The sequence below is a fragment of the Enterococcus sp. 12C11_DIV0727 genome (assembly GCF_002148425.2).
Taxonomy (GTDB): domain Bacteria; phylum Bacillota; class Bacilli; order Lactobacillales; family Enterococcaceae; genus Enterococcus_L; species Enterococcus_L lemimoniae.
The window spans coordinates 528,185-643,527 of sequence record NZ_CP147248.1; the positions used below are offsets into that span (position 1 = coordinate 528,185).

At 36.7% G+C, this 115,343-nt stretch carries 109 protein-coding genes, 2 pseudogenes and 1 other annotated feature (2 of these 112 running past the window's edge); of the genes and pseudogenes, 32 read left to right on the forward strand and 79 right to left on the reverse strand.

Annotated elements, in window-relative coordinates; translation table 11 throughout:
- The 15 genes and pseudogenes from cysK to A5866_RS02720 form a co-directional block, all read left to right on the forward strand.
- Nucleotides 1-713, forward strand: partial view of a cysteine synthase A gene (cysK, locus tag A5866_RS02650; RefSeq protein WP_086279462.1) — the 3' portion only. 217 nt of this gene lie to the left of the window's left edge; 713 of the gene's 930 nt are visible here — the last part of the coding sequence; the start codon falls outside the window, past its left edge; its stop codon occupies nt 711-713.
- A 198-nt stretch (nt 714-911) separates the two neighbouring features.
- A complete protein-coding gene (perR, locus tag A5866_RS02655; RefSeq protein WP_069644701.1) occupies nt 912-1,349 on the forward strand; it encodes a peroxide-responsive transcriptional repressor PerR in 438 nt (145 codons plus the stop codon).
- 13 nt (nt 1,350-1,362) lie between these two features.
- Nucleotides 1,363-1,743 (forward strand): RidA family protein, encoded by a 381-nt coding sequence (locus A5866_RS02660; protein ID WP_086279460.1) that lies wholly within the window; start codon nt 1,363-1,365, stop codon nt 1,741-1,743.
- A 254-nt stretch (nt 1,744-1,997) separates the two neighbouring features.
- Nucleotides 1,998-3,347, forward strand: a complete 1,350-nt coding sequence (locus A5866_RS02665) for an NADH oxidase (protein ID WP_086279459.1) — start codon at nt 1,998-2,000, stop codon at nt 3,345-3,347.
- A gap of 122 nt (nt 3,348-3,469) precedes the next feature.
- Nucleotides 3,470-4,108, forward strand: a complete 639-nt coding sequence (locus tag A5866_RS02670; RefSeq protein WP_086444458.1) for a YczE/YyaS/YitT family protein — start codon at nt 3,470-3,472, stop codon at nt 4,106-4,108.
- 451 nt (nt 4,109-4,559) lie between these two features.
- On the forward strand, nt 4,560-4,790 hold the full coding sequence (locus tag A5866_RS02675) for a hypothetical protein (protein ID WP_254907556.1): 231 nt from the start codon (nt 4,560-4,562) through the stop codon (nt 4,788-4,790).
- 51 nt (nt 4,791-4,841) lie between these two features.
- Nucleotides 4,842-5,939, forward strand: a pseudogene (locus A5866_RS02680) (adhesive domain-containing protein).
- A gap of 130 nt (nt 5,940-6,069) precedes the next feature.
- On the forward strand, nt 6,070-6,516 hold the full coding sequence (locus tag A5866_RS02685; RefSeq protein ID WP_254907555.1) for an Ig-like domain-containing protein: 447 nt from the start codon (nt 6,070-6,072) through the stop codon (nt 6,514-6,516).
- Between the two features lie 190 nt (nt 6,517-6,706).
- Complete coding sequence (gene metA / locus A5866_RS02690; protein WP_086444457.1) at nt 6,707-7,639, forward strand: homoserine O-acetyltransferase MetA; 933 nt, start codon at nt 6,707-6,709, stop codon at nt 7,637-7,639.
- Nucleotides 7,640-8,040: 401 nt separating this feature from the next.
- Nucleotides 8,041-9,396 (forward strand): annotated as a pseudogene (locus tag A5866_RS02695) (citrate transporter).
- Nucleotides 9,397-9,419: 23 nt separating this feature from the next.
- Nucleotides 9,420-10,643, forward strand: coding sequence for an amidohydrolase family protein (locus A5866_RS02700; RefSeq protein ID WP_176332561.1), 1,224 nt, complete (start codon nt 9,420-9,422; stop codon nt 10,641-10,643).
- Between the two features lie 258 nt (nt 10,644-10,901).
- Nucleotides 10,902-12,245, forward strand: coding sequence for an FAD-dependent oxidoreductase (locus A5866_RS02705; RefSeq protein WP_086444455.1), 1,344 nt, complete (start codon nt 10,902-10,904; stop codon nt 12,243-12,245).
- 109 nt (nt 12,246-12,354) lie between these two features.
- Nucleotides 12,355-12,831, forward strand: coding sequence for a GNAT family N-acetyltransferase (locus tag A5866_RS02710; protein ID WP_086444454.1), 477 nt, complete (start codon nt 12,355-12,357; stop codon nt 12,829-12,831).
- Nucleotides 12,832-12,858: 27 nt separating this feature from the next.
- Entirely contained in the window at nt 12,859-13,062 is a 204-nt protein-coding gene (locus A5866_RS02715) for a hypothetical protein (RefSeq protein WP_254907554.1), read from the forward strand.
- 231 nt (nt 13,063-13,293) lie between these two features.
- Nucleotides 13,294-13,590 (forward strand): alpha/beta fold hydrolase, encoded by a 297-nt coding sequence (locus A5866_RS02720; RefSeq protein ID WP_140335127.1) that lies wholly within the window; start codon nt 13,294-13,296, stop codon nt 13,588-13,590.
- A gap of 538 nt (nt 13,591-14,128) precedes the next feature.
- On the opposite strand, the gene cls is transcribed toward A5866_RS02720, so the two are convergent.
- Nucleotides 14,129-15,589, reverse strand: coding sequence for a cardiolipin synthase (gene cls, locus A5866_RS02725; RefSeq protein WP_086444452.1), 1,461 nt, complete (start codon nt 15,587-15,589; stop codon nt 14,129-14,131).
- 190 nt (nt 15,590-15,779) lie between these two features.
- Between cls and A5866_RS02730 the strand changes: the two genes are divergently transcribed.
- Nucleotides 15,780-16,313 (forward strand): DUF2179 domain-containing protein, encoded by a 534-nt coding sequence (locus tag A5866_RS02730; RefSeq protein WP_086279451.1) that lies wholly within the window; start codon nt 15,780-15,782, stop codon nt 16,311-16,313.
- Between the two features lie 87 nt (nt 16,314-16,400).
- Here A5866_RS02730 and A5866_RS02735 read toward each other — a convergent pair whose 3' ends face one another.
- The 7 genes from A5866_RS02735 to A5866_RS02765 form a co-directional block, all read right to left on the reverse strand.
- Entirely contained in the window at nt 16,401-17,333 is a 933-nt protein-coding gene (locus A5866_RS02735) for a DUF1803 domain-containing protein (RefSeq protein ID WP_086444451.1), read from the reverse strand.
- Between the two features lie 107 nt (nt 17,334-17,440).
- A complete protein-coding gene (locus tag A5866_RS02740) occupies nt 17,441-18,367 on the reverse strand; it encodes a manganese-dependent inorganic pyrophosphatase (protein WP_086444450.1) in 927 nt (308 codons plus the stop codon).
- 97 nt (nt 18,368-18,464) lie between these two features.
- Nucleotides 18,465-19,229, reverse strand: a complete 765-nt coding sequence (gene pflA / locus A5866_RS02745) for a pyruvate formate-lyase-activating protein (protein ID WP_086279448.1) — start codon at nt 19,227-19,229, stop codon at nt 18,465-18,467.
- A 65-nt stretch (nt 19,230-19,294) separates the two neighbouring features.
- Nucleotides 19,295-21,541 (reverse strand): formate C-acetyltransferase, encoded by a 2,247-nt coding sequence (gene pflB / locus A5866_RS02750; protein ID WP_086279447.1) that lies wholly within the window; start codon nt 21,539-21,541, stop codon nt 19,295-19,297.
- Between the two features lie 316 nt (nt 21,542-21,857).
- Entirely contained in the window at nt 21,858-24,314 is a 2,457-nt protein-coding gene (gene parC / locus A5866_RS02755; RefSeq protein ID WP_086445572.1) for a DNA topoisomerase IV subunit A, read from the reverse strand.
- Nucleotides 24,315-24,326: 12 nt separating this feature from the next.
- Nucleotides 24,327-26,396: a DNA topoisomerase IV subunit B gene (gene parE / locus A5866_RS02760; protein WP_086445573.1), complete on the reverse strand. Its 2,070-nt coding sequence runs from the start codon at nt 26,394-26,396 to the stop codon at nt 24,327-24,329.
- 122 nt (nt 26,397-26,518) lie between these two features.
- A complete protein-coding gene (locus tag A5866_RS02765) occupies nt 26,519-26,944 on the reverse strand; it encodes a CoA-binding protein (RefSeq protein WP_086445574.1) in 426 nt (141 codons plus the stop codon).
- A gap of 116 nt (nt 26,945-27,060) precedes the next feature.
- Between A5866_RS02765 and plsY the strand changes: the two genes are divergently transcribed.
- Nucleotides 27,061-27,687 (forward strand): glycerol-3-phosphate 1-O-acyltransferase PlsY, encoded by a 627-nt coding sequence (plsY, locus tag A5866_RS02770; protein WP_086444449.1) that lies wholly within the window; start codon nt 27,061-27,063, stop codon nt 27,685-27,687.
- A gap of 59 nt (nt 27,688-27,746) precedes the next feature.
- Here plsY and A5866_RS02775 read toward each other — a convergent pair whose 3' ends face one another.
- From A5866_RS02775 to A5866_RS02855, 17 genes are all read right to left on the reverse strand, one after another.
- Complete coding sequence (locus tag A5866_RS02775; protein WP_086444448.1) at nt 27,747-28,622, reverse strand: aldose 1-epimerase family protein; 876 nt, start codon at nt 28,620-28,622, stop codon at nt 27,747-27,749.
- A 12-nt stretch (nt 28,623-28,634) separates the two neighbouring features.
- Nucleotides 28,635-29,426, reverse strand: a complete 792-nt coding sequence (codY, locus tag A5866_RS02780; RefSeq protein WP_086279441.1) for a GTP-sensing pleiotropic transcriptional regulator CodY — start codon at nt 29,424-29,426, stop codon at nt 28,635-28,637.
- A 207-nt stretch (nt 29,427-29,633) separates the two neighbouring features.
- On the reverse strand, nt 29,634-31,037 hold the full coding sequence (hslU, locus tag A5866_RS02785) for an ATP-dependent protease ATPase subunit HslU (protein WP_086279722.1): 1,404 nt from the start codon (nt 31,035-31,037) through the stop codon (nt 29,634-29,636).
- Nucleotides 31,038-31,052: 15 nt separating this feature from the next.
- Nucleotides 31,053-31,601 (reverse strand): ATP-dependent protease subunit HslV, encoded by a 549-nt coding sequence (gene hslV / locus A5866_RS02790; RefSeq protein ID WP_086279440.1) that lies wholly within the window; start codon nt 31,599-31,601, stop codon nt 31,053-31,055.
- Between the two features lie 245 nt (nt 31,602-31,846).
- Nucleotides 31,847-32,746, reverse strand: a complete 900-nt coding sequence (gene xerC, locus A5866_RS02795; protein WP_086279439.1) for a tyrosine recombinase XerC — start codon at nt 32,744-32,746, stop codon at nt 31,847-31,849.
- A 216-nt stretch (nt 32,747-32,962) separates the two neighbouring features.
- Entirely contained in the window at nt 32,963-34,288 is a 1,326-nt protein-coding gene (trmFO, locus tag A5866_RS02800) for an FADH(2)-oxidizing methylenetetrahydrofolate--tRNA-(uracil(54)-C(5))-methyltransferase TrmFO (RefSeq protein ID WP_086279438.1), read from the reverse strand.
- Between the two features lie 56 nt (nt 34,289-34,344).
- Nucleotides 34,345-36,423 carry a type I DNA topoisomerase gene (topA, locus tag A5866_RS02805; protein ID WP_086444447.1) on the reverse strand — a complete coding sequence of 693 codons (2,079 nt, stop codon included), beginning with the start codon at nt 36,421-36,423 and terminating at the stop codon, nt 34,345-34,347.
- Between the two features lie 120 nt (nt 36,424-36,543).
- Complete coding sequence (gene dprA, locus A5866_RS02810) at nt 36,544-37,425, reverse strand: DNA-processing protein DprA (protein WP_086444446.1); 882 nt, start codon at nt 37,423-37,425, stop codon at nt 36,544-36,546.
- Between the two features lie 69 nt (nt 37,426-37,494).
- Nucleotides 37,495-38,262, reverse strand: coding sequence for a ribonuclease HII (locus A5866_RS02815; protein WP_086279435.1), 768 nt, complete (start codon nt 38,260-38,262; stop codon nt 37,495-37,497).
- Nucleotides 38,252-39,115 carry a ribosome biogenesis GTPase YlqF gene (gene ylqF, locus A5866_RS02820; RefSeq protein WP_086444445.1) on the reverse strand — a complete coding sequence of 288 codons (864 nt, stop codon included), beginning with the start codon at nt 39,113-39,115 and terminating at the stop codon, nt 38,252-38,254. The genes A5866_RS02815 and ylqF overlap by 11 nt, the downstream gene beginning before the upstream one ends.
- Before the next feature lie 8 nt (nt 39,116-39,123).
- Entirely contained in the window at nt 39,124-39,678 is a 555-nt protein-coding gene (gene lepB, locus A5866_RS02825; RefSeq protein WP_086444444.1) for a signal peptidase I, read from the reverse strand.
- Between the two features lie 162 nt (nt 39,679-39,840).
- Nucleotides 39,841-41,274: a S41 family peptidase gene (locus A5866_RS02830; protein ID WP_086444443.1), complete on the reverse strand. Its 1,434-nt coding sequence runs from the start codon at nt 41,272-41,274 to the stop codon at nt 39,841-39,843.
- A gap of 97 nt (nt 41,275-41,371) precedes the next feature.
- Nucleotides 41,372-41,590 carry a YozE family protein gene (locus A5866_RS02835; RefSeq protein ID WP_086279431.1) on the reverse strand — a complete coding sequence of 73 codons (219 nt, stop codon included), beginning with the start codon at nt 41,588-41,590 and terminating at the stop codon, nt 41,372-41,374.
- A 4-nt stretch (nt 41,591-41,594) separates the two neighbouring features.
- Nucleotides 41,595-42,104: a peptide-methionine (S)-S-oxide reductase MsrA gene (gene msrA, locus A5866_RS02840; protein WP_086279430.1), complete on the reverse strand. Its 510-nt coding sequence runs from the start codon at nt 42,102-42,104 to the stop codon at nt 41,595-41,597.
- A 21-nt stretch (nt 42,105-42,125) separates the two neighbouring features.
- Nucleotides 42,126-42,797 carry a YpmS family protein gene (locus tag A5866_RS02845; RefSeq protein WP_086445523.1) on the reverse strand — a complete coding sequence of 224 codons (672 nt, stop codon included), beginning with the start codon at nt 42,795-42,797 and terminating at the stop codon, nt 42,126-42,128.
- 5 nt (nt 42,798-42,802) lie between these two features.
- The gene (locus tag A5866_RS02850; RefSeq protein WP_086279429.1) at nt 42,803-43,690 is read right to left on the reverse strand and encodes an SGNH/GDSL hydrolase family protein; all 888 of its coding nucleotides are present in this window, start codon (nt 43,688-43,690) and stop codon (nt 42,803-42,805) included.
- Between the two features lie 173 nt (nt 43,691-43,863).
- Nucleotides 43,864-44,706, reverse strand: coding sequence for a DegV family protein (locus A5866_RS02855; RefSeq protein ID WP_086444442.1), 843 nt, complete (start codon nt 44,704-44,706; stop codon nt 43,864-43,866).
- 130 nt (nt 44,707-44,836) lie between these two features.
- Here A5866_RS02855 and trhA point away from each other — a divergent pair, with 130 nt between their 5' ends.
- Both trhA and A5866_RS02865 read left to right on the forward strand, forming a co-directional pair.
- Nucleotides 44,837-45,490: a PAQR family membrane homeostasis protein TrhA gene (gene trhA, locus A5866_RS02860; RefSeq protein ID WP_176271436.1), complete on the forward strand. Its 654-nt coding sequence runs from the start codon at nt 44,837-44,839 to the stop codon at nt 45,488-45,490.
- A 161-nt stretch (nt 45,491-45,651) separates the two neighbouring features.
- Nucleotides 45,652-45,852 (forward strand): hypothetical protein, encoded by a 201-nt coding sequence (locus A5866_RS02865; RefSeq protein ID WP_086279426.1) that lies wholly within the window; start codon nt 45,652-45,654, stop codon nt 45,850-45,852.
- 186 nt (nt 45,853-46,038) lie between these two features.
- On the opposite strand, the gene A5866_RS02870 is transcribed toward A5866_RS02865, so the two are convergent.
- From A5866_RS02870 to A5866_RS02930, 13 genes are all read right to left on the reverse strand, one after another.
- Nucleotides 46,039-46,551 carry an adenine phosphoribosyltransferase gene (locus A5866_RS02870; RefSeq protein ID WP_086279425.1) on the reverse strand — a complete coding sequence of 171 codons (513 nt, stop codon included), beginning with the start codon at nt 46,549-46,551 and terminating at the stop codon, nt 46,039-46,041.
- 3 nt (nt 46,552-46,554) lie between these two features.
- A complete protein-coding gene (recJ, locus tag A5866_RS02875) occupies nt 46,555-48,864 on the reverse strand; it encodes a single-stranded-DNA-specific exonuclease RecJ (RefSeq protein WP_086444441.1) in 2,310 nt (769 codons plus the stop codon).
- Between the two features lie 124 nt (nt 48,865-48,988).
- Nucleotides 48,989-49,429 carry a LapA family protein gene (locus A5866_RS02880; protein WP_086444440.1) on the reverse strand — a complete coding sequence of 147 codons (441 nt, stop codon included), beginning with the start codon at nt 49,427-49,429 and terminating at the stop codon, nt 48,989-48,991.
- A gap of 25 nt (nt 49,430-49,454) precedes the next feature.
- A complete protein-coding gene (locus A5866_RS02885) occupies nt 49,455-50,255 on the reverse strand; it encodes an SDR family NAD(P)-dependent oxidoreductase (protein ID WP_086279422.1) in 801 nt (266 codons plus the stop codon).
- 12 nt (nt 50,256-50,267) lie between these two features.
- Entirely contained in the window at nt 50,268-51,200 is a 933-nt protein-coding gene (rnz, locus tag A5866_RS02890) for a ribonuclease Z (protein ID WP_086444439.1), read from the reverse strand.
- 68 nt (nt 51,201-51,268) lie between these two features.
- Nucleotides 51,269-52,564: a sensor histidine kinase gene (locus A5866_RS02895; RefSeq protein ID WP_086279420.1), complete on the reverse strand. Its 1,296-nt coding sequence runs from the start codon at nt 52,562-52,564 to the stop codon at nt 51,269-51,271.
- A complete protein-coding gene (locus A5866_RS02900) occupies nt 52,557-53,249 on the reverse strand; it encodes a response regulator transcription factor (protein ID WP_086279419.1) in 693 nt (230 codons plus the stop codon). Before A5866_RS02900 ends, A5866_RS02895 begins: the two co-directional genes overlap by 8 nt.
- Before the next feature lie 97 nt (nt 53,250-53,346).
- Nucleotides 53,347-53,919 (reverse strand): DUF1269 domain-containing protein, encoded by a 573-nt coding sequence (locus A5866_RS02905; RefSeq protein WP_086279418.1) that lies wholly within the window; start codon nt 53,917-53,919, stop codon nt 53,347-53,349.
- A gap of 69 nt (nt 53,920-53,988) precedes the next feature.
- On the reverse strand, nt 53,989-55,866 hold the full coding sequence (locus A5866_RS02910) for a carbohydrate-binding domain-containing protein (protein ID WP_086444438.1): 1,878 nt from the start codon (nt 55,864-55,866) through the stop codon (nt 53,989-53,991).
- A gap of 9 nt (nt 55,867-55,875) precedes the next feature.
- Entirely contained in the window at nt 55,876-56,553 is a 678-nt protein-coding gene (locus tag A5866_RS02915) for a DUF4956 domain-containing protein (RefSeq protein WP_086279416.1), read from the reverse strand.
- Nucleotides 56,543-57,295: a polyphosphate polymerase domain-containing protein gene (locus A5866_RS02920; protein ID WP_086279415.1), complete on the reverse strand. Its 753-nt coding sequence runs from the start codon at nt 57,293-57,295 to the stop codon at nt 56,543-56,545. Before A5866_RS02920 ends, A5866_RS02915 begins: the two co-directional genes overlap by 11 nt.
- Nucleotides 57,296-57,449: 154 nt before the next feature.
- A complete protein-coding gene (gene kynU, locus A5866_RS02925; protein WP_086444437.1) occupies nt 57,450-58,721 on the reverse strand; it encodes a kynureninase in 1,272 nt (423 codons plus the stop codon).
- A 67-nt stretch (nt 58,722-58,788) separates the two neighbouring features.
- Nucleotides 58,789-59,976, reverse strand: a complete 1,188-nt coding sequence (locus A5866_RS02930) for an MFS transporter (RefSeq protein WP_086444436.1) — start codon at nt 59,974-59,976, stop codon at nt 58,789-58,791.
- Nucleotides 59,977-60,294: 318 nt separating this feature from the next.
- On the opposite strand from A5866_RS02930, the gene A5866_RS02935 reads away from it, so the two are divergent.
- Entirely contained in the window at nt 60,295-60,738 is a 444-nt protein-coding gene (locus A5866_RS02935; protein ID WP_086279412.1) for an Lrp/AsnC family transcriptional regulator, read from the forward strand.
- An 87-nt stretch (nt 60,739-60,825) separates the two neighbouring features.
- Here A5866_RS02935 and obgE read toward each other — a convergent pair whose 3' ends face one another.
- Nucleotides 60,826-62,139 carry a GTPase ObgE gene (gene obgE / locus A5866_RS02940; RefSeq protein ID WP_086444435.1) on the reverse strand — a complete coding sequence of 438 codons (1,314 nt, stop codon included), beginning with the start codon at nt 62,137-62,139 and terminating at the stop codon, nt 60,826-60,828.
- 178 nt (nt 62,140-62,317) lie between these two features.
- On the opposite strand from obgE, the gene A5866_RS02945 reads away from it, so the two are divergent.
- On the forward strand, nt 62,318-62,560 hold the full coding sequence (locus A5866_RS02945) for a hypothetical protein (protein WP_176332560.1): 243 nt from the start codon (nt 62,318-62,320) through the stop codon (nt 62,558-62,560).
- 378 nt (nt 62,561-62,938) lie between these two features.
- Complete coding sequence (gene gap, locus A5866_RS02950; RefSeq protein ID WP_086444434.1) at nt 62,939-63,949, forward strand: type I glyceraldehyde-3-phosphate dehydrogenase; 1,011 nt, start codon at nt 62,939-62,941, stop codon at nt 63,947-63,949.
- Between the two features lie 60 nt (nt 63,950-64,009).
- Here the strand turns inward: gap and A5866_RS02955 are convergent, their stop codons facing one another.
- The 12 genes from A5866_RS02955 to A5866_RS03010 all read right to left on the reverse strand — a co-directional run bounded on the left by A5866_RS02955 (nt 64,010) and on the right by A5866_RS03010 (nt 78,036).
- Nucleotides 64,010-65,038: a 3-deoxy-7-phosphoheptulonate synthase gene (locus A5866_RS02955; RefSeq protein WP_086444433.1), complete on the reverse strand. Its 1,029-nt coding sequence runs from the start codon at nt 65,036-65,038 to the stop codon at nt 64,010-64,012.
- Between the two features lie 85 nt (nt 65,039-65,123).
- Nucleotides 65,124-65,367: a binding site (T-box leader), on the reverse strand.
- Nucleotides 65,368-65,485: 118 nt separating this feature from the next.
- Nucleotides 65,486-65,971, reverse strand: coding sequence for a Fur family transcriptional regulator (locus A5866_RS02960; RefSeq protein WP_086279408.1), 486 nt, complete (start codon nt 65,969-65,971; stop codon nt 65,486-65,488).
- A gap of 123 nt (nt 65,972-66,094) precedes the next feature.
- Nucleotides 66,095-66,964: a CvfB family protein gene (locus A5866_RS02965; protein WP_086444432.1), complete on the reverse strand. Its 870-nt coding sequence runs from the start codon at nt 66,962-66,964 to the stop codon at nt 66,095-66,097.
- Between the two features lie 19 nt (nt 66,965-66,983).
- Nucleotides 66,984-67,310 carry an AzlD domain-containing protein gene (locus A5866_RS02970; protein ID WP_086444431.1) on the reverse strand — a complete coding sequence of 109 codons (327 nt, stop codon included), beginning with the start codon at nt 67,308-67,310 and terminating at the stop codon, nt 66,984-66,986.
- Entirely contained in the window at nt 67,303-68,007 is a 705-nt protein-coding gene (locus A5866_RS02975; protein ID WP_086444430.1) for an AzlC family ABC transporter permease, read from the reverse strand. Before A5866_RS02975 ends, A5866_RS02970 begins: the two co-directional genes overlap by 8 nt.
- A 198-nt stretch (nt 68,008-68,205) precedes the next feature.
- The gene (locus tag A5866_RS02980; protein ID WP_086444429.1) at nt 68,206-70,191 is read right to left on the reverse strand and encodes a cell division site-positioning protein MapZ family protein; all 1,986 of its coding nucleotides are present in this window, start codon (nt 70,189-70,191) and stop codon (nt 68,206-68,208) included.
- Nucleotides 70,192-70,349: 158 nt separating this feature from the next.
- A complete protein-coding gene (gene rpoD, locus A5866_RS02985) occupies nt 70,350-71,456 on the reverse strand; it encodes an RNA polymerase sigma factor RpoD (RefSeq protein ID WP_010764887.1) in 1,107 nt (368 codons plus the stop codon).
- 76 nt (nt 71,457-71,532) lie between these two features.
- Entirely contained in the window at nt 71,533-73,440 is a 1,908-nt protein-coding gene (dnaG, locus tag A5866_RS02990; protein WP_086279403.1) for a DNA primase, read from the reverse strand.
- Nucleotides 73,441-73,697: 257 nt separating this feature from the next.
- Nucleotides 73,698-74,612 (reverse strand): SPFH domain-containing protein, encoded by a 915-nt coding sequence (locus tag A5866_RS02995; RefSeq protein WP_422389669.1) that lies wholly within the window; start codon nt 74,610-74,612, stop codon nt 73,698-73,700.
- Between the two features lie 52 nt (nt 74,613-74,664).
- A complete protein-coding gene (locus A5866_RS03000; protein WP_086279401.1) occupies nt 74,665-74,898 on the reverse strand; it encodes a hypothetical protein in 234 nt (77 codons plus the stop codon).
- A gap of 39 nt (nt 74,899-74,937) precedes the next feature.
- Nucleotides 74,938-77,274, reverse strand: coding sequence for a cation-translocating P-type ATPase (locus A5866_RS03005; RefSeq protein ID WP_086444427.1), 2,337 nt, complete (start codon nt 77,272-77,274; stop codon nt 74,938-74,940).
- A gap of 144 nt (nt 77,275-77,418) precedes the next feature.
- Nucleotides 77,419-78,036: a lysozyme family protein gene (locus A5866_RS03010; RefSeq protein ID WP_086444426.1), complete on the reverse strand. Its 618-nt coding sequence runs from the start codon at nt 78,034-78,036 to the stop codon at nt 77,419-77,421.
- Nucleotides 78,037-78,212: 176 nt separating this feature from the next.
- Here A5866_RS03010 and A5866_RS03015 point away from each other — a divergent pair, with 176 nt between their 5' ends.
- A complete protein-coding gene (locus A5866_RS03015) occupies nt 78,213-78,932 on the forward strand; it encodes an alpha/beta fold hydrolase (protein WP_086279398.1) in 720 nt (239 codons plus the stop codon).
- 9 nt (nt 78,933-78,941) lie between these two features.
- On the forward strand, nt 78,942-81,530 hold the full coding sequence (gene mprF, locus A5866_RS03020) for a bifunctional lysylphosphatidylglycerol flippase/synthetase MprF (protein WP_086444425.1): 2,589 nt from the start codon (nt 78,942-78,944) through the stop codon (nt 81,528-81,530).
- 42 nt (nt 81,531-81,572) lie between these two features.
- Here mprF and A5866_RS03025 read toward each other — a convergent pair whose 3' ends face one another.
- The 11 genes from A5866_RS03025 to A5866_RS03075 all read right to left on the reverse strand — a co-directional run bounded on the left by A5866_RS03025 (nt 81,573) and on the right by A5866_RS03075 (nt 92,536).
- Nucleotides 81,573-82,448, reverse strand: a complete 876-nt coding sequence (locus A5866_RS03025; RefSeq protein ID WP_086444424.1) for a PhzF family phenazine biosynthesis protein — start codon at nt 82,446-82,448, stop codon at nt 81,573-81,575.
- 82 nt (nt 82,449-82,530) lie between these two features.
- On the reverse strand, nt 82,531-83,718 hold the full coding sequence (tuf, locus tag A5866_RS03030; protein WP_086444423.1) for an elongation factor Tu: 1,188 nt from the start codon (nt 83,716-83,718) through the stop codon (nt 82,531-82,533).
- Nucleotides 83,719-84,032: 314 nt separating this feature from the next.
- Entirely contained in the window at nt 84,033-84,233 is a 201-nt protein-coding gene (locus tag A5866_RS03035; RefSeq protein ID WP_140335126.1) for a hypothetical protein, read from the reverse strand.
- Between the two features lie 13 nt (nt 84,234-84,246).
- Nucleotides 84,247-84,564, reverse strand: a complete 318-nt coding sequence (locus A5866_RS03040; protein ID WP_086444422.1) for a hypothetical protein — start codon at nt 84,562-84,564, stop codon at nt 84,247-84,249.
- A gap of 387 nt (nt 84,565-84,951) precedes the next feature.
- On the reverse strand, nt 84,952-86,946 hold the full coding sequence (nagE, locus tag A5866_RS03045; RefSeq protein WP_086444421.1) for an N-acetylglucosamine-specific PTS transporter subunit IIBC: 1,995 nt from the start codon (nt 86,944-86,946) through the stop codon (nt 84,952-84,954).
- A 21-nt stretch (nt 86,947-86,967) separates the two neighbouring features.
- Nucleotides 86,968-87,801 (reverse strand): PRD domain-containing protein, encoded by an 834-nt coding sequence (locus tag A5866_RS03050; protein ID WP_086279392.1) that lies wholly within the window; start codon nt 87,799-87,801, stop codon nt 86,968-86,970.
- Nucleotides 87,802-88,102: 301 nt separating this feature from the next.
- Nucleotides 88,103-88,735: a DNA-directed RNA polymerase subunit delta gene (gene rpoE / locus A5866_RS03055; protein WP_176271434.1), complete on the reverse strand. Its 633-nt coding sequence runs from the start codon at nt 88,733-88,735 to the stop codon at nt 88,103-88,105.
- 75 nt (nt 88,736-88,810) lie between these two features.
- Nucleotides 88,811-89,245, reverse strand: a complete 435-nt coding sequence (locus tag A5866_RS03060) for a DUF1934 domain-containing protein (protein WP_086444420.1) — start codon at nt 89,243-89,245, stop codon at nt 88,811-88,813.
- A 362-nt stretch (nt 89,246-89,607) separates the two neighbouring features.
- Nucleotides 89,608-90,549, reverse strand: coding sequence for a sugar-binding transcriptional regulator (locus tag A5866_RS03065; RefSeq protein WP_086279389.1), 942 nt, complete (start codon nt 90,547-90,549; stop codon nt 89,608-89,610).
- 2 nt (nt 90,550-90,551) lie between these two features.
- Complete coding sequence (locus tag A5866_RS03070; protein ID WP_086444419.1) at nt 90,552-91,541, reverse strand: alpha-ketoacid dehydrogenase subunit beta; 990 nt, start codon at nt 91,539-91,541, stop codon at nt 90,552-90,554.
- Nucleotides 91,538-92,536, reverse strand: a complete 999-nt coding sequence (locus tag A5866_RS03075) for a thiamine pyrophosphate-dependent dehydrogenase E1 component subunit alpha (RefSeq protein WP_086444418.1) — start codon at nt 92,534-92,536, stop codon at nt 91,538-91,540. Before A5866_RS03075 ends, A5866_RS03070 begins: the two co-directional genes overlap by 4 nt.
- Before the next feature lie 195 nt (nt 92,537-92,731).
- On the opposite strand from A5866_RS03075, the gene A5866_RS03080 reads away from it, so the two are divergent.
- Genes A5866_RS03080 through yidA form a run of 4 tightly spaced genes read left to right on the forward strand, consistent with a single transcriptional unit; the run spans nt 92,732 to nt 96,153 of the window.
- Nucleotides 92,732-93,091 carry a hypothetical protein gene (locus tag A5866_RS03080; protein WP_086279386.1) on the forward strand — a complete coding sequence of 120 codons (360 nt, stop codon included), beginning with the start codon at nt 92,732-92,734 and terminating at the stop codon, nt 93,089-93,091.
- Nucleotides 93,084-93,932 carry a lipoate--protein ligase family protein gene (locus A5866_RS03085; RefSeq protein ID WP_086444417.1) on the forward strand — a complete coding sequence of 283 codons (849 nt, stop codon included), beginning with the start codon at nt 93,084-93,086 and terminating at the stop codon, nt 93,930-93,932. Before A5866_RS03080 ends, A5866_RS03085 begins: the two co-directional genes overlap by 8 nt.
- 21 nt (nt 93,933-93,953) lie before the next feature.
- A complete protein-coding gene (locus A5866_RS03090) occupies nt 93,954-95,324 on the forward strand; it encodes an HD domain-containing protein (protein ID WP_086444416.1) in 1,371 nt (456 codons plus the stop codon).
- A 22-nt stretch (nt 95,325-95,346) separates the two neighbouring features.
- The gene (gene yidA, locus A5866_RS03095) at nt 95,347-96,153 is read left to right on the forward strand and encodes a sugar-phosphatase (protein WP_086444415.1); all 807 of its coding nucleotides are present in this window, start codon (nt 95,347-95,349) and stop codon (nt 96,151-96,153) included.
- A 153-nt stretch (nt 96,154-96,306) separates the two neighbouring features.
- Here the strand turns inward: yidA and A5866_RS03100 are convergent, their stop codons facing one another.
- From A5866_RS03100 to A5866_RS03135, 8 genes are all read right to left on the reverse strand, one after another.
- Nucleotides 96,307-98,388 (reverse strand): BglG family transcription antiterminator, encoded by a 2,082-nt coding sequence (locus A5866_RS03100; RefSeq protein ID WP_086444414.1) that lies wholly within the window; start codon nt 98,386-98,388, stop codon nt 96,307-96,309.
- A 41-nt stretch (nt 98,389-98,429) separates the two neighbouring features.
- Nucleotides 98,430-99,068: a ketohydroxyglutarate aldolase gene (locus A5866_RS03105; protein ID WP_086279381.1), complete on the reverse strand. Its 639-nt coding sequence runs from the start codon at nt 99,066-99,068 to the stop codon at nt 98,430-98,432.
- A 13-nt stretch (nt 99,069-99,081) separates the two neighbouring features.
- A complete protein-coding gene (gene dapA / locus A5866_RS03110; RefSeq protein ID WP_086444413.1) occupies nt 99,082-99,975 on the reverse strand; it encodes a 4-hydroxy-tetrahydrodipicolinate synthase in 894 nt (297 codons plus the stop codon).
- Between the two features lie 20 nt (nt 99,976-99,995).
- Nucleotides 99,996-100,604 carry an SIS domain-containing protein gene (locus tag A5866_RS03115; RefSeq protein ID WP_086444412.1) on the reverse strand — a complete coding sequence of 203 codons (609 nt, stop codon included), beginning with the start codon at nt 100,602-100,604 and terminating at the stop codon, nt 99,996-99,998.
- A gap of 26 nt (nt 100,605-100,630) precedes the next feature.
- Entirely contained in the window at nt 100,631-101,890 is a 1,260-nt protein-coding gene (locus A5866_RS03120) for a PTS ascorbate transporter subunit IIC (RefSeq protein ID WP_086444411.1), read from the reverse strand.
- Between the two features lie 31 nt (nt 101,891-101,921).
- Nucleotides 101,922-102,200 carry a PTS sugar transporter subunit IIB gene (locus A5866_RS03125; protein WP_086279377.1) on the reverse strand — a complete coding sequence of 93 codons (279 nt, stop codon included), beginning with the start codon at nt 102,198-102,200 and terminating at the stop codon, nt 101,922-101,924.
- 12 nt (nt 102,201-102,212) lie between these two features.
- Nucleotides 102,213-102,659 carry a PTS sugar transporter subunit IIA gene (locus tag A5866_RS03130; protein WP_086444410.1) on the reverse strand — a complete coding sequence of 149 codons (447 nt, stop codon included), beginning with the start codon at nt 102,657-102,659 and terminating at the stop codon, nt 102,213-102,215.
- 384 nt (nt 102,660-103,043) lie between these two features.
- Nucleotides 103,044-103,493 carry an NUDIX hydrolase gene (locus A5866_RS03135; RefSeq protein ID WP_086279375.1) on the reverse strand — a complete coding sequence of 150 codons (450 nt, stop codon included), beginning with the start codon at nt 103,491-103,493 and terminating at the stop codon, nt 103,044-103,046.
- Between the two features lie 174 nt (nt 103,494-103,667).
- Between A5866_RS03135 and A5866_RS03140 the strand changes: the two genes are divergently transcribed.
- On the forward strand, nt 103,668-104,042 hold the full coding sequence (locus A5866_RS03140) for a VOC family protein (RefSeq protein ID WP_069644781.1): 375 nt from the start codon (nt 103,668-103,670) through the stop codon (nt 104,040-104,042).
- A gap of 171 nt (nt 104,043-104,213) precedes the next feature.
- The gene (locus A5866_RS03145; RefSeq protein WP_086444409.1) at nt 104,214-104,933 is read left to right on the forward strand and encodes a gamma-glutamyl-gamma-aminobutyrate hydrolase family protein; all 720 of its coding nucleotides are present in this window, start codon (nt 104,214-104,216) and stop codon (nt 104,931-104,933) included.
- A 69-nt stretch (nt 104,934-105,002) separates the two neighbouring features.
- Here A5866_RS03145 and A5866_RS03150 read toward each other — a convergent pair whose 3' ends face one another.
- The 4 genes from A5866_RS03150 to A5866_RS03165 form a co-directional block, all read right to left on the reverse strand.
- Entirely contained in the window at nt 105,003-105,827 is an 825-nt protein-coding gene (locus tag A5866_RS03150) for an aldo/keto reductase (protein ID WP_086444408.1), read from the reverse strand.
- A 136-nt stretch (nt 105,828-105,963) separates the two neighbouring features.
- The gene (locus A5866_RS03155; RefSeq protein WP_254907552.1) at nt 105,964-106,809 is read right to left on the reverse strand and encodes a glucosaminidase domain-containing protein; all 846 of its coding nucleotides are present in this window, start codon (nt 106,807-106,809) and stop codon (nt 105,964-105,966) included.
- Nucleotides 106,810-106,966: 157 nt separating this feature from the next.
- Nucleotides 106,967-107,659 (reverse strand): DUF6612 family protein, encoded by a 693-nt coding sequence (locus tag A5866_RS03160; protein ID WP_086444406.1) that lies wholly within the window; start codon nt 107,657-107,659, stop codon nt 106,967-106,969.
- A 151-nt stretch (nt 107,660-107,810) separates the two neighbouring features.
- A complete protein-coding gene (locus tag A5866_RS03165) occupies nt 107,811-108,827 on the reverse strand; it encodes a branched-chain amino acid aminotransferase (RefSeq protein ID WP_086444405.1) in 1,017 nt (338 codons plus the stop codon).
- Between the two features lie 140 nt (nt 108,828-108,967).
- Here A5866_RS03165 and A5866_RS03170 point away from each other — a divergent pair, with 140 nt between their 5' ends.
- Nucleotides 108,968-109,900, forward strand: coding sequence for a mechanosensitive ion channel family protein (locus tag A5866_RS03170; RefSeq protein WP_086444404.1), 933 nt, complete (start codon nt 108,968-108,970; stop codon nt 109,898-109,900).
- 38 nt (nt 109,901-109,938) lie between these two features.
- Here A5866_RS03170 and A5866_RS03175 read toward each other — a convergent pair whose 3' ends face one another.
- Nucleotides 109,939-111,066, reverse strand: coding sequence for an N-acetyldiaminopimelate deacetylase (locus A5866_RS03175; protein WP_086444403.1), 1,128 nt, complete (start codon nt 111,064-111,066; stop codon nt 109,939-109,941).
- Between the two features lie 266 nt (nt 111,067-111,332).
- On the opposite strand from A5866_RS03175, the gene A5866_RS03180 reads away from it, so the two are divergent.
- On the forward strand, nt 111,333-111,497 hold the full coding sequence (locus A5866_RS03180) for a hypothetical protein (RefSeq protein WP_176332559.1): 165 nt from the start codon (nt 111,333-111,335) through the stop codon (nt 111,495-111,497).
- Between the two features lie 59 nt (nt 111,498-111,556).
- On the opposite strand, the gene A5866_RS03185 is transcribed toward A5866_RS03180, so the two are convergent.
- The 4 genes from A5866_RS03185 to dapD form a co-directional block, all read right to left on the reverse strand.
- A complete protein-coding gene (locus tag A5866_RS03185; protein WP_086279367.1) occupies nt 111,557-112,762 on the reverse strand; it encodes an ABC transporter permease in 1,206 nt (401 codons plus the stop codon).
- The gene (locus A5866_RS03190) at nt 112,759-113,439 is read right to left on the reverse strand and encodes an ABC transporter ATP-binding protein (protein ID WP_086279366.1); all 681 of its coding nucleotides are present in this window, start codon (nt 113,437-113,439) and stop codon (nt 112,759-112,761) included. The genes A5866_RS03185 and A5866_RS03190 overlap by 4 nt, the downstream gene beginning before the upstream one ends.
- The gene (locus A5866_RS03195) at nt 113,432-114,583 is read right to left on the reverse strand and encodes an efflux RND transporter periplasmic adaptor subunit (RefSeq protein WP_086444402.1); all 1,152 of its coding nucleotides are present in this window, start codon (nt 114,581-114,583) and stop codon (nt 113,432-113,434) included. The genes A5866_RS03190 and A5866_RS03195 overlap by 8 nt, the downstream gene beginning before the upstream one ends.
- Nucleotides 114,584-114,764: 181 nt before the next feature.
- Nucleotides 114,765-115,343, reverse strand: the 3' portion of a protein-coding gene (gene dapD / locus A5866_RS03200; protein ID WP_086279364.1) for a 2,3,4,5-tetrahydropyridine-2,6-dicarboxylate N-acetyltransferase. The gene runs 123 nt beyond the window's last position; the window shows 579 of its 702 coding nt (coding positions 124-702); its start codon lies beyond the right edge, outside the window; the stop codon is at nt 114,765-114,767.

Here is a 115,343-nt window from a genome sequence, read left to right on the forward strand (position 1 = left end):
GTGGGAATACTGGAATTGGTTTGGCAATGGTCGGCGCTGCAAAAGGCTATAAAGTCGTTATCGTAATGCCTGATACAATGAGTATTGAGCGTAGAAAATTAATGCAGGCGTACGGTGCTGAGTTATTGTTGACTCCAGGAGCTGAAGGAATGAAAGGTGCAATTGCCAAAGCGACAACGTTATCTGAAAAAGATGGCTTTTTCATGCCGATGCAGTTTGATAATCCAGCTAATCCGTCAACTCATGAAAAAAGGACTGGCAAAGAAATTCAGGATGTTTTTGGACCGGCCGGTTTGGATGCGTTTGTGGCTGGAGTAGGTACTGGTGGCACGATTACAGGTGTTGGGAAAGAGTTAAAACGTGTTTATCCAAAAATTTCGATTGTTGCTGTAGAACCAACCGAATCACCTGTTTTAGAAGGCGGTTCTCCAGGACCGCATAAAATTCAGGGGATCGGCGCTGGTTTTATTCCAAAAGTGTTAAATACAGAAATTTATAGTGAAATAATTGCAGTACCAAGTGAAGAGGCTATGGAAACCGCCCGTCAATTAGCAACTAAAGAAGGTTTACTTGTTGGAATCTCAGCAGGGGCAGCCGTAAACGCTGCAATCCAAGTTGCCAAAGAGTTAGGTGCTGGGAAAAAAGTACTGACTGTTATTCCTGATAACGGGGAACGATATCTGTCAACGGCTTTATATAATTTTCCTGAATAACTAGCGATTGAAAGAGAAGACGTAAATTTGCGTCTTCTCTTTTTTACTTGATCAACCACTCAAATAGTATGTAATAGTTTAAAAAAATACAAAAAATTGAGATAAACCTGCCATTTCCCCTACTATTTGCACGATTATTCTTGTCAAGTCAGATTAGAAATAGTATCATTTAGGAAAGAAGACTGGGAGGGGAACCAAATGGATAACATATTGGTAAAGAATGCACTTGAAGAATTAAAAGAAGCCAATATTCGTATTACTCCTCAAAGATATGCAATCTTGGAATATCTAATTGAGAATCATAGCCATCCAACAGCTGATGAAATTTATCGTTCACTAGAAGATCGTTTTCCAAATATGAGTGTTGCGACTGTTTATAATAATTTACGTTTGTTTACTGATATTGGTTTTGTTCAGGAAATGAATTATGGTGATGCATCTAGCCGATTTGACTTTAGTTCAAAAAAACACTACCATGCAATCTGCCAAAATTGTGGCAAAATTGTTGATTTCCATTATCCGGGCTTGGAAGATGTAGAGATGGCAGCAAGTAAATTGACTGGCTTTGAAATCAACGAACACCGACTAGAATTATATGGATTATGTCCTGATTGTCAAAAAGCCAAAAAAGAATGAAATGAGTGATAGAATGAGATCAATCCACACGGATAAGGCACCAAAAGCAATCGGCCCTTATGTACAGGGAAATATTGTGAATGGGCTATTATTTGCTTCAGGTCAAGTCCCGTTAAATCCTGAGACTGGAGATGTTACTGGTACTACCATAGAAGAGCAAACACAACAAGTTTTGAAAAATATCGCAGCCATTCTCGCAGAAGTAGGGAGTGACTTTGATCATATTGTTAAAACAACTTGCTTTTTAAAAGACATGAACGACTTTGTTGCGTTCAACGAAGTTTATGCTACAGCATTTACAAATCATTTACCAGCTAGGTCAGCTGTAGAAGTAGCCCGCTTACCTAAAGATGTTCTGATTGAGATAGAAATTATTGCGATGGTTAATGAATAATTCTTTGATTTCACAAGCTAAGAAACGAATGTTTCTTAGCTTTTTTTGTTGTAAAAACGGCATTCCTTTCAAAGAGAATGATTATTCAAATGAAAAAACAGTAAAAAATAGAGAAGTTTGTGAAAAAATAAGTTAATGATTCACAAGCAAAGAACTCGAATACGCATCCTCACTTTGTTATATTTTTAGTATACCAATAGATTTTTATTAAAATCGTTGGTGAAAAATTTAACTTGAAAGAAGGGATTTACAAAATGAAAGTCGTAGTCGTAGGATGTACGCATGCAGGAACAGCTGCAGTCAAAAGTATTTTAACAAATCACCCAAATGCGGAGGTAACCGTTTATGAACGAAATGATAATGTATCATTTTTATCATGTGGTATCGCGCTATATGTTGGAGGAGTAGTGAAGGAGGCTGACAGTTTATTCTATTCAAGTCCTGAAGAACTAGCGTCACTAGGTGCTACAGTTAAAATGGAACATGAAGTCGAAACCATCGATGTTGATCATAAAACAATCACTGCAAAAGATTTGAACACAGGCAAAGTTGAAACAAAAGAATATGATAAATTAGTCATGACCACAGGTTCGTGGCCAATCGTTCCTCCAATCAAGGGAATCGATGCTGAAAACATTTTATTATGTAAAAACTTTAACCAAGCAAACGTAATTATCGAACGTGCAAAAGATGCGAAGAAAGTTGTCGTTGTTGGTGGAGGTTACATTGGTATCGAATTGGTAGAAGCTTTTGTAGAATCAGGTAAAGATGTTACTTTGATCGATGGTTTAGACCGTATTTTAAATAAATATCTGGACAAACCATTTACAGACGTTTTGGAAAAAGAACTTGTTGATCGTGGTGTTACTTTAGCTTTAGGTGAAAATGTTCAAGAATTCCAAGCGGATGCAAGCGGACATGTGAATAAAGTCATTACTCCTAGTCAAGAGTTTGATGCTGACATGGTGATTATGTGTGTTGGTTTCAGTCCAAACACAACATTGCTTAAAGATAAGGTAGATATGTTACCTAATGGTGCGATCGTAGTCGATAAATTTATGAGATCAAGCAATCCAGATATTCTTGCTGCTGGTGATAGTGCAGTTGTACACTATAATCCAAGCAATACAACAAATTATATTCCATTAGCAACAAATGCTGTTAGACAAGGAATGTTAGTTGGGTATAATTTAACAGAAGAAAAACTTTCTTATCGTGGGACACAAGGAACTTCTGGTTTATATTTATTTGGCTGGAAAATCGGCTCAACTGGTGTTACTCTAGAAAGTGCGAAAATGAACAATTTGGAGGTAGAAGCAACACAATTTGAAGATAACTATCGTCCAGAGTTCATGCCAACAACGGAAAATGTCATGATGGAATTAGTTTATGAAAAGGGCTCAAATCGTATTGTTGGAGGACAATTAATGTCTAAATACGATATTACTCAATCCGCTAATACGTTATCATTGGCAGTCCAAAATAAAATGACTGTAGAAGATCTAGCTTTATCTGATTTCTTCTTCCAGCCCCATTTTGACCGCCCATGGAACTACTTGAACTTATTAGCACAAGCGGCATTAAAAGATATAGCTGAAAAATAATGATAAAAAAACCTAGAGCTGAATTCAGACCTAGGTTTTTTTATGTGAATAAGTAGAATATTTTGCATTTTAAAGACTTTTTTGAGATGCTTAATGAGTAAACTTAAATGAGGTGTTGGAAAATGGAAATAAGAGAACGAGTAATGCGCTCTCTATATGCTTTGATTGGAGTGGCAATTCTAGCCTTTGGTGCAGCCACGTTACGGATTGGTCAAGTCGGCTTAGATCCGTATACTGCAGCGAATATTGGTATCGGGAATGTTCTGGGACTTTCTTTAGGTGTTTATCAATTGATGATTAACTTTATTATTTTAGGAATTGTTTTTATTCTTGGAAGAAGCTACATCGGTATCGGAACAGTTATTAATATGGTTCTTACTGGTTTTTTTATTGATTTTTACACGTGGATTTATACGGATTTTATCACTATTAAAATCAATTTTTTCACTCAAAGTTTGGCACTTGTAATTGGTGTGTTGATTTTTACATTCGGCGCGTCGTTTTATATGTCAGCAAAGCTCGGGAACGCTCCATATGATGCTATCGCCCCAATTATAGTTGAACGCACTAAATTTCACTATCGATCCGTTCGAGTGAGCCAAGATATCTTTTTCGTTGTGCTAGCTTTTATTTTTGGAGGTCCAGTTGGAATCGGTACAGTAATTAATGCTTTTTTTACTGGACCATTAATTGATTTTTGGAATAAAAAAGTGAGTCAGCCAATAATCGAAAAAAGTATAAAAAGTAAAGTGGGATCCTAACAAACAAAATCTATACATAAAAAAACAAAGCAACTGAGTTGCTTTGTTTTTTTTTTTGCGTCGGCTATCTTTTGGATGAAAGCTTTAAATGATAGCGCTTTCTTTGGTTTCTTTAAGTTCCTTAGTATTAACTGTATAATATTAAAGGTATATTTTATAACAGTTTGGTTACAAAAACATTAGCATATATAAGTTTACAATTGCTTTTAAATCAACATTTCAGGTCTTTTTATAACAGTTTTTTTGAATTATTATTATAAAATTAAAAAAATAAGCATTTACGATTCATATCATTTCTCAAAATATTATAAAGATTATAAAATCCATGGGTGGAAGCTTAATTTAATTTTTACGTTGCTCGTGTTTTATGAAAGGAGAGTGTCTATTTGATTTAGCAAGCTTCTAGTTGTTCGTTATGTGGTATTAATTTGAATGTAAGAAGAGGATAATCATGAAAAATAATCAGCAAAAAAAGAAAAGCACTAATAAATCGAAAAAACAAAACAAATACCGTGCGTTATCATTAGTGTTGACAAGTAGTTTGGTTATTGCACCATTAACGGTTCCGCTGTCATTTTATTTACCAGGGGGAATTACTGCTTCTGCAGCAATTTTAGATGCAGAAATTTTATCCAACATTAGTAGTTCGAACAACAGTGGAACAACTACTGGAGCTTGTTGAGCTGCGGCCGGTGCTTCGAAAAATGTTAATTTTACAATTTCCGGAAGTGAATTGATAGGCGGTTCAGTTATCGCAAGCGGAACAAAACAAGCAGTTTTGACTATTCCAACTGCACTAAATGACAAAGTTTCTCCAAATGGAGCAGCGCAAATTGATACAAATATCACATTGACCGTTGCTGATTTGACCTTCTTGACTGGAACACTAAATGCAGTTAATAATCTATCAAACTTATTAACTGATATCGTTGATGGATCATTAGGTAGTTTGACAGGTGTTACGTTGGATTTAACGACAGTTAATCATTTAAATAATCTGGAAAATTCGGGGAGCGCTCAGTTTAGCGCTAATGCAGTACTTTCTCCAGATGGTACTGATATTCATGCCGACATGGATGACGGACTAGGCTTAGTTTTGGCACAGAATGTCTCCTCTCTTTTACAAGATTTAAAAGCAGCAGTTGATGCTTTACATGCGACAGGTAGTGGGATTTGCAGCAATTTAGTTGCAGCTGCAATCAACACTGCATTACTTCCAGTTAAAGGTACAGTAGATACGGCCATTAATTTGGCTCTTCCATTGGTGGGAATTGTCGGTTCTGGAGTCAATCAATTGGCTGATGCATAAGTGTTAGGTGGTACGACCAGCAATATTCCAACAACGGTTATTAGCCCAACAAGTTTAGCACAAAATCTAGATGCACGTTTTGTTGGAACGGTTGTAAAAGCGGATGCTATTGATGTCAGTTTGATCAGCACAGCTAATGGAGTATCAGATATTAATTATGCTGGAAATGCAGTAGTAGTCGCACCACCGGTAGTAACAAATACAACCCGTACTTCAGCAGCAGGTTATACAGTCACAGGTACGGCAACTGCAGGCGATACGGTTATGATTAAAAATGCAGGTGGTACAACGATCGAATTAGGACCAGCAACAGGCAGAAACTTCTCAATCAACATTCCGCAAGGTTCAGCAGGTGCAAGTGAAGAATTGACAGCAACTGCTTCAAATGACGGTGTCGATAGTACACCAACAACTTTCACAACACCAGCTGATCCGGTTGTAATCACAGCTCCAGTTGTGAAAGGGGTCACAGGTGATTCAGCAACTGGTTATACCGTAACGGATACAGCGACTCCTGGTTGATATCATTTCAGTTAAAAATGCGGGTGAAACTGTAATTGGAACGGGTATAACTGACCTACTGGGAAATTATACCGCAATCATTCCAATTGGTTTAGCAACGCCAATCATTGATAGTGTTACTGGAAATTCAATGACAGGTTATACGATTAAAGGAATTGCAACACCAGGAAATGATGTAGTCATTGAAAATGGTAACGGAGAAGTTTTAGGTAGTGGAGAAGCCAATGATTCAGGTGCATTTGTCATCGAAATCCCTATAGGTTTTGCACAACCGAAAGAGTTAGTTTCTGCGATTGCGAAAGATAAAGAGGGAAATCGAAGTGAACCAGCTAAATTCAAATTACCAGCTGACTCAGGTGATGGTAACGGAAATGGCAATGGAACAGGCAACGGTTCTGGTAATGGTAGTAACTTAGGCAATAATGGCAGCTCAGGCTTGAAAAACCTAAGTAGTTCACAAAAAAATCTTCCTAATAACGGTGAAATCTTTAGTAATTGGGGAGTGTTAGGTGCTTTATTATTAGGTGCATTTGCTTTCTTCACCTTCAAACGTACAAACAAAAAAGAATATGAATAAATCGGAAACATAATGCATTAACTTTCTATAAGGGTTAAAACATGAGGTGGGACATGCGTCCTACCTCATGTTTTTTTAGTAAAAATGGACTGTTTTACCAGAATAGCTGCATTTTGGGAGAAAGAAACTTCCTTTCTGATTCTTTTTATCGTAAAATGAAATTAGACAAAATGAAAGGGAGGATATACACATGCCGATTCGCGTTCCAAAAGAGCTACCAGCTATTAAAGTATTAGAAAAAGAGAAAATATTTGTAATGGACGAAGATCGCGCCATGCACCAAGATATTCGTCCTTTAGAAATTTTGATTCTAAATTTAATGCCTAAAAAAGATGAAACGGAAGTTCAGCTTCTGAGACTATTAAGTAATACGCCTTTACAAATAAATGTTGATTTTTTGCATATGAGTAGTCACGACGCAAAAAATACATCTATTGATCACTTGAAACGTTTTTATCATCAATTTAAGGAAGTAAAAGATAAATTTTATGATGGTTTGATTATTACTGGCGCGCCGATTGAGCAATTGCGTTTTGAAGAAGTTGATTATTGGGAAGAATTGCAAGAAATTTTTAAATGGAGTAAAACTCATGTGTTTTCAACATTCCATATTTGCTGGGGAGCACAAGCTGGGTTATATTATCATCATAAAATCAATAAATATCCGCTAGACCAAAAACTATCAGGAATATTTGCACATGATGTTTTAACACCGACCTGGAGTATCTTAAAGGGATTTGACGATGTCTTTTTTGCGCCACATTCTAGATATACTGGGGTTAAAAAGAGCGATATAGATAAGACTGAGGCGTTAGAAGTTTTAGTTGAATCGGAAGAAGCAGGGCTTTTTTTAGTTGGAAATAAAAATAATCGTGCTTTTTATGCGATGGGGCATTTAGAATATGATCGTGAAACATTACAACAAGAATTTGAGCGTGATCAACATAAAGGGATAGAGCCTAAGCTACCCGAGAATTATTTCCCGAACAATAACACAAGTAAGGTGCCACAACTCCGTTGGCATATGGCTGCATCATTGTTATTTTCTAATTGGCTAAATTATGCAGTTTATCAAAATACACCATATGATTTAACTGATTTACTTGAAGTAGGGAAATATTAAATAGATAAAAATAAAACAAAGTAGAAATATTACTTTTGTTTTATTTTTTTATCTAAATACGTTTATTTAAAAAATGCACGCGTTACCTTTTCGAAATAGTTCAATAATTTTTTGAAGCATTCTTATTACTTTTTTTTTAAAGTAAACGTATTATAAGGAGAAGGAAGGAGGCCGTAGGTTGATGGAATGCTACGGAATAGGTAGCTTGAATCATAACCATCACAAATACCATAGTTATTTATTTAGTTTGTCTTAGCAGAATAAATAACGTATTAATAGTATCAAAGGTTTCAAAAAAATGAATCATGAGTTACATACCCCTAAATCAACATTATTTTGGGAGACGTTCCAAGATTTCAAAAAATGAATAGGCTTTAATTAACTATGTTGGAGGAATAATGATGAAAATACCTAAAAAATTTTTGAGCGGGTTGTTACTTTCCATACTATTTCTGTTTTCGTTCGTACCTGTTTTTGCACAAGAAATTGATGCAATCACAGCACCTACAGGAATCAAGGCTATAATCGTGATCATTCCCTTGATCGTAGTTTTAGTTTTATTGTTTATGAAGGTCGATATGATTATTGCAGGTTTTGTTGGTGGAGTTTTGGCAATGATCATTGGTGGAATTGGTTTAGAACAAGCCAATAAACAATTATTAGAAACAATTCCTATGATGTTGGGTATTACTGTTCCAATCATCAACTCAGCGGTTGCAATGGCCGTATTTAAATGAGGCGGTTACTCAGCAGCACTGACACTTGCTAAACGAGGAACAAAGGGAAAAGTCGAATATGTTTCAGCATTTATTGTTGTTTTGTTAGCAGCAGCAACCTATATGTCTGGTATTGGCGGTGGTAGTGCTATGGTTATTGCACCACTGGCTTTTGTAGCAGTTGGGGTCGTTCCTGAACTGATTGCGGCAATGTCACTTGCTGCGGCGGTTTCATTTACTACGTCACCTGCATCATTAGAATCAAGTATCGTTTCTAAGTTGGGTGACTTTAGTGTAGCTAAGTATGTTTCCGACATGCGCCCGATTTGGTTAGTGTTTTGTGCGTTAGCCATTATTTTAGCTTTCTGGGGAACCAAACGCCGAAATTTGGGCTTTAAAGAAAATAGTGAGGATGAATATGCCTCAATGAACAATAAAGCATTATTTAAATTGACTTTACCAGCAATCTTTTTATTGTTTGCGGTAATTTTTGGTCCTGTAGTCAATGATCTTGTTGGATTTGCTTTATTAACTCCTTTAGTTTATATGGTAGTAACTTTAGCTTTGATTTATATCTGTTCAGATTTTACTTTAAATCAGTCCGTTGAAGCGATGGTGGATGGGTCAACGTATATTTTGACTCGATTATTCCAAGTAGGGATTTTTCTAGCATTTATTAATATTATTGCTCAAACAGGAACATTTGCGGTTATTGCCGGGATTGCTAGTGCCGCGCCGACCATGATCATGGTTCCAGTTGCAATTTTAACCGGAATTTTAATTGGTGTGCCAGCGGGTGCTTATGTAGGCTCCGTACTAACACTTGTATTACCAGTAGCTGTGTCCTTAGGTTTTTCTTCTATTGAACTTGGATTAGTTGCTGTAGGCGTTGGGTTAGGCAGTCAAATGAGTTTTGTTAATATTACGATGCAAGCCTTATCATCAGGATTCCAAATTCCAATTTCAGACGTTGTAAAAGGGAATGTAAAATGGATCAGTATGGCATCAGTGGTATTAATTTTGATTGGTTTCTTTATTTAGTTTAAATAGAAAGGGTGGAATACATGGATATTTTAATTAAACAAGCGAGATTAAGTGATGGAGAAGCATTGCAAGATGTGGGGATCAAAGACGGTAAGATCGTTGCGATTTCAGAAAATTTAACGGATAATGCCGTAACGGTCATTGATGCAAAAGGTCGTGTTTTGATTCCAGGCTTGGTAGAAAGCCATATTCATTTGGATAAAGCCTTGATTGCTGATAGAAAGCCAAATAAATCAGGAACTTTACAAGAAGCAATCAGTGTTACCGCGGAATTAAAGCCAACATTTACCGAAGAAGATATTTATCAACGAGCAAAACGAGCGTTGGAAATGATTATCTCTCACGGTGTAACTGCTGTTAGAACACATGCGGAATTTGATCCAGCTCAAGGTTTTTCTGGCTTTAAAACTATTATGAAATTAAAAGAAGAATATCGTGATCTAATCGATATGCAAATTGTGGCATTCCCCCAAGAAGGGATTTTTAAGGCGCCTGGTACGGAAAAGATGATGAATGAAGCAATGGAAATGGGGGCAGATGTTGTCGGCGGTATTCCGTATAATGATGCTCCAGCGGACAGGCATATAGATTTAGTTTTTGAAATTGCTAAAAAATATGATAAAGACATTGATCTTCATCAAGATTTTAGTGATGAAGCAACAGATATTTCAATAGAATATCTATGTAAAAAAACGATAGCTGAAAACTATCATGGTAGAGTGTCAGTCGGACATTTAACTGCTCTACATGCGTTAGAACCAGAACGTTTAAATGAAATTTTATCATTAATGTCTGAAGCTCAAATCAGCGTGATGGCCTTGCCAGCAACTGATTTGCATTTAGGAGCTAGAAACGATGTGTACAATGTTCGCAGAGCTGTGACACCGATCAGAAAGCTTCGTGACGCAGGCGTCAATGTCTGTTTAGCGACTAATAATATTCGTAATGCGTTTACGCCTTATGGGAATGGTGATTTAATGCAAATTGCCATGTTAGCTATTCCAGTCGGGCATTTAGGTGGAGCGGATGACTTACCGACTGTTTTACCAATGATCACAGAAAATCCAGCTAAAGCCTTAGGTCTTGAGCATTATGGCGTTCAAGTAGGCAATAAGGCTGACTTAGTCTTACTTGATACGAAGGTCAAAGCAGATGCTATTATTGATATTCCAGAGAGAAATTATGTTATCAAAAATGGAAAAATCACTGTCGAAGTAAAAAAAGAAGTCACCATCTTTAAATAAGTCATTCCGAACAACCAGCTATGTGATCGATAGCTGGTTGTTTAATTACCTATAATTATGTTATGTAAACTATATATGTTGAGAAAATAATAAAATATAGTAATACCAAATACATCATGTAAGGCTTATAAAGCTAATTAGTCATATGTATTCTCAATTAAATTACGCAATTGAGAATAAAAATAGAAATCGCTTGTATTTGTAGCTGGTTATATGATACTCTTTATTATATAATAAATAATATTGGAGGTACAGGAAATGAAAGTTATTGTTTTAGGTTCATCGCACGGAGGCTACGAAGCAGTTGAGGAATTACTAAGTCTACATCCAGATGCACAAATCCAATGGTACGAAAAAGGCGATTTTATTTCTTTTTTATCCTGTGGTATGCAACTTTATTTAGAAGGTAAAGTAAAAGATGTTAATTCAGTTCGCTATATGACTGGTGAAGAGATGGAGAGTAGAGGGGTCAACGTTTTTTCAAATACAGAAATAACTGCGATTAAACCTGAAAACCATCAAGTAGTGGTGAAAGATTTATTATCTGGAAAAGAACGCACTGAAGGGTATGATAAACTAATCATCAGTCCAGGAGCAGTTCCTTTTGAATTAAATGTCCCAGGTAAAGAATTAGAAAATATTTATTTAATGCGTGGTAGAAAATGGGCAATCAAATTAAAAGCAAAAACCGTTGATCCAGAGGTAAATAATGTGGTTGTCATCGGTAGTGGCTATATTGGTATCGAAGCTGCCGAATCCTTCGCAAAAGCTGGTAAAAATGTCACCGTTATCGATATTTTAGATCGACCATTAGGTGTCTATCTAGATAAAGAATTTACTGACGTATTGACTGAAGAAATGGAAGCTAATAATATCAAGGTTGTAACAAACGAAACAGTTCAAAGCTATAAAGGTGAAGGACAGGTTAAAACAGTTGTAACTGATAAAGCTGAATATGCTGCTGATCTGGTTGTTGTTGCAGTTGGTGTTCGTCCTAATACAGGCTGGTTAAAAGATACGTTAGACTTACATCCTAATGGTCTGATTAAAACCGATGAGTACATGCAAACAAGCGCTGCTGATGTTTTTGCAGTTGGAGATGCAACATTGATCAAATACAATCCTGGTGAGACAGAAGTCAACATTGCTTTAGCGACAAATGCAAGAAAACAAGGTCGTTTTGCTGTGAAAAACCTAATGAAACCAGTAAAACCATTCCCTGGTATTCAAGGATCTTCCGGTTTAGCTGTTTTTGATTACAAATTTGCTTCTACAGGAATCAATGAAGAAATGGCAAAAAAATTGGATAAGAAAACGAAATCTACCTTAGTTGTTGAAGATTATTTGATGGATTTCAATCCTGACAAACAAAAAGCTTGGTTTAAATTAGTATACGATCCTGAAACAACTCAAATTTTAGGTGCTCAGTTGATGTCAAAAGCTGATTTAACGGCTAATATCAATGCTATTTCCTTGGCAATCAAGGCTAAAATGACCATTGAAGATTTGGCCTATGCTGACTTTTTCTTCCAACCTTCATTTGATAAGCCTTGGAATATCATCAATACAGCTGCTTTAGTGGCGTTAAAAAATGAACAATAGTTTATAAGACTAAAAAAAGACCACAGAAAGAAATCTTCTGTGGTCTTTTGCTCGTAGCAGAAAGATGGTATGATTTGATTAAATAACTTGAATTGGCGGGAAAAATAATATGACCATTATTTTAGAGGAAATGACACGTATAGATTTTGATAACTATCTCTCTTTTGCAATCAAAGACTATGCTAAAGATAAGATTACTGCAGGGACTTGGAATAAAGAAAAAGCAATTCAACTAGCAACAAAAAGTTTTAACGAGCTTTTACCTGATGGAAAGAATACAAAAAACGAATATCTATATTCAATTAAAGACGAATCATTTGATAAAAATGTTGGTTTCTTATGGGTCCATTTAAATAAAACACCTTATGATTCAAGATTTTTCATTTATGACTTTATCATTTTTGAAGAGCATAGAAATATGGGCTATGGTAAACAAACGATTGCACGTCTTAGCGAAAAAGCCAAAGATATAAATGTCTCTCGGATCGACTTGCATGTATTTGCTCATAATAAAGGAGCGATTCATTTATATGAAAAAACTGGATTCGTAGCAACTGATATCAGCATGTCAAAGAAGATCTATTAAAAGTCTTAAACAAAAAAGGAAAACAGCATGTGTCAGCATCCAAGCGCAAAAATCATGACAGAGTTGATTCAAAAACAATGGACAAAACATTCGATCTATGCTGCAGTTATCAATGAAAAAGCAGAGATCATTTCAATAGGTAGAACTACTGTTACAGAAGAAAATGATCCATTGGTCGTTTATAAAGTGTCGAACTATGCTAGAACAAGGATCAGCCATTCATCAAGTTGAGTTAATCGAAAATTTTATGCTAGATGAGATTAAAGACTACTTCACAAGACGCCTAAGATGAAAAAAACTTTTCGCTTAAGGGTTAAATGTAAATCATTAATTAAGGGGCGAATAGAATAATGTACTATTTTGATAATAATGTAAAAGTCTTTTATGATAGTATCGGAGAGGGGAGACCGCTACTTATTATTCATGGTTTTGCCATTGACCATAGAGCAGTAAAAAGGACTGTTGAAGAATCTATCAAGTATAAGAACTATAGACGAATCTATATTGATTTCTGGGATGGGCAACTCACCAGCTCCTGATAAAATGATTGATGCTGATGAGTTACTAAGTATTTTACTTAAATTAATCGAGAAGATTATCGGAACAGAACCATTCTCCGTTTTAGGTTATTCTTATGGAGGATACTTGGCTTTAGGACTTGTTAAATTTATTCCTGAACAAGTCGAAAATTTAATTTTGTTAGCTCCAGTTGTAAAAGCAAATGCTAAGCAACGAAATTTGCCAGAAAAAATAAAATAAGCTCAGAGTTTTTTGAGGTTGAGAATAGAACTCTCTTGGCTCAGTACAAAGCTTCAGCAGCTAATATAACAGAACAAGGCTACAAGAACTTTCTTAAAGAGATTTATCCAGGACTTATCATTGGAGATCACATTTTCCAAAAGACTTTTCAGGAACTTGGAAGCATATGAAAAGTCTTTTCGCTAAACTGATTATTTTCGATAGTTTGATTATTTTAGCTGAACAGGATGATGTCGTTGGATTCTAGGATACCTTGGACCATGAAAAAGACTTTTATGATGGTAGCTTTATATTGATCAAAAATGCTGGGCATAATATGCAACTAGATCAACGAGAGTCTGTTACAACTTAAATCTGTAATTTTTTAAATTAACGACTAAATAGTCTTTGATTTTTCAAATAAAACTACTTTGTATAATGTATATTATGTTAACTAAAAAACGAAATAAACTTTGAGTGTCCATTAATATATATAACTTTATAGAAAAAGACAGTCCCCTCATTTTATCTAAGGTTCACTGTCTTTTCTAAAGTAATTTTACAAGATCGGTGATAATAATCGTGAAAAGTTTTGTTTAAACCGCAACCAATGTGATTGATTTTGAATTATTTCGTCTGTTAATAATAGACTTACGTTCATATCTGATTCAAATATTTGCGTCAATTTCCAAGCAACTTCTGTATCATAGATAAACGTACTAACTTCAAAATTCAAGGCATAACTTCTGATATCTTGGTTCGTTGTACCGATCATACAGATTTCATTGTCGATGATCATTGTTTTAGCATGTAAAAAGCCATTCTGATACATATAGATTTTAATTCCACGTTTATGCAAATAGTTCGCATAATACTGTGTAGCACGATAAATAAAAGGATGATCAGGCATACACGGAATCATGATACGTACATCGATACCAGATCGAACAGCAATCAACAGTGCATTGATCATACTATCATCAGGTATTAGATATGGCGTTTGAATCCAGACTGATTTTTCAGCAGATAAAATCATTTTAATGAACCCACTTTTTAAGATTTCTTCCTCTGAATCCGGTCCATCGGAAACAACTTGTAATGCTAAATCACCAAGCTGGCTGTCCTCGGCAATTTGGAAATAGTGATCAAGATAGTCCATCTTATCTGCCTCGTGTTGCACAGAGGCATTCCAATCCATAATAAAAATTTCCTGAAGCGAAAAAACTGAAGAGCCAACTAAACGAATATGTGTATCTCGCCAATAGCCGAATTTTTTGCTCTCTCCGAGATATTGATCGCCGACATTAAATCCGCCGGTCCACCCTATTTTGCCATCGATTATAACCATTTTGCGGTGTAAATGGTAGTTTAACCGGGTTTTGCTGATCATATTTTTAGAGGTAATAAAAGGCGCAACTTTCCCGCCTAAAGCAACAAAGTCTGCAAAAAACTTTTTATTCGCTCCTGGAGAGCCCCATGGGTCATAAACTAAATGGACTGAAACCCCTTCTTTGACTTTTTCACCAAGTAAATTTAAAAACTGATTCCCGATTCGATCATTAAAAAATGAATAATACTCAACATGAACCGTCTCTTTAGCTTGGCGGATATCTTCAAATAAAGCTTCGAATTTTTCTTTGCCATCAGTGTAAATCTTTAAGCTATTTCGTTTACTTAATGGTGAAGAATCCATGTTTCTGAAGTACTTATTCAATACGCGAGCATCTGTTAGTAAATTAATATCCAACTTACCATCTGATTTCAAATTATCAGCATCAACCATCTTCTTGATCTCAGTGATTTTTTCTTGATCATACGCAGTCAAATTAAACACTTTTTGACCATTGATTCCTCTGCCGCAAAAGAGATAAATGATAAACCCAATGCCTGGTAAAAATAATAAGGTCATAATCCACGCTAAAACACTTGAAATGCTGCGAGGTTTTCTAAAAACGGTAATTAGTGCTGCTGTCGTATTTAATAACAATAAACCAACAAGTATGGTAATAAAAATCTGCATCTATTTTCATTTCTCCCTTAAAATACGTAATATAGTGATTATAGCAAAAATTAGTGATTCATCCAACAAATAACATTAGCTTAACCAGAATTCAACAATTCAAATAAAGATTGCCCTACCCTATTTAAATTGTTGTAATGTTGTACTATAATATGCTGAACTATTTAATTGAAAAGAGGACTAATTGTAAATGGATATCAAAATGCTTGTTACTATTTTTGTAGTGAATTTTTCTTATATCACATTGAATACCATTCGTTTTATGTTAACAATGAAAGGCTACCGCTTGATTGCTCCTTTAGTCAGTATGGCAGAAATAACGATTTACGTGTTAGGTCTTAGTATGGTCTTGAACCGCTTGGATAATCCGATAAATCTGGTTGTTTATGCTCTCGGTTATGCAGTTGGGATTAGTGTAGGAATCAAAATTGAAGATTATCTAGCTTTGGGTTACATCATGGTAACGGCTATCCTACCTTCTTCCACAGAACAACTCAATTTGGCAGAGATTCTGCGAGACCACGGGTATGGCGTTACACAAAGCTTTGGAGCTGGCCGTGAAGGAGAGCGCATGATTTTAGAAATTCTTTCCCCACGTAAAAATGAACGTAGCTTATATAAGTTGATCAATGAAAAAGAACCTAGGGCATTTATTATTTCTTATGAGCCCAAGTTTATCTCTGGTGGTTTTTGGACGAAAAAAGTACGTAAGCGTAATAATTAAGAGAAAAACACTCAAAGAAAGTCTGGAACAAATCTTTGAGTGTTTTTCTCTTTTGTAATCAAGATTACATAATATTATTATGCTAAACTAATGTTTGAAATAATGAATATGATTTTGCTTAGACAAACCATTTTCAACTAACACACTATAAATTTGGTGTTTTAAAAAGACACGCTGATTTTCATCTGTGGTATTTGCCCATACAGAGCTTAATTCGGTTTTCATTTGATCTAGACGGACTTTTAGTTCATCTGAAAGAACTTGATTTTCTAATAATGGAACGGCAAAATATAATTGGTTTTCTTCATCTCGCACCAAATCACCCGTTACAAGTAGAGCTTCTTGAAAAATATTTACCTTACATTCTCTTGTTTTATTTCTATTTGCAGTACGTATTACCTTTTGAATTTGTTGGATAAAATAATTGAGATCTATATCCCCGATTAAATTTTGCAAAGGCTCAAAAATTTGAGGCAACACTTGACTTTTGGATAGTAGATTGAAATAGTTTGCTAAATCAAATGGAACCTGCTGGGCTGTAAAAATCGAGACAAACCGTAATGTATCGTTGCCCTCCTCCCTTCTCTGAAACAAAGGTAGGCCATTCGAAGAATCTTTAACGCCAAAGAAGTAATCTCCTTGCTCTCCACTAAAGAATAAAGACCACAGCCATTCACCAAAAAGAAAATAATTCGTTCGTTCACTTTCCAGTTTCATTCTTTCTAATAACCCTATTATTGATTCTGGAAGAATTTGGGTTTTTTCGTTGGAATAAATCGGAAATGAAAGTGAATATCTTCTGTTTTTTCGTTTAATCAGATTGTATTTGATTAGTTTATCTAGGTATAGTTCTAAGTTGCCATTTGTTGGAAGATCAGCTTTGATTTGACGTAGAATAATCTCTTGATCTTGACGTTCTGTGAAGTATGCTACGATCTCTTTAAAGAGTGGATCAGAGACGATTTTATCCAAAGGTTCACTCTGGTTAGTTTGAGCATAGTAATAGGTTATATTTTCCATAGTTGAACCACGCTTTCTACTTATCTACTCTTCTTCATAAGAAAAACTACAGCTGGAGTAATCAACGCCACCTGTAGTTTATTAAGTTGCTAAATCAGATGTATACTTTAGCTAAATGCTTCAGTTAACTGAGGGACAACTTGTTTTTTACGAGAAACAACACCGTTTAAAAATGCACGGTTATTATTTAATGTTACATTAAAAGCTGCTTCTACTTTATCTAATGAATCACCGATCACTAATAATTCAGAATCGCTATCTAAAATATTTGTCACGATCAAAACAAATAAATCATATCCATTTGTTGCATTTTCATTTTTCATTGTAGCTTCTAGTTCTGTCTGACGAGCTAATACTTCATTCAGGTCAACTGTATTGACTTGAGCGATACGGACATTCTTAGCACCCATCGGAAAGCTTTTAGCATCCAAATCTAATAATGTTTCAGCAGATTTGTCGCTTAAATTAGTACCAGCTTTTAACATGTCTAAGCCATAGCCATTCAAATTGATTTCAGCGATACTTGCTAGTTCATTCGCAGCATCGATATCTTCTTGTGTACATGTTGGTGATTTGAATAATAATGTATCTGAAACAATCGCTGATACCATCATCCCTGCAATTTGTTTAGGAATAGTTACATTGTTTTCTTTAAACATTTTCAAGATGATCGTACAAGTACAACCGACTGGTTCAGCACGGTAATACAATGGATCAGCTGTTTCAAAATTAGCAATTCGGTGGTGATCGACAACTGCAAGAATCGTTAAATCTGCAATATCGGAAATACTTTGTTGGAATTCATTGTGGTCAACAAGGATCACTTGTGTTGTCTCGCCATTCGCACTTTCTACAATTCTAGGTGCATCCACATTAAAGTAATCCAAAGCGTATTGTGTTTCTTCGCTAGGTGCGCCTAAAGCGACTGCTTCTGTTTCCTTGCCTAGTTCTTTTTGTAAGTAAGCAAAGCTGATTGCAGCTCCAATCGCATCTGTATCAGGATTTTGGTGTCCAAAAACAAGAATTTTTGACATAAAAATGGTTCACTCCTTCTTTATTCTTCATTACTAATAATAACAAAAAATAGAAAAGAAACAACAATTATTGTTGTTTCTTTTCTATTTTTATCGACTATCTTGTCGCATAGCCTTGATAGTCGTTGACGTGAAGCAATTTTTTCGCATTTGCTACACGATCTTCTTTCGGTGGTTCGATTCCATCTAATGGATACGTTAAGCCTAATTCATCCCATTTGTATTTACCCATTGTATGATACGGCAACACTTCTACTTTGTCGACATTTTTCAATGTTTTGATAAACGTATCCAACCGAATCAAATACTCATCGTAATCACTACGTTCGGGAACCAAAACGTGACGAATCCAAACTGGTTTTCCAATCTCAGAAAGATATTGGGCCATTTCCAAAATATTTTCGTTTCCTAACGAAGTAAGTAATTTGTGTTGTTCGTTATCAATATGTTTGATATCAAATAACAGTAAATCAGTATAGTTCATTAGTTCTTCGAATTGGCTGAAAAAGGGTTCTTCTCTTGTGAATGGTTTGCCACAAGTATCGATTGTTGTATGTATTCCTTTTTCTTTCGCTTTTTTAAACAAGTCAGTTAAAAATTCTAATTGAAGTAAAGGTTCGCCCCCACTGACAGTGATTCCGCCTTTTTCGCCCCAATAAGAACGATATTTGATTGCTTCTTCTAAAACTTCATCGGTTGTTACTTCGCGTCCGCCAGAACCAATCTTCCAAGTATCAGGATTATGACAAAATTGGCAGCGCATGCGGCAACCTTGTGTAAATACGATGAAACGAACGCCGGGGCCGTCAACGGTTCCAAAATTTTCTGTAGAGTGAATTCTACCGATAACAGGAGTTGTCATTGCTTGTTCCTCATTTCTTTTAAAAAAAGGGCTGACACGAGGTCAACCCTTCAGTTGTTTGTTTATTATAGTCTGTCATGTGAAGTTCTAGAGATAACATCTGCTTGTTGCTCAGGAGTTAAATCACGGAATTTCACGGCATATCCAGATACACGAATTGTTAAGTTAGGGTATTTTTCTGGATGTGCTTGTGCATCTAATAATAATTCGTTTGTGAACACGTTAACGTTCAAGTGGTAACCACCTTTATCGAAGTAGCCATCCATTACGTTACGTAAGTTATCGATTCTTGTATCATCATCTTTACCTAAACCGTTAGGGTTGATTGTTTGTGTATTAGAGATTCCATCTAATGCACTTGTATATTCTAATCTAGCAGTTGAGTTAAGTGATGCTAAAAGACCATTTTTCTCACCTAAGAATTTACCATCTTGGTAGCTTGGGTTAGCACCTGGTGCTAATGGTTTGCCGGCACGACGACCATCTGGTGTATTACCAGTTGCTTTACCGTAAACAACATTAGAAGTGATTGTCAATAATGAAGTTGTTGGTTTAGCGTTACGATACGTATGTTGACGTCTGATTTGAGTCATGAAGTACTCAAGTATCCAGTTAGCCATTGCATCTGCTTCTTCATTATCGTTACCATAAGTTGGGAACTCGTTTTGAGGAACATAGTCAATTGCTAAACCATCTTCATCACGGATTACTTGTACATTACCATGTTTGATCGCCATTACTGAGTCAGCAGCATGTGAAATCCCTGCAATACCAGTTGCGAATGTGCGTTGTAAGTTACTTTCCATGAAGGCTAATTGTGCTGCTTCATAAGAATATTTATCATGCATGTAGTGGATAACATTTAATGTATTTACATATAATTCAGCTAGCCAGTCCATAATATCTTTGTAACGATCGATAAATTCATTGTAGTCTAAAGTATCGCCAGTCATTGGACGGAACTTAGGAGCTACTTGCATTTTTGTTTTTTCGTCTACCCCACCATTGATAGCATAAAGAACAGCTTTTGCCAAGTTAGCACGAGCACCGAAGAATTGCATGTCTTTACCCATAACTGTTGCAGATACACAGCATGCGATCGCACAGTCATCTGATCCCCAGTTAGCACGCAATAAATCATCATTTTCAAATTGGATAGATGAACTTTGTTTTGCAATTTTAGAAGCAAATGTTCTGAATCCAACTGGTAAATGTGAAGAATATAACACAGTTAAGTTAGGTTCTGGAGATGGTCCCATGTTTGTTAGTGTGTGTAAAATACGGAAATCACTCTTAGTCACTAATGAACGTCCATCTAAGCCCATACCAGCGATTGATAAGGTTGCCCAGATTGGGTATCCAGAGAATAGTTGGTTATATTCTGGTGTACGAGCAAATTTAACCATACGTAATTTCATGATCAAATGGTCGATCATTTCTTGTGCTTCAAATTCAGTGATAAGGCCTGCTTCTAAGTCACGTTGGATATAGATATCTAGGAATGCAGAGATACGTCCGATAGACATAGCTGCACCATTTTGTGATTTGATAGCGCCTAAGTAACCAAAGTATAACCATTGTATTGCTTCTTTTGCATTTGCAGCTGGTTTAGAGATATCAAAGCCATAAGTTGAAGCCATTTCTTTAAGATCAGCCATTGCTCTGATTTGTTCAGAAATTTCTTCTCTTAAACGAATAACATCATCTGTCATTACTTTGTTACCAGTGTTACTTAAATCTTTTTTCTTTTCGGCAATCAAGAAATCCATACCATATAATGCGATACGACGATAATCACCGATGATACGGCCACGGCCATAAGCATCAGGAAGACCTGTGATGATTTTGTTTTTACGTGCAGATCTCATTTCAGGTGTGTAAGCATCAAAAACACCTTGATTATGTGTTTTTCTCCACTCAGTAAAGATTTTAGACATTTCTGCATCTACTTCATAACCATTAGAAGTCAAAGAGTTATTGGCCATGTTGATTCCGCCAAACGGCATGAATGCTTGTTTTAACGGTACATCTGTTTGCAAACCAACGATTGTTTCTTCTTCTTTGATCAAGTAACCTGGTTCATGAGACGTTACAGTTGCAGGAATATTTGTGTCCATATCATATACACCATTTTTTTCATGTTGTACTTCAAATAATTCCTGTAATTTTGTCCATAATTTGTCTGTGCTTGGTGCGATTGGCTCTAGGAAAGAATCATCACCTATATATTCAGTGTAGTTTCTTTGGATAAAGTCTCGTGTATCTACTGATGTTTGCCATTTTTCGCCTTTAAAGCCTTTCCATTGCTCCATTTTGGGGCCTCCTTAGTATGCTGAAATCTATTGTAACAGCTTTATGTGATTAGTATAACACATCATCGTTTTTATGCAAGCCTTTCCTTACTACATTTCGAACTAATTTATGTTTTTTTTCATTAAATACTCGTATAAAGCTTATATAATAAGCTTTTATATTTGTGATTTAATTAACTAATTTGATCTCACTGTTTCTATAAAGTAAGAAATCTGTTATACAAAAACAGCCCTCTGTACTAGTACAGAGGGCTGTTTTTTCTAATTCTATAGAACAGTTCGTTCTTTTAATTAGATGTTTCTTCTATTTTGGGTTCTAATTCTTGGGTTCTAATTCTGCGGTATGCATTTCATGGACTTCTAAAATTTCACCGTCTTGCTTTTCATCCAGCATAAATGATCCATTAGATGTTCGATCATTAATTGGATATTTTTCAGAATCAAGATTATACTGTTTACCGTTTTGCGTTGTTACAAGTAATTCTAAGGGACTGCTCTCGGACATAAATGTTACGCGATGAGGATTTTTCTTCAATTCTCTAAGAACCATCAAACCACGTTTGGCACGTCCTAATTGCGGCAGTTCTTGTGCTAACATTCGTTTGATGCTACCTCGTTGAGTCAAGATCACGATCGGTGTATCGCCGTCTTCATGAACAAGTAATCCATTGACCACATAATCTTGTTCTTTTAAGTTCATTGCTTTCACACCGGCTGCTTTGGCCCCAACGACTGGTACTTCATCCAAAGGATAACGTAGCCCGAAACCGCGATGACTAACCAAGAACACATCCAAAGTTTTTTGTTCGTTTGTTAAAAAGACATTGACGATCTCATCTGATTCGGATTTTAATTTCATACAGTTTGTTGGACGACTCTTGTACGTTCTCCAAGGTTCAAAATCAGTCATTTTAGTTTGTTTGATCATACCTTCTTTAGTCATGAACACGAAGGTTTTCGTTGGTGAAAGTTCTTTATAGGTATAAACTGCAATAATCGATTCATCAACGGATAGATTTAAAATAGCCTGAGATATGTGTTCCCCAATTTCTTTCCATCTTAGATCAGGTAACTCATGAATTGGGCGATAAATCACATTTGCTTTATTCGTGATCAATAAAATATGATCTAACGTATTCACTTCGCCAGTGTAAAGAAGGAAGTCCCCTTCTTTCATTCCGACTTCTTCCGGTTTGGAGGCGCTATACGAGCGTAAGCTACTACGTTTGATATAGCCTTCATGGGTAACTGTTACAATGACGTCTTCTTGAGCCACTAACACTTTAGTATCGATTTTGATCTCTTGGATCTCATCTTCGATTTGTGTTAGACGTGGATTACCGTATTGTTTTTTAACCTCACGTAATTCTTTTTTCATGACATTGAATAACTCTTTTTCGTCACTTAGAATTTTGGTCAACTCTGTCACTAACTGATTTAATTCTTCCGCTTCTTTTTCAAGCTGCGTGATATCCGTGTTCGTTAAACGATATAATTGCAATGTAACAATTGCTTCTGCTTGCTCTTCAGTAAAGGCATAAGCTTTTACTAAATTCATCTTCGCATCTTTTTTGTCTTTACTACCACGGATCGTTTCAATTACTTTATCTAGGATCGATAAAGCTTTGATCAATCCAGCTACTATATGTTGGCGTTTTTTCGCTTTGTTCAATTCGTATTGACTACGATTCGTTATGACTCGTTTCCGGTGTGCGATATAGCTATCTAAAATACGTTTTAAGCCGACTTGTTGCGGAGTCATATTATCAATCGCAACCATGTTGAAATTATAATTTATTTGTAGCTCTGTATTTTTGAAAAGATAATTCAAAATACCTTCAGCATTTGTATCTTTTTTCAATTCAATGGCGATTTGTAGCCCAGTACGGTCACTTTCGTCACGAACTTCGGCAATCCCATCGATTTTTTTGTTTAAGCGAACTTCGTCCATTTTTTTCACTAATGTTGCTTTATTGACTTCATAAGGAATTTCAGTCACAACGATTTGCTGTTTACCACCTTTTAAAGGTTCAATTCTTGTTTTTGAACGAAGAATCACTTTTCCTCGACCTGTTTCATAAGCTTTTTTGATTTCTTCTTTTCCTTGCAAGATACCGCCTGTTGGAAAATCAGGTCCTGGAATGAATTCCATTAGTTTGTCTAACGTTGCATTTGGATGATCGATCAAATAAATTGTTCCATCAATAATTTCAGCTAAGTTATGCGTAGGAATTTCAGTCGCATAACCTGCGGAGATCCCTGTTGAACCATTCACAAGTAAATTAGGATATTTTGCTGGCAAAACGGTTGGTTCTTTTTCAGTATCATCAAAGTTCCAGACAAAATCGACGGTTTCTTTTTCGATATCTTTTAAAAGTTCTCCGCTTAACTCAGACAAACGCGCTTCGGTATAACGCATCGCAGCTGGCGGATCACCATCCATACTCCCATTATTTCCGTGCATCTCAATTAAAACTTCACGAAGCTTCCAATCTTGACTCAATCGAACCATCGCTTCATAAATACTACTGTCACCATGAGGATGGTAATTCCCCATGATATTTCCGACAGATTTTGCAGATTTTCTAAAGCTTTTTTCAAAGGTATTACCATCTTTATTCATGGAAAATAAAATTCTACGTTGGACAGGTTTTAACCCATCACGAATATCTGGTAGGGCCCGTTCTTGAATGATATATTTGGAATATCTTCCAAAACGATCGCCCATTACTTCTTCAAGCGTTAATTCTTGAATATCTTGGCGTTTTTCCAAATTCGTCACTCCCTACTCTAAATCAAACAAACTGATTTCTTCTGCATCTGCATTTTTACGTTCAGCTTCTTCTTTTTTTTCTTCATCTAGTACTTCGTTAGAAATGGATGGAGAGATTTCTGTTTCCCCATCTTTTCTATCTAAAATGCTGCCATCTTCTTCCAACGTAAATTGGACATGACGTTCAATCCATTTTCTTCTTGGTTCTACTTTATCCCCCATCAGAGTGGTTACACGACGTTCTGCTTGAGCTGCATCATCTATTCTAACTCGAATCAACGTGCGTGTCTCAGGGTCCATTGTGGTCTCCCACAGCTGATCTGCATTCATTTCCCCTAATCCTTTGTAGCGTTGAAGCATATAGCCTTTACCGACTTGCTCCGTAACATTGGCTAGTTCTTCATCGGTCCAAGCATATTCAGTCACAGCTTTTTTGCCGATCCCTTTTGAAACTTTATAAAGCGGTGGTAGTGCAATATAGATTTTACCGGCTTCAATCAGCGGCTTCATATAACGGTAAAAGAAAGTTAGGAGTAAGACTTGGATATGGGCGCCATCGGTATCCGCATCGGTCATGATGATGACTTTATCATAGTTACAGTCTTCAACTGAAAACTCAGGTCCCACGCCTGCACCGATCGTATAGATCATTGTATTGATTTCTTCGTTTTTCAGAATATCCTGCATCTTCGCTTTTTCAGTATTCAGAACTTTTCCTCGTAAAGGTAAAATCGCTTGAAATTTTCTGTCGCGACCTTGTTTAGCTGAGCCGCCGGCAGAATCTCCTTCGACTAGGTATAATTCATTTCGTTTAGGATTGCGTGATTGAGCAGGGGTTAATTTACCTGATAAAAGAGATTCCCCTTTTTTGCGTTTTTTCCCGTTACGACTTTCTTCACGCGCTTTCCGTGCTGCTTCACGTGCTTCACGCGCTTTGATCGCTTTACGAATCAACTGTTGACTCATTTCGCTATTTTCTTGGAGATAAAATCCCATTTGCTCACCAACAACATTATCTACTGCATTACGTGCCATTGGTGTCCCAAGTTTTTCTTTTGTTTGACCTTCAAATTGTAATAGGTTTTCTGGAACTCGAATCGATAGCACCGCAGCTAAACCTTCACGGAAGTCACTACCTTCAAGATTTTTATCTTTTTCTTTTAGTAACCCGACTTTTCTAGCATACTCATTGTACGCTTTTGTCATTGAAGATTTCATACCAACTTCATGAGTACCGCCATCTTTTGTTCGGACATTATTTACAAATGAAAGAACATTTTCTGAATAACCATCATTGTATTGATATGAAAGTTCTACTTCAATACCGTCTTTTTCACCAGAAAAATAGACAACAGGTGTTAATGTATCTTTTTCTTCATTAAGATACGCTACAAACTCCTTGATCCCTTCGTCATAGTGAAAGGTCTCTTCCTTGGGTTCTTCTCCTCTAAAATCTGCTAAGGAGATTTTTACTCCTTTTAATAGGAATGCGGACTCTCTTAAACGTTCGGCTAGTGTGTCATATGAAAAATGAATGGTCGAAAAAATCGTATCATCTGGTAAGAAAATCACAGAAGTACCATTCTTTTTAGTTGTCTTACCAACTTTTTTCAAGGTCCCAACAGGTTTACCACCGTTTTCGAAGCGTTCCATATATTCAACGCCATCGCGGACAATACGGACTTCTAACCAACTTGATAGTGCATTAACCACACTGGCACCTACACCATGAAGTCCTCCAGAAGTTTTGTATCCACCTTGACCAAATTTACCGCCGGCATGGAGAACGGTGAAAATCACTTCTACAGTTGGGATACCGGATGCATGCATCCCCACGGGCATTCCACGACCTGAATCAGTTATTTTGATGCTATTATCTTTTTGGATCGTCACGCTGATTTCATTTCCATAACCGGATAATGCTTCATCGACAGCGTTATCGACGATTTCATAGACTAAATGATGTAATCCACGGCTGTCTGTGGAGCCGATATACATTCCTGGTCTTTTTCTTACAGCTTCCAATCCTTCTAAAACTTGAATGGAGGCGTCATTGTATTCATTGTTTACTTTTTTCGCCAAAGAAAAAACTCCTTATACTTGAATTATAGGGCGCTAGGCCACATCATTACAATAATACTCTAAAAGCTCTCAAAAAAAAAGAGCTTTCCTATTCGGTAACTCTTTCTTAAAATTATGTGCATCTATTTTGGCATTGCTGCTAATTCAATTTTAATGCAACGATTCATTATAATAGCATTTCTTCCAGCATTTTTCAACATTTCAGCCGCTTCTTGATTTTCTAATCCTAACTGTGCCCAAAAGATTTTGGCATCTGTTTCTAAAAAGTCTTTTGCAACTTCTGGTAAAAATTCACTGCGACGAAAAATATCGACAATATCGATTGAGCCAGGTACGTCTTGTAATTTCTCATAAACTTTCTCTCCGAGAATTTCTTGACCAGCTAATAATGGGTTTACGGGAATGATTTCATAACCGTACTCTTGTAGTAATTTCGCTATTTTATAGCTGGTGCGGTCTTCTTTTGCACTCAAGCCAACAACAGCAATTCGTTTGGCTTGCTTTAGGTACTCAAAGATTTGTTCTTGTGATGGGTTTTCTATAGGCATTTTAGTCATCCTTTCCGATTTCTCTCTATTTCATTATACAACGAATATTTAATTATTGTTAGCTGTTTCTATTCATGATAAAATAAATGCTAGTTTGAACAGAAAGAGGTTACTCTATGAAATTCTTTGTGCTATTGATTATCGCGTATTTATTAGGTTCTATTCCTTCAGGTGTTTGGGTGGGAAAACTGTTCTTTAAAAAAGACCTACGCCAGTTTGGCAGCGGTAATACAGGAACAACCAATACGTTTAGGGTTTTGGGAAAAAAAGCTGGTATTGCTGTTTTGTTGATGGACATTTTAAAAGGAACTTTAGCAACTTGTTTGCCACTATTGTTTTCTTTACATGTTAATCCACTAGTTTTTGGTGTTGCAGCCGTTTTAGGTCACACATTTCCAGTTTTTGCCAATTTTAAAGGGGGGAAAGCTGTTGCAACAAGCGCAGGCATGCTTTTAGCATACAATCCAGCATTTTTTGTTTATTCTGCCTTGATTTTTATTATTATGTTATACATTACTAGTATGGTAAGTTTGACAAGCATGATTAGCGCTGTGTTGATTACTCTTTCAACCGTTATTCTACCATTTGCTATTCCAGCAATTTTGCCTCGATTTGATTGGTTGTTGACATTGATTGCATTAGCTCTAACGATTTTCATTTTCATTCGACATAAAGAGAATATTCAGCGAATCAAAGATGGAACAGAAAGTCGTGTCCCGTTTGGATTAGGCTCAAAGAAATAAACGATTAAAACTCAGACAAGAAGCTCTTCATAACTTCTTGTCTGAGTTTTTTATTGGTCTTATTTCGCTGTAAGTGTATATTGTGTTTTAAAGATATCTGAGGCAGCTAATGTATTGATGCCTTTTTTATCGACTAAATTTCCTGTCGCATTCACTTCATCCGCTATACCACACCAGGGTTCAATACAAACGAATGGCGCTTCTTGTGGATAAGGAGACCAAATCCCCACGTAAGGCATGTCAGTATAGCTTAAACTAATGCTGTGAGCTCCCTCGTCTGTTTCAATCGTAAAAGCGTTTGCTCCTTTTGTTTCAAAAATAATGGCATCCTCTTTAAATAATTCGCGACGAATATCAAGACTTGTATTTGTTTGTCCTAATGTTTTATGTTCAAAATCTGCAAATGGTCCAGCTAAAGGGATTTGAGTGCGAGATTTTTTGGGCGAAAAGCTTAGATAATAATCATCAAAGGTTAGTCCTGATTCCAATGGAACGTTAAATGCTGGATGGCCACCAATTGAAAAGTACATGTCGCTTGCTCCGGTATTTTCAACTTGATAACGTACCACTAAATTATCCTCTTCTAAAAGATATGACAGAATCAATTCAAAATCGAATGGATAAACTTTTTTGGTTTCTTTATTGCTTTTCAGTGATAATGAAACTAGCTCAGTACCATGCTCGATCACATTAAAAAGGCTATCTCGAGCAAAGCCATGCTGACTCATCAAATATGTTTGGTTTTGGTAGGTGTATTGATCGTCTTTTAGGCGACCAACGACAGGAAAGAGCACTGGTGCATGACGTCCCCAAAAGGCTGGGTCTCCTTGCCAAATATATTCAATGTTGTTTTTCTTTGATTTCAAGCTGATTAATTCAGCTCCATCTTCTGCGATTGTCGCAATTAGAAATTCATTTTCAATTTGTACAGTCATATCCGCTGCCTCCTACTTGTTATCTTTTTCCAATTCTTTGATAAACTGTTTGTTTAAAACTTTTAAATAGGTCCCTTTCATTCCTAATGATCTTGATTCGATAATACCAGCTGATTCTAATTTTCTTAAGGCATTTACGATCACAGAACGAGTAATTCCAATCTCATCAGCAATACTAGAAGCTGTTAACCGACCCTCTTCTCCATCTAAAGCTTTGAAAATCGCTTGGACTGCTTTTAGTTCACTATAAGACAAAGTGTTGATTGCCATTTGTACAGCGGTTGCGCTACGGACGTTGGCTTCAATGTTTCTTGATTGTTGATAGAGAATCTGCATTCCTACAACTGTGGCACTATATTCTGCTAAGACTAAATCTTCATCATCAAAGGACTGTTCAACTCTTGCTAAGATAATCGTTCCTAAACGCTCACCAGCACCAAACATTGGTACGATGGTCGTCAGACCAAAAGGGTATTTTTTACGTAACTCGACTGGAAAAGCAGTTAAATCACTAGTAATTGAAATATTAGCCTCGGTTTTCATTAAATTATCAGCAGCATCTGTGTAGCTTTGTGGAAAACGCTTTTCCTCAAACATATGCTTTACACGCGCATTATTAACATCTAGTTTTTCGTTGTACCCCAACAATACCCCTTCGTTACTAATAATATAGGCATTACTGTCCAAAACATCGCCCAAAATTACTGCCATTTTATCGTAAGGTAAATCGGCTTTTTGATCAAACGTATTTTTCTGTTGTAAAAGCTTGTTGATTTGACGCGTTTTTTCTAATAAAGTAGTCATTTTTACTCCTCCTAATTTAAAAGCGTAGCAGGCTCGTCCAGCTATGACAGAAAAATAGGAAAATATGAGGGTGGCGTTCTTTGTCACAATCATATTTTATCTTTTTTCCGAAGAGCTAGCCTGCGAAGCTAGATAATACATAGTATGACAGACTCATTTCAGCACTAGCTAAACATAGGAAAAATTGATGTTTGTAGCTAAACTATATCAAAGTATATAACGGCTTAAATCTTCATTTTGAACAATACTGTTTAGTTTTTCATTCACATAAGCTTCAGTGATCGTTATTTCGCCCATTTGCATATCTGGTGCTTCAAACAATAAATCTTCTAATAAGCGTTCTAAAATCGTATGCAAGCGGCGCGCGCCAATGTTATCTGTATCACGATTTACATCAAATGCGATATTAGCAATCCGTTCAATTGCTTCCTTTGTAAAAATAATGTTGACATTTTCTGTTCCAATCAAGGCAATATATTGTTTGATCAACGCATTGTTCGGTTCTGTTAAAATGCGTACGAAGTCTTCAGCGGTCAAATCATCTAATTCTACTCGAATCGGGAAACGCCCTTGCAACTCAGGAATCAAGTCACTTGGTTTTGACAAGTGAAAAGCGCCTGATGCAATAAATAAAATATGGTCTGTTTGGATGGCACCGTATTTTGTATTGACTTGAGAGCCTTCAACAATCGGTAAAATATCTCTTTGTACCCCTTCTCGGGAAACTTCACCAGAATTTTGTTGACTTTTTGAGGTGATTTTATCAAATTCATCGATAAAAATAATCCCACTGCTCTCAGCCAACCGAATTGCTTCACTGTGGATATCAGCTTCTTTGACAATTTTAGCAGATTCTTCTTTCACTAATAGTTCTTGGGCTTCCTTGACTGTTACCACACGTTCAACTTTTTTCTTAGGTGATAGGGCACCTAGTGTTTCATTTAAGTCGATCCCCATTTGTTCCATACCGGTGTTCATTGCAGGCATTGTTTTTTTAGGTTCATCTATTTCTATCGTCACTTCGCGATTGTTTAATAGCCCTTTTTCTAATTGTTCAAGAATTGTTTTACGATTGACCTTGATTTCCTCAGTTACTTCCTCTTGCGTGTCTTGAGGTTGTTGTGCGCTATTGAACATTTGCATCATTTGTTCAAATTGGTTGTTCGATGCTTGCTTTTGTTCCTTTTTAATTCCTGGAACTAAAACTTTTACTAAGCGATTATTTGCTTTCTTCAATGCTTGAGAATAGACACGGCTGTATTGTTGTTTTTCAACGATTTGAATGGCGTTTTCAACTAAATCACGAACCATCGATTCGACATCTCGACCGACATAACCGACCTCAGTAAATTTAGTCGCTTCAACTTTGATAAAAGGCGCATTGACGATTTTAGCCAAACGTCTAGCGATTTCTGTTTTCCCTACACCAGTTGGTCCGATCATTAGCATATTTTTAGGCGTTACATCTTGCTGCATTTTTTCATCAAGTTGTAAACGGCGATATCTGTTTCTTAAAGCAACAGCGACTGACTTTTTCGCAGTTTCTTGCCCAATTATATATTCATCTAATTCTTTCACGATTTCTCTTGGTGTTTTGTTTAACTCGTTCATGGTCATGTCCCCCATTTATATTTCTTCTACAATAATATTGTGATTTGTAAAGACGCAGATATCTGCCGCAATATTCAATGCATTTTTGGCGATATCTTGTGCAGACATTTCTTTATCTCCATAATGTTTCATAGCTCGAGCTGCAGATAAAGCAAAATTACCACCTGAACCTATAGCTAAAATACCATCGTCTGGAGTAATCACTTCACCTGTTCCAGAAACTAATAGCATTTCTTTGGCATTCATCACGATCAACATGGCCTCTAATTTTTGCATAGATTGTTGCGTGCGCCATTCCTGTGCTAATTCAACTGCAGCTCTGGTTAAATTACCATTGTATTCATTTAATTTACCTTCAAATTTTTCTTCAAGTGTAAATGCATCTGCTACACTTCCTGCAAATCCCACAACGACTTCGTCATTATAGATTCTACGAACTTTTTTCGCAGTACCTTTCATAACGACTGACTCACCCATTGTAACTTGACCGTCACCAGCCATTGCAAATTTACCGTCCTTTTCAACGGCACAAATTGTTGTTGAATGAAATTGTGATTCAACCATTCTAATTCCTCCTAATTTAAAAGCGAAGCAGGATCGTCTAGTCTCGACAGAAAAATAGGAAAATATGAGGGTGGTGCTCTTTGCCACAATCATATTTTATCTTTTTTCCGAAGAGCTACCCTACGTAGCTAGATATGGTAACATTGTTTCTTTCAGTCACCTTGTACCAATCAACATCAACTCAGTTCCTCGTTGTGTTTCTTGGCATATTTCTTGGCATGATTCAAAGCAAAACCTCTCATCCTTTAAGCACGCGGATGAAATGTTCGATAATTTTTTTGTAAACTTTCTTTGGTTACATGAGCATAAATTTGTGTAGTAGATAAATCAGAGTGTCCTAGCAATTCTTGAACAGTCCGCATATCCGCACCATTATTTAATAGATGTGTTGCAAATGTATGCCGCAACATATGTGGGTGGATATCGCTATTCAAGGTACTTTTTTTGATAAGCTGATTTAAAACGTATTCAATTCCTGTGGATGTGATTTGTTCACCATGATGATTGATAAAAACAAAAGCATGCTCTTGATGATATTTGGTCATCAAAACAGCTCGCCCATTTTCCAAATACTCCTTAAGCGCATCTTGGGCAAAGGAACCAAACGGCACATAGCGATCTTTATTCCCTTTACCATGAATCAATAATACGTTTGCTGAAAAATCAATTGACTGTAAAGTTAAATTTGCACATTCACTTACACGAATCCCAGTGCCATATAAAATTTCTAGCAACGCCTGATTTCTCAAATCCAACGGTTTTGATCCTTTAGCACTATCAAAAAGTGCATCCATTTCTTTTTCGTAAAAAAAACGTGGAAGACGTAGTTGCTTTTTCTTCATATGTACATATGAAAATGGGTTTTCCTTGATAACTTCGTTTTTAAGCAAAAATTGATAGAAAGAACGTAAACTGGCAATTTTTCTGCTGATCGAGTTCCGACTATAGTTTTTATCATACAAAAAACTTAAATAAGTACGGATATCTAAATGATCCACACTTAAATAGTCAGCTTCTCCTGAATTCTTTAAAAAATCAAAAAAGTTGAGAATATCTTCTTGGTAAGCAATTTTGGTTTTGTCCGAATAGCCACGTTCAACGATCAAATAGTTTAAAAACAGTTCTGACCAGTTTTTTTCTTGCATATAGGCTTCCTCCATTAAATTACAAAGTAACTTTAGCATAACCATTTTGAAAAGACAAACGAATTGTCAGAATTTAATCAATATTTTCAAATTTGGTAACAATTTATTCATATTTGCCTTTAAATACTCATAAATTATAAGTGTAATTTAATGTTTCGTTCGCTTATCAAAGAAAAAAGCCCTGAACAAACGTTGAAATTTGTTTAGGGCCTTCATTTATTTTGTTTGTTCTAGAAAATTTAATTCTTTTGTTACTTCAGCTAATTTTGTTAACGCTCTGTCTGCAATTGCTTCATAGCGCTTTTTCTTATCGCGGATTCTTTCAGGTAATTCTGGGAAAAGACCAAAATTAGCGTTCATAGGTTGGAAATGTTTCCCTTCAGCATGGGTAATATAATAGGCCATACTGCCTAGGGTTGTTTCTCTTGGAAAGACTACAAGTTCTTCGTCTTTTGCTAATCTTGCTGCATTGATTCCAGCTAATAGGCCGCTAGCTGCGCTTTCTACATACCCTTCAACACCAGTCATTTGTCCTGCGAAAAATAGATTTTCTCGTTTTTGAGACTGATAGGTAGGTTTCAATAGTTCAGGAGAGTTCATAAAACTATTGCGATGCATAACACCATAGCGAACAAATTCAGCATTTTCTAAACCTGGGATCATTTGGAAGACACGTTTTTGTTCACCCCATTTTAGATGAGTTTGGAAACCAACAAGGTTGTACAAGGAAGCTGCTGCATTATCTTGACGTAACTGAATAACAGCGTAGGGACGTTTACCTGTTTTAGGATCTTCCAAGCCAACAGGTTTTAACGGACCAAATAACATTGTTTTGATACCACGACTCGCCATGACTTCAATTGGCATACAGCCTTCAAAGAATTTTTCCTTTTCAAACGTTTTCAATGGTACAACTTCAGCTGAAATCAAGGCTTCATAAAATGCTTTGAATTCTTCTTCGGTCATCGGGCAATTTAAATAGGCTGCTTCCCCTTTATTGTAGCGAGATTTCAGATATACCTTATCCATATCGATCGTCGCTTTATCAACGATTGGAGCTGCTGCGTCATAAAAGTAAAAACCATCTGAACCGTTAAAGTCTTTGATTTGTTCAGCCAGAGACTCTGAAGTTAATGGACCCGTTGCAATAATGACGATACCATCTGGGATTGCAGTGATTTCTTCATTTTTTACGGTAATTAACGGATGATTTTTGATTTTATCTGTGATCGCTTGTGAAAAAGTATCGCGATCCACTGCTAAGGCACCGCCAGCAGGAACAGCTGTTTTGTCTGCACTATTAATGATGATGGAGTCTAAACGGCGCATTTCTTCTTTTAGTACACCGACCGCATTTGTCAAATTATTCCCTCTTAACGAGTTTGAACAAACAAGTTCGGCGAAGTTTTCTGTTTGATGAGCTGGTGTATTTTTTACAGGACGCATTTCATACAGGGTTACAGGGACACCTGCTTGGGCAACTTGCCAGGCAGCTTCACTACCCGCAAGTCCTGCACCAATAACTGTGACAGAAGTAGACATATATTTCCTCTTTTCTTCAAAAAACCAACGGGATTTTCCGCTGGTTTTCAAATTTTTTATTTTTGAACATTTTCTTCATAGTCGCCATTGATACAAACGACTTGTTTTCCACCCTTAACTTTTTTCTCAACAAGATATTGCCCACATTTCGGACATGGACGTCCGATTGGCTTGTCCCAAGAAGTGAAATCACAGTCTGGATAGCGACTACAACCGTAGAATAAACGATTCTTTTTAGATTTACGTTCAATCACTTGTCCTTCATTACAAACGGGACAAGTAACACCGATTTCTTTAACAATCGCTTTAGTGTTTCGACATTCCGGAAAATTACTACATGCATAAAACTTGCCGTAACGTCCTAGTTTGATCACCATTGGATGACCACAAAGATCACAATCAAATCCTGCAGGTTCGTCTTTGATTTGGATTTTTTCGATTTTTTCTTCTGCATTCGTCAGCTCTTTTTCAAATGGGCGGTAGAAACGATCTACGACTTCTACCCATTTTTCTGTTCCCACTCCGATTTTATCCAAGTCACCCTCCATTGATGCGGTAAAATGAACATCGACGATCTGCGGGAAAAACTCAACGATCAGTGAATTGACGATTTCGCCCAGCTCAGTTGGTTCAAAACGTTTATTTGTTAGTTTAACATAGTATCGTCTTTGAATTGTTTCTAGAGTTGGCGCATATGTTGATGGACGTCCTACACCATTTTCTTCTAGCGCTCGAATTAGAGTTGCCTCACTAAATCTTGCTGGTGGTTGTGTAAAATGTTGTTTTGGCTCGATATCTAAGGCATTGACTTTATCACCTTCGACTAAGTCAGGTAAAATATTTTCTTTATCTTCTTTCCCATCGTCACGGCCTTCAACGTAAACCTGCATAAATCCTTTGAATTTTACCTTGGCACCATTGGCAATGAAAATCACGCCATTTTGCTCTAGGGTTACTTTCATTGTGTCTAACACAGCCGGTGTCATTTGACTAGCAACTAAACGTGACCAAATCAAAGTATAAAGTTTTACTTGATCTTTATCCAAGTATTGTTTGATCTCATTTGGCGCACGCATTACGCTGGAAGGTCGGATTGCTTCATGGGCATCTTGAGCACCTTGGGCATTTTTAACTTTTCGTCCGCCATGAGCTGAGAACTCACTGCCATAGGTCTTTTCAATGTATTCAGCCACTTCAGCTTTAGCTGAATCAGCTATTCTAGTAGAATCTGTACGCATATAGGTGATCAACCCTACTGTACCCTGTTTTCCTAGAGCAATACCTTCATAAAGCTGTTGGGCCACCATCATCGTTTTTCTTGTTCTAAAGTTTAGCTTTCTAGCGGCCTCTTGTTGTAAGCTACTCGTTGTAAATGGCAATGCTGGATTACGTTTGCGTTCTTTTTTCTCAACTTTTGTGACGTCATATTCTTTTCCTTTGATACGAGTAGTCACTTCTTTTACGGCTTCTGCATTGGGTAGCTTTTTCTTTTTACCATCAAGTCCCCAAAAATTAGCTTTGAATTTTTTCTTAGCTTTTTGGAAATTACCATCGATACTCCAGTATTCTTCAGGTATAAATTTCCGAATATCATTTTCACGATCAATGATAATTTTAAGTGCGACAGATTGAACTCGACCTGCACTTAATCCTTTTTTAACTTTTCGCCATAATATCGGACTCAGTGAATAACCAACCAAGCGGTCTAAAATACGACGTGCTTGCTGTGCATCAACTAAATCTAAGTTGATCGTACGCGGTTCTTTAAAGGCAGCTTTAACTGCTTCTTTAGTGATTTCATTAAAAACAACTCGATTTTTATCTTTTAAATCCAGGCCAAGAAGGAAAGACAAATGCCAGGCAATAGCCTCCCCTTCTCGGTCCGGATCGGCTGCGAGGTAAACTTTTTCGGCTTTTTTTGCAGCGGCTTTCAAACTTTTGATTACATCGCCCTTACCACGGATAGATATGTAGTGAGGTTCGTAATTATTTTCAGTATCAACACCCATTTTACTTTTAGGTAAATCTCGTATATGCCCAACACTGGCAACAACCTTATAGTTTTTTCCTAAATATTTTTCAATCGTTTTGGCTTTAGCTGGTGATTCTACAATAACTAGATATTTATACGCCATTCAACGTGTGGCTCCTTTCGGTTTTTGTGTTTCTTCTATTATATATATCAAAATGTAGAGAACTCACAAATCGTACTTCATCATATCTATTCATCACAGGTTTGTCAAGGATTGATGTAGTTAAATCGAAAAAAGTTGAATTTCTTCTAAAATATCTTGCGGACAAATTGTACATTTTGCACCATCTTGAATCAAGCCATGACAACCGTCAGAATGGGCATCAAAAAGATTACCAGGGACTGCAAAAACTTCACGGCCATATTCTAAAGCAGCTTGAGCAGTGATCAAGGTTCCGCTTTTTTTTCGCGCTTCAATCACACAGGTTCCTAAACTCATTCCTGCAATAATTCGATTTCTCATTGGAAAATGATATTTTCTTGGTCTTGTACCATTTGGATATTCACTGACAACTAATTGTTCGTCCATCATTTTTCGCTGTATATGAGCCGTTTCTTTAGGGTAACAAATATCTAGACCCGTTCCAATAACGCCAATCGTATGTCCACCCTGTTGCATGGTCACTTGATGACTAACACTATCGATTCCTTTGGCTAACCCGCTAACAATCGTCAAATCATGACGGATCATTTCAGGGATCAACTGACGAACGACATTTATTCCGTAAACAGAAGCTGCTCTAGCACCGATAAAGGAGATACATTTTTTTTGCAATAATTCTATGTTGCCTTTGTAAAATAATAGTACGGGACAGTTATAAATTTGTTTTAAATACTCAGGATAGGTTGGATCCAAAATCGTGATAAATGAATGTGCATTATAGTACTCCTGTGTTTTTTCTGGATTATTTGACCAATGATCCCAGGATTCAGAAAACAATTTTTGGTAGGTTGTGATTCCTGCAATCTGAATAATTTCTTCTTTTGAGAAGTCTGTACAATTATTATAGTTCATTGAAAAATCTAAGACTTTTAGCATACCCAAGTTGCCAATTCCATTACAAACTGTTAATTTAAATAAAAGTTCTCGTTGTTTTGCTTCCATAAAAAAAACCTTCTTTCACAAATACTTGTTATAGTAAGTATCCGCAAAAAAAGGAAAATTTTATTTTTTTTAACACATGTCTTTGATTGGAGCAAATGTTTTTCTGTGGATTGTACAAATTCCTTGTGTTTCCAGTCCGATTAGATGTTCCTTGGTTCCATAGCCTGCGTTGTTTTCAAACCCATATCCAGGGTACATTTTAGCGTAATCTTCCATTAAACGATCTCGAATCACTTTAGCTACAATACTAGCTGCTGCAATTGATACGGAGCGAGCGTCTCCTTTAATGAGGCTTTTTTGTGGAATGTTAACGTCTAGCTTCATTGCATCAATCAATAAATAATCTGGGATGAAGCAAAGATCTTCGAGCGCGATCCCCATAGCTAATTTGGATGCTTGATAAATATTGATTTCATCGATTTTATTATGATCAACCATTCCAATCCCTATTGATATGGCTTGATTTTGGATTTCGTCATAAAGTTCATCTCTTTTTTTGGCAGACAATTTTTTAGAATCATTGACACCTAAAAGCTGGAACTTTTCAGGGAGGATAACGGCTGCGGCAACAACTGGACCAGCTAGCGGTCCTCTTCCTACCTCGTCGATCCCTACGATCAAACGATGACCTTGAGTCCGTGCCTGATTTTCAAATTGCTGCATTTCTTCAAGTAAGGCTACGGCTTTTTCATGACGCTGGATCTTCCTATCCCACTGCGCTAAAGCTTGTTGAACGCCATTACGTTCATCTGCTTGCCATAACTTGATTCGTTCATCATCTCTTGTATCAATAGTTGTTAATGCTGCTTTAATTTGCTGGATTGACTCAGTTTTCATCTTTTGTAACTCCTAATTCTTCCCAACGATCTAAAGTATAAGGTCCTAATTTGCTACTGCGGATTTCTTGAATGATCATTTCACTTGCTCGATCATAATCGTCCTTAAATCCACGTTTTTGACTGATCAACATCAAAAGTTCAGCACCTGGTAAACCTGTTTCCTCTTCTGTTAATTTATAGCGTTCAACCAAACGCTCTGGGTAAAATCGTGAAAAAAATGTTAGCCCATAAATAGCCAGATCATCTAAATGAAGCAATTGATCTTTAATTGCTCCAGTCAATGCTAATTTTTTACCAATTTCTTGATCTTCAAACTTAGGCCACAAAATCCCTGGCGTATCAAGTAACTCTAAGTCTGTGCCTGAACGAAGCCATTGTTGCCCTTTAGTTACTCCGGGTTTGTTCCCGGTTTGTGCAATTTTCTTTCCAACTAACCGATTCATTAAAGTCGATTTCCCTACATTAGGAATACCGATACACATCGCACGGATTGCACGAGGTTTCACCCCTTTTGCCCGTTCACGATCGATTTTTTCTTTTAGGGCTTTCTTTGCTTCAGGAACGATTTTGTTAACACCTTTATTTTGCTGAGCATTGATTACTAGCGTATGGTAGCCTTTTTCTTGAAAATAATGTTGCCATTTTTGATTTTGTTCTTTATCAGCTAAATCACCTTTGTTTAGTAAAATCAACCGCGGCTTTTGTTGAACGATTTGATCCATCATTGGATTTCTTGATGAAAGAGGTAAGCGTGCATCGATCAATTCAAAAACAATATCAACATACTTTATTTTTTCGGATACTTCTCTTCTGGCTTTTGCCATATGTCCTGGAAACCATTGTATTGTCATTTTATCACCTATCTTGCTATGAATTTCATATGTGTTATCGGGTAATACACGAATTGGGCTTTTCCTAAAATATATTTACTTTGAACGGCTCCGAAAGAACGACTATCCTTTGACATCCGGCGATTATCACCTAACACAAAATAACTATCTTTTGGTAACGTATTCTCCGTGGTTAAATCACTTAAATTAAAATTTGTTGTATATGGTGCTGTTTCGTGATCTTTTTTTATATTTTTTTCTAGAAAAGGCTCTTCTATCCGTTTTTCATTTATATAAAGCTGGTCGTTTTCATATCGTACAGCATCTCCTGGCAATCCAATAACTCGTTTGATATAAATCGCTCCAGTTGGTAATTTAAACACTACAACGTCAAATCGCTTGATCGAAGAAAATTTTTCCATGACGATCATGTCACCTTGACTAAGTGTCTTTTCCATTGAATTTCCATCAACCGGCACAGGAATCAAAAGAAAGCCTCGCAATATAAATAACAACACTAACGAAGGAACGAGTAGTTTCATGAAAAAAATAAAATAACCGATATAAGATTTCTGTTTTTCCACGTAGTTTCTCTCCCTTGCTCTCACTGTTTCTATTATAAAGGAAAAACACTAGAAAAAGCGACAATTTTAAAGGAAATATTTCACCCTATTTGAGTAAAGTGTGAAATTGATGTGAAAAAGCAATAGTATTACGCACTTATCGTTTTTTCACATGAGTTCCAGCTATTTTTTTTGAAGTTCTTTTAGACCCGCTTCATATGCCTGGTCGTTTTCTTTGATTTTTTTGCCTATCTCTAACTCAATTTGGGCAGCTGTTTCGTTATCAACTTCTCCAGTAACAGGAAGTCCTGTGCTGGTCTGCAATTTGCTCACAGCTGTTTGAGTTTGCTCTGAAAATTCGCTACTGTTAGCATCAACTTCATAGTCCAGTGCTTGTAATAAAGCATTGACGTTTTTAACAACTGGTGAGGAATCACCTTGTTTTAATGTTTTATCTCTAGAAATTGGAGATAGATAGGCATAATCAGGATAATCGGCTTTAATAGTAGGTTCTAGGCCTTTTTCATGGATCCATTCTCCATTTGGCGTTAACCATTTTAGAACAGTTAATTTGATTTCACTCTTATCATTTAAGTTTTTAACTGTTTGAACGGTTCCTTTACCAAACGTTTTTGTTCCAATAATTTTTTTATTCCCTGATTCTTTTAAGGCTGCTGCGAAAATTTCAGAAGCGCTCGCACTTCCTTCATCTACTAAAACAACAGTAGGCTCCGTAACTTTAAAACCTCCATCTAGTTTGCTAGATGCGACTTCTTCACTGGTATTACCATTTTTATCTTCAAATTTGATGATTGGTTTGCCATCTTCCAGAAACATACTGGCCATTTGTTCTACTTGATTAAGAAGTCCACCTGGATTTTGGCGTAGGTCGATGACAAAAGATTTTGCGCCATCTTTTCTTAACGTTTTAATCGTATTTTTAAGTTCCTGGTAAGTATTTTCACCAAAAGAAGTGATTTTAATTGAACCTATCGATCGATCTGTTTTGTCTAGTTCTCCTTTGACTGTCTCAATTGGGATTGTATCTCGTGTCAGTTTTAATTCAAATGTTTCTTCACCACGAGCAATCGTTAAACGAACTTCGGTTCCTTTTTTTCCACGAATTTTGCTGACTACTTGAGAAAGTGTTTTACCTTGGGTTTCTTCATCATCGACTTTTAGCACTGTATCATTCGCTCTCATTCCAGCCTTAGCTGCTGGTGAGCCTTCGATAGGTGCTTGAGCTACTGTAGGCAGATCATCTGTCATAGTCATAGTGGCACCGATTCCCTCAAAGCTGCCTGCAAGGCTTTGATCTAACTCGTCAGCTTCAGGTTCATTTAGATAACTAGAGTAAGGATCCTCTAAAGCTTCTGTCATCCCTTTCAATGCACCATCAACTAATTTTTTTTCATCAACTTTTCCTACATAATTATTGATGATTTCACTGTATAAGTTATCAATTTTTTCTAAGTCAGCACTTCGAGCCGGATTGTCTGCAAGTTCCTTTTTATATTGATAGTCAAAATAAATATAGCTACCTCCTCCAACAAGAAAAGCGACACAAACAATCGAAATAATATATTGATGGAAGGGTACTTGTTGTTTATTTTTCATATAGTCATCTCTTTTCGTAAAATTATCATTGCATGTTTTCCAGTTTAACATGAAAAAAAAAGAAGGAAAAGCTTTCTTTGCCCTTTCCTTCTTTTTTTTATTTATTGTTTTCTAAGTATTTTTCCCACATCTCATCAAAAATATGCATATTGGTCAAATAATCAGCATTCATTTCTAAATAAGTAGATATCTCATGATAATCTTCTGATTGTTTTGGAAACTGAATATCTCTTGACGCGTCATTTGCAAATTGGCTTTCCGCCGTTTTTTTAGGCGCTCTTAAGGTCATTAGGTAGTGATAAAAACTTCTTCTCATAGGGTCACCAATTTTCTTTTATAAAATTTTCTCGATTAAGATGGGCGTCTTTGTAACGTTCAGGATCTTTTTGATAGAAGTCTTGATGATAGTCTTCAGCTGGATAAAAAATAGCTGCAGGCTCAATCGTTGTTACAATGGGTTCATTAAAGCGGCCACTTTCTTGTAAGTTTTGCCGACTATCTTCTGCAATCTTTTTCTGTTGCTCATTGGTATAAAAAATAACTGGCCGATAATTATCCCCACGATCCTCAAACTGACCTAAAGCATCTGTCGGATCTGTTTGCTGCCAGTAGATCTCTACTAGCTTTTCATAGGGCATAATCTCAGGATCAAAGTCAATTTCAACTGCTTCTGTATGCCCAGTTGTATGACTTAACACTTGTTCATAAGTTGGATTAACAACATGACCACCTGTATAGCCTGAGGTTACTGAATTGATGCCGGGCTGTGTATCAAATGGTTGGATCATACACCAAAAGCACCCGCCAGCAAAAATGGCTTTTTCATTCATTCGAATTCCTCCCTTACTGGATTATTTATCTTTAGGCAAATAAATGTTCATTCGGATATCATCATCGACTAAGTTTATTTTCTCAGCCCGGATAAATAGACCATTTTGCATTCTAAATTGGTCTAAACGGAGTAGAACTGTACTGTCATCTGGATTTACTTCTACCCAGTTTGGCAATTTGTAATCTCTTTGAACAAACTTCAAAATTTCTTTCATTGGTAAACCTAGCGTGCCAATTGACAAGCTTTTTGCTTTTAATTGGACATTCCCATTGTCCATTACATACGGATCAAAATAGAGGTAAAATTGAATTGGATGACCTAAAACTTCAAAGGTTCCATTCAACATTGCTTCATTTTCTAGATAGAATTTATACGTAATATCAGAGCCTTTTTGGAAATCACCAAGATAAAAATCAATTAACGCATTTATCTGCTTCTTCTTTGATTGGATGGCAATAACGGGGGTTCCATCTTTTTCGACTAACTCAGGGACAGGTGTATAGTTCGGTTCTCTAACTTGAGTAACTCTTATAAAGACGAAAGCCGCACTTCCGATTATCAGTCCAATTAAAACGATAAAAGCCACTTTCCAGTGATTGATTGTTTTTTTGACTTCAGGTATTTTTTTTCTTCTTGGGCTTGTCTTTTTTTCTGCTGTTGATTCCTTTTTTTCATCTGGTTCATTTTTCATTCTTTTCACTCACTTCCCTTTTTGAGCCATTTATCTTGGGTTTTGACCATTTCTTCACGAACAGCGCTAGCCATAATTTGATACCCTAAATTATTAGGATGGAAATGGTCTTCTTCGTAAAGCGCATTATTTTTTATATCATGCTCTGAACTTGAGGTTGTCGTTTCTTCACTACTAACAATCCCTACTTGGTCCCCTGCTCCTTTATACAGTAAGTCATTGATTGGAATAAAATAGGCATTTTTTTCTGCAGTAACGACTTCCTTTGTCCCATCATTCCAAGTATCCACTATTTCCTGCATTTCAGTAATATCAGGGAAATAAAGATAGAATGGATTGTAGATCCCTAAAACATAGATTGGGGCTTCTTCATTATATTTACGTATCTCTGTAAGGAGCTTTTCCACTTCTTTCTGATAGCTTTTAAGTGGTTTTTTAAATGAGTCTTTGGTTAAGCGGAAGACATCTCCTTTGATTACTTTCATTAGATCGTTTCCACCAACGGTTAAGGTAATGAGATCTGCTGCTGCCAAACCTTTTTGAATATCTTCATTTTTTTTGATTCGTTTTAGAATTTGATCACTGCGATCACCGTTTTTCCCAAAGTTATCCGTTTGAACACCGTTTAAATGATACTGTTCTTGTAAATCATTGGCAACTAGCGGGACAAATCCACCTGAATTTGTTAAATCGCCAATTCCTTCTGTCAGTGAGTCCCCAATTGCGGTGTATCGAATCACCTCTTTCGTTTCACTTTTTACGGTTTGTTTTGCTCCCGTTCCTAAGATTGGTTTTGCTTTAGGAACCGCCACGATCAATAATAAAAATACACCAATTATGGTGAGTATGAGCAGTGCCACGCTTGCTCCATTTTTTTTGAAAAATAATTTCATTGTATCCCTTCCTTTGCCGGAAATCACAAAAAAATAGTGCAATATACAGTCACCGGCTTTTTAGTCCTATTAAACTAAATTATCTCTATTTTATTGTCATTTGTACAGTAAAAGTTATAAAAATTTTTATTAAAAAAAGCAGATCAGTTTGATCTGCTCAAAACTCAGTCTGTTTAGTCTGTATAGTACATGATAGCAAAAGCACCTTTACCTGTATGAGTCGCAATTACAGGATTTGTATGCAATACAGGAATATCCATATCAGGAAATAGTGCTTGCAGCCCTTCTTTAAAACTGTTTGCCAGCTCTAGTCCATCTGCATGAGAAATCCCAATTTGACGTACATTTGATAAGCTACTCAATTCACTTTTCAACTCATCAAACCATTTATTAAAGGTTTTCATCCCTCTACCTTTGGCTACTGGAATCAGTTCTGTTTGATCAAAATCCATTACAACTTTCATATTAAAAATACTGGATAAAAGACCGGTTGCACGACTGATTCGGCCACCTTTAACTAGATTATCCAATGTAGATATACCGATGAAAAGCTTGGTGTTTTCTTTGACATGATTGATTTCTGCTAAAATTTCTGGAACACCAGCCCCGTTTTTAGCAAGTTTAGCCGCTTGAATCACTTGGAATGATAATCCTTGATCCGTGAAGTCACTGTCAATCACTGTAACGTTAGCAGAGCTAAGATTCCCAGCTTGTCTAGCAGCTTCTACAGTGCCGCTCAAGCCTTTTGTCATATGAATCGAGACAACTTCACTGCCATCAGCGCCTAAACGGTCATACAGCTCTACAAACTCACCAATTGGTGGTTGACTCGTTTTTGGCAAAGCTTTAGCCGTACTCATTAATTCCATAAAATGTTCGCCTTCTAAATGATCGTCATCTGCGTAAACTACGCCATCGATCATTACAGATAAAGGCATCATCTGAATATCTAAATCATCGCGTATACTTTTCAGCATTGTGCAAGAAGAATCAGTCACAATTTTAACATTTGTCATAATTTTATCACTCTTTCTTTAAAAACAACCTCAATTCGTGGTAGAATACTTTTGAGGCTTGAATGTCTGTTTATATTATAACAGACAAAGAATTATTTTTCATCAAATTAAAATGAAGGAAGTTGATTTCTTGGAAAAAGCAAAATTCTCGAGAAAATATATGATTTTAAATGAAGTACTTAATGCAGTTACTCACGGGATTGGGGCTAGTTTAAGTATTGCAGGATTAGTGATTTTGTTAGTCAAGGGTGCAAGGCTTGGTTCAGCTGTTCATGTTGTTTCCTATGCTATTTATGGTTCAACATTGATTCTGTTATTCCTATCCTCAACTTTATTTCACAGTTTGATTTTTACTAGAGCTAAGAAAGTCTTCCAGGTCTTCGACCATAGTTCGATTTTCTTATTGATTGCTGGTAGCTATACACCATTTTGCTTATTGAGCATCAAGGGTTGGTTAGGCTGGCTATTGTTTGTTCTTATTTGGGTCATGGCAATCAGTGGAGTTGTCTACAAATCTTTAACACTTCATAAACAAGAGACAGTAAAAAATGTTTCAACGGTCATTTACATTATTATGGGCTGGCTTTGTATTACAGCAGCAAAACCTTTATATGATTCTTTAGGGCCTACTGGAATAGCTTTATTAGTGGCTGGAGGCGTTTCTTATACATTAGGTGCTGCCTTTTATAGTTTAAAGAGCGTTCGCTTCATGCATGTAGTTTGGCATTTGTTCGTAATGTTAGGAGCAGGATTCATGTTCTTTTCAATTTTACTTTATACTTAAACAACTATCAAATCCTTATGAACAAAGGATTCTTGGTACTTCTTTTTGAGAAATCAAAAAAGAAGTACCTTTTTTTGTATTTATCTCTTTACAAACCGAACAAACATTCGTATAATAACTATACAAACGTTTGTTCGATAAAAATTATGAGGTGATTAAGAATGAAAGCAGTTCGTCGTGGCGGGTTATTATTTGTTGTATTGATTATTGGTATTTTCTTAGGAACATTAGGGTTACAGTCCGCATTACTTATTGTTAGCCCTCTATTTATTATATGGTTTATGCTATGGGATGAAAAACGATATTCTCATACTAGAAAAAAAAATGACCATCAACAATATGTTTATCGCAAATATCCATAGAACCAAACTGAGCTATTTAGTTAGTTAAAATAAAAAAAGATCCTGGAACATAAACTTAAAAAGTTATGTTTCAGGATCTTTTTATCCAAATAAACGCTTGGAGCAAACGGCCCTCGATGCTTCGACGATCGGAGTGAAACGAGAACCGTAGATGCAGAAGAACGCCCTTCTATCCTATCCTCTTTTTTAATATTCCATCAATGTCACAATTTCATAATCCTTGATTTTATCGCGTCCATGTAAGTCCATCAATTCAATTAGAAAAGCACAACCGACTACGATACCACCTAATGATTCGATTAACTCAACCGTTGCCTTGATGGTACCACCTGTTGCCAATAAGTCATCACAAATCAATACTCGTTGACCAGGAGTGATGGCATCTTTATGAAGAGTTAATGTATCAGTCCCATATTCCAAATCATAAGTTACTTCAATCGTTTCGCGTGGTAACTTTCCTTTTTTACGGACTGGAGCAAAGCCGACACCTAATTCATATGCGACTGGACACCCGACAATAAAACCGCGCGCTTCAGGGCCTACGACCATATCAATTCTTTTTTCTTTCGCATAATCAACGATTTGTTTTGTTGCTTCACGATAGGCCTCGCCATTGGCCATCAATGGTGAGATATCTCTAAAGATAACTCCTTTTTCTGGATAATCTGGAATACTAGCAATATAATCTTTTAAATTCATCTTTTATACTTCCTCCTCGTTCCACAGCCACTGTTGTAATGTCTCACGATCGCTGTATAGCAAAAACTCTTCTGTTTTGATTTTTTTTAAGCGAGTTTGATAGACCTTACTTTCCGTCAATGGATGATTTTCAGGACTTTCAACTTTTCTTAAAACACCGTTTTCTATTGTAACAAATCCTAAGTCAAAAAACACCTGAATCATAAAAATTAATAGCTTTTCTTGAATTTTTAAGTGTTGTGCTACAACATTCAGCTTGTAACGAACATCTACTTGTTCTTGTTGTCTGACAAATTTATAAAGTTGAGCATATTGTTCTCTAGTGCCTGTCCCATTTAGATAGGCTTCTTCATGAGAAACACCTAACATGTAAACACGCTCGATTTTCCCTGTTTGGGTGATTTGTTTTAACAACCCAACATCGTCGGGACAATCGACAAAAACTAATTGTTGACTATTAGTTTTTTCAATCATCATGACAGCTTCATCAACAGTGCTAAACAACCAATGATCCGTTTGCTCGTCAACTAGTTTTTTACTCTCGGAATTAAAATAAATATAGAGTGTATTAGCAATAGGTATTTCTTTTTGCCGACTATTTTTCCCTCTAAAGTCAAAAAGCTGCATACCATCTACTGAAAAATCACTGACCATTAATTGCGGTTTTTTATTCCCATTCCACTCATTGATCGATAATTGTCCTGCAACATTCGTTGTGCCTTGACCAAATTCATCTGCCTTATTGCCCATTTGAAACGCAATTGCATCTAATTTAGCTCCACCTTGACTTAGCTGGAACTTAAGATGGCTTTTATCAGCCCCGATTTGACGACTTTGTTCGATTGAAACATCTTCAAACAAGAAATTTGGAACTGGATTGTCTGTCCCAAATGGCGCGAGAATTTTTAATTGTTGGATGAAAGGAATTGTCACTTCATCGACTTTTAAAGACTCATCGATCAATAGTTCTTGTCCTTGTGAAAGATCGATCTGATTTCTTTCAAGATAATGAATTAAATGTTCTTTTACTTTGTTGATATTCTGAACAGGTAATGTCATTCCAGCAGCCATATGATGACCACCAAAATGAGTGAAGTCTTCACGAATTTCGCTTAAAGCATCAAATAAGTTCAGTGCTGAGACGCTACGCCCTGATCCTTTAGCAATTTCATCTGATTCGTCAATCGTTAACACGATCGTCGGTTTTCCAGTATCTTGCATAATTCTGCCAGCAACAATACCTAAAACACCTTCATGCCAACCTTTTTTTGCAACAATCTGAATGGGATCTGTTGGTTCAATCAGCTCAAAAGCTTCTTTTGTGATTGTAGCGACAATTTCTTTACGCTCATCATTTTGATTATTGATATAGGTTGCGATCCGCTCTGCTTCTTCTTCGTCGAAAGTTGTCATTAATTCAACTCCGGAAGAGGCATCGCCTAATCTGCCTAAAGCATTCAAACGCGGTGCAATTGTAAAACCAATATTTTCTTCACTGATTGCCTCTTTTTTTAATTCTGCTAGATGAATTAAGATATCCAAACCGATTCTTTCACCGTTTTGAATCATTTCTAGTCCCATTTTAACCAGAACTCTATTTTCATCTGTTAGAGAGACTAAATCGGCAATTGTTCCGATCGCAACTAAATCAAGAAATTCAGCTGGCAATTCTCCTAACAGAGCTGTTGCTACTTTAAATGCTACCCCTACCCCAGCTAAGTCTCCAAAAGGATACTGACCTTGTGGATGTTTTGGATGAATAATTGAAAACGCATTGGGTAATTCTGGTGGCAATTCGTGGTGATCGGTCACAATGACATCGACGCTCTGTTCTGTTGCATAATTAATTGCTTCATGACCTGCCACGCCATTATCGACTGTAATAATTAATTGAACACCATTTTCAATCTGTTCTTTAAACACAGTCAAATTAGGTCCATAGCCATGAATAAATCGATTTGGCAAGAAATACTCTACTTCCCCACCTATCAATTCAATAGCTTCTTTCATAACCGTTGTGCTTGTGATACCATCAGCATCATAATCTCCATATACCAAGATTCTTTCGCCTTGGGCCACAGCATCTTGGATTCTGGTTATTGTTTTCTCCATATCATGCATCAAAAAAGGGTCATAAAGATTTTCTACTGTGGGACGTAAAAAGGTTTCCAGGACTTCTTGAGACTGAATACCACGATGCCACAAAATTTGACCTAATAAAGGATTGATCTGCTCTTTTGTTAGTATAGCTGAAAATTCTTCTGGCAACGCTGTTTTTTCCCGTAATTGCCATGTATATTTTGCTTTTTTCACGACGTCACTCCTAACCAAGTAATTATATCAAATAGAATCGGAAAACTAAAGAAAGTATCCTAAAAAAACACAAATTAAAAAGCCAAGACAAAATATTACTACTTTGTATCTTGGCTTTTCCACCTTATAAATCTTCGTCGCTCGTTCTTGTTTTAGTAAAGTGATCAACCCGACTACCAACAGGTTCTACGTCAACATTTGGTGATATTGGCGCTTGAGATGCTGCAGCATCGTATTTAGCTTGCAACTCTGCTAGCTGATTCTCATAGGTCCGTTTAACCTTCTCTACTTCTTCTTGAGCTAGTTTATCTGCATCATTTTTATATGTTTCAATGTCCTTCTTTAATTCTTTTACTTGTTTCTTCTGTTTCCACATTGTCGTTGTCGAAGTCAATAGACCAATCAACGCACCAACAATTGCGGAACCTAGAATAATCAAAATCAATGGACCTGAGATTTTTGCAAAGCCAAAGCTGACTGGAACAGTTTGACTATTCAACACAGCAAAAACAACAACAATCAGAACTAACACCAGACCGATAACTACACGCCACTGGTTTTTCATGAACAGTTTCCCCCTTGTAGTTATATTATTTTTTGTTTAGTACTCCGCCAGCTAATAAATCACCTAAATATGGAAATAAAGTATACAGCCGGGAAGCGGCTTCCATGATGCGCGGGCGATTGATTTCACGTTTCGAGGTGCCCATTGCATTCACAATTTCTTTAGCTAATTTAGTAGGTTCTAAAACGAATAGATCCACAGAAGCTAGATAATTGCCAGTAGGATCCGCTTTATCAAAAAATTCAGTTTCGATTGGGCCCGGATTAACGGTCGTAACTGAGATTCCTAATGGTCTTAGTTCTAAACGTAAAGCATTTGAAAAACCTAGGACAGCAAATTTAGTAGCAGAGTAAATAGTTGATTTTGCTGTGGCCATTTTTCCAGCCATCGAGGCTACATTCATTATATGGCCAGTCCCTCTTTCAGCCATTTGAATCGCAGCTTTTTGAGTGAAGACCATCATGCCTAGAACATTTACTTCAAACATGTTTCTAGCAATCGCTAAATCTGTATCGATGAAATTTTCAAATAGTCCAAAGCCAGCATTGTTGACTAGTACATCAATGGGGCCAACTTCCGTCTGAATTTTCTCAAAAACAGTCTCAACATTGTCAGGATCGGCAATGTCTAATTGGAATGAATGAGCCAATTTCCCACTCAGTTCTTCACACGTTTCTTTCACTTTTCCAATCAAATTGATTCTTCTAGCACAAACAACTACGATGGCTCCTTGTTTTGCTGCTTCGTAACAAATTTGTTCGCCTAACCCTGCTGAACCACCCGTTACAACAACAACTTTGTCAGCTAACGCTTGTCCTTTAATCATACTTTTTCCTCCTTACTCATTTCTAAAAGGGATCTCGATAATCTCCATGTCTTTAACAATCTTAGTGTTTCGAAAAATTTCTTTGGCTTCATTTTCTAATTGGATAATGTCCCCTGTTAAGTATCGAGCACTGATATGTGTCAATATTAATTTTTTCGCGTCGGCTTCCAGAGCAACTTGGGCGGCCTGATGACTCGTCGAATGATAATAAGCTTTTGCCATTTTTTCTTCTTCTTTATTAAAGGTGCTTTCATGAACGAGCACATCGGCGTCCTCTGCAAGAGATACACTATTTTTGGTTTTTCTTGTATCACCTAAAATAGTGACGATTCTACCAAGTTTTTTCTCACCAACGAAGTCTTTTCCGTTAATCACCGTTCCATCAGGTAAGGTTACAGATTCTCCTCGTTTGATTTTTCCGTATATCGGTCCTGAAGGGACGTTTAAAGCTGCTAATTTTTCTACTTGTAATTCCCCTTCATGATCCGCTTCAACAATCCGGTAACCGAAGCTAGCAATCCCATGGTCTAATGGTAGACAAGACACTATAAATTGTTTGTCAGAAAAGACTGTGTCTGCTTTTGTGATTTCAACAAACTTCAATTCATATGAAAGTCGCGTTTGGGAAACTTTTAGTGCCGTTCTCACATAGTCGGCAATTCCAACTGGTCCGTAAATCTCTAGTTTTTCATTGCCGCCTTGGAACGAGCGACTACTTAATAAGCCTGGTAGACCAAAAATATGGTCGCCGTGTAAATGAGTGATAAAAATTTTCTCGATTTTTCTTGGACGAATGTTACTTTTTAAAATTTGTAATTGTGTTCCTTCGCCACAGTCAAACAACCAAACTGCATTCCTTTCGTCTAATAATTTCAGAGCAATGCTACTCACATTACGATGTTTTGCTGGAACCCCAGCGCCTGTACCTAAAAATTGTAATTCCATTGGCTACCTATCTTTCTTTAAACTTCTCCTTTATTTTAGAAGAAAGTTGCCGCTTTAGCAAATAATATTTATTTTACAGGAAAACGTAGCATAACTGTTGTACCTTTTGGGTCTGTATCTAGTAAGTCGATTTTTCCTTGGTGTTCATCTACGATCCATTTAGCAATAGCTAACCCGATTCCGTATCCACCTGTTTTACGGTTCCTAGACTCTTCTCCTCGATAAAACCGTTCAAAAACAGCGCTCTTTTTTTCTGCAGCAATTCCAATGCCAGTGTCGCTAATCTTAAGTAGCCACTCGTTATTTTTGACAGTCGAAAAGACAGTTATTTTTTCACCAGGAGCGGTATACTTTAGAGCATTATCCAACAAGATAATCAGTAACTGATGAATTCTTTTCTTATCGAAAAGCAATTGTTGTTCTTCTCCTAAATCAATAATGAACTCTTTTGCTTCTGCAGTAGCCAATTCTTGATATGGTATGAGTACAGTTTTTAAAAAACTGTTGATTTTTACAGGTTCTTTTTCCAATGTCAACGAGTTGGAATCTGATCGTGCCAATAAAAGTAAGTCACTAGTCAGCTGGCTCAGGCGTTGTACTTCATCTAGTGATAAAGCAATCGTTTCTGACTCTTCTAAAATAGTATGGTTTGGTTTAGTAAATAATTTCTCTAATTTTGCTTGGATGATCGTTAATGGTGTTCGCAACTCATGAGAAGCATTTTCAACAAATTCTTGCTGTTTTTTCCAAGAAATCAAAATGGGTTTCATAAACCATTTTGAAAGAAAGTAACTTAAAGCGATCGACAATAACCCGAAAATAATCATACAGATAATTAAGATTTGTTTGAATTGCTCAACCGTTCCTTTAATCGGATCAATATTTACTAGAAGTTGAACATAAGCGACCTGTTCTGAATTCGTAACCGCTAAAGTGATTGAGCGAAACTGTAATGAACGATTGTTACTATCTTTTGTTTGAACGCTAGTGATTTTATTTAAGTCATCCGTTGATAACGTTAACTTCTGAAAGTCATAAAAACGCGAACCTAATTCAGCTTCATTGAGTATGTCTCCCTCTTTAGACCAAAGAATCACCTGTTGTTGAAAATTATTAGGTGGTGGTGTATCAAATTTGGCTAGCTGAGAGGGATCGCCTTGCGTGCGCTCTACTTGGAGTAATTGATGCGATAAAAATTTTTGATCTTGGGAAAGTCGCTTTAGATCATGATCAACTGTTTGATAAATTGATGTTTGGACTAATTGAAAAACAATCAAGCCTAGGATTAAAAAGATACTTGCAAATGAAATCAAATTGATCAGAAAATAATGGATTCTCTGCTTTTTACTCAGTTGTTTATTCATGTTTCACATCCTCTGGTACTTCAAAAAGGTAACCAACATTACGTAAGGTCTTAATCCAACGATCGATGCCCCATGGCTTCAAGTTCTTTCTTAAATTACTCATATAGACTTCAACAACAGTGAGTGTTGTATCTGATTGAAAGCCCCAAATGCGGTCAAATAATTGATCTTTCGTAATGATTCGTCCCTGATTTTGCATCAAGTAGTGTAATAAATCAAATTCTTTTCCTTGCAGCGTGATTTCATTGCCATTAAAACTGGCTTGTCGATTATCTAACTCTAAACATAGCGGTCCGATCACTAGCTCATTTTTACTGTTCATTCCTAATGATCGACGAGCCAGTGCCTGAACACGCAGTAATAGTTCTTCGCGATGAAATGGTTTGGTTAAATAGTCATCGCCACCATTTTTAAACCCATTCACTTTATCTTCTAAGCCATCTTTAGCGGTTAAAATCAGAACCGGTGTATAGATGCTTTTTTTTCTCAATGCCGTCAAAACCTGTTCACCAGATATGGTCGGCAACATTAAATCTAGAACGATTAAATCATAGATCCCACGTTCACCCTCGTACAGTGCTTCTGCTCCATCATAAATTTGCGTGATTTCACCGATTTCAGATAAAATCTCTAAAATGCTATCCGACAAAATTTCGTCATCTTCAACTAATAATATTTTTAACAGTGCTCTTCACATCCTTTAAGCTCAAAAAAGACGTGCCAAAAGAGTTTTCTTTGTCACGTCTTCTGAGTTCTTTAATTGCTTTTATTTTGCCTATCGCTTACTTTTCGTCTTTTTCACTTGTATCTTGCTTTTTATCTTGCCAAGATTTTTCAGCAGAGTCTTTTGTTTCTTTTTCAACTGCTTTGGCATCTGTGATCTCTTTTTCGACATCTTCAAAATCTAAGCGGGTAATTTCTCCGCCTAATTCATTCATAATCAACTGATTTAAAGGGCGATTGTCATCTTCTTCAGCAATCAGAATGAGTCCTGTTTCGCCTACACCGATTTGTTTTGTCACATGTTCAAAAACTGTTTGTGCACCTTGAATCTCTTTAGCATCTTGAGAAGCACCAAAGAGACTTCCTGCAAACCAACCTAGTAAAATTCCTAGCGGACCGCCTAAAATGCCGATCAACATACCGATCATACTATTTTTTGATGTATGATTATTACCAGTAAAGTCTAAGAAATCATCAATTTTAAATTGATGAACCCCATCGTTTATATGGGTTACAACAGCCATTTGCTCTCCTTTGATTTTTTTCTCAACATACAATTTTTTTATCTCTGAAAATGCTTGGTAAGCTTGGCTCTCTACTTCAAAATGCATAATAATAACACGTTTCGACATTTGACCACCTCGTTCTACTTGATATCCTTATTTTATCAATAAACTAGTCACTAGTGCAATGAAAATCAATTATCTGGGTCCTTGGCCGCCAGGTCCGCCCCCCATTTGACTGCCGGTGACTACCGCACCAGATTGATCAATTGAAGTTAATATGCTATCAAGGGTAATTTTGGCTAGCTCTGTTCCATTTGTATAGTTGCTATTGCTGTATAAACCATTTTTAGCTGTGCCTGATTCTTTACCACCAGTAAATAACGTTATAGTTTCTCCGACTTTTAGGTTTGGCGAACTAATGGTAATATGAGAAAAGTCTTTGTCTGGAGCAAGGGAAATAATCGAATCACCTGCAGCATTTTCCAAGTGAACCACTGTTCCAGCTTTTTGTGTTTCGTCAAAATATAAACTTAAGGATGCTTGGGTAGAAACGTCGCTTGCACTCATCGCCATACCTGCGCTACCGCTTGCTGCCAATAGACCACCAGTCATAGTGAAGGTTCCATCATAATCAAGGGCTGCATTACCGTTATCAGTAGGTCCATTTACAATCAGCGTTCCATCTGTCATCCGAACATCCCCATTGCTGTCAATACCATCGCCATCAGCATTTACGTAGGTGGTTCCACCATTTATTTCGATAAATTTAGTACTATCTCCACCACCACCTGGTTGGCCGCCAGGTTCTCCAAATGAGTCTGGTCCAAATTGACCACCAGCTTCTGCTTCGCCAGAACTGCCTCCTGCAGCATTGATTCCATCGTCTGATGCGTTGACAGAAATGTCCCCGTTATTAATGGTCACGGTTGCACCTTCTAACCCTTCATACGAATGGCTAACATTGATCGTTCCGTTATTGATCAACAAATCAGTATCCGCATGAATCCCGTCATCACCACTTGCTAACGAAAACATTCCGTTATTGATCGTAACAGTCGCATTTGAATGGATTGCATCATCAGCTGTGTTTAAATCAAATTCTCCATCCTCTATAATAATATTACCAGAAGCTTTTAAGCCTTTGTAACTAGCCGTAGTATCAATTGATTGATCGTCATAACCTTTTGCTGTCTGAATTTGGATCTCAGCTTTCCCGATCGATAAGTTAGTTTCTGCTTGAATCCCATCATTTCCTGATTGAATCGCAAATGTCCCACCATCGATAGCGATCCACCCTTTATCTATATCAGTACTATTATTGGCTTGAATTCCATCTCCTTCAGTAGTTGTTAGCGTAAATGTTCCATCTGCAATTGATACGGAATCTTTGCCTTTGATTGCATTATTTTTAGCAGTGACTTTGATTGTTCCATTAGTAATCACTAAATCGTCTTTGCTGCGAATCCCGTTGCTATAGTTGCCACTAACTTCTAGATTCCCAGTCCCATTAATCGTTAAATCATCTTTACTATAAAATGTAGCATCGGGTTCGGTTTGATCAGTAGTAGTAAATGTATAGTCAGAACCATCTGAAAGAGTATTGTTTGTTCCTTGAGCTAAAGTTGTAATCACTTTTTTAGCTTGCTCAACGTAAATGGCTGAAGAAGAGTCATTTGTTATTTCAACATTATTTAAAACTAAATGAACTGTTTCCTCGTTAGCGTTGATTTTCAGTTGGCCATGGTAATTACCCGTTATAATATATGTTCCACCAGCAGTAATTGAGACGATCTTATCTTTTTCAGAGACGCCTGAACCGGTAATGACGCTACCAGAGTCCTTTAACTCGATTGTTGTTGCGGTATTTTTATCATATTCTTCATCAAAATCTTCATCTTCATACACACCATATTTGTTGTCAGCTGTTTTTGTTGCTTCTTGAACCGAGACGACCTGCTCTGAATTTTTTGTTGTCGATGTTGTTGTTTTGACGGTCTCTTCTTTTGCACAACCAGCCAATAGAGTAATAAGCAACAGGCTTAAGATCGTTAAGTTGAATTTCGTTTTTTTCATTATAAGCACCTACAATTCTTCTCTATTTGTCGAAACTTTCCCAAAAACAATCGTTAAATTACCATTTCTAACACGCATTGCGTCCATCAATTCCTTTTCTTTTTGGTTATCCTTTAAGGTAACACGATACCGTAATTCATATAAACTACCCATGTTTGTCGTTTTTACTGAGTCCAAATTTGCCGCATAGGTATATTGTTGAAACAGGTCATCAAATAAACCAGGATAATCTAAATCTTCAGGAATCGTGATTTTTATTTCTCTTTCTGCAACTTTTTGTTTCTCCCCAAAGTGAATGGTGTTCAACAGGATTAAAAACAATGCGATAACAATGGAAAATAAAACAATATAATGAACATAACCCATCCCAGTTGCCAAACCAATGCCCATTGACCAGAAAATACTGGTGATCTCTCTAGCCCCTCCAGCTACAGAGCGAAACCTGATCAAACTGAATGCACCTAAAACCGCAACACCAGTTCCTAAATTACCATTAACTAACATGATCACTAATTGCACCAATAGTGGTAAAACAGCTAACGTAATCACAAAGTTTTTACTATAGACATTTCGATACATATGGACACAAGCTACTAAAAGACCTAATAAAACGGATGTAACAATACAGACTAAAAGCTGCTTTAATGATAACTCAACTGAACTTTCTACTAATAAACTAGATAACATGACTAAATTCCTCTCTTTGTTTACTACTTAATGGGTTTAATGTATAGAGATAACGTTGATATGTTTGCGCATACTTTGAAAAGGAAGTTGGATACAATTCTAGTTCAGTCAAAATTTCTGAAAACCATAAAGGATAGGCACCCAAAGCTTTAACTTCCATCAACACATCGATTTCCGGTGCTACTCGTTCTCCTTTGTCATCTAATTTATGAGATAAATTTTCTTTTCGATAGCGAATATCAAAATCAAATGTCACTCTAAATTCTTCGTTTTCACAAGCGAATAAAGCTCGTCTGTCATATGCAATCATCACTTTAGGTTCTAATCTCTTTCTAGCTAAAAGCCAGTCGATTTCCTGTTTGATTTGCTGGTCTTTTCTTTTCGCTAATTCAAATGCATGTGGGTGCTGAATATATCCTTTAGCTGCATTATAGGTTAACGCCACTCTTCTTTTATAGACCACACCGCTGACTTTCTTTTTTATTTCTAAGAAGACATCAGATTCTGCTTTAGGAACACCATAACTACGGATTCTAAATTTTTCTTTATAAACAGGTTTGGTAACTGAATGGCGGATTAGTTCATAATCTTCCGTATCAAAATAAACTGAAATAATTGTATGTAGACCATAAGCGTCTTCTTGCATAAAACCGTCTAACTTCTCTCTTAATTTTTGATACTGTTGTTCTGTCAGTGCATACTTTTTTTCTTTTCTTTGAAAGCTATTTTTTAGTTTGACCATTATTTTCTCCTCCTTTGACTAAACCCATTATAAAAAAGCAACCATAAACGAAGCTTAAAAAACGTGGTACAAAACTAATTTTTAGTTTTGTACCACGTTTTTTTATTACTATTCGTTAAACTGTTCATCAACCGTTGTAAAATACTTATTTCGTTTATACGACTAAGCTTCGTTCATTACTATACTGCTCATATTTTTTGTTTAGAGCAATATCTTCTAAGGTTTCAACTAGGATGTAGACTTCTTCGTAGGTATTATATAGCGCGATAGGCGCTAAACGAATGACATTTGGTTCTCTGAAATCAGGAATAATATTTGCTGCTTTCAAGGCCTTACAAATCCTGTAGGCTTCTTCATGCTCTAAACAGACATGGCCACCTCGTTTGCTATCTTCACGAGGATTTCCTACACAAAAACCATATTTTACAAGCTTTTCATCAATCAAATACATCAAGTATGCTGTAATCGACAAGGATTTTTCACGAATCTTGTCCATTCCTACTTCATTAAAAATCGCTAACGTTCCTTCCAAAGGTGCCATTGCTAAAAAGCTTGGGGATCCAATTTGCCATCCGCTTGCATCTTGTTGATGTTCAAATTCATGTTTCAATTCAAACTGTGTTTCATCCTTATTCCCCCACCAACCAGCTAAACCAGGTGTCTCTTTAAAATGTTTTTGATTCATATAAAGGCCCGCAATTGATCCAGGACCAGCTGATAAATATTTGTACGTACACCAAATTGCAAAATCTGGATCGACTTCTTTAAAATCCATTGGTATTGCCCCAATTGCATGGCATAAATCCCAACCAATCAGAATCCCTCTTTGATGGGCAGCTTTTGTTATTCGTTTCATATCTAAAACTTGTGAACTACGATATAAAACAGTTGGCAATAAGATGATGGCAACATCATCCGTCATGGCATCAATAACAGATGATTCATCAATCAATCGTCCATCTACGCTTTTTACCACTTTTACGGCATCATTTGGATCATATCCTCTTAACTGTACCTGACTATCGATGGCATAACGATCTGTAGGGAAATTTAAATCATCAACTAGAATTTTATAACGATCTTTTGTCGGTTTATATAACGTGCTGATACATTGATGGATGTTGATTGTTGTACTCCCTGTAATGACGATTTCTTCTGGAAAAGCATTGATCAACGGTGCTGTCATCTCGCCTAATTTTCCAGGATAATGAAACAATCCATCCCATAATTTGATTCCTTCTTTTTTCCAGATATCCAGCATATTTAGTAAGACTTTTTCAGCGTCTTTCGATGCCAAGCCCAAAGAATTACCATCCATATAAATTTCGCCAGGTTGAACATAAAAGCGATCTCTAATGCTTCTAAGTGGATCTTTTTCATCTAATTCTTTTGCAAATGCAAGAGTGGTTTGAAATTCTCTTTCCATTATTTGTCACCTTCCAAGTTTTTTATTTAAAGAAGTAATCAAAAATACTTCTTGTCAGCAAACAGAATTACAAGACTGCGTTCTGTTTAGTTAATTTAACAAATCCAAAAACAGCTATTAAAGCAATAACGCCCACGCCGCTAAGTAAATAAATAGCAATTATCCATGATTGGCTTGAGTCACTAATTTTTATCACAATCGGCGTTCCAATAAAAATGCCGATATAATAAAATAAATTGATAAATGAAATACTGGTACCGATCAATTGTTCTTCTTTCACTATTTTTGGTACTAAAATCATTACACATGAGGAAGCTAAACTGGCTCCAGCTGAAAGTGCAAAGAGCTGGGCGAAAAATGTAAAACTGTTAGATAAAAAGCCCATCCAAAAAGTAGCCGCTAACATCAATAAAAATGAACAGAAAATAATAACTTGCCCCTTTTTAGTCTTATCGATCAAATAACCCGCCAATGCGCCAAATGGAATCCCGAATAGCCCAAAATATCCAGTGTAACTATTAGCTAAGGTCTCTGACAATCCGTATAGTTGTGTGTAAATTTGCGGATAAAGATTGATAAAGGCAAACAATATAAACGCCATGCAACCTTGTGCAAGTGCTAATAGCCAAATCCCCTTATTTTCTATTGCTTTTTTGAATGAGCCTTTATCTGCTTGTGACCCAGTTTTGGATCGACTACGTGGTTCATCTAATAAAAAAAGATATAGACATAAAAAGATCATAGATAAAACAGCAATGATCAGCCAAAGTGAACGTAAACCGTATGTTTTTGCTAATGGTTTAAATAAATTCATTGCTAGCATTGATCCTAATGCCGAAAAAGTTCCCCAAATCCCAGTTGCGATCCCACTACTGCTATCTTTAAACCAAAAGTTGATCAAAACAATTCCGACCATAATAATCATTGAAAAAGAAATTCCTTCAATGGCTCTTGAAATCAATAATGACCAAAAACTTTTTGAAAAGGCTCCCCAGATATTTCCAATTGCCAAGCAACCCATTAAACCTACTAATAATTTTTTAGGACCAAAGCGAGTAACGAACGCTCCGCCCGGGATTGCTAAAAAAATACCTGACACTGTGAAGATCGACATTAACCACGAGACCATTGAAAGACTTATAGCTAAGTCTGCCCCCAGTTCATTTTGAATGGGAACTAGTTTCAATTGACTTAAAGAAACAATCACTCCACCCAAATATAACAAAAGAAATTTTACCCATCTGTTTCTCAACATAAAAAAACTCCTTTTTAGTCTGTCTTTTAGCATGTAGAAACAATCTATTTATGAAAATGCCATCAAGTCATCTTACAGATAAACTAATCATAGCGAATTTGCTTGTCTCTTGTATATGAAGATATGAAGATATTGATAACGTTTTCTTTCAGATGTGACAAAAGTATGCCAATTATTTTTACAATCTGAAATTAAATTGGGATCCTCCGTTTCTTTTTGATGTAGAAAATCACCTATAAGTCAAAAATCATATGGAAAAGCTAGTATTTATCCTCTATAATAAACTTACTAAATGAATCAGCTTAAGGAGGTAGACCATTGGATAAAACGGATCGTAAACTTCTACAAATTCTTCATGAAAATTCAAGAATCTCAATCGTTGAGTTATCTCAAAAAATTAATTTAAGTCGTCCGAGTGTGAAGGAACGAATCAACAAGCTAGTTGAACAAGGTATCATCAAAAATTTTACGATACAACTTTCAATGGAGCATATTAAACAAACCATTACGTTTTTCACTGAATTAAGCAATGTTACTTTGCCTGTCAGAAAAGTTTTAGCACTCTTAAAAGGGAGTCCTTATGTCAACGAAGTACATATTGTCAGTGGTGAAGTGAATTATTTGGTGAAAGCAACAGTGGCCAATACCACTGAAATGAAAGATTTGCTTGCAAAGTGGATGGAGTTTGCCAACGTTAAAAGCTCTGTCGTTTTGGAAACGCCAGTCACTAATCAGCTGCATTTTTTCAATAATGATTGTTAAAATCATTTTTCTAGCAAAATCACTAAACGATAGAAAAAAAAGAGAACCAATGAAATTCATCAGCTCTCTTTTCTTCTATCGTTCTTTTTAATCTACAAATTCAAATTCATACTCGCCGATTCGAACAATATCGCCATCTTTAGCTCCACGTGCGCGTAAAGCTTCATCCACGCCCATGCCACGTAATTGACGAGCAAAACGCATAACACTTTCATCATGTTCAAAGTTGGTCATCTCGAATAGTCTTGCTAATGATTCACCAGACAGAATCCATGTTGCATCTGAATCACGATCGATTGTGAACTCTGGTCCTGCTGGTTGGAAACCATAACGAACAGTATCCTCTACGATTTCTTCTTCATATAATGGGAATTCTGGCGTAACATCAATCAAATCAGCTGTTGCATTAAGCAACGGTTCAATCCCTTTACGTGAAACCCCAGAAATTGGGAATATTGGCAGATGATCTGCATATTCATCGGTACGTTCTTTTTCAATTTTTTCTTTGAATTTCTTTAAATTTTCTTCTGCTTCTGGCATATCCATTTTATTTGCTACAATAATTTGCGGACGTTCCATTAAGCGCATATTGTGAGAAGCTAGCTCTTTATTAATAGCTAGATAATCCTCGTAAGGATCGCGGCCTTCCATCCCGCTCATATCGATCACATGTAAAATAACTCTAGTTCGTTCAATATGACGTAAAAACTGAGTTCCAAGCCCAACACCTTGTGAGGCCCCCTCGATCAAACCAGGTAAATCTGCAGCGGCAAAACTTCGTCCATCACTCGTTGAAACCATTCCTAGATTAGGAACTAATGTTGTAAAATGATAGGCACCAATTTTAGGTCTAGCCGATGAAATCACAGATAGTAAAGTAGATTTTCCCACAGATGGGAAACCAACTAAACCAACATCAGCTAATACTTTTAATTCTAGTTCGATTTTTCTTTCTTGCCCGGGTTCACCGTTTTCAGCAATTTCAGGCGCTGGATTTTTTGCTGAGGCGAAACGGATATTTCCGCGTCCGCCGCGTCCACCTTTTGCGACCGTCAATGTTTGACCATTTTCAATCAAATCTCCGATCAAGGTGCCAGTTTCAGCATCACGAACGGTTGTACCAGGGGGAACTTTAACAAAAGTGTTTTCCGAACCACGTCCGTGCATACCTTTGCTCATCCCGTTTTCTCCAGGTTGTGCTTTAAAATGACGATTAAAACGGAAATCCATCAATGTCCGTAATCCTTCTTCAACAACAAGGATCACATCTCCTCCTTGACCGCCATCTCCTCCAGCTGGTCCGCCATCTGGAACATATTTTTCTCTACGAAAGGCAACCATTCCGTCGCCGCCCTTACCGGCTTTGACATCGATTGTTACCTGATCTAAAAACATGGACATATTGTGTCCTCCTATCTTAAAGAAATTAGGATAAAATAGTTCACTTTTACCGTGAAATACTCTAACTCACCATTTCTTTGGGTTTACTTTTTTACAAATTTAGTTATTCGTTTACCTTCGCTTTTCGATAACATATTCTGTTTGAAAGCCTTTCTTATTGTAAAGGTTAAACCTAGATTTGTCTAGCCAAATTCGTTTTTATGAACTAGAATTAGCTGCTGTAGCAGATACAGCGATTGCCGCTGCTGCTGCACTAGCTTCTTGCGCCTTCATCATAGTGAGCGTTAATGCTGTTATATTTAAATTAGTATCATTAGATAAATCAGTCATTTCTGCTTGGATCAAGAGCCCTAAAGCCAAAGAATGGCAGAAGTCTTTATACCAACGTAAATTGGTCTTTTCTTCAAGTAGTTCTGAATAATCGCCTAACGCTTGGAAGTCAACCTTTTCATAGTGGCTAAAAAAAACAACGTGACAATACTATTATACAGCTCTGGTTTAGATTTGATCCCCATCTGTCTCAACTCTTTATCGCTTCCATTGAAGTAACACAACAATTTGAGCGTTATTCATTCTCCCAACTCCTTTTTCCTATTAAAAGACAAGATTTTTGACAAAAATCTGAAAAGCGTTCATGCTACTAGTATAGCTGATATAATTACTTTTTTAAATGTGTGATTATTAAAAGCTAGTCATTTTAAATTTGTCGAGCATGGGAACTTGTTTTACGGTCATTTGTTTCTACTTAATAAGACAAGTTTGTTCATTTGCTCTAAATTATCAAAGGAGGAAATTTAGTATGACAGTAAAAGTAGGCATTAATGGATTTGGACGAATTGGTCGCCTTGCATTCCGCCGCATCAAAGAAGTTTCCGATGATATTGAAGTTGTAGCAATCAATGATTTGACAAGTCCAACGATGTTAGCCCAATTACTACAATTTGACTCGACACATGGTACTTATCCTGGAAAAGTGACAGCAACAGAAGATGCAATCGTAGTTGACGGTGAGGAAACAAAGGTTTATGCGGAAGCTGATGCTAGCAAACTTAAATGGGTAGCTGAAAATGGTGTTGACATTGTTTTGGAATGTACTGGTTTTTACGCCTCACAAGCGAAATCACAAGCACATATTGACGCTGGTGCGAAACGGGTTGTGATCTCAGCTCCAGCTGGTGACATGAAAACAATCGTTTATAACGTTAATGATGATACCTTAACGCCAGAGGATAAAATTATTTCAGCTGGTTCATGTACAACAAATTGTTTAGCGCCAATGGCTTATTTCTTAAATAATGAATTTGGGATTGAAGTTGGTACCATGACAACTGTTCATGCTTATACCTCTACCCAAATGTTGTTAGATGGACCTGTAAAAGGCGGTAATTTACGTGCTGCTCGTTCAGCAGCTGATAATACGATTCCTCATTCAACAGGTGCTGCTAAAGCAATTGGTTTAGTTATTCCAGAATTAAATGGGAAGTTACAAGGACATGCGCAACGTGTCCCAGTAGTCGACGGATCATTGACTGAACTTGTCTCTATTTTAAAAACAAAAGTCACTGCTGATCAAATTAATGAAACAATCAAAAAACATACAATTGATAATCCTTCATTTGGTTATGATGATCGTGAAGTCGTCTCAGGTGATGTGATTGGGACAACCGAAGGATCCATTTTTGATCCCACGCAAACCGAAGTAACCACATCAGGTGATTTCCAACTAGTTAAAACAGTTGCTTGGTATGATAATGAATATGGTTTTACCTGCCAAATGATCCGCTTGTTAGCAAAATTTGCTAACTTATAAAGTAGCTTAACCAAAAAACAGTCGCTCATGTTCGTTCATGAGCGACTGTTTTTGGTTAAGCTAAGCATTTTCAGCAATATAATACACTAGTTCTTCTGTTTCAGCCCAACCTAAACAGGGATCAGTAATTGATTGACCAAACACTTTGCCATCCGCTTCTTGGCGACCACTTTCAAGAAAACTTTCTATCATAAATCCGCGTACCCATTTTTTCATATCCTGATTCCAAGAACGATTGATCAAGGTTTCTTTCACGATCCGGACTTGCTCTTTATACTGTTTCCCTGAATTATCATGATTTGTATCGATTACGATGAATGGATTTTTATAATTACCAGCTTTATATAAAGCTACTACTTTTAATAAGTCTTCATAATGATAGTTAGGAATATTTTCACTATACTCATTTAATCCACCTCTTAAGACGACGTGTGCTAATGGATTAGAACTTGTTTCTACTTCAAGTCCATTGAAAATAAATTCTTGTTTTTGTTGCGCCGCATATAAGGAATTGAATAACACGTTCAAATTGCCGCTGGTCGGGTTTTTCATTCCTGTCGGTTGATCGATCCCGCTAGCAACAAAACGATGTTGTTGATCTTCCACAGAACGAGCGCCCACAGCGATATAACTAACTAAATCCTGAACAAATTCTAAGTTTTCAGGATAAAGCATTTCATCTGCAGTGGTTAAGCCCGTTTCACTAATAACACGATTATGCAAACTACGAACAGCCGCAATTCCTTTGATTAAGTTACTTTCTCCTTCTGGGTTTTGCTGATGGAGTAGCCCCTTATAGCCATCGCCATTAGTTCTAGGCTTATTCGTATAGACACGCGGTACCATAAAGATTTTATCTTGAACTTTTTCTTGTAGTTTTGCTAAACGCGTTACATACTCCATCACTGCTTCTTCATTGTGAGCAGAACAAGGACCAATCACTAAAAGAATTTTTTGACTTTTCCCCTCAATGATATTTTTTAACTCTTGATCCCGAACAGCTTTCAATTTTTCTTGGTCTGGTGTTAGTTTAGATAATGATTTGACTTGTTCAAAATTGATTGGTTGGCTCAATGCTTTAAAACTCATACGATAACGCCCCTTCATTTTTCTTATAATCAAACAATAAATTAAAGATCCATAAAATAAAAAAAGCCTCACCCTTCTCATTACTGAAAAGGACGAGACCGAATTGATCCGTGTTACCACCTTTGTTTACAATCAGCTCACACTCATTGTCTTGTCAGGTACAAAATTATACCCTGGCACAATAACGGGTGCGCATAACCGTCACAGCCTACTTGATTCGGTGTGAAGTTCAAAGAGGAATTCAGATACATTAGGTTTGTGCGCCTCTCAACAACCGGCTACTTTCTGTACACCTGTATTATCTTACTAGTTCTTATCAAAACATTTATTGTTTATTGAAGTCATTGTAAGAGATTCTGTCAGAATTGTCAATCTTTTTCAAAAAGAAAAACCAAGCAATCAAGGATAAAGAATACACTTCAGCCCTTAACCTGGTTAATCCGAATCTTAAATTTTTGATACAGCCTCTTCTGTTGACTGCTTTTTCTTTTTTTGTTGACACTCTTGACAAATACCGTGGAAGGTTAAGCGATGGTCTTTCACAAGAAAATGATAACGTTGTTCTACAACGTCTTCTACGTCCCCTAATAAATCTTCTTCCACTTCTTCAATATTGCCACATTCTAAACATAAAAGATGATGATGGAAATGTTTGGCGCCTTCTTTGCGTAAGTCATAACGAGCTAACCCATCGTTGAAACTTACCTTATCTACGACTTTTAAGTCAGTCAAAATTTCTAATGTACGGTAAACAGTTGCTAAACCGATTTCCGGGCTTTTTTGTTTAACTAAAAAATAAATTTCTTCTGCTGATAAATGGTCTTTTTCATTTTCTAGTAATACCAATACTGTTGCTTCTCGTTGAGGCGTCAGTTTGAAACCAGATTCATGCAATTGTTGTTTTGTTTTCTTTAAAGCAGCAGTAGAATCCATAAATGCAGCCCCTTATTTATAATTATTTTAATCTAGAACGGGATATCCTAGCATTACATTGTAATAAGTATAAAATAACTTAAAGATATTTGCAAGTGATTCTCAATTAGAATGAAAAAATGCTTATTTTTCTTGCGCTTCTTCTTTTAAAATCGTAAATCCTGCTTCTTGAGTAATCTTTCCTTGTTTCAATAAATTACCAATAGCGCGCTTAAATTGCGCCTTGCTAATTCCAAACGTTTGCATGATTTCTTCTGGATTGGATTTATCTGTAAATGGAATTTTATGGTCCGCTGAACGCTCTAAAAACGTTAAGATCATCGCTGCATCATCGCTGATTGCTTCATAACCACGCGGCTTCAAAGAAATATTCAATGTGCCGTCAGGTCGAACGCCGATTACACGACCATTTACTCGTTCCCCCAAACGTGGTTCTTGATAACGCTCTGAAGGATGAATAAATGCAATGTAGAAATCGTCTGTTAAAACAAATGAACCAATCATTTTTAACCGATACACAATGCCACTGATATTTTCATTTTTAAGTTCTTCCGTTCCTGGTTTAGCCATCGCTTTGAAAATCTTCTCATCTGCTAATTCACCCCAGATACGCTCTTTGTTATCCACTTTCAAAGCGATCATCAATTGATCCCCTTTTTTAGGCCATAATTCACGCATTACAGGTAGTTCATCTAAAGAAACGACTACATCCTTATCTTTCAGTCCAATGTCCACAAAAGCGCCTAAATCACGTCTTGTGCCGGTAACTGTTCCAAACGCATATTGCCCGATTCGAGCGGTCGGAATCATCGTAGTCATTTCAGGTTCTTGCTTTTGATTCATATAACCAAAGCCTTCTACCGCTTCACCGATTTCATGACTGCCTTCTTCTTTAGATAATCGCAATGTGATTCCGTTTTTTTGTAAAAAATAGTGACTTTCATTTTCATCAATCACTAATGCTGTAAAAATTTGCGCTAATAGTTCGTTCATAATTTTCTCCTTCTGGCACTTAGCCTAAAAAAATACGTAATAATGCAATTGTAATGATTCCTACTACAACGGTTTTCATTAAATCTTTGGTACGAATAGCAACAAGTAAAGTAGGAATACAACTTAACGCTTCTAACGTTTTTACTTTAGGAAAGCCTGTTGCCTGAACTTCTAAAATACTCTGAAATAAGAGTGCCGTCAAGATACAAATCGGGATATAAGATAAAAATCGAAGAAACCAGTCTGGAAAATCGACTCGTTTAGAAATCAAAAAAGGAAAAATCCGCGGAATCCACGTAACGATCGAACAACCTAAAATCGTCAATAGTACATAGGTGTTACTCATGATGATTCACCACCCCAACAGTACAACCTAAAAGAGTTGCGAATAAAACAGAGAGTTCCGGCGAAAAAAAGCCCATAAAAAAATAAAGAGATAAACAGACTGTACCTAATACGATCAGCGTTTCTTTGGTATGTTTTTTGATAGGCGCATCAACTTGCAAAACAAATAATCCTGCAAACATGGCCACTAACGCAAAGTCTAAGCCTAATAGATAGGGATCTGGAATCCAGGTTCCTAATAAACCACCGATAATGGTCGACAAGATCCAAGCTAAATAGGCAGTGATGTTCAAGCCATGCGTCCAAGCGGAACTGACGCGCTGATCATTTGCCAACGCTGACATTAAAACGCCGTAAGATTCGTCCGTTAAAAGTGTACCAATTCCAATACTAGTAATCAATGGTTCATTTTTAAAATAAGAAGCCACCGACATGCTCATCAAAAAGTGGCGTAAATTCACTAAAAATGTTGTAAAAACAATTGCCGAGATCGGTGAATGAATTGCTAACATACCACAAATAATAAATTGTGCACCACCAGCATAGACTAAAATCGACATCAAAGCGATCTCTACTATCGATAACCCCACATTTTTGCCAACTACGCCCGCTGCAATTCCAATGCCTAAATAGCCTAAAATTGTTGGTATACAAGCATTTACCCCGTCTCTAAAGGTTAAATATTCTTTTTTTTCCATACTTTTCTCCTTGTGATAATATCAATCGTCATTGATATTTATTGCCTATCTAGCGTTACTGGAAGAAAAAACGAGCCTGGGACATAACTCAAAGAGTTATGTTTCAGACCCTTAGTATTTGAATAAGCAATTGAACAGAAACGACTACTACATTACACTTCTGTCTCAATCTTATACTCATATTCTGTAAAAACAAGACTATCTTCCAGCGTTTCTAGATGCATTTCCTTTAAACCAGCCAGTTTTTGCATTGATGGTCACCAAATACTGGTTATCTGAACCGTATAGATTGTAATAGCCTTCGCCATTAATAATTCTAGCTGGCTGTAATGAGTATCCCCCGGCTTTTATATAGCCGCGTTCAATACAGGTTGCAATGACTTTTTCTTGAACTCCTGGAGCCCAACTCCACGCAGGATTACTCATATCGCTAACATCAGTTGGGTTAACTGAGTACACAGGATCTGTATACACGCCATCAGCATTAGGTGCTGAAAAAGTATTTGAATCCGGTTGAACACCATTTGCTGCTTGTGAGGTACTTCCTTGATTGTTAGCAAGTGTTTCTGAAGTCTGAGCAGCGGTTTGATCCGCCTGTGCTTGTTGTTGTACTGCAAATGCTGTCTCAGCGTCTGTCAAGGATTTATCTGCTTTAGTTAATGCTTCAGTCAATGGCTTACGCAATGTTTCACTTTTGACCTTATCTACTTCGGTTTTTGCTGCTGTATAGTTTTCCCTAGACAATGTTTCAGTCAACTCATTGTTTTCATAAAAAACAGCGACTGCCGTTTTTGCTTTTTGTAGTTGGTCGTATTGACTTGTAGCTTGCTCTGTTGCTTGATTCAGTAGCTTATCAAAATCATCCTTTTCTTCTCGTTTAGCCAGATCGACTTTCTTGTCAGCTTTGATTGCGACATCATTTAATTTATTGCCATTGATAATTGGTTGAGCGAATAATTCATTGACCTTTGTAACTGCCGCTTGCTTGTCTGCGACTTTTTTGTAGAGGGTTTCAAGCTCTTTATAGTTGGCTTCGCTTTTGAGGGTATCTAAGTTCTCCTTGATTGCTTTGGGACTAACGCTTACCATCTCTGGTTTAAGAAATAATTGTTTGTCATCTGTAAAATAACTATTTAGTTCTTTTTCAGTTTGAGTAGCAACTTTATCTTGTTTTTGAGTCACTTCACCATCAGATGCTGATTTTTTTTGCGTTTGACTATAGGCAAACCATGAGCCGCCAGAAAGGACGATAACAGCAGCTAAAACAATCGATATTTTCTTGTAGTTTTTACTTGCTGAAGTAGTTGATTCCTCTCCTTTCACTTCTTTTAAAATGTTCTGTTCACCTGTGAGTTTCTCAAATTGATCCTTTGCAGACTTCGCTTCTTCCCCATCTTTAAAGAAAATTGGTGCAGCATCCATTTCGATCTCTTCAGGTTTTTTGCTTTTTGACGGAATGTCAGTTGCCGTATTAGGTAAAGCTTTTGGACCAATGGGCTTTGACTCTATTGTCTGGTCTTCTGGTTTAGTAAATTTCGTGATCTCTTCTTTTAGTACGACCTCTTTTGCTTGCTCAGTTTCTTTGTTAGTTGGTTCACTTGGCTTATGATCAGGTTCGTTTGATTTCTCGTCATCTTGTCCTTTGTCTTTTGATTCTGATGAGGTACCAGCCGTCGTTGGTTGCTCATTGATCTCTGCTGTTTCATCAGTTTCTTCTGTACGTTCAATTTCAGATAGTGTCTCAATAGTTGGTGTCTCGTTTTTGTGTTCATTGATATACTGATCTAAAGCAGCGGTATCCACAAGCTCATCCGTTTTAGCTTCTGCAGAAACAGGTTCTTCTAGTTCAGCTGCTTTTTCTTCGATCGATGCCGCTTTTGTTTCCGATTTTTCTTTTTTTATCTCTTCAATTGGATCTACAATCTTTTCTTCAGGTTGCTGTTCATTGAACATCGTCATTACGTGACCGATACTCATATCCTTTAATTCGGACCATTCGATATTTTCATTTTGTTCTTTATTTAAAAAATTAGAAGTATCATCTGATTTTTCATTAGAATCAGTTTTTTCATTAGGTGCTGTTTCCTCTTTGATTTGCTCTTTTTCAAAAGAATAACCGCATTCCGGACATACTTCCGCTTGCTTGTCTATCTCAGTTCCGCAATTCGGACATTGTTTCGTCATTCATTCCGCCTCACATTCTACACATTCGTAAATCTAATCTACCATAAAATCGCGTTTCTTCCAATATGTACTATCTAACTTTTTTGTTACGATTGTTTAAAAACAGCCCTTTCCGAAAGAAATCGAAAAGAGCTGTTCAAATTTTTAATAAAAACTTACTATTCTAGAAAATCTTTTAATTGTTTAGAACGAGAAGGATGACGTAGTTTGCGCAATGCTTTGGCTTCGATTTGACGAATCCGTTCGCGTGTTACACCAAAAACTTTACCAACTTCTTCCAATGTACGAGTACGTCCATCATCTAAACCAAAACGTAAACGTAATACATTTTCTTCACGGTCAGTTAATGTATCTAATACATCTTCCAATTGTTCTTTTAATAATTCATATGCTGCATGTTCTGCAGGACTTGTTGCATCTTGGTCCTCAATAAAATCTCCAAGATGAGAATCATCTTCTTCACCAATTGGTGTTTCCAATGAAACTGGCTCTTGTGCGATTTTTAAGATTTCACGGACTTTTTCAGTTGGTAAATCCATCTCAGCACCAATTTCTTCAGGTGTTGGTTCCCGACCCAAATCTTGTAACAATTGACGTTGTATTCGAATCAATTTATTGATTGTTTCCACCATATGCACCGGAATCCGAATCGTTCTAGCTTGGTCAGCGATCGCACGAGTGATTGCTTGACGAATCCACCAAGTTGCATATGTTGAAAATTTAAATCCTTTACGGTAATCAAATTTCTCAACAGCTTTCATCAGGCCCATATTTCCTTCTTGGATCAAATCAAGGAATTGCATGCCACGTCCTACATAACGTTTTGCAATGGAAACCACCAGACGTAAGTTAGCTTCTGCTAAACGTTGTTTAGCTTCTTGATCGCCTTCTTCAATTTTCAGGGCTAATTCTACTTCTTCTGCTGCTGTTAATAATTGAACACGTCCGATTTCTTTTAGATACATCCGAACAGGGTCATTGATTTTAACACCAGTCGGGGCAGATAAATCTTCCATTTGGGCTTTTTCAGCAACTTTTGCGTCTTTTTTAAGACTATGTTCACTTGGGTCACCATTCTCATCAACGACACTGATACCAGCATCTTCGACTTTTTGAATCAACTTTTCCATTTCGTCGGCATTCAATGTAAACGGTGTTGCTAATGTGTTTGTTAGATCATCATAAAAAACATTGCCTTTAGGCTTGTTTTCTTTGATAAAGGCTGCCAATGCAGCTGCATATTTTTTTTCTGTTTCTTTTTCCATGAAAGAAGGCCCCCTTCATTTTTCCATTCGGATAAATATATAAATAATAGTCAAATACGATATCTAAAAGTTGCTTTTAAGACACTGTACGACTTTTTTGCAATTGTCTTACTAAGCCGATCACTTCAATTGACAGTTCATCAACTAATGGTTTATTGCCTAGTCTCTCTGCTTCTTTTTTTTGCAGTTGTTTTTCAGCGATTTGATCTTCTAAACTAGAATTTTCAATCACTCTTATCACGTCAGTTATTTCTCTTTCAGAGCTTTCTTCTGAAATGGTTTGTAAAGAAATAGCGATTGCTAATTTTTTGATCGTTTCTTCTTTTAGATAGTCGATGAAATCAGCGAGCTGAAAATCAGAATGGATACTCATATAGCTATCTAGCAACAAGTAAAGTTCCTGATATTGATCATGAGCAAAACTAAATTCCGGTAACTGAACCAATTGATTTCGAATACTTTGTTCATTCATCAACCGATACAGTAATGTCCGTTCGGCTTTCTCCACCTTAGTGAGCGGAAGCTTATTTTGAACGGAAGGAGTACTCATTTCTTCAAGCATCTCAGGCGGTTCCAACATATCATCAATCTCATACGTTTGAGGAGGAGGTACACTTTGCGATTGTCTCTCTCTTCTTTTCGTAGAGCGCTGTTTTGTTTCTAGTTGTTTCAGCTGCTCTTCTAAAGAGTGAAATGATAGCTGAAATTCTTGCGCTAGTTGATTTAAATAGCGATCCCGCTCCAAGGGTGATTGGACTAGTATCAGTTCTTGTAGTAAATCATTTACATAATCCAGCTGTTCTTTCTCATTGTTCATGTTTCTAGTCAGGCGATGATAGTGCATTTTGAAACTAAATACAGTTTCTCGACCATGCAACGCTAACTCTCGGAAAGAGTCATTACCATACTTTCTTAGATACTCATCTGGATCCAATTTTTCAGGAATGCTGACAATACTCAATTGAAAGCGACTATGCTCACTCAATAAAGAAATAGCTCTATTGGTAGCTTCAACACCAGCAGTATCACCGTCATAGCAAACGACTAATTCTTTTGCTACTCGTTCAAGCTTGCGGATTTGCTCATTGGTCAAACTTGTTCCCATTGAAGCAACACCGCTAGTAATGCCTGCTTGCCAGGCTGCGATCACATCCATAAACCCTTCAAATAAGAAAACTGTATCCTCTTTGCGAATTTCTTTACGAGCTTTATCGAAGTTAAATAATGTGTCCCTTTTATTAAACAGGACCGTTTCCGGACTATTTAAATACTTGGGCATATCATCTCCTGGAAAATTTTCTGTTTTAAGCAATCGCCCTGAAAAAGCAATCACATTTCCACGATCATCATTAATTGGAAACATAACTCGTTGGTAAAAACGATCCAAAAATTCACCATTGTCTCTTTGAATAAACAAACCAGATTCTTTAGATAGTTGCTCAGCCACAGTTTCATTTTGGAAAACTTGACTTAAAAAATCGCGCTTTTGCGGAGCAAATCCAATTTTAAATGTTTCGATAAGCTCTTTTGTCAAGCCACGTTCCAACAAATAATTCAATGCTGGTTCACCGATTTGTGTGTTCATCAAAACATGATGATATAAATCCGCAGCTTTTTTATGCAGTTCAATCAGTTTGCGATTGTGGACGTTTTCCGCGGTGTCAGAATCCGTTGTATTGACCCAATCGATATTGACGGGAATTTGTTCTAATTCAGCAACTCTGCGTACTGATTCCGGGAAGCTGATTCCTTCTATTTCTTGCAGAAAATTAAAAACAGTTCCACCTTTTCCGCAGCCAAAACAATGAAAAATTTGTTTGTCTTCTGCTACTGAAAATGAAGGGGAACGTTCTTCATGAAACGGACATAGACCCATATAATTCTTGCCAGATTTTTTCAATTGAACATATTGTCCGACAACATCAACGATATTTGTACGCTGTCTCACTTCCTCGATCACTTCTTGAGGAATTCTTTGTGCCACTGTTCTCACCTCCAAAAAATAGCCGATAGCTAAATGATGCGATAGTCAGTAAAAAAGCACTGAAATCTTCAGCGCGACTTTCAAAAGACACAATTACACATGTTTTATTCTATCATATTTAACTTAATTTTCAAGTAAATTGCATCTTTCTTTTCATAATCACCATAATTGTTTACATAACATAATTATTGTAACCTGAATATTTTTAGTAAATGAAAAGCAGATAGCTACTATCTGCTTTTCATTTACTACAGAGACTACTCTCCTATTAGACTATGGTTCGATTGATTTTTAGTATCCTGTGCAGTCCACAGCTCTTTTACTACAGGTATATTGCCTAATTCCGTCATGTTGCTCGGCAGGATAACGGTATTCGTCTCACTTCTAACAACCTGTTTAAATGCTTCTATGCCCAAATAGGCTAAGGCTTGTTCGTTTAGATCACTTTCTTTGATCGCTTTATTCAACGCTAAAATACGTTGTCTTTCGGCCTCCGTTGTAATGCGTATTCTTTCAGCTTCGGCATCTGCGTCAATTCTAGTGCGCTCTGCACGGGCTTTTGCATCGATGTTTGTTTGTTTAGCACGAGCTTCAGCATCAATCTGCATTTGTGAGGCGTTGGCTTCAGAATCTAATATGATTGATTGTTTTCGACCTTCTGAAATTGTAATCGTCGATTCTTTGTCTCGACTTGCTGTGATTAGTTTATTCATCGAATTGACAATTTCATCTGAAACAGATATTTCACCAATATTGATGCGGTCAATTGATAATCCATAACCCGCAGTAATATCTTTTACACTTTCAAATAAGCTAACGTTGATTTCTTCTGTTCCATTAAGAACTTCATTCAAATCCATTTTCCCAATAATTCCACGTAGATTTGATTGACAATCTTGAATCATTGATCGAACTGAATCTTCATTATCATAGACAAATGCGCGAACATCCGTCACATGATACTTTATCGCTTCATCAACTTCTACAATTACATTATCACGTGTAATCACACTTTGAGAGTCAATTTCTAGTGGTGTTTGCTTTAATGATACTCGTCCTCTTACTTTGTATAGTACAGGAATCAAAAAATGTAGCCCAGGATCGATCGTTTTTACATACTTACCGAAACTTTCAACAATTTTCACTTCACCTTGTTGAACAATGATCACCATTTTTGAGATAAGAACCAAAATCAACACAAGAACAATGATAAAAATTAGAATATTAAGGATTATCAATATAATTCACATCACTTTCGAATAAATAGTTGTTTACCGTTACAAATAATTCAGTACTAGAAAAATCCACGACCTCCAACATCGCCCCCTCTTCAGGGATGCCATTTATTACACGATATGTGTATGGACTTCCGTAAATTCGAACTATTCCGTTAAAATTATCTGTAGCAGACCGAAAGCACTTACCGATCGCCTTGCGCATTTGATACTCTCCACTCATAAATGCCCCTCCCTATTTTTCATACTTCTCCACTTCATTTTAAAGCTCTTTGATCGTTTTACCCGCTCGTTTCAGTTGGAAAAGACCAATCAAGATTCGAACAACGATATTAATAAGCATCATTACCGCAAAAATAGGTAATGTTTGCTGATTCAAGAATCCTACTTCCAAAATACTATGGAACAGCATCGCAGCGACATAAATTCCACCAACAGTTGTAACTGCTAAGAAAATCCGTAATGGATTGAATGGTAAACATGCGCGTACAACTGCCATACAACTGATCCCAATTAATAGATAATACATCAATGTGGTTGTTTCCATTTGAGTAAAGCCTTGATTTTGACCCATTAAATAAATAGCAACGATATTTAATACAACCAGCACTGCATTCACCGAAGCATTTCTTAATGCGGTCGGCAAGAATTTCCCTTGTACTTTTCGTTTATCACTTTCAAATGATAAGAAGAATGCTGGATAGCCTTCAATCGCTAAATCGATCAATGTGATCTGGATTGGGATAAACGGAAATGCAATCGTCGTAAAGACGCAAATCATTGATAAGATAAAAGAATAAATGGTTTTGATGAAGAAAACACTCGCGACTTTCGTTACATTGTTGACAACTCGTCGGCCTTCAAATAACACATCAGGCAATGTAGTAAAATCAGAATCCAGTAAAACTAAGTTAGAAATCTGTCTCGTTGCGCCATCACCTTCAGCCATCGCAATACTACAATCCGCTTCTCTTAATGCTAAAACATCATTAACGCCGTCCCCAGTCATCGCAACAACATGATCATGATCTTTCAATTCACGTACGATCGTGCGTTTTTGTTGAGGGGTTACACGGCCAAAAACAGTATAATTATGAACCGCTTGGCGCACTTCGGTTTCTGTTTTCATCGTTGACATATCGATATAGGATTCATAGCCAAACAATCCCGCACGACGAGCAATATTCGAAACAGTTACTGGATTATCTCCTGAAATTACTTTCAGATCAATTCCCTCTTCACGCAAATAAGATAATGTTTCATTCGCATTTTGACGAATCGGATCATCAATTTCTAAAACAGCTAATGGTTCTAAATAAGGCATTTCATCTTCATTTAATGGACTATTTTCAGCAATACCTAACATCAAAACACGATAGCCATTTTCTTGTGCGTCAATCACTTCTGTGGGTAAACGGTCTGCTTCAACTAATTTTTCAGGTGCGCCAAGATAAACCGTGCCTAATTCTTTAAATTCAATTGCGCCCCACTTGCGTTCAGAAGAAAACGGTAAGGTCTTGATCGCTCCGTAACGATTAGAAAGCTCAAAGTGATCTCGAATTGCTTGCATCGTAATGTTGTTGTCTGTACTTTCTGCAAGATAACTTCCAATCACTTGCGGAAAGTTTTCATGGTAGTTTGCATGTAAAATTTCTACTTTTTGAACTTTCATTTTGCCTTCAGTAATTGTTCCAGTTTTATCTAAACAAAGTGTATCCACATGAGCGAGTGTTTCGATCGAATACATGTCTTGAACAAGAATGCGCTTTTTCGCTAGCTTTACGACACCTGTCGTCAAGGTAATACTGATCAAAAGAACTAACCCTTTAGGCAGCATACCCAGTAGTGCAGCGGCAGATGCAACAACAGAAGCTTCGATCCCTGAATCACGAATCATAAAACCTTCCACAAACAAAATGACCCCCAATGGAATAATGACTAAACTCGTAAATTTAGAGACTTTACGAATTGAATTGACCAATTCTGACTGGATTGGTTTATGCACTTTCGCTTCTGCTGTAATTTTGACAGCATAATTATCAGCTCCAACGTGAATCACTTTCCCATAAACTTGTCCACTTGCTAGAAAACTACCAGATAACACAATATCGCCTTCAGTCTTCTCGATCAAGTCGGATTCACCAGTCAATAATGCCTCATTGGCTTCAGCTTTTCCATCTAACACTTCCAAATCAGAAGGGACTTGTTCCCCCGCAGATATCACAACGATATCATCCATTACTAATTCTTTGGTATCGATTTCTAGCTCTTTACCGTCACGGATCACATGAACACTCTCTTTGGCGACGATGGATAATTTCTGGACTAAATTTCTTGCATGGATTTCTTGGTAGATCCCCATCCCCATATTCACTAGTATGATTGCTAAAAAGGCTAAATTGGAATATGCTCCAACAAATAACAAACAAAGTGCGATCCCAAAGTTTAAAAAGTTAAACAAGGTCATAACGTTGTCATAAATAATATCTTTCGTTGACTTTGCAACGTTTTCCTCATAATCATTTTGCAAGCCTTGCTTTTTTCGTTCCTCAACCTCTGATTGAGTCAATCCTTGTTTCAGGTCAAACTTATTTGTCATGGATTTTGTTCCCTACTTTCTCATTGTTAAAAATACATCTTCTTTAGTTTACTTGTTAATAGTCAGAACTTCAAGAAAATCCTTAAGAATTCCTACTATATTTAATAGATGGTATTCTTAAGGATCGATATTTCAATAATGAACTTATTTTAACCACTTAATAAATTGTTGATTCATTTTGACTAGATCGGCATAGAACATATTCCCACCGTTACTATATAAGTAGCCCCCATTATAAATGACTGCTTGCGGACGATAATAACGATACGTTTTTTGATTGGTATTACCCAATATAGGTGATAACACTTCTTTAGAGTATTCCTCTGCAATCCGAATTGAATTTTTACCGCCTCGCTCTTTTACAAATTCAATATAATCTAGTCCAAAATTATACGCTTGTACAGCTGTCCAAATATCACAACCTGCTTCATTGGCTTTTTCAATCGATTGAGCTAAAAAAGCGACTCCAGTCTCAATACTTTCCTTAGTCGTCCCAATCATTTGCCGCTTACCATAAGCACTTTCGCTACTCTGCATCAAATCATCTGTACGTCCTTTAGATTCAGTGTAAATAATTGCTAAAACTAAGTCTTTATGTTCGGGTATATTATTTGCTTTAACTGCTTGCTTTACTTCACTTTCATACGTCATTACTTGCTGAACATTTTGACGAATTTTAAAACCTAAATAACCTAAACCAATAATCAGCAGTAAAAAAAACAAGAGTAGTAATCTTTTTACAATTTTCATTATTTTGCCCATCTTATCATCCAAACTTTTTCTGAGTAGCTTTTATCATACTTTATTATTCAAAAAAAATCTAAAAAAAGGCTGATTCTTTATTATTCTTTAATAAAAAATTGTGTTTTACTTTTACCCCTTTTAGTTTTAAATCCAACTAAAAACCGATATACTAGAATAGGACAGGTGGTAAACTTATGAAAAAAGAAAAAAAACTTTTGCTCACAGCCGATAACAGCTTTATTTACTACGAAGTATCGGGTCACGGTAGCCCCTTGATTTTGCTTCATGGAAATGGTGGTAGCGGCAGGTATTTTGAAAAACAAGTACCAACATTCAATCGTTCTTTCACTGTGTATACTATAGATAGTCGTGGTCACGGACGCTCAACGAATGAAAGTGAAACGTTGACATTTGACCTAATGTCCGACGATCTATATTTGATCATGAAACAAGAACAAATAGAACAAGCCGACATTGTTGGTTTTAGCGATGGTGCCAACCTTGCTCTTGTTTTTGCCAAAAAATATCCTGATAGTGTCCGACGCTTGGTATTAAATGCTGGAAATACAGTCGTTCAAGCTGTTCATTTTCCGATAAGAATGTTGACAGTCGTGGAGTATGTTTGTTTTAAGGTTTTAGCCTTATTTAATAAAAAAGCCAGACAACGGCTCCAGATTATAAACTTAATGTTACATGATATTGGTGTTTCTCGTTCAGATTTAAGACGAATTTCCCAAAAAACATTAGTGATCGTTGGGAGATATGATATTATCAAGCGAAGCCACTCAATATACTTAGCGAAAGAAATTCCTAATGCCTCTTTCGTTCTCGTAGCAAAACAAGGTCATTCTTTTGCTAAAAAAGATCCAAAAACATTCAATCAAGAAATCTTAAGATTTTTAAAAGAAAAGTAGGTGTATTGCATGAAAAAAATACTACAATGGGTGAAAGACCATGTTAGCTATTTTAAAAGTATCTTTATTTTTTCAGTTGTGATTATTATTATTCGTGAATTACTATCAATCAGTAAAACGATCTCGCTTAGTCAATTAACTGCCATTTTTCAGGATATTGCGTTATGGAAAGTCTTACTCATGTTTTTAATTGGTCTAATTGCGGTTCTTCCTATGATTGGCTATGACGTGATCTTAAATAATATTTTAAAACAAAAACCAAAAAGACTTTTCCTCCTAGAAAGTAGTTGGATGATCAATACGATCAATAATATTGCTGGATTTGGCGGTTTGATCAGCATTGGCTTACGTTCAGAGTTTTATGGGAAAGAAAAAGACGGAAAATCAGTCGTTCGAGCACTTTCAAAAATTTTGGTTTTTCTTATGTCAGGTTTATCTATATACAGCTTACTTGCCTTTTTTTTAGTTATGTTTGGTCATACCAATGATTATTTGCAACAATATTGGATTTGGCTGATTGGCGGCGGCTTGTATTTTCCTGTTGTTTTGATTGCAAGTTTGCTTAGAAAAGATGAATATATTGGTGATATTGATACTAAAACACGTACTGGTCTTATTTTAACGTCTTTTTTAGAATGGACAGGTGTTTTAGGTAGCTTCTTACTGATTGGTATGTTGATGGGTGTTAAAATTAACCCACTGCAAGTTATGCCCCTTTTCATCGCTGCTTCCGTAATTGGGATCGTATCAATGATTCCAGGTGAATTAGGTAGTTTTGATATTATGATGATTATTGGTCTATCAGCATTAGGAATCGATCGAGAAGTTGTGATTGCTTGGATTTTACTTTATCGCTTATTCTACTACATTATTCCTTTTATGATCGGTGCCATTTTCTTTATAAAAAATCTAAGTCACAGTTTGAATACACGTTATTCCGGGATTCCAAGAGAGCTATCAACGGAATTAGCACATAAATTTGTTGTTTTCCTAATGTATTTTTCTGGTGTTATGATTGTTCTTTCCGCAACGATTCCTGAGGCATTCAGTCACTTTAAGTGGTTAAAACAGTTAAATCCCCTCTCGTTTCACTTGATTACACAGCTTCCTGCGATTTTACTTGGTTTTTTATTATTGATCACAGGACGAGGAATTGCGGCTCGGGTCAAACGGGCTTATCTTCCAACGATTGGGTTAATTTTAGTCACATTGATTTACACCTTTATCAAAGATTTTAGTTGGGGTGTAATTATTTTTCTGACACTTTTGCTCGTGATCATTGTATTTTCAAAGAGAGAACTATTTAGAGAACAACTTGTATACTCATGGGAAATGGTGACCATCGATGGAATTATCTTTCTTGCGTTGACCATCTTATATATCGTGATCGGCGTATATAATCTACCGACATTTCCTCACCGCAAACATCATTTTATTGAGTTCTTTTTGTTTCCATCAGAAAAAATTTGGTTTTCGGGTTTTGTAGGTATTTTACTAGTAACACTATTTAGTTACTTATTCATTCGTTATCTTGAAGGGAAACGTCATAAAATCGGGCTTCCATTGGATGAAGAACGAGCAATGCATCTGTTAAAGACTTACGGAGGAAATACCGATAGTCAACTAATTTTTCTTAAAGATAAAGATATGTATATCTATACAGACCAAAATGGTGAAGATACTGTGTTGTTACAATTTAAAACCCTAAATAATAAATGCGTTGTAATGGGTGATCCTTCTGGTAAAAAAGAAGACTTCTCAATTGCCGTGGAACAGTTCATCAATGAGACAGACCGCTGGGGCTATCTTCCTGTATTCTATGAGGCCTCTGAAGAAGTGGTGATGTTTTTACATGAATTTGGCTATGACTTTATCAAAATGGGTGAAGAAGCTCACGTTGACCTCCCTAATTTCACATTATCAGGGAAGAAAATGAAAAGTGAGCGAGCCGTCATGAATCGTTTTACAAAAGAAGATTATCGCTTCGAAGTGCTCTCCCCGCCTTTTTCTAAGGAACTTATGAGCGAGTTACGACAAGTTTCTGACGAGTGGCTAGGTAGCCGTAAGGAAAAAGGCTTCTCGTTGGGATTCTTTTCTGAGAGTTACTTACAACGTGGTAAAATCGCGGTTGCAAAAAATCAAGAGGATCACGTTATTGCCTTCGCAAATATCATGCCTACGTACACCAAAGAAGAAGGTACGATCGACTTGATGCGCTATAGTAAAAAAGCACCTTCTGGGGTGATGGATTATTTATTTATTTCTTTATTCAACTATATGAACGAGGAAGGATTCAACTACTTCAATTTAGGTATGGCACCTTTATCCAATGTAGGAACATCTAAAAAAAGTTTTATCCAAGAACGAATTGCGTATCTTGTTTATGAATTTGGCTCACGTTTTTATTCATTCCAAGGATTACGTGATTATAAAGAAAAATACGCTACTGAGTGGGTATCTAGATATACTCTGTATTCAAGAGACAGTTTTATTGCCTACGTGATGATTGCTTTATTGATCATAGACAACGCTCCAATTGAAAAACAACGAAAAGTACATGGGGTTCGTCGGATTCTTAGAAATAGATACCAACGATAAAATGAACAGAGGAGAACTAAAATCATCTAATTCTCCTCTGTTTTATATAATTATGTCAAATGCTTTATTTAGAGTCGCGGTACCTGAAATACTGACCTGGTGCCCAACTTCTTCATCTCGACTAACCTGTACTAAAACGGTTCCTTCACTTTTAACGTGTTTTCCTTGTGAGACGCTGATTTCTTTCTTTTGGTCATGCTTGTATAAGTGATTCAATACATAAGCCCCCATCACTCCGGAAGCTGTTCCTGTAACTGAATCTTCTGTCGTTCCAGAAAACGGTGAGGAAAAATGTCTGGCAGTGAACATTGCTTCCTGTTCTGAAACAATCGAAAATGGATGGATCGATGATTTAGGCATCTCTGTTAAAACATCTGGAAACATTGACAGTTTGGGGTTCATTTTATCTAAAATCGTTGCATCCACTACTGGTAGAATCAAGGTCCATGAGCCAGTATTTCCGTACTGAATAGGTAAAGTTGGATGCAGATCAATCGGTTTAATGACAAGGCTTTGACAAAGTGCTAATGGATCTCCTTGAAAATCAATGAATGTTGGCTTTGCCTGGTTCATTGTAATTCTTTGCCCCGTTTTCTCATATACTATTGGTAGAATTCCGGCTCCTGTCTCGATTTGTAACTGTTGGTCTTCTGCTCCACTGTATAAGGCGAAAATCGCACCTATTGTCGCATGTCCGCAGAGTGGTGTTTCATGACCTGGCGTAAAATATCTTAATTTTAACGTAGCTGCTTTATTTTCACTTTCACAAATAAATACTGTCTCGTTAAAACCAACTTTCTTAGCGATTTTCTGCATTTCTTCAGTCGTATATTTATCACCTTCAAAGACGACTCCAGCTGGATTCCCTTGTCCCGCAATTGTTGTAAATGCATCTATTTGTACAACCTTACACTTCATTTTTTTAACTCCTTGCTTTTTGTCAAATAGTATAGCATAAAAAAAGAATCTCCGATAAATAGCATCAAAGATTCTTTTTTATTTATTTTTCTATTTCAGTCACAATACCTGAGCCGACTGTTCGTCCACCTTCACGAATTGAAAAGGTTGTTCCTTGCTCTACTGCGATTGGATGGATCAATTCTACATCGATCGTAATATTGTCACCTGGCATGACCATCTCAACGCCGTCTGGTAGCTCCACGACTCCCGTTACATCGGTTGTACGGAAATAAAATTGTGGACGGTAATTTGTGAAGAATGGTGTGTGTCGTCCGCCTTCTTCTTTTGTTAATACATAAACTTCGGCAATAAATTTTGTATGAGGCGTAATGGATCCTGGTTTTGCAATTACTTGACCACGTTCAATTTCATCACGAGTGATTCCTCTCAAAAGCACACCAACATTGTCGCCTGCTTCACCGTAGTCTAATGTTTTACGGAACATTTCGATTCCTGTAACAACTGCTTTTTTCGTATCGGGTTTGATCCCTACGATTTCGATTTCATCCCCAACACTTACTTTTCCACGATCGATTCGACCAGATGCTACAGTTCCTCGACCTGTGATTGAAAAGACATCTTCCACTGGTAACAACAGTGGTTTGTCTGTATCTCTTTCTGGCGTTGGAATATATTCATCTACAGTGTCCATCAATTCCATGATTGCCGCTTCTGCAGTTGGATCACCTTGTAATGCTTTTAAAGCAGAACCTTTGATGATCGGTGTATCATCACCTGGGAAATTGTACTCATTTAACAACTCACGAACTTCCATCTCAACTAGGTCGATCAATTCATCATCATCCACTAGATCAGTTTTATTAAGAAAGACGATCAAATATTTCACCCCAACTTGGCGAGATAACAAGATATGTTCTCTCGTTTGCGGCATTGGACCATCTGTTGCAGATACGACTAAAATCGCACCATCCATTTGAGCTGCACCTGTAATCATATTTTTCACATAATCTGCGTGTCCTGGTGCATCAATATGAGCATAGTGGCGTGCTTCCGTTTCATACTCAACATGTGAGGTATTAATTGTAATTCCACGTTCACGTTCTTCTGGGGCTGCGTCAATACTAGCATAGTCTTGCGGGTTTGCTAGGCCTTTTTTCCCTAATACTGTGGTGATCGCAGCAGTCAATGTTGTCTTCCCATGATCGACATGTCCAATTGTGCCGATATTTACATGTGGTTTACTTCTGTCATAATGTTGTTTTGCCATAATTTTACAAACCTCCTATTTGGGTTAAAGGCTAAGTAGATGATCATTCGTTTGTTGACCATCTCTGACCTTTATAGTGTTATTATATACCTTCAAAAAAAATATACAACTTATTTGCTTACTATTTATAAGTAATGTTACTTAGAGAATAATGAAAAAAGAAAGAGCCTGAGACATAACTCAAAAAGTTATGTCTCAGGCTCTTCGTATCCGAATAAACGGTGGGGACAAAAGCAACTTCTTCCTAGTTCTCGGAGTTAAACACTTCTGTCCTAACCTCTTTCACTTTTCACTCCGTCACTTCTTTAAAATGTTTACTTTCTATAAAACTGATCCATCTTGATTTCAACTGCTTCGCCGCAAACATTAGCAAATTCTGCTGATAGTCGTCGAAGTTCAATTGCCTCATCTAATGAAAGATCTTCCGTTTGAAATTTTTCAATCAATCCTACTAATTGTTCTGTATTATCATTCATACCATTACCACCTTTATTCTCCATTAACCACTTGTTCATACACCTTTTCATCTTAAACAGTTAAGATAAACTGTTCTTTATAAGACTTGGTTGCTTCCTTTATTGACTCTATTAAATGAGATTCACAATCAATATAGAGAATAATTGCTTCAAATCGATCCTTTGTCTCTCTTAAAAAACGCGTTAAATCATCAAGTGTGTTTTGTTTTGTTATTGTTTCATATGCAGGCATTTGTTTTGCACGAATAAAATTATGTGGAATTGCTCCAGGGTACCCAATAATTGCAATTTTCTTCCCTGTGTGATCTTTCTTGACTAATTCCCAAATTTTGTCGATTTTCCTTGGATTGTTCCCTTTAATAATAATCATGTGATTTTGCTCCTTCATCTTTATCATATTTACCCAATATGACACAAAGAAACCGTATGATCATCAACTGGCACTTCTTTGTGTCCAGCGTTATTCATGCAAGATAATCTCCTCCTATTTTAAAAGCCTAGCGGGTTCGTTTAGCTCTAACAGTAAAATGGGAAAATTGACTGTGACGTTTTTTGTCACATTTCACTTTTATCTTTTTTCCTAAGAACTTCAATTCTTGGAGCTTTAGCTAATAGAAATTGATGGGATTAGAGCAAAGCATTAGCCCGTGTAGCTAGATAACATAAAACAAGTACAATCTAACCATATCATAGAAAAAAATAAATCAATAGAAAGAAAAAAGCTATCCGAGATTACTCTCAGATAGTCTTTCTTTTCTTATTTCACAGTCACTTTACCAATAGAATCATTGGCAGATACTGTTTGATTTCCTTTAGAAAGATCATAGTTTTCAACCACATCTTGGTTAGTGAAAACAACGATTAAATCAGATTTTTTACCAGCAGTTTCTAACGCTGCTAGATCGATTGTTGCAATTTTATCGCCTTGTTTCAAGACTTGACCTTCTTCAACATGTAAAGTAAAAGGCGCACCTTTTAATTCAACTGTATCTAAGCCCATATGCAACAATACTTCAATACCTGAATCAGTTTGGATTCCTAAAGCATGTTTTGTTGGGAAAATACTTGTGATTTTACCAGCAACAGGAGTTGTTACTTCACCATCAGTTGGAATGACCGCAAAACCGTCACCCATCATTTTCACGGAAAAAACATCGTCTTGTACTTCTGAAATTGGAATAACTTTTCCGTTGGCAACTGCGTATAATTCCGTTTCTTTTGTAGTTACTTTGGGAGCTTCGGCTTTCACCTCAGGCTTTTTTGCAGGTTCACCTGAAATTGGTGCTGAGCCGTTACGGATTTTATTCATTTCATCCGCTACGAATTGTACTTCAGTTCCGACGATTACTTGAATATTTGTATCATCGATTACTTTCACACCTGGAACGCCAGTTGCTTTAATTTTTGCTTGATCAACTTTGCCTGTATCTTTAACCGTTAAACGTAAACGAGTTGTACAGTTATCGATTGACGTAACGTTTTCATCAGCGCCAAGCCCTTGATAGATTCTATTTGCTAAGACTGCAAATTTATTATCGCCTGTAGTGTCTAAGTCTGGTGTTTCTTCACCCTCGCCTTCTTCACGTCCTGGAGTCATTAAATTAAATTTAGTGATTGCAAAACGGAAAGCAAAGTAATAAATTGCAGCTACAACTATACCTTGAACAACTAACATTAAAGGATGATTTGCTACTGGATTTTTTAGACTTAAGAAGAAGTCAACAAAACCTGCACTAAATGCGAATCCTGCTGTCCAATGCATAAATGCAGAGAACGCTAATGACAAACCAGTAAGTATAGCATGTACTACATATAAAGGCCATGCAACAAACATAAATGAAAATTCTAATGGTTCAGTTACACCTGTAAAGAATGAAGCGAATCCTGCTGCTAACATTAAAGAAGCTGTTACTTTTTTCTTCTCTGGGCGAGCACATTGATAGATTGCGAACGCTCCCGCTGGTAAACCAAACATCATTACTGGGAAGAAACCAGCCTGATACATGCCAGTTTGACCAATAATTGCTTTACCTGAATCTAAAGCTTGTTGTCCAGCCAAAAAGTTACCAATATCATTGATATTTGCAACGTCAAACCAGAATACTGAATTCAAGGCATGGTGCAATCCTGTTGGAATCAATAGACGGTTAAAGAATCCATATAAACCAGCTCCAACAAAACCTAAACTAGAGATTGCTTCACCAAATGCAACTAATCCATTATAAACAACTGGCCAGATGAATAATAGTACAAATGAAATGACTAACATAGCAATAGCTGACATAATTGGAACTAGACGTTTACCACTAAAGAATGAAAGAGCCATTGGCAATTTCACATTATGGAACTTATTATACATTGCAGCAGCTGTTAAACCAGCTACGATTCCAACAAAAACATTGTTTCCCATGCTGTTGAATGCTGGACTTACATCAGAAATGTCTTTTAATCCCATTAAAGATTGAACAGAAGCTGTACTCAAAATAGCTTTTGGTACTAAATATGCAACTAACCCTGCAAGTGCTGCAGAACCGTCTTTATCTTTTGACATACCTAAAGCTAAACCAACAGCGAATAATAATGCCAAGTTATCAAGAATAGCTAATCCGCCATTCATTAAAAATGTTGTTGCAGCACTTGGTCCAACAGTTCCTACAATCCAATTTGCAATCCCCACTAATAGAGAAGCAGCTGGTAATACAGCTACAGGAAGCATCAATGAGCGTCCCATTCTTTGCATATATGCTTTCATTTTTGTATCTCCCCTTGTCTTTTATTTGATCATCTTCAGCCGTTCAATATGAATAGCTAGATAACCTAATTCCTCGTTTGGTACTTGATAGTGAAAATTTCTCATTAACAAAACTTGAACTTTTTTCGATATCTCATAACTTTCTGCGTATTTCTTCCTTACGACATCCAAAATCTCATCGTCTAACACTGCATACTGACTTTGTTGAAAACGGTGAATAAACAATCGTAAATGATTCACTAGTCGCGAATAACTCAGACTCATCTTTTCATCATGGATGTTGATTCCTAATTCCTGCTCGATTAAATGAATAATTTCTGAAACGATTGTGACCTCACGAATACTTTTACTATTATCCGTACGACCACTACGAGCACTATGAATATGGATCGCAATGTAGCCTGCTTCATCATAACTAAATGGAATTTCTAACGTTTGCGTCAAATAATCCACCGCCCACTGTGCTATTGAGAACTCTTCTGTATAAAGAATCTCGATTTCATTTAAAAGCTTATTTCGCACAATGATATTATTTTGGATATTTTCAGCTGCAAACGCAATATGATCACTTAAACCAATATTGATATGTTCATTCAGCTTTTCACCAAGAATCGTCTCAGCATGAGCAATGATTTCTTCTGTGACAAAAAAATACTTTTCATCGATTTGTGATAATAAAACTTGAAGCTTTTTCAAGCCTTCAGGTTCCATCACAAACATTCGCTCCACTTGTTGTGGGGATAACAAATCATTTTTCTTTTTGTTAAAGCCCACGCCTTTGCCAACAGCTACTTTTTCTTGTTCTTTGTCGATGACGAGTACAGCATTTTGATTGAGCACCTTTTTAATTTTCATAAACATTCCTCTTCTGCAGAAGTAGATTGTCCGCTAACTTGCACCAAGACAACAAAAAAAGCATAGAACAATCCCGTCAAAATATGAGTATATCATATTTATTTGAAATTCTTCCATGCCTAGTATTATCTAGTCACATGAAAACGCTATTTGTTTTTGTTAACAGTGATAGTTTACAAAGATATAGACCATTTGTCAATCATTTTGATTCATTTTTTCTTCTTATTTCAAAAATCCATCAATTTATAGTTTAGACAGAAAAAAAAGAGTAGTCTCTATACGAGACCACTCCTGTTACATTTTATGCTTCTTCTTCAGGATCGGCATATTCATCTTCGTCATCGAAGTCATCATCCACATCATCTTCATCAATAATGGTCAGATCTTCTTCAATTCCTGGTAACTCTTCTTCTTCGTCATCAGAATCTGCACCGATTTCTTGCAGGTCTGAATTATAAGCTTTGATCTCTTCATCTTCTTCATCGTCGTCATCATCATAAAGAATATCGTCATCGTCTTCATCCGTTAATTCAGCATCTTCCGGATCATCATCGTTGTAGTCGATCACATCTTCATCATTGGCATCAATAATAAAGGCGTTGACTTTCTTACGTTTTCTACGGCGAGGTTTGTCTTCTTCATCTTCATCCAAACCATGTGTTACTTCTTCGTCGATAGAATCAATTGGATACCATGAGCGCAAGCCCCAACGGTTATCTCCAAGAGAGATAAAACTGCCATCAATATTTAAGTCAGTATAAAATTGTGCTAAAGAGTCACGAATTTCGCTGTCAGATTTTCCAAGATAGTTTTGAATTTGGTTTACTAAATCAGAGAAGTCCATCACATCTTCACGTTGTTCTAAAATTGCGTGCGCAACTTCGATCATGGATAATTCATCTTTGTTCAACCCGTCAAATACATTAATTTCCAAACGGTACACGTCCTTTCACAGTCTACTCCTTATCATACAAAAACATGAAGAAAAAATCAATTGATTATTGCATAATTAAGTAGTAAATTCTAGTTCTAAATGATATTCCCCTATTTTTTCTGCCTGAGAGTATAAATCATAATCAATCAAAATACTACCAGCAACTGGCTGATCTTTCAAACTAAAACGTAAATTACGGGTAAAAGTCGTGATTTGGAATAGCCCATAAGGTGTTTTATAGCTCGTTTCCAAGCGTTCCTGATAAGCAAATTTCAAACGCATTCTCAGACCACCTGCCCGAATCAATTGAATCTTACCGTCTGGCTCAACTTTGATTGTTACAGGTACAGGTTCGCCCTCTTCCTGTTCCTCTTTGTAGCGAATATACAAAGTATCGCCAATCTTTACGATTTGACCTTCTAAATCAAAATAAAAATTCTTTTTCTCACCAGCTTGATCCACAACTGTTTTCAATTGAATAGATACTGGCGTTCCTTGTGATAAATCCATTAGAACACTCTCCTTAAGTTAAAAGGTGAATAGGCTCGCTTAGACTTGACAGAAAAATAGGAAAAATGAATTGTGACGCTTTTGGTCACACTTCATTTTTGTCTTTTTTCCGAAAGTTTAGCCTATAAACCTAGATAGAATTAAAAGCATAGCGGACTCGTTCTGACTCGACTGAAAAATAGGAAATCATGACTGAGATGTTTTTTACCTCATTCATGATTTATCTTTTTTCCGAGAGACTAGTCCGTGAAGCTAGATAGAGTTAAAAGCGTAGCGGGCTCATCCAGCTCTGACAGGAAAATAGGAAAAATGAACCATAACACTTTTATCCTTAGTACATTCTATCCTTTTTCCGCACGATTTCAAGCCAAAGCTTCCGCAATCGTTTGATCAATAACTAAAATAGAACAACAGCGCCCAATCAATAATGGTTTGATGCCCTCTGCTTTTTCCTCACCGCAGCCAATCACCATTACATCTGGTATGTTGACTAAATCCTCTACCTTAATGCCTAACATTCGCTGGCTTATTTCATTGTTGACTGTTTGGCCATTTTTGTCAAATAAGGATGCTACAGCATCCCCTTTGACCCCCGTTTCTTTAATAATCTGTAATTCATTTGCTTCGATATATCCAAGTCGTTTCCAAGTAGAGCTTTCGTTTGGATTTCCTACGCCGATAATCGCAAAGTCAACATGCTTTGCTTGCTCCAGAGCTTTACTAACCAATTGAGACTTATTTAAAACCGTGGCTAATTCAATACTTTCAGCTAATGCTGGGGCATAAAAATACTGGCAACGACTATTGAGCTTTTCAGCTAATCTGAAAACTAAATGGTTTGTATCAAAGTAAAGATGCTCACTAGAGACACCACCGACTAAAGGAGCAATGTTGATCGTTGGAAATGAAGAATAGGGCATCTCATCAATCATATCTGCTAGTGTTGTACCCCATGATAAACCGATGTTCATCTCGACATTCAATCGTTCTTTAAGATAAAATGCCGCAATTCGGCTGACCTCTTTTTTGACTGATTGACTTTGTTTTTGTTCATTTGTAGGAACTACGATTACGTCATCAAGTTGGTATTTTTGCTCAAGACGCAACCCTAACTCAACCGCATATGCAGATTCATCCTTGATTGAAATGGAAACAACCCCTGATTCTTTTGCCTGTTGTAAAATTTTTGATATAACTGGTCGAGAGATCCCCATTTTTTTAGCAATTATGGCTTGTGTCAACCCTTGCTCGTAATACATCGTGACGATTTTCAACATTTTTCTACGATCTTCACTAATTTTCATCGTTAATTGTCAACCTCTTTCATTAGTTGTTCCACGGCTTGAACTAACGAATCGATTTGAGGTATTGCATGGGCCTCTAACGTTTTTTGAGCAGGCATTGGTACAAATTCCCCGCCTAATCGGACGATTGGTGCTTTCAACTTCAGACTGATTTTAGACTCGGCGATGATTGAAACTAGTTCACCACTAAATCCGCTATTTTTAACTGCTTCTGTTGCGATGATTACTCGATTCGTTTTTTCGACTGAAGTTAATAGTGTTTCTTCATCTAAGGGAACCAAAGTTCTTGGATCAATGACTTCCACTGAAATTCCTTTTTCTTTTACGATTTCAGCAGCGGCTAAAGATTTACTGACCATGATCCCTGTCGCAATAATCGTAACATCATTCCCTACTCGTTTAACATCAGCCACACCGATCGGTATCGTGTAAGATTCTGCTGGTACGACGCCCTCCGTTTGATATAATAGTTTGTGTTCATAAAACATAACAGGGTTATTGTCTTTTATTGCAGCGTGAAGCAAGCCTTTTGCATCGTAAGGCGTAGTTGGTTGGATCACTTTTAAGCCTGGAATATGTGCCATCCAATTTTCCAAGCTTTGAGAGTGTTGAGCCGCAGCTCCTGTACCTGATCCAGCTGCTGTCCGCATTACAAGAGGAACATTCGCTTTTCCACCGTACATATAATGGATTTTCGCTGCTTGATTGACCAACTGATCCATTGCCACAGTAATAAAATCAGAAAATTGTAATTCCATTATGGGACGCATACCGGTCATAGCCGCGCCTACCGCAGCACCTGCAATAGCACTCTCAGAGATTGGTGTATCACGAACACGTTGTTTTCCATATTTTTCTTGAAGTCCGCTGGTGGCACCAAAGCCGCCACCATATACCCCAATATCTTCACCTAAAAGAAACACTTGCTCATCTTGTGCCAACGCTTCATCTAGTGCTTCATTGATTGCTTGTAAATACGTGACTGTTCTCATATTTTTTCCTCCGCATAAACATGAGTCCATAAATCTGCTTTCGTGGGCTCATCATCTAATTTTACTGAGGCGACTAAATCAGCCATTTCTTGTCGGATCGATTGTTCTAACTGTCTGATTCCCTTGCTTGTAATTTCATTATGTTCAAGCAGTTTTTTTTCTAAGCGTAAAATAGGGTCATTGTGTTCTTGCCACTGACGACACTCATCATCTGATCGGTACTTCAACTTATCTGATTTTGAATGACCTTTGTGGCGATAGGTCAACGCTTCGATTAGTGTCGGTCCACCACCGTTTCTGGCTTTCTTCACTGCTTTAGAAACAGTATTTGAGACAACTGATAGATCGTTGCCATCAATCGTTATACCTTGGATACCGTAGCTTTTCCCACGCTCAGACAATTTCTCTATGTTGACCATTTGTTCGATCGAACTACTCATTCCATATTGATTATTTTCAATGAAATAAATAACTGGTAATTGCCAAATAGAGGCCAAGTTTAAAGCTTCGTGAAAACTACCCTCATTGGTCGCGCCATCTCCAGCATAGCAAAGGACAACTTGTTTTGTTCCTTGCATTTGGGCACTCAAAGCTGCCCCTGCCGCAATAGGAAAGCCTGCGCCCACGATACCATTTGAGCCTAGATTTCCTACTGCAAGATCTGCAATATGCATGCTGCCTCCTTTGCCTTCATTTGTCCCTGTTTTTTTCCCCAGCATCTCAGCAAACATACTTCTAATATCTGTCCCTTTAGCGATACAGTGGCCGTGATTTCTATGCGTGGAAACGATCCAGTCGCTTTCGTTTAAGAGACTTGCGCCACCAACTGCCGTTGCTTCTTGTCCGATACACAAATGCATCGTTCCGTATAGCTCCCCAGCATCAAAAAGTTCTTGAAGCGTTTCTTCAAAAATTCGTATTTGCCACATTTTCTTTAATGCCTCTAGCTCATCAATTGATGTGGTTGGCTCCTCTTTTACAGTTACTTGTTTCATTTTCTCGCTCCTTTTTACAATTGTTCCCTCCCGAATCATATGTAAACATTCTATAGTTTTCTTTAAGCGATAGCAAGATTTTCTCGTCAATTTTTGGTTTTCCTTAAAAATTCTCTCTTTTCCAAGTCATTTCTGCTCAGATTTGCATGATTTTTGGTTTAAATCGTATATAATAGAACATGGAGGTGGAGACAAATGTTATTTCATGATGAAGAAGCGATGTTATTTTGTATGCATTGCCAAAAAGAAACGCTCCATGACATTCAATATATGAATGAGATCATTTCTAGTATCGAATGTACTGAGTGTCACAACCAAATGAGTATTGATATTGATGCAATGAATCAATTTTATCATTATTTATATGAACGCTTAGTTTCTAAGCCAGGGCGCTTAACCGAAGAAGCTAGACAAGACTTCAGTAAATTTTTAGCTACTATGCCGATGCGGATCATTAGTAAACCAATGCGCTTTACAAATGAATATAATCAAATGAATAAAGAAGTGAAAGATTACGTTTCTCGCGTAAAACAGGATGAAAATCAAGATGACTAATTTAAATGAATTATTCACAACCAATACAGTCTTTTTATATGATCAAGAATTATTAATGAAACCAGATTATTTTCTACCTTTTGCCTTGACTGATGTTTTAACTACATTCTCTGGGATCAATCAGCAGCCGATCATTCATTTTTGGCAACTTGATCAAGCGATGATTCTTGGTATGAAAGATACTCGAGTTGCTGATTTGAACAGTGGATTGACTGCGTTGAAACAGGATGGCTATAACGTTGTAATCAGAAATGCTGGCGGCTTAGGTGTCATTGCAGATGAGGGTGTTTTAAATGTTTCACTAATACTACCAAATCCTACGAATAAAAAAATGAGCATTGATGAAGCCTATACCCTTATGTGGAACTGGATCAAATTGGCTTTTGAAGATTCTGACCATTCTATTGAGGCTTTTGAAATCAGCGAGTCTTACTGTCCTGGTACATTTGATTTGAGCATCAACGGTAAAAAATTTGCTGGGACAGCTCAACGAAGAGTAAAAGATGGCACGGCGATTATGTTATATATCAGTGTCAATGGTAACCAACAAAAGCGTGGGGAAAGTGTTCGCCGTTTTTATAAAGCCAGTTTGCCTGAAAGTTTTGGTAAAAATGGCTACCCTCCAGTTGATCCAACTGTGATGGCAAATTTAGAAGACTTGCTTCATAAAACACTAACTGTTCAAGAAGTGAAACAACGATTGCGTGCTGTCTTAGCTGAGAATAAATCAAACGTATTTGATAACCAAACACTACCAACACTATTCACATCTGAATGGTTTACTTCTGAAATCAGCAAACAAATGAATAAAATGCAACAGCGAAACCAATTATTGGACTGACCAGCGATAAGGAGTGAAAATATGCCAACGCCATATAAATATCAAATTTTACCAATCGAAAAAGTTTTTAGAGACCCTGTCCATAACTATATTCATGTCCAACACCAAGTTATCTTAGATCTAATCAATTCTGCAGAAGTCCAACGTTTGCGGAGAATCAAACAATTAGGTACCTCTTCTTTTACCTTTCATGGCGCAGAACACAGTCGTTTTGCTCATTCTCTAGGCGTCTACGAAATTACTCGCCGTATTTGTGATATTTTTCAACGTAATTATTCATCTGAGCGAATAGGATCGGATGGTTGGGATGATAATGAACGGTTAGTGACGCTTTGTGCTGCTTTACTTCACGATGTCGGTCACGGCCCGTACTCTCATACGTTTGAACATATCTTCAATACGGATCATGAAGCGATCACAGTAGAAATCATTACTTCACCAGAAACAGAAGTTTTTCAAATATTGAATCGTGTTTCGGCTGATTTTCCAAACAAAGTTGCTAGTGTCATTACTAAAAAATATCCGAATCCCCAAGTTGTTCAAATGATTTCTAGTCAAATCGATGCCGATCGGATGGATTACTTATTGCGAGATGCTTATTTTACTGGAACTGAATATGGAACATTTGACCTGACAAGGATTTTACGAGTGATTCGCCCTTATAAAGATGGCCTGGCATTTGCCATGAACGGTATGCATGCGGTTGAAGACTATATTGTCAGTCGCTATCAAATGTATGTTCAGGTCTATTTCCACCCTGTTTCCAGAGGAATGGAAGTTATTTTAGATCATTTACTTCATCGTGCTAAGGAATTGTATGAACAACAGCCTGAAGACTATCAACTGCATTCCCAACTTTTGGTCCCTTTTTTTAAGGGAAATTTTTCCTTGCAAGAATATTTAAAATTAGATGATGGTGTCTTGAACACTTACTTTACGCAATGGACTTTTTTACCAGATCCAATTCTGAATGATTTGGCTAATCGTTTCTTGATCCGTAAACCGCTAAAATCAGTCACGTTTTCTGGCGATCAAGATTCTGTGACGATACGTCACCTGCAAGCCTTGATCGAGAAGGTCGGTTATAATCCCAAATATTATACTGCTATCAATTCAAGCTATGATCTACCGTACGACTTTTATCGTCCAGAAAAAAATAGCCATCGTACACAAATTGAAATCATGCAAAAAGATGGTACCTTAATTGAATTATCTAAAATCAGTCACTTAGTCGCAGCGCTTGCAGGTCAAACGCAGATCGATGAACGCTTTTATTTCCCAAAAGAAATGGTTGACCCTAAAAGACAACAACATTATGATTTATTTGATGATACTTACCGTGAATTTGCTGCCTATATTCACAATGGTGCATTAGTTGAAGGGAAAAAATAAGAAGTTATTACAGGAGGAAGTTATGACAGTCAAATTAGTTGCAATCGATATTGATGGAACATTACTAGATTCAAACCGGAAAATCAGTCCTAAGGTGAAAGAGACACTGCAAAAAGCTAACGAAAATGGCATGTATATTGTTTTATGCACGGGACGACCTTTACCCGGCGTTAAAGAGCAATTAGCCGAATTAGATTTGTATGGTGATAATGATTACGTGATTACTTACAATGGTTCTCTAGTCCAAGCAACAAAATCAAATGAAATCATCTCTCAGTATGGCTTAAGCCATGATGACTTTTTAGAAATCGAAGCGATGTCACGCAAAGCAGGTGTCCATTTGCACACGATTGATGACCAAGCAATCTACACCGCCAATCGTGATATTGGTAAATACACAGTACACGAAGCCTATCTAGTAGATATGCCACTTAAATACCGAACCGTTGAAGAAATGACATCAGATATGTCGATCATTAAAATGATGATGATTGATGAACCAGCTATTTTAGATAAGGCAATCAAGCAGTTACCTGAAACATTTGTCGATAAGTATACAACCGTCAAAAGTACTGAATTTTACTATGAAATCTTAAATAAAGAAGCAAGCAAAGGCAATGCATTAGCAAAACTTGCAGAACATTTAGGGATTACTCAAGCAGAAACAATGGCGATTGGTGATAACGAAAATGATCTATCTATGATTGAGTATGCTGGTATTGGTGTTGCGATGGGCAATGCAACTGAAAGTGTAAAGCAAGCAGCCGATATTCAAACAACAAGTAATGATGAAGACGGTGTTGCAGAAATTTTGCTAAAATATATGTAATAGTCTTATTGCTGTAAACACAGCGAGGTACGAGCATGGTGCACAGTCCCTAATTTGTTCTCGGAATAACCCCTTCTGTCTCGACCTCATCGTTGATTCAAATTAAAAAGCAGCTTGCAGTTATTTTGCAAACTGCTTTTTTTAGTAGCCATCTTAGTTGTTTTCTACTAAAGATCGTTTCTTCTGAGTTAGATATTGATAAACCTCGTAGGGATCTTGACATGTATCAAGTAGAGAATAAAATTGAGGATCATCTAATAAATTAACTAATTCCGCCATTGCGTTTAAATGTCGATTATTTTCTGTAGCAGCTAAACAAAATATATATTTGACTGGATCATTTTCCTTACTGCCGAATAGAATCGGCTGTTTTAGGACACTGATACTCATCCCTAACTGCTCAACACCATCTATCGGTCTAGCATGGGGTAACGCCACATGTTTAGATATCACCATATAAGGTCCTTCTTTTTTTGCAGTTTCGATTATGGTGTCAATATAGTTTCGGGTAATCCGTCCTTCTTTCAATAATGATGCTGCTGAAAAACGAATCGCTTCTTCCCAGTTTTTTGCAGGTATATTTAACTGAATCAATTCAGGAGCTGTTATTTCAAACAAACTTGGACCACCATCATCCAATTGGCTCGGCTCATCTTGGTTGATCAAGTACTCATATAACTCTTTTTCTAGCGCAGAGCCTTCTAATACAGCCGTATGTCGTTGAATGATTTCCATAATTTTTCCAACACTTGGCAACTTAAAATTAAAATTACCGATTTGCGTGTATACATCACTGATCAAGCGATATTTTTCTTGTGTATTCATGATCGGACTAACAATATATACAGGCTTCTTCGTATAAAAAAGTCGAATATTTGGAACAGTCGAAAAAATCAAATCATAAGAATCTGACAGACGTTCAATCTCATTCGTTTCGACTGGGCCTAAAAAGGATAGCTCTGGAAACAGAGATTTCAGCTCTGTGTACACAATTGATGAACTCCCTATCCCATTTGGACAAACGATCAACGCGACCTTTTGAGAAGTCGTGTATTCATCGAAATTTGAACATAAAGAAGCAAAATGCATGGTTAAAAAAGCAACCTCGTCTTCAGGAATCGGATGTTCAAATAATGAAGCAATCGGTTTTAATGTTTCCTCAACAATATTGAATAATTCATGATATTCATCTTTGATCCGATTATGTAACGGATTAACAATCGGCAGCTTAAAATATAAACGGTAATACGCTGGCCTCAGATGAGCATATAGTTGGCGAACTACTAACTCTTGATTATTAAAACGAATACCCGATATCGCTTCAAAACGTAAAATAATCCGCTTAACAAGTTCCAGAATCGTTTCATAATCCTTAGTAGAGTCATTCGGACGCCCAACAGACAAGCCTAAAATCCACGCACAAAGATACAAATAAGCGGACTCATCCTCAATGCCAGATTGGGCCAAAATACTTTTGGAAAATTGATATTCCTTCATAGCAATCAAAGCATTCAATTGGAATTTGTCATAAAAAACAGTTGTGGTTGTCAGTAGTCGTTTCTTTAGAAAAATAAATGTATATAAAAATTCGATCAAGCGATTTTCTACAAATGAAAGACCATATTGTGTTGTATATTCTTCAATCAGTTGCTTTGTTGCTTCGACTATTTCAATGTGATGTTTTTGGATAAACTGATCATAGATAAAGACCGTGTTATTTTCAGTTGAATCTAAAATAATCATTTTCATCAAATGATAGCGAATGTGCTCTTCATTTCCTGATAATCGATAACCATCTTTTCTTGTATAAACAAGTTGAATATTTTTACTTTCCAACTCAACTGTTAAATTTTTCAGATCATTGACGATTGTTGTCTTGCCAACTCCGAGTTCTTCGATAAAATGATTGATTGAAAGATACTCATCTGCATAATAAAATAGTAATAAATACAGATATTTTGATCGTTCAAAAGCATTCATCAAATACCCTTTAGCATATGTCTTGTCTGAAAGTATTGCAATAAAATGCTCTCGGAGTTGGTTGGTTAAAATGATCCGATTATTTTCGATCACTAATTTGGCTTCGGTTTCTAATGCAAGCAATTCATTGATTTTTTCCAACGAATATTCTAATTGTCTTTTAGTTAAACCAGTTTGTGTAGCTAATTCATTTATTTCATGTATCGAACGTTCGATCAAACGTTTCATTAGTTTTCTGGATCGCTCATCAGTCATTCAATCCCCTCCTCCAAAAGCAACTTTTTTTAATAGTAGCTCTAATCTTTTTGAGTTCTGTGTTTAATGACAGCTTGTTTTAGTTGTTTAGCATTCTCCATGATCTCTTCTTGAGTGCCTTTCGTCAAAAGACTGCCAACCCCTATACAATCCACGCCACTTTCTAACCACTCATGAATATTCGTTAAATTAGCACCGCCAGATGACATGATTGGCAGATAGGGTGTTGGTGTTTTTAATGTTGCTATCACGGTCGGACCATAGTAGCTTGAAATTGGGAATGCTTTGACCATTGCTGCGCCAGCTTCAATTGCCGTCAACATTTCCGTTACGCTAGTACAGCCTGGCATATAGGGAATTTGATATCGGTTGCAAAGTTTACAAACAGATTCATTATAGTTTGGCGCAATAATGAATTTTGCTCCTGCTAAAATTGCCAATCTAGCCGTTTCGCTATCTAACACAGTTCCAGCACCGACCAATAATTTCTCTTGGTATTGTTCATTCAACTGTTTAATCATTTCACCAGCATTTGGTAATGTATAGCTGATTTCTAGACAATCTACGCCACCTGCTAGACAGCCATCTGCAATTTCTATTGCTCTTTTTAGCGTTTCTACTCTGACAATCGCCATAATCTTTGTTGCTTCGATTCGATTTAATATATTTGTTCGGAACATGGTTGGCCCTCCTCTATAACGACCCAAATTTTTCTGTGTAATGATTCATAACCTGTGTTACTTCAGATAATGCTTCGACACTCAGCGGTTGAACTGGTAAGCGTGCTGTTCCAACTGCGATACCTTGATGACAGATAGCAGCTTTTAACACCGATGGAATCGTTCCTAGCTTTAAAATACGTCGAAATTCTTCTATGCTATCCTGCATCACCTGTGCTTTTTCTATTTCACCTTCTAACCAGTGACGATAAATAGCCACATCGATTTCAGTTAAAACATTGGAAGTAGCCGCAATGGCTCCTGTAGCTCCAGCTTTTAAACCAGATAATATCAAAGAATCAGATCCCGATAAAACCGAAAAATCATGGTTTTTAGCTATCGCTAAGTATTCTTTGATCATTTCGATATTCCCGCTGCTATCTTTGATACCGATAATATTTGGATGCCCAGCGACCATCTCAACTACATGTTGGCTAATATTCGTTCCAGTATTTTTAGGTATATTATAGAGTAAAATAGGTGCAATATTCGCTTCGGCAATTGTTAAATAATGTTGGATCAATTCCGCTTCCGTTGGCGCTACAAAGTATGGCGTAATCACAGATAGCGCATCTGCACCAAGACTTGTCATTTCTTTGGATAAAGAAATGACTTGGTCCGTACTGTTTCCTCCTGTCCCTACATAAACAGGGAGTCTACCACGAGTCTCGGCAATCACTATTTCAGCAAACCGCAACTTTTCTAAATCACTTAAGACATGAAATTCCCCATTCGTTCCAAGGATAAACAGACCATTTACTTTTTTATTGATCAAACGATTAACTAATTGTTTGGTGGCACTAGCATCTATTTTATTCGTCTTATCTAAGGGAGTGACCATCGCCGTAATAATTCCTTCTGCTTTCATTATCGTTCGTCCTTTCTTTACTAGGTTAAAATACTTTGCCCTAAAGTTCCTCCTGGATGCCACTTCACGTATTCTGTATTGGTGATCCCCTTTTCCTGCTGTAATAAGACGCTCAACGCTTGAAGGAGTAGTACTTCTACCAAAATAGAAGCTCGAGGTGGCTTATTTAAAGGATCGCCCTCTTGCTCTACACCAGCAAACAAAAAGCAGTCACTATTTTTTGAGAGCCAAGAATTCTTTTTGCCTGTAATAGAAATAATTTTAGCGCCATTATTTTTAAGTGTTTGAACAGTTTTTTTGAGTTCAGCTGTTTCACCACTATTTGAAATTGAAAGTACAATGTCGCCAGATCGAACTTGTCCTGCAGAGCCATGGATTGCTTCTGTACCATCTAAAAAATAAGCTGGTGTGCCTGTAGATGATAATAGTGATGCAATGTATTCAGCGACATGACCAGGCTTACCGATCCCCGTCACGTGGACTCGCCCTCCTTGTTTTTCTGAAGAAAGAATCAATTTCTTTGCTTCAAGTAAAGGTTCTACTGATATTGTTTGAATAAATTTATTGATTTCTCCAGATGTAGTTTCAAAAAAGCGAAGCAATACTTGATCTGTTTCTTGTGTTTCCATTTTATCTCAACCTCCAATCTATTCAATTAAGAAAATAGATTTAATACTTTTTCAATAAAAATACCGATTACATTGTAATCAATATTAGGGAAAGTCGAGCCTTCCAAGCCCATGCTGCCATAAACCGGATAAAGAATCGTTGGCAAAAAGGCTAGTAATAACCCAACAATAAATGATCCTGCAACAGCACCACGCCAGCCGCCAGTCGAGTTTCCAAAAACACCAGCCGTTCCTCCAGAGAAAAAGCAAATGTGAGCTGCTGGAATAATCACAATTGGGAATTTAAAAATCACCATGATTGCTACACCAACGAGTCCGGCTGCGTATGCTGACAGAAAACCTACGATCACGGCTATTGGAGCATATGGGAAAACCGTTGGTACATCTAGAGCTGGACGAGAATTTGGAATAAACTTCTCTGATATTGAAACGAACGCTGCTGTAATTTCCGCTAAAAACATCCGGACACCTGTCATTAAAATTGACATTCCTGCAGTAAATGTAAATGCTTGAATCATTGGGAAAACTAACCAGTGAGTAGTTCCAGCCAATTCCTGTGTAACATCACGACCAGCTTTTAAAGCGGATACATAAAATAGAATCAACATAATCACTGCAACACCCATTAAAAAGTCTCTGAAAAAAGAGAGCCATTTAGGAAAATTGATATGTTCTGTACTTTTATCTTCATGTTTACTAAACAGTTTACCAATATAGCCTGACAATGAGTAACCAATCATATTAAAATGGCCGATCGCAACATCATCACTCCCAGTAATTTTTCGCATAAAAGGTTGACATAGCTGAGGCAACGCTGCTGAACAAAATCCTAAGATCGTTCCGCCAATAATAATTGCTGCAATATCTGAAATGCCGTGGGATTTGATGATCAAAGACAGAACACAGGCGAAAAATAAACTATGACCCGTTGTAAAAAAGATATTTTTCATTGGTGTGATCCGCGCAAAAATTAAGTTCATTACAAATCCTAAAATCAACGTACAAGATGTCACCAGAGCGTATTGCTCTTGTGCCATAGCAGTTGCAGCCTCAGGTGAAGCAACAACGCCGACAATATTGAACCCTGTTTGAAACAGTTTATTGAAATTTTGCAAAGCACCTGTCATCAATGCACCACCCGCACTAAAAACCATGAAGCCGATAATCGTTTTGAAGGTTCCAGTTAAAATTTCTGTTCCTGTCTTCTTTTGAGCGACAAGTCCAACAAAGGCAACAATACCAAGCAAAATTGCTGGTGTACTTAAAAAACTAATAATAAAATCCACTTTTTTTCATCTCCTTATGTGTAAAGCGGTGTCAGCTAGTCAAAAAATGACTTAATTTACTTTCAATCTCGACTTTATCTACTATGTTATTGATGCCAATGATTGTTTGTTTTAACCCCTGTGTTTCTAGCTCCTTAGCAACATCCGCTAAAGTAATCAATAAGTCACCGTCAAATCCCGATACTGCATCTAATGAGGAATGCTCAACTTGAATTGGAAACCCATTTTCTTTGATGACCTGCTCTGTTTTTATTTTTAACATCAAACTTGAACCTACTCCTGCTCTACATGCTACAAGTGCTTTATGCATACGTCTCATCTCCTATTCTGTTTTAATGATATAGTCTAAAATATCCATTGGTTTTTCCGCTGTGTCTAAAATCTGATAAAAACGTTGATCACTTAATAAATTAACTAGCTCTGACATTGACTCTAGATGCGTCTCACTATCTTTAGCGCTCATGCAAAAAAGATACTTAACAGGATCATTACTTTCATTACCAGACACAACAGGATTTTTTAACGTTGTAATTCCCATTGCTAAATCAAGTGCACCACATTGTGTAGGCGCATGAGGTAGTGCAACATGTTTTGTGACTACAATGTAAGGTCCAAGCGTTTGTGTTGTTTCAATAATTTTTTCGATATAGTCAGCTGTGATTTTCCCTCCATTGAGTAAAGGTTCGGCAGATCTTCTAATCGCATCCTCCCAATCTAGCGCTTCAACATCTAGCTGAATAAATTCTGGTTTTATCATCTCACTTAACAATATGCAACACCCCTTTTGAAATTCACCAAGCGTACGACTTATTGGTTCCTTTTCAATATAAGCTGTTTATGAAAGGGTTTCAATCTCTTTTTATTCCTTATTTTGTTTACCTCTGAAACAAAGAGTGGTCTTGAAAATCAAGGAAGTTCAACAAAATCAGCTATCTGATAAAAAGGATTCATCAAATGTCATATATCTCGATCAAACGGTTTCTTGATCGACTTATTCATTTCAATAAATAGATTTCTTATAAACAATAATTGAACCGAATCGTTTAAATTCAAGAAATCGATTGTATTTTCTCATGATTTTTCCATAATTGTTTTCATTTTCAAAAAAAAAGAAAACAAATCAGCCTCGATTTGCTTTCTTAACTCTATTTTCTTATTTTTGTTGCCCTGCTTGCCATTGTCGCACAGCCCATTTATGACTACCGCGCTTTAGCAACTCAATTCCTTGCTCCACGGATACCCAACTGATCGTGTTGGTTTTCTCCAGTGGTTCACATACTTGTTTCCAGCTATCTGCAACAAAAAAATAACCTGGATTATAATAATCGGTACTTCTATGTCTTGAATGGAAGTATTCGTCTGCTTGTCCCAGATAATCACCAATCACCACTTCTACCCCTAGTTCTTCGAGCATTTCACGATGAATCGCTACTTCTTTTGTTTCGCCTGGTTCAATTTCGCCGCCCGGTAAAAAATAAGCTCCATTTGGTGCTTGAACTAAGACTATTTCTGCACCATTACTTCTTGATACAATAATATAAGCACCCAGCCTTTTTTGATATACTATTGTTTCCGATTTTTCACCGAATGACGGTGTTTCCATAAAAACAACTCCCTTATCGTTTAACCTAATTTTACATGAGAATTTTCTCATGAACAAGTATTATCTTATCGTTTTACTCACATTTTCCATAAAGTCTATGCTACTATAAAAACATCTGCAGATTTTTGTAATGATCTGCGATAATTATCCATTTGTGAAAGGAAGATAACTCATATGAAAATGGCTCACACTTGTGTTCGTGTCAAAGATTTAGAAGCGTCGTTGGAGTTTTATCAAAAAGCATTCAATTTTGAAGAAAGCCGTCGTCGTGATTTTCCAGAACATAAATTTACTTTAGTTTACCTAACTTTACCTGGTGACGGTTATGAACTAGAGCTAACGTATAATTATGATCATGAAGCGTACAATTTAGGAGACGGTTACGGTCATATCGCTATTAGCACAGATGAAATTGAGAAGCTACATGAAGAACAAAAAAATGCTGGTTTCACTGTTACAGATATGAAAGGTTTACCAGGAACTCCGCCATCATATTATTTTATTACTGATCCAGATGGCTACAAAATCGAAGTTATTCGTACTCGCTAGTCTAAAAACAGTTACTTACTTTTTAGGTCTTACCTAAGGTGTGAGTGGCTGTTTCTTTTTGGCTAATTATCGTACTTAACTAGTTGCAACTGATTTAAAGTTGATTTGTAACCTTATTTTTTGAAAAAGTGATACACTGTTATTCTACATATTAATTGAGGACGTGATCAAATGACAACAACTATCGGTATTGCTGGAAATCAAATTATTCAATCGGTTGATGTATTTAACGGAAACCATGTGAGTTATACACCACAAGGATTTGTGACAGCTGTTCAAAATGCAGGCGGATTACCTATCGTTTTACCTATTGGTGCAGAGGAAACTGCAGCTGCCTATATTTCTAAAATCGACAAATTATTGTTAGCAGGGGGACAAGATATTTCTCCTGATTTCTTTGGAGAAGAGCCACATCCTAAACTTGAAGAAACAAATCGAAATCGTGATCTCTTTGAATTGGCTTTAATCAAAGAAGCGATCAAACAACATAAACCGATTTTTGCCGTTTGCCGCGGCATGCAATTAATCAATGTTGCGCTAGGCGGTACTTTATATCAAGATTTATCGTTATACACTGACTGGACTATAAAACATGGTCAGCAACCTACACAACCACAATTCACAACTCACAGTATTCAAATTGAAAAAGACAGCACTCTGTATCAAGTATTTGGACAAACATACCGCGTCAATTCTTATCATCATCAAGCAATCAACACGTTGGCATCGTCTCTAAAAATCACTGCAAAATCGGCAGATGGGATCGTAGAAGGCATTGAAGCGATCGATGCGAGCCAACGATTGTTAGGCGTTCAATGGCACCCGGAGCTTCGCTATCAAGTTGATTCTAAGGAATTTAAATTATTCGACTATTTTGTAAATCAATTATAAAAATAAAATACGGTAAGAAGTCGACAACTATCGATCTTCTACCGTACTTTTTAATTAGTCTATTTTGATTTAGAAATCAAAATTATCTGGATCAGGACCTAAACGCTCATTTGTATTCAGGTTGTTGATTCGTTCCATATCTGCTCCACTTAATTCAAAGTCAAAAATATCAAAGTTTTGTTTAATCCGTTCCTCATGAACTGATTTTGGAATTACGATGATATCACTTTGCAAATGCCAACGGATGATTACTTGAGCTGCTGTTTTATTGTATTTTTTCCCGATCTCAACTAACGTTGGATTTTCTAAAATTTTTCCTTGTCCTAATGGAGACCACGCTTCAATTGCGATGTTGTTCTCTGATAAAAATTTACGTAATGGTTCTTGTGTCAATGTAGGATGAATCTCAATCTGATCAACCATTGGGACGACTTTAGCTTCTTTCAACAACTCTTTAAGATGATGTTCATGGAAGTTTGAGACCCCAATCGCTTTTGCACGACCACTTTGATAGATCTCTTCAATAGCACGCCAAGAATCCTTATATTTACCTTCTACAGGCCAATGGATCAAATAGAGATCAACATAGTCCAAACCAAGTTTTGTTAAACTTTCATCAAACGCTTTTAGCGTTGACTCATAGCCTTGATCTGCATTCCATAATTTTGTTGTTACGAAAATGTCTTCTCTTGGAATACCTGATGCTCGAATCCCTTCACCAACACTGACTTCATTTTTATACGCTGCAGCAGTATCGATCAAGCGATAACCAGCTTGCAAAGCCCATTTTACAGAATCAACTGCTTCTGCTCCGTCCTTCACTTGCCAGACCCCTAAACCTAAACGCGGAATAATTGAACCATTCGCTAACTCTTTTGTTTTCTTAAATGACATCTTTTTTTCATTCCTTTCTTTGAAAAAGTACCACTACTTTTAGTATACTCCTTAAAATATCAGAAGCAAAATATGTAGATTATATGAGATTAGCTTTTACCTTTCCGTTAAACATAAGACTTACTAACTGTTTACTCTAATTGGCCAGCTCGCGCAGCGTATTAATGTTTACAGGGTACTCACTCTTTTTCAGTTTATCAATTGCTAACCCTTTATCTTTTTGTAGTTTATTAACTTCTTCCTTACTATATTCATCATGATTCGTTAATTGATAAACTGTAATCAATTGATTTAATTTTTCAGCATATTGGATATCCGTAGCATATTTTCCAGTCAAAAAAGTAGTTGCTTCCTGATAATTGTTAGTTTCGTTTTTCCAAGTACCTTTATAAAACTCAGAATTTCCAATTAATCCCTCTTTTAACAAGCGTGCATAATCTTCTAAAGATTCTTCATATGACGGATATTGCCGAAATAGTGCCTCAACGATATAGAAATGACCTTCTCCATCATCTTCTTGCGTCTTCATGACTATTGATCTGCCTTCATAATCCCCTTTAATTCCAAATAAATTGTAAAATGGCGCCTCGGATAAACGACTACTGCCAGCTCCTGATTCTAAAATTGCTTGAGCAATCATCACCGAAGCATACAAATCATATTTAGATGCAAGCCTTTCAGCAAAACCACTAATAACCTGAATAAATTCTTCTATTCTTTGATTTTTGATAAATAACGCTGTATCCACTCCCTCATTCCCCTTCTCAAAAGTCTTGTCAGCTAAAGCTAAGGCGAGCGGTTCAACTGCTTGTTCTTCTTTTACAGGTTGATTTTCCCTTATCTCTTTATTGAGATTTTCCAAATAGTTTGATGAATCTGCCGTTTGAAATCGTTGCAGCTCTTTAATCGGTGCACCAACAGCCAAACTTGGTAATATTATTGTAATCATCATTAAAATTGTAAACAACACTTTCTTTTTCATGAGCATCTCCTATTCTTGATCATTCTTCTAAAATAGTAATACGCATTTAATTCCCTTTCTGATCAAAAATAGTCCTATTTTCTATTTTTTCTTGTTTAAGTACAAAAAAAGAAAACAACGAATGACTTCGTCGTTTTCTTTTTTGATTGGTTTAAAATTAATCTTCCTCGGGTAACTCTATTTTTTCAATTGTATTGAAATTATCAAACTCTGAGTCAATACTGACAATGACTTTCCCTTTTTTATTTTCACCGATAACCTTTGTTACCATTTCTTTTACGTTAAATGTTTTTTTATCAACACTTACATTCATTGTAATCGTCAGATCATCCTCCGTGTCAAAACCTGTAAATGAAATATTATAATATTTTTTCAATGTTTTATATAATTTTTTATCATAACCATCATACATGAAATGATACTCATCATCCGTCGTTTCAAACCCTAGATCTTCTGATACTAACCCAAGTAATTCTAATGGCACACTATAATCAGCTTGGCTGCTAAATTCTTTGGCATCAACCTTTGCTGTTTTCTTCCAAACGCCAGGTCGATCTTCTAAATATGCTTTACCATCCTTAATGATAAATTCAAGTTCTTCTCCATCTGCATTGGTTGAATCAATGCTATACGCATTATTTTTGCGATCGACTTCTGAACTCATTTCAACAGCTGAGTTATTTTTTTGTCCTAAGGCACTCACTTTCACACTAAGATCCATATCTAATGAGTAGCTGTCTATCTTACCTTCCTTCGCGTCCATCCGCTTAAGTGTTGCTTCTTTCGTAAGTGGTTTATTACAGCCTACCAACGTTGCTAATAATACAAAAACCAAAACAAATTTTTTCATCCAAACTCCCCAACTCTTTATAGTATATTGATTAAAATAATCCCCTAGTTTTTATTATACTAAACCTAAATTCAAAATACGAGTGCTTTTCCAAATTGTCTTGACTCAATAAAAAAAACGTCAAAGTTCGCTTTGACGTTTTTTTTATTTGTTATACGTTTATATTTCTAATCCAGCCTGCTGGAGCAGCTACATCTCCGAACTGAATACCAGTTAATTCATCATAAAGTTTTTGTGTTACTGGACCGACTTCTGTTTCACTGTAAAATACATGAAAGTCATCATAGGTTTGAATCCCTCCGATTGGCGAGATGACTGCAGCCGTTCCACAAGCACCAGCTTCTTTAAATTGATCTAAAGAATCAATATAAACATCTTCCTCTGCTGCTTCCATTCCAAGATTATGCTCCGCTAAATAAAGTAGCGAATACTTCGTAATACTTGGTAGTATTGAAGGTGATAACGGTGTAATGAAACGATCATCTTTAGTGATTCCAAAGAAATTAGCAGAACCGACTTCTTCGATTTTAGTATGTGTTTTGGGATCTAAGTAAATACAATCTGAGAAGTGTTTTTCCTTGGCTTCTTCGCCAGGCATAAAACTAGCTGCGTAATTTCCACCAACTTTAATTGCTCCAGTTCCTTGAGGTGCAGCACGATCATAATCGGAAAAGATAAAGTTCGTTGGTGTTAAACCTCCTTTAAAATAAGCACCTACAGGCATACAGAAAACTGTAAATAGATACTCAGGCGCAGGTTTTACACCGATTCCTTCTCCAACACCTATCAAAAGCGGGCGAATATATAACGTAGCTCCACTACCATATGGCGGAACAAATGCCTCGTTCGCTTTTACCACTTCTTCAATTGCATGGATAAATTTAGCTTCTGGAACTTCAGCCATCAATAATCGCTTAGCACTACGATTCATTCGTTTAGAATTTTCCTCCACTCTAAATAAATTGATCGATCCATCTTTACAGCGATAAGCTTTTAGCCCTTCAAAACATTGCTGTCCGTAATGTAAGGCTGCTGAACCTTCATGAATATACAATGAATTATCTTCTGTTAGCGTTCCTTCATCCCATTGGCCATTTTTCCATGTTGAAATGTAGCGAAATGGTGTTTTTATATAATCAAAGCCTAAGTTATCCCAATCAATTGTCATACGATCACTCCTTATTTTCAGAATATTGTAACACATTTCCAATGAATTTGTTAAGCTTTTTACAGAAATAATGACATCTTTTTTCAAATTCAAGTATAATGATAGAGTAATTATCGCTAAAAAAGAAAGTTGGGATTTCCTTGTTTATTCTTGGCCAATCAGGATCCAGTACAACGGTTGACAGTACCATGGATTCTGCTCTTGATATCAAAGCTGTCACTGAAAACAAAGTCAATGCACTGCAACGCTTTTGGAATGGAATCAATTGGGATCAAATTATTGCAACATTGATTGAAAAAGTGATTTACCTACTATTTCTTATTTTACTTTTTGCCCTGCTTAACCGGATAGGTAAAACACTTATAGATAAAACATATGGCAACTACAGTAAAAAACAATCGTTCAGTGAAAGTCGTTTGAAAACACTACATACACTGATCAATAACGCTTTTCAATACACGCTCTTTTTCTTTTTCATATACTCACTACTTACGGTGATTGGCGTTCCTGTAGGTTCACTCCTTGCAGGAGCTGGGATTGCTGGTGTGGCAATTGGTTTGGGAGCACAAGGCTTTATGAATGATATTATCACTGGTTTTTTTATCATTTTAGAACAACAAATGGATGTTGGCGACTATGTACGTTTAACTGCTCTTGGCATTGAGGGAACAGTTACTGCTGTTGGCCTTAGAACAACACAGATGAAAGCATTAGATGGAACTGTTCATTTTATTCCTAATCGAAACATCACCACAATCAGTAACCTTTCTAGATCAAACATGCAAGTTCTGATTGATGTGCGCATCATGCCAGATGAAGGCTATGATCAAATCACAGCGCTTATTGATCAAGTCAATCAAGAATTGAAAGAAAAATATGCTGAGATCATTCAAAATGGTCCAACGATTTTTGGTATGGTTGATTTAGGAAATGGAAATTTTGCCGTTCGTACAACCATGTACGTTTTAAACGGAAAACAAGCACCGATTAGAGAAGAGTTTTTAGCGCAGTATGTAAAAAAACTATCTGAAGCAAACTTCACCATTCCAAATACACCGATTACATTAAAGTGAAAAGATGATCCTGACTTTTTACAGTCAGGATCATCTTTCTATTTATCTAAAAATTTCAAAAAATGACTGATATGTTCTACTGCAAATGGAATTGCTGCTTCTTTTGGTTCAAACTTAGCAGAATGTAGACCATAAGGACTATCAACTCCGAGCCAAAACATTGTGCCAGGAACCTTAGATAATAAATACCCGAAATCTTCACCCGTCATAGCCACTTCTGCCTCTTCAAATACAACATCAGGCTCTTGTTTCATAAAGAAGATAAATTTTTCTGTTGTTTGCGGATCATTAATTACAGGAACATAACCTTTTTGATCTAATGATACAACGACTTCGCAGTTAAATGACTTTGCAATTCCTTCACCAATTTCTCTGATTCTGATTTGAGTCAATTGGTTCATTTCTTCTGTTAATGTCCGAATTGTGCCGGATATTGTGGCTTCTCCTGCAATCACATTGGTCGCTGAACCAGCATGAAAGGTACCAAAAGTGACTACCGCTCCCTCAACTGGATTAACATTTCGGCTAACGATTGTTTGAGCTTGTTGAACCAGACTCATTCCAGCTACGATCATATCATTTGAAGCATGAGGAAACGCTGCATGGCCGCCTTTCCCCGTTAAAGTGATTTGAACTTCGCAAGTTGCTGCAAATAGTGTGCCGATCTTCGTTGTAATTTGCCCAACTGGTAACTCTGGGTTTACATGTAACCCATAAAATTCATCCGGTAACCAAGTACCAAAAGCTCCCGCCTCATACATCAACATACCACCAGCTTCATTTTCTTCTGCTGGCTGAAATAAAAATAAGTAATTATTTTCAGGTTGTTCAACTGACATTTGTTCCAACAAGCCTAAACCAATTGTCATATGAAAATCATGTCCGCAAGCATGCATATATCCCTCGTGTTCAGATTGGAAATCAGATAGGACCTCTTCAGCAATTGGCAAGCCATCAATATCAGCTCGCCAACCAATCGTTTTTTGGGGATTTTTGCCATGAACAAAAACCATGATTCCAGTTCGCCATGTTTTATACTCTATAAACTCTTTATCAATCAACAAGATAATTTCTAATAAGCGTTTTTGTGTTTTTTCTTCTTCTAGTCCAATTTCTGGTATTTTGTGAAGTTGTCTGCGAATCTCGATCAATTGTTCTTGAATCACTGTTCATCTGCCTCTTTTCTATTTCTCTATATCTTATTGTTAAATAAAATAATTCTTCTGTCAATCCTTGACTAAGAGAAATTTTCTGACTTTTAGCAAATTCAACCTGATTCAGCTTTTATAAGTGCCCTAAATAGCGTTGAGCAAATTCAATGATTTTCTCTAAATCAATTCCTTTTAGCTTATTCTCAGGGCTTACGGGAACCCATGAAGGCTTATAACTACCGAACCATACGATTTCAATTGACCGAAGGCGTGTGAATATTGTGCCGACGTATGACGATAAAGAAAAAATAAAAAATGCCTATCAACCATTAGATACTGCGATGTGGCGTTTAGCACAAGCGTATTCTGAATCAGAACTAGAACTGATCAATCATTTCTTAGCAAAAGCCGTTTCCGTACTCGATGATCAATTACAGAGGAACTAACAACATATGACATTGATAAAAAAGCCAACTAAAATTTCATTTAGTTGGCTTTTTTTAGACTATTTCATAATATCAATCAAGTCTTTCTTAGATGCGGCTGATGCCGGCATGTAGCTAAAGACGACACCGATTAGAACTGAAATTCCTACAGCTAGTCCAATTGTAAACAAATCTGGACGTACTGCGAATGGTAGAAAGATCGACGAAACAACGCCTAAGATCATTCCCAGTAAATAACCGATCATCCCGCCAAGCAGTGTCAATGTTAGCCCTTCAGCTAAAAATTGTTTTCTGATATCTTTTTCTGTTGCCCCCAAAGCTCGGCGAATACCAATTTCTTTCGTACGTTCTGAAACAGAAATGTACATCATATTCATAACACCCACCCCTGCAATAAACAACGAAATACCAGCGACAGCAGAAATAAAGAGTGTTAGATTATCTAAAATGCTACCCATTTGATCAATATCTGATTTGGGATTATATACTTCGTACTCACCAGTATTTCTCATGCTCCCATTGAAGTTGAGCTGTTTTAAAACCTCTGATGTTACTTTGGCTTTATCTTCACCTGCCTCAGTTTCCAAATCCAAGATTGATTGACTGTCTGGTTTATTAAAGTAGTGATCATAGGTTTTAATCGGAAAGTATGCTAACGGAGCTTGATTTTCCATGGACAAAGTGCCACTTTCACTCGCTTTGATGCCTACGACTGTGAATAATTCATTCATGACTTCAAAGCCTTTACCAATCGCTTTTTCTGGCTCACCATACAGTTTCTGAGCCAACACTTCATCAACGACCACAACTTTATTCAACGTTTCATTATCTTTAGGTTCTATTTGACGACCACTTAACAATGGAGCTGATGTTTGCTCAACCCGTTCTACTTTTTTTGTTAGCTTTTTACCACGAACATAGAGCTCTATTTGACGTTCAGTCAATATAATTTTAGGCTTGTAAAAAGCTACTTTTTTGATTCCTTTGATGTTTTTAATTAAATCTAAATCACTTTTTTTAAAAACTTCGCCCTCTTTAAAAGCATTGGCAACATCATAATAGTTAAACGTAATATTACTAACATTTTCATTTGTATTGGTCATGGACATTTTGTCGATCATATCTCGTTTAAAACCATTACCGATAGATACGATCGTGATCACTGAAGCAATCCCGATAATAATACCGAACATTGTTAAAAAGCTACGTTTTTTATTTTTTAAAATTGATTTTAAGGCTGTCTTCCAAATGACGTAGTTTTTCATTTGATCAGCTCCTCTTCAACAATTACCCCATCTTTGACCCGAATCAAACGATCACAGTAAGAGATCATCTCAGGATTATGTGTTACCAAAATGATGGTTACACCTTCTTGCTTATTCAAATCCTGAAATAACTGCATGATATCTTCCGAGGTTTTTGAATCTAGGGCCCCTGTAGGCTCATCTGCGATAATAAAGCTTGGAGAGTTCACAATAGACCTTGCTATGGCTACCCGCTGCTGCTGACCACCTGAAAGTTGTTTTGGGTATTTATTCCCTTTATCAGCTAAACCAACCTTCGCTAATACTTCTTGGACTCTCTTTTTTGTATCTGTATAAGCTGAACCATTATACAGTAGCGGTAACTCGACATTCTCAAAAACTGTGTTATTTTCGATCAAACTAAAGTTTTGAAACACAAATCCTACTGATTGATTACGAATTGCAGAAAGTTCTTTATCAGAGAAATCTGTGATCTCTTTGCCTTCGAATAAATACGTCCCTTCAAATTTTTTATCAATAAAACCGATCAGATTGATCAATGTCGATTTGCCTGAACCAGACGGCCCCATAACTGCAACAAACTCTTTTTCTTTAATCTCAAAGTTGATATTTTTTAAAACATGTAACTTTTCTTCTTCTAAAGCATAATATTTGTTGATTTGTTCAAGCTTAATCATTTTCAACCACCTGCACTTCTGTATTATCTTTTAACACGTCATCTGGGTTTCCAATGATTTTAGTGCCTTTTGTTACACCTGATTCCACGTTTTTAACGCCATTCATATCCACCACTTTGACATCAGTCTTCACTGCACGACCGTTTTTATAGATGAATACAAAAGTTTTATCTTCTTTCGTAACAATTGATTTTTCAGGTAAAACGAGTTGCGGTTGCGGCAACGATACCTGGACAGATGAACCATACGCCCATGGGAAGTCTCCCTCCACAATAAATTCGTAGGTAGGGATTTCTGATTCAGTTCCATTTTTTGATTTAGGCAATTGATTGATCGAACTGATTTTTCCTTGAGCTGTTTGGTTTGAACCAACAGATGTTACACTGACTTCTTGTCCAGTTTTTAGTTTTGCTAAATCATATTCTGTCACAATCCCCTTAATTTGTTTGGTCTTACTTAGTACCTGAACCAAAGGCTGGTCTAATGATTTTTTACCTGCTTCATTGACCATCGCAACACCATCAATTGTCGCTTTAACAGTTGACGTAACTTTTCCTTGTTCTGATTCTAACACTGCTGCTTCATCGTTTACTTCCGTATAAGCTAAATCTAGCGCTTGTTGTGCTTGGATTACTTCGTTATTTATACTAGTTACTTCTGTTTTTTGTTGTTCAACCTTGCTTTTAAGCTCTTCCTTTTTTTCTGGATCTACTTCTCTATCAAACTCAGCTTTACTTTGATTTAAACTTGCTTGTGCTTCGTTATAACGAGTTTGCGCACGACTTAGATTCTGTGATGCTTGTTGTGCTGATAAACTACTTTTATTGACTGTTCTTTGTTGTTGGTCAGCTCTAGTTTGAGCTTCCCCATTTAAATAATTAAGTAAAACATCACCATTTTTCACTTCTTGTTCATGTTTTACTGGAATGTCTGTAATTGTTCCTAATGCTTGATCATAGAAAATATCCTCTGTTTGTGCTGCTTTCACTTCACCCTTTAAAAGTAACGGATCTAACTGATTTAACGTAAAAACATTGTAGCTAGACTCAGTTTTTTTAGGGGAGGAAAAAAATAGAAAATAGCTTCCTACACAGATTCCAACTAAAATACCACCAATAACTAATTTAAATTTTTTGCTTTTCATAATACTTGTTCCCCCTACTTAATCTAATATAATCGATTATAGCTAGAAACAAGCTAATAAAAAATTGAATAGTCATGCATTCGGCTTACACATTTGCAAGTTTAATATAACAATCCATTTTTAAACGAAAAAAAAGCGAGCCCAAACTATTACTAGTTATGACTCACTCTTTTAATCGTTATTATAATTTACGTAATTCTTCCATCATATTTGTTTTACTTTTCGTTTTTTCATCAATATCTTTGATCTTTCTAGCAGGAACACCAGCAACAACTGTATATGGTGCTACATCATCCACAACAATTGCACCTGCAGCAACAACTGCGCCTTCCCCTACTCGAATTCCTTCTAAGACAACTGCATTAGCTCCGATCAAGACATTATCTTCGATTACAACTGGCTCTGCACTTGGTGGTTCGATAACACCCGCTAACACAGTTCCTGCACCGATATGACAGTTTTTACCAACTGTTGCACGTCCACCTAAAATGGCGCCCATATCGATCATTGTCCCAGCGCCAATCACAGCTCCGATATTGATTACGGCTCCCATCATGATTACCGCATTATCGCCGATCTCAACTTGATCTCTAATCGTTACCCCTGGCTCAATACGGGCATTGATTTCTTTGATATCCAACATTGGAATCGCAGAGTTTCTTGAATCATTCTCGATGACATAATCAAGAATGTATTCTTTATTATCCTCTAAAAACTTTTTGATGATATTCCATTCACCGAATAAAGTTCCCGTTTTACA

Bases quoted from the DNA above. Each gene is read 5' to 3' on its own strand.
- perR (WP_069644701.1), top strand. From the start codon at position 912: ATGGATAACATATTGGTAAAGAATGCACTTGAAGAATTAAAAGAAGCC.
- A5866_RS02660 (WP_086279460.1), top strand. From the start codon at position 1,363: ATGAGATCAATCCACACGGATAAGGCACCAAAAGCAATCGGCCCTTAT.
- A5866_RS02665 (WP_086279459.1), top strand. From the start codon at position 1,998: ATGAAAGTCGTAGTCGTAGGATGTACGCATGCAGGAACAGCTGCAGTC.
- A5866_RS02670 (WP_086444458.1), top strand. From the start codon at position 3,470: ATGGAAATAAGAGAACGAGTAATGCGCTCTCTATATGCTTTGATTGGA.
- A5866_RS02675 (WP_254907556.1), top strand. From the start codon at position 4,560: ATGAAAAATAATCAGCAAAAAAAGAAAAGCACTAATAAATCGAAAAAA.
- A5866_RS02685 (WP_254907555.1), top strand. From the start codon at position 6,070: ATGACAGGTTATACGATTAAAGGAATTGCAACACCAGGAAATGATGTA.
- metA (WP_086444457.1), top strand. From the start codon at position 6,707: ATGCCGATTCGCGTTCCAAAAGAGCTACCAGCTATTAAAGTATTAGAA.
- A5866_RS02700 (WP_176332561.1), top strand. From the start codon at position 9,420: ATGGATATTTTAATTAAACAAGCGAGATTAAGTGATGGAGAAGCATTG.
- A5866_RS02705 (WP_086444455.1), top strand. From the start codon at position 10,902: ATGAAAGTTATTGTTTTAGGTTCATCGCACGGAGGCTACGAAGCAGTT.
- A5866_RS02710 (WP_086444454.1), top strand. From the start codon at position 12,355: ATGACCATTATTTTAGAGGAAATGACACGTATAGATTTTGATAACTAT.
- A5866_RS02715 (WP_254907554.1), top strand. From the start codon at position 12,859: ATGTGTCAGCATCCAAGCGCAAAAATCATGACAGAGTTGATTCAAAAA.
- cls (WP_086444452.1), bottom strand. From the start codon at position 15,589: ATGCAGATTTTTATTACCATACTTGTTGGTTTATTGTTATTAAATACG.
- A5866_RS02730 (WP_086279451.1), top strand. From the start codon at position 15,780: ATGGATATCAAAATGCTTGTTACTATTTTTGTAGTGAATTTTTCTTAT.
- A5866_RS02735 (WP_086444451.1), bottom strand. From the start codon at position 17,333: ATGGAAAATATAACCTATTACTATGCTCAAACTAACCAGAGTGAACCT.
- A5866_RS02740 (WP_086444450.1), bottom strand. From the start codon at position 18,367: ATGTCAAAAATTCTTGTTTTTGGACACCAAAATCCTGATACAGATGCG.
- pflA (WP_086279448.1), bottom strand. From the start codon at position 19,229: ATGACAACTCCTGTTATCGGTAGAATTCACTCTACAGAAAATTTTGGA.
- pflB (WP_086279447.1), bottom strand. From the start codon at position 21,541: ATGGAGCAATGGAAAGGCTTTAAAGGCGAAAAATGGCAAACATCAGTA.
- A5866_RS02765 (WP_086445574.1), bottom strand. From the start codon at position 26,944: ATGCCTATAGAAAACCCATCACAAGAACAAATCTTTGAGTACCTAAAG.
- plsY (WP_086444449.1), top strand. From the start codon at position 27,061: ATGAAATTCTTTGTGCTATTGATTATCGCGTATTTATTAGGTTCTATT.
- A5866_RS02775 (WP_086444448.1), bottom strand. From the start codon at position 28,622: ATGACTGTACAAATTGAAAATGAATTTCTAATTGCGACAATCGCAGAA.
- codY (WP_086279441.1), bottom strand. From the start codon at position 29,426: ATGACTACTTTATTAGAAAAAACGCGTCAAATCAACAAGCTTTTACAA.
- hslU (WP_086279722.1), bottom strand. From the start codon at position 31,037: ATGAACGAGTTAAACAAAACACCAAGAGAAATCGTGAAAGAATTAGAT.
- hslV (WP_086279440.1), bottom strand. From the start codon at position 31,601: ATGGTTGAATCACAATTTCATTCAACAACAATTTGTGCCGTTGAAAAG.
- xerC (WP_086279439.1), bottom strand. From the start codon at position 32,746: ATGCAAGAAAAAAACTGGTCAGAACTGTTTTTAAACTATTTGATCGTT.
- trmFO (WP_086279438.1), bottom strand. From the start codon at position 34,288: ATGTCTACTTCTGTCACAGTTATTGGTGCAGGACTTGCGGGTAGTGAA.
- topA (WP_086444447.1), bottom strand. From the start codon at position 36,423: ATGGCGTATAAATATCTAGTTATTGTAGAATCACCAGCTAAAGCCAAA.
- dprA (WP_086444446.1), bottom strand. From the start codon at position 37,425: ATGGAAGCAAAACAACGAGAACTTTTATTTAAATTAACAGTTTGTAAT.
- A5866_RS02815 (WP_086279435.1), bottom strand. From the start codon at position 38,262: ATGAAAACTGAGTCAATCCAGCAAATTAAAGCAGCATTAACAACTATT.
- ylqF (WP_086444445.1), bottom strand. From the start codon at position 39,115: ATGACAATACAATGGTTTCCAGGACATATGGCAAAAGCCAGAAGAGAA.
- A5866_RS02830 (WP_086444443.1), bottom strand. From the start codon at position 41,274: ATGAAAAATAAACAACAAGTACCCTTCCATCAATATATTATTTCGATT.
- A5866_RS02835 (WP_086279431.1), bottom strand. From the start codon at position 41,590: ATGAGAAGAAGTTTTTATCACTACCTAATGACCTTAAGAGCGCCTAAA.
- msrA (WP_086279430.1), bottom strand. From the start codon at position 42,104: ATGAATGAAAAAGCCATTTTTGCTGGCGGGTGCTTTTGGTGTATGATC.
- A5866_RS02845 (WP_086445523.1), bottom strand. From the start codon at position 42,797: ATGAAAAATGAACCAGATGAAAAAAAGGAATCAACAGCAGAAAAAAAG.
- A5866_RS02850 (WP_086279429.1), bottom strand. From the start codon at position 43,690: ATGAAATTATTTTTCAAAAAAAATGGAGCAAGCGTGGCACTGCTCATA.
- A5866_RS02855 (WP_086444442.1), bottom strand. From the start codon at position 44,706: ATGACAAATGTTAAAATTGTGACTGATTCTTCTTGCACAATGCTGAAA.
- A5866_RS02865 (WP_086279426.1), top strand. From the start codon at position 45,652: ATGAAAGCAGTTCGTCGTGGCGGGTTATTATTTGTTGTATTGATTATT.
- A5866_RS02870 (WP_086279425.1), bottom strand. From the start codon at position 46,551: ATGAATTTAAAAGATTATATTGCTAGTATTCCAGATTATCCAGAAAAA.
- A5866_RS02880 (WP_086444440.1), bottom strand. From the start codon at position 49,429: ATGAAAAACCAGTGGCGTGTAGTTATCGGTCTGGTGTTAGTTCTGATT.
- A5866_RS02885 (WP_086279422.1), bottom strand. From the start codon at position 50,255: ATGATTAAAGGACAAGCGTTAGCTGACAAAGTTGTTGTTGTAACGGGT.
- rnz (WP_086444439.1), bottom strand. From the start codon at position 51,200: ATGGAATTACAATTTTTAGGTACAGGCGCTGGGGTTCCAGCAAAACAT.
- A5866_RS02895 (WP_086279420.1), bottom strand. From the start codon at position 52,564: ATGAATAAACAACTGAGTAAAAAGCAGAGAATCCATTATTTTCTGATC.
- A5866_RS02905 (WP_086279418.1), bottom strand. From the start codon at position 53,919: ATGTCGAAACGTGTTATTATTATGCATTTTGAAGTAGAGAGCCAAGCT.
- A5866_RS02910 (WP_086444438.1), bottom strand. From the start codon at position 55,866: ATGAAAAAAACGAAATTCAACTTAACGATCTTAAGCCTGTTGCTTATT.
- A5866_RS02915 (WP_086279416.1), bottom strand. From the start codon at position 56,553: ATGTTATCTAGTTTATTAGTAGAAAGTTCAGTTGAGTTATCATTAAAG.
- A5866_RS02920 (WP_086279415.1), bottom strand. From the start codon at position 57,295: ATGGTCAAACTAAAAAATAGCTTTCAAAGAAAAGAAAAAAAGTATGCA.
- kynU (WP_086444437.1), bottom strand. From the start codon at position 58,721: ATGGAAAGAGAATTTCAAACCACTCTTGCATTTGCAAAAGAATTAGAT.
- A5866_RS02930 (WP_086444436.1), bottom strand. From the start codon at position 59,976: ATGTTGAGAAACAGATGGGTAAAATTTCTTTTGTTATATTTGGGTGGA.
- obgE (WP_086444435.1), bottom strand. From the start codon at position 62,139: ATGTCCATGTTTTTAGATCAGGTAACAATCGATGTCAAAGCCGGTAAG.
- gap (WP_086444434.1), top strand. From the start codon at position 62,939: ATGACAGTAAAAGTAGGCATTAATGGATTTGGACGAATTGGTCGCCTT.
- A5866_RS02955 (WP_086444433.1), bottom strand. From the start codon at position 65,038: ATGAGTTTTAAAGCATTGAGCCAACCAATCAATTTTGAACAAGTCAAA.
- A5866_RS02960 (WP_086279408.1), bottom strand. From the start codon at position 65,971: ATGGATTCTACTGCTGCTTTAAAGAAAACAAAACAACAATTGCATGAA.
- A5866_RS02965 (WP_086444432.1), bottom strand. From the start codon at position 66,964: ATGAACGAACTATTAGCGCAAATTTTTACAGCATTAGTGATTGATGAA.
- A5866_RS02970 (WP_086444431.1), bottom strand. From the start codon at position 67,310: ATGAGTAACACCTATGTACTATTGACGATTTTAGGTTGTTCGATCGTT.
- A5866_RS02975 (WP_086444430.1), bottom strand. From the start codon at position 68,007: ATGGAAAAAAAAGAATATTTAACCTTTAGAGACGGGGTAAATGCTTGT.
- A5866_RS02980 (WP_086444429.1), bottom strand. From the start codon at position 70,191: ATGACGAAACAATGTCCGAATTGCGGAACTGAGATAGACAAGCAAGCG.
- rpoD (WP_010764887.1), bottom strand. From the start codon at position 71,456: ATGGAAAAAGAAACAGAAAAAAAATATGCAGCTGCATTGGCAGCCTTT.
- A5866_RS02995 (WP_422389669.1), bottom strand. From the start codon at position 74,612: ATGGTGATCATTGTTCAACAAGGTGAAGTGAAAATTGTTGAAAGTTTC.
- A5866_RS03000 (WP_086279401.1), bottom strand. From the start codon at position 74,898: ATGAGTGGAGAGTATCAAATGCGCAAGGCGATCGGTAAGTGCTTTCGG.
- A5866_RS03005 (WP_086444427.1), bottom strand. From the start codon at position 77,274: ATGACAAATAAGTTTGACCTGAAACAAGGATTGACTCAATCAGAGGTT.
- A5866_RS03010 (WP_086444426.1), bottom strand. From the start codon at position 78,036: ATGGGCAAAATAATGAAAATTGTAAAAAGATTACTACTCTTGTTTTTT.
- A5866_RS03015 (WP_086279398.1), top strand. From the start codon at position 78,213: ATGAAAAAAGAAAAAAAACTTTTGCTCACAGCCGATAACAGCTTTATT.
- mprF (WP_086444425.1), top strand. From the start codon at position 78,942: ATGAAAAAAATACTACAATGGGTGAAAGACCATGTTAGCTATTTTAAA.
- A5866_RS03025 (WP_086444424.1), bottom strand. From the start codon at position 82,448: ATGAAGTGTAAGGTTGTACAAATAGATGCATTTACAACAATTGCGGGA.
- tuf (WP_086444423.1), bottom strand. From the start codon at position 83,718: ATGGCAAAACAACATTATGACAGAAGTAAACCACATGTAAATATCGGC.
- A5866_RS03035 (WP_140335126.1), bottom strand. From the start codon at position 84,233: ATGAACAAGTGGTTAATGGAGAATAAAGGTGGTAATGGTATGAATGAT.
- A5866_RS03040 (WP_086444422.1), bottom strand. From the start codon at position 84,564: ATGATTATTATTAAAGGGAACAATCCAAGGAAAATCGACAAAATTTGG.
- nagE (WP_086444421.1), bottom strand. From the start codon at position 86,946: ATGAAAGCATATATGCAAAGAATGGGACGCTCATTGATGCTTCCTGTA.
- A5866_RS03050 (WP_086279392.1), bottom strand. From the start codon at position 87,801: ATGAAAATTAAAAAGGTGCTCAATCAAAATGCTGTACTCGTCATCGAC.
- A5866_RS03060 (WP_086444420.1), bottom strand. From the start codon at position 89,245: ATGGATTTATCACAAGGAACGCCAGTATCTATTCAATTGAAAACAGTT.
- A5866_RS03065 (WP_086279389.1), bottom strand. From the start codon at position 90,549: ATGAAAATTAGTGAAGATCGTAGAAAAATGTTGAAAATCGTCACGATG.
- A5866_RS03070 (WP_086444419.1), bottom strand. From the start codon at position 91,541: ATGAGAACAGTCACGTATTTACAAGCAATCAATGAAGCACTAGATGAA.
- A5866_RS03075 (WP_086444418.1), bottom strand. From the start codon at position 92,536: ATGAAACAAGTAACTGTAAAAGAGGAGCCAACCACATCAATTGATGAG.
- A5866_RS03080 (WP_086279386.1), top strand. From the start codon at position 92,732: ATGTTATTTCATGATGAAGAAGCGATGTTATTTTGTATGCATTGCCAA.
- A5866_RS03085 (WP_086444417.1), top strand. From the start codon at position 93,084: ATGACTAATTTAAATGAATTATTCACAACCAATACAGTCTTTTTATAT.
- A5866_RS03090 (WP_086444416.1), top strand. From the start codon at position 93,954: ATGCCAACGCCATATAAATATCAAATTTTACCAATCGAAAAAGTTTTT.
- yidA (WP_086444415.1), top strand. From the start codon at position 95,347: ATGACAGTCAAATTAGTTGCAATCGATATTGATGGAACATTACTAGAT.
- A5866_RS03100 (WP_086444414.1), bottom strand. From the start codon at position 98,388: ATGACTGATGAGCGATCCAGAAAACTAATGAAACGTTTGATCGAACGT.
- A5866_RS03105 (WP_086279381.1), bottom strand. From the start codon at position 99,068: ATGTTCCGAACAAATATATTAAATCGAATCGAAGCAACAAAGATTATG.
- dapA (WP_086444413.1), bottom strand. From the start codon at position 99,975: ATGAAAGCAGAAGGAATTATTACGGCGATGGTCACTCCCTTAGATAAG.
- A5866_RS03115 (WP_086444412.1), bottom strand. From the start codon at position 100,604: ATGGAAACACAAGAAACAGATCAAGTATTGCTTCGCTTTTTTGAAACT.
- A5866_RS03125 (WP_086279377.1), bottom strand. From the start codon at position 102,200: ATGCATAAAGCACTTGTAGCATGTAGAGCAGGAGTAGGTTCAAGTTTG.
- A5866_RS03135 (WP_086279375.1), bottom strand. From the start codon at position 103,493: ATGGAAACACCGTCATTCGGTGAAAAATCGGAAACAATAGTATATCAA.
- A5866_RS03140 (WP_069644781.1), top strand. From the start codon at position 103,668: ATGAAAATGGCTCACACTTGTGTTCGTGTCAAAGATTTAGAAGCGTCG.
- A5866_RS03145 (WP_086444409.1), top strand. From the start codon at position 104,214: ATGACAACAACTATCGGTATTGCTGGAAATCAAATTATTCAATCGGTT.
- A5866_RS03150 (WP_086444408.1), bottom strand. From the start codon at position 105,827: ATGTCATTTAAGAAAACAAAAGAGTTAGCGAATGGTTCAATTATTCCG.
- A5866_RS03155 (WP_254907552.1), bottom strand. From the start codon at position 106,809: ATGAAAAAGAAAGTGTTGTTTACAATTTTAATGATGATTACAATAATA.
- A5866_RS03160 (WP_086444406.1), bottom strand. From the start codon at position 107,659: ATGAAAAAATTTGTTTTGGTTTTTGTATTATTAGCAACGTTGGTAGGC.
- A5866_RS03165 (WP_086444405.1), bottom strand. From the start codon at position 108,827: ATGACAATTGATTGGGATAACTTAGGCTTTGATTATATAAAAACACCA.
- A5866_RS03185 (WP_086279367.1), bottom strand. From the start codon at position 112,762: ATGAAAAACTACGTCATTTGGAAGACAGCCTTAAAATCAATTTTAAAA.
- A5866_RS03190 (WP_086279366.1), bottom strand. From the start codon at position 113,439: ATGATTAAGCTTGAACAAATCAACAAATATTATGCTTTAGAAGAAGAA.
- A5866_RS03195 (WP_086444402.1), bottom strand. From the start codon at position 114,583: ATGAAAAGCAAAAAATTTAAATTAGTTATTGGTGGTATTTTAGTTGGA.